At 52.8% G+C, this 115,343-nt stretch carries 102 protein-coding genes, 1 pseudogene and 1 other annotated feature (1 of these 104 running past the window's edge); of the genes and pseudogenes, 89 read left to right on the plus strand and 14 right to left on the minus strand.

Annotation, left to right across the window (positions count from 1 at the left end):
• From E1757_RS13560 to E1757_RS13595, 7 genes are all read left to right on the plus strand, one after another.
• Positions 1-492 carry the 3' portion of an RluA family pseudouridine synthase gene (locus E1757_RS13560; protein WP_133228873.1) on the plus strand. It extends 387 nt beyond the left edge of the window, so the window shows 492 of its 879 coding nt (coding positions 388-879); its start codon lies off the left edge, out of view; the stop codon is at positions 490-492.
• Positions 493-588: 96 nt separating this feature from the next.
• Positions 589-1,668 (plus strand): LysM peptidoglycan-binding domain-containing protein, encoded by a 1,080-nt coding sequence (locus tag E1757_RS13565; protein ID WP_133228875.1) that lies wholly within the window; start codon positions 589-591, stop codon positions 1,666-1,668.
• Positions 1,669-2,486: 818 nt separating this feature from the next.
• Positions 2,487-5,144: a valine--tRNA ligase gene (locus tag E1757_RS13570; RefSeq protein ID WP_133228877.1), complete on the plus strand. Its 2,658-nt coding sequence runs from the start codon at positions 2,487-2,489 to the stop codon at positions 5,142-5,144.
• Positions 5,141-6,535: a bifunctional folylpolyglutamate synthase/dihydrofolate synthase gene (locus E1757_RS13575; RefSeq protein ID WP_425464838.1), complete on the plus strand. Its 1,395-nt coding sequence runs from the start codon at positions 5,141-5,143 to the stop codon at positions 6,533-6,535. The genes E1757_RS13570 and E1757_RS13575 overlap by 4 nt, the downstream gene beginning before the upstream one ends.
• Before the next feature lie 7 nt (positions 6,536-6,542).
• A complete protein-coding gene (murC, locus tag E1757_RS13580; protein ID WP_133228879.1) occupies positions 6,543-7,928 on the plus strand; it encodes a UDP-N-acetylmuramate--L-alanine ligase in 1,386 nt (461 codons plus the stop codon).
• 457 nt (positions 7,929-8,385) lie between these two features.
• Complete coding sequence (locus E1757_RS13590; protein ID WP_133229120.1) at positions 8,386-8,889, plus strand: ferritin; 504 nt, start codon at positions 8,386-8,388, stop codon at positions 8,887-8,889.
• 149 nt (positions 8,890-9,038) lie between these two features.
• Complete coding sequence (locus E1757_RS13595) at positions 9,039-10,418, plus strand: SPOR domain-containing protein (RefSeq protein WP_165972109.1); 1,380 nt, start codon at positions 9,039-9,041, stop codon at positions 10,416-10,418.
• 85 nt (positions 10,419-10,503) lie between these two features.
• Here E1757_RS13595 and E1757_RS13600 read toward each other — a convergent pair whose 3' ends face one another.
• Positions 10,504-11,808: an N-acetylmuramoyl-L-alanine amidase gene (locus E1757_RS13600; RefSeq protein ID WP_133228883.1), complete on the minus strand. Its 1,305-nt coding sequence runs from the start codon at positions 11,806-11,808 to the stop codon at positions 10,504-10,506.
• Positions 11,809-12,239: 431 nt separating this feature from the next.
• On the opposite strand from E1757_RS13600, the gene E1757_RS13605 reads away from it, so the two are divergent.
• The 18 genes from E1757_RS13605 to E1757_RS13690 all read left to right on the plus strand — a co-directional run bounded on the left by E1757_RS13605 (position 12,240) and on the right by E1757_RS13690 (position 27,364).
• Entirely contained in the window at positions 12,240-12,482 is a 243-nt protein-coding gene (locus E1757_RS13605) for a DUF4321 domain-containing protein (protein WP_133228885.1), read from the plus strand.
• A 69-nt stretch (positions 12,483-12,551) separates the two neighbouring features.
• Entirely contained in the window at positions 12,552-13,157 is a 606-nt protein-coding gene (locus E1757_RS13610) for a Maf family protein (protein ID WP_133228887.1), read from the plus strand.
• Between the two features lie 60 nt (positions 13,158-13,217).
• The gene (radC, locus tag E1757_RS13615; protein ID WP_133228889.1) at positions 13,218-13,907 is read left to right on the plus strand and encodes a RadC family protein; all 690 of its coding nucleotides are present in this window, start codon (positions 13,218-13,220) and stop codon (positions 13,905-13,907) included.
• A gap of 132 nt (positions 13,908-14,039) precedes the next feature.
• On the plus strand, positions 14,040-15,074 hold the full coding sequence (locus E1757_RS13620; protein ID WP_133228891.1) for a rod shape-determining protein: 1,035 nt from the start codon (positions 14,040-14,042) through the stop codon (positions 15,072-15,074).
• Between the two features lie 37 nt (positions 15,075-15,111).
• Complete coding sequence (mreC, locus tag E1757_RS13625; protein WP_133228893.1) at positions 15,112-15,972, plus strand: rod shape-determining protein MreC; 861 nt, start codon at positions 15,112-15,114, stop codon at positions 15,970-15,972.
• A gap of 4 nt (positions 15,973-15,976) precedes the next feature.
• Positions 15,977-16,504, plus strand: coding sequence for a rod shape-determining protein MreD (gene mreD / locus E1757_RS13630; RefSeq protein ID WP_133228895.1), 528 nt, complete (start codon positions 15,977-15,979; stop codon positions 16,502-16,504).
• A gap of 69 nt (positions 16,505-16,573) precedes the next feature.
• The gene (locus E1757_RS13635) at positions 16,574-17,224 is read left to right on the plus strand and encodes a septum site-determining protein MinC (RefSeq protein ID WP_133228897.1); all 651 of its coding nucleotides are present in this window, start codon (positions 16,574-16,576) and stop codon (positions 17,222-17,224) included.
• A gap of 19 nt (positions 17,225-17,243) precedes the next feature.
• A complete protein-coding gene (minD, locus tag E1757_RS13640) occupies positions 17,244-18,038 on the plus strand; it encodes a septum site-determining protein MinD (RefSeq protein WP_133228899.1) in 795 nt (264 codons plus the stop codon).
• 7 nt (positions 18,039-18,045) lie between these two features.
• Positions 18,046-19,191: an FtsW/RodA/SpoVE family cell cycle protein gene (locus E1757_RS13645; RefSeq protein WP_133228901.1), complete on the plus strand. Its 1,146-nt coding sequence runs from the start codon at positions 18,046-18,048 to the stop codon at positions 19,189-19,191.
• A 279-nt stretch (positions 19,192-19,470) separates the two neighbouring features.
• Complete coding sequence (locus E1757_RS13650) at positions 19,471-20,388, plus strand: M23 family metallopeptidase (protein WP_133228903.1); 918 nt, start codon at positions 19,471-19,473, stop codon at positions 20,386-20,388.
• Positions 20,381-21,265 (plus strand): M50 family metallopeptidase, encoded by an 885-nt coding sequence (locus E1757_RS13655; protein WP_246079187.1) that lies wholly within the window; start codon positions 20,381-20,383, stop codon positions 21,263-21,265. The genes E1757_RS13650 and E1757_RS13655 overlap by 8 nt, the downstream gene beginning before the upstream one ends.
• A 22-nt stretch (positions 21,266-21,287) precedes the next feature.
• Positions 21,288-22,529: an Rne/Rng family ribonuclease gene (locus E1757_RS13660; protein WP_133228907.1), complete on the plus strand. Its 1,242-nt coding sequence runs from the start codon at positions 21,288-21,290 to the stop codon at positions 22,527-22,529.
• 51 nt (positions 22,530-22,580) lie between these two features.
• Positions 22,581-22,668 (plus strand) — a sequence feature (ribosomal protein L21 leader region).
• 14 nt (positions 22,669-22,682) lie between these two features.
• Complete coding sequence (gene rplU, locus E1757_RS13665; protein WP_133228909.1) at positions 22,683-22,994, plus strand: 50S ribosomal protein L21; 312 nt, start codon at positions 22,683-22,685, stop codon at positions 22,992-22,994.
• A 9-nt stretch (positions 22,995-23,003) separates the two neighbouring features.
• Positions 23,004-23,336: a ribosomal-processing cysteine protease Prp gene (locus E1757_RS13670; RefSeq protein WP_133228911.1), complete on the plus strand. Its 333-nt coding sequence runs from the start codon at positions 23,004-23,006 to the stop codon at positions 23,334-23,336.
• 15 nt (positions 23,337-23,351) lie between these two features.
• The gene (gene rpmA / locus E1757_RS13675; protein ID WP_133228913.1) at positions 23,352-23,663 is read left to right on the plus strand and encodes a 50S ribosomal protein L27; all 312 of its coding nucleotides are present in this window, start codon (positions 23,352-23,354) and stop codon (positions 23,661-23,663) included.
• A gap of 153 nt (positions 23,664-23,816) precedes the next feature.
• A complete protein-coding gene (locus tag E1757_RS13680; protein WP_133228915.1) occupies positions 23,817-24,461 on the plus strand; it encodes a Spo0B domain-containing protein in 645 nt (214 codons plus the stop codon).
• 57 nt (positions 24,462-24,518) lie between these two features.
• Positions 24,519-25,820, plus strand: a complete 1,302-nt coding sequence (gene obgE, locus E1757_RS13685; RefSeq protein WP_133228917.1) for a GTPase ObgE — start codon at positions 24,519-24,521, stop codon at positions 25,818-25,820.
• Positions 25,821-26,314: 494 nt separating this feature from the next.
• Complete coding sequence (locus E1757_RS13690; RefSeq protein WP_133228919.1) at positions 26,315-27,364, plus strand: anthranilate phosphoribosyltransferase; 1,050 nt, start codon at positions 26,315-26,317, stop codon at positions 27,362-27,364.
• Positions 27,365-27,739: 375 nt separating this feature from the next.
• On the opposite strand, the gene E1757_RS13695 is transcribed toward E1757_RS13690, so the two are convergent.
• Positions 27,740-28,243 carry an NUDIX domain-containing protein gene (locus tag E1757_RS13695; RefSeq protein ID WP_133228921.1) on the minus strand — a complete coding sequence of 168 codons (504 nt, stop codon included), beginning with the start codon at positions 28,241-28,243 and terminating at the stop codon, positions 27,740-27,742.
• A 223-nt stretch (positions 28,244-28,466) separates the two neighbouring features.
• Here E1757_RS13695 and E1757_RS13700 point away from each other — a divergent pair, with 223 nt between their 5' ends.
• The 15 genes from E1757_RS13700 (at position 28,467) to yajC (ending at position 44,945) form a co-directional block, all read left to right on the plus strand.
• The gene (locus E1757_RS13700) at positions 28,467-28,946 is read left to right on the plus strand and encodes an ACT domain-containing protein (RefSeq protein WP_246079188.1); all 480 of its coding nucleotides are present in this window, start codon (positions 28,467-28,469) and stop codon (positions 28,944-28,946) included.
• Positions 28,947-29,040: 94 nt separating this feature from the next.
• Positions 29,041-30,327, plus strand: a complete 1,287-nt coding sequence (locus tag E1757_RS13705; protein WP_133228923.1) for a homoserine dehydrogenase — start codon at positions 29,041-29,043, stop codon at positions 30,325-30,327.
• Positions 30,328-30,334: 7 nt separating this feature from the next.
• Complete coding sequence (gene thrC, locus E1757_RS13710) at positions 30,335-31,396, plus strand: threonine synthase (RefSeq protein WP_133228925.1); 1,062 nt, start codon at positions 30,335-30,337, stop codon at positions 31,394-31,396.
• Positions 31,397-31,408: 12 nt separating this feature from the next.
• Positions 31,409-32,383, plus strand: coding sequence for a homoserine kinase (thrB, locus tag E1757_RS13715; protein ID WP_133228927.1), 975 nt, complete (start codon positions 31,409-31,411; stop codon positions 32,381-32,383).
• Complete coding sequence (gene pheA / locus E1757_RS13720) at positions 32,380-33,258, plus strand: prephenate dehydratase (RefSeq protein WP_133228929.1); 879 nt, start codon at positions 32,380-32,382, stop codon at positions 33,256-33,258. The genes thrB and pheA overlap by 4 nt, the downstream gene beginning before the upstream one ends.
• Before the next feature lie 5 nt (positions 33,259-33,263).
• A complete protein-coding gene (gene ilvE / locus E1757_RS13725; protein WP_133228931.1) occupies positions 33,264-34,142 on the plus strand; it encodes a branched-chain-amino-acid transaminase in 879 nt (292 codons plus the stop codon).
• 624 nt (positions 34,143-34,766) lie between these two features.
• On the plus strand, positions 34,767-36,566 hold the full coding sequence (locus E1757_RS13730) for a LysM peptidoglycan-binding domain-containing protein (protein WP_133228933.1): 1,800 nt from the start codon (positions 34,767-34,769) through the stop codon (positions 36,564-36,566).
• A 322-nt stretch (positions 36,567-36,888) separates the two neighbouring features.
• Entirely contained in the window at positions 36,889-37,554 is a 666-nt protein-coding gene (locus E1757_RS13735) for a BofC C-terminal domain-containing protein (RefSeq protein WP_133228935.1), read from the plus strand.
• A 246-nt stretch (positions 37,555-37,800) separates the two neighbouring features.
• Entirely contained in the window at positions 37,801-38,304 is a 504-nt protein-coding gene (gene ruvC, locus E1757_RS13740; RefSeq protein ID WP_133228937.1) for a crossover junction endodeoxyribonuclease RuvC, read from the plus strand.
• The gene (gene ruvA / locus E1757_RS13745) at positions 38,301-38,936 is read left to right on the plus strand and encodes a Holliday junction branch migration protein RuvA (protein ID WP_133228939.1); all 636 of its coding nucleotides are present in this window, start codon (positions 38,301-38,303) and stop codon (positions 38,934-38,936) included. Before ruvC ends, ruvA begins: the two co-directional genes overlap by 4 nt.
• 24 nt (positions 38,937-38,960) lie before the next feature.
• Positions 38,961-39,965, plus strand: a complete 1,005-nt coding sequence (ruvB, locus tag E1757_RS13750) for a Holliday junction branch migration DNA helicase RuvB (RefSeq protein ID WP_133228941.1) — start codon at positions 38,961-38,963, stop codon at positions 39,963-39,965.
• Between the two features lie 221 nt (positions 39,966-40,186).
• The gene (locus tag E1757_RS13755) at positions 40,187-42,352 is read left to right on the plus strand and encodes a SpoIID/LytB domain-containing protein (RefSeq protein WP_133228943.1); all 2,166 of its coding nucleotides are present in this window, start codon (positions 40,187-40,189) and stop codon (positions 42,350-42,352) included.
• Positions 42,353-42,359: 7 nt separating this feature from the next.
• Positions 42,360-43,421, plus strand: coding sequence for a tRNA preQ1(34) S-adenosylmethionine ribosyltransferase-isomerase QueA (gene queA / locus E1757_RS13760; protein ID WP_133228945.1), 1,062 nt, complete (start codon positions 42,360-42,362; stop codon positions 43,419-43,421).
• Positions 43,422-43,448: 27 nt separating this feature from the next.
• Positions 43,449-44,588: a tRNA guanosine(34) transglycosylase Tgt gene (tgt, locus tag E1757_RS13765; protein ID WP_133228947.1), complete on the plus strand. Its 1,140-nt coding sequence runs from the start codon at positions 43,449-43,451 to the stop codon at positions 44,586-44,588.
• A gap of 30 nt (positions 44,589-44,618) precedes the next feature.
• A complete protein-coding gene (gene yajC / locus E1757_RS13770; RefSeq protein ID WP_133228949.1) occupies positions 44,619-44,945 on the plus strand; it encodes a preprotein translocase subunit YajC in 327 nt (108 codons plus the stop codon).
• A gap of 159 nt (positions 44,946-45,104) precedes the next feature.
• On the opposite strand, the gene E1757_RS13775 is transcribed toward yajC, so the two are convergent.
• Complete coding sequence (locus E1757_RS13775; RefSeq protein WP_133228951.1) at positions 45,105-45,464, minus strand: TIGR04086 family membrane protein; 360 nt, start codon at positions 45,462-45,464, stop codon at positions 45,105-45,107.
• A 342-nt stretch (positions 45,465-45,806) separates the two neighbouring features.
• On the opposite strand from E1757_RS13775, the gene E1757_RS13780 reads away from it, so the two are divergent.
• The gene (locus E1757_RS13780; RefSeq protein WP_133228953.1) at positions 45,807-46,511 is read left to right on the plus strand and encodes a DUF421 domain-containing protein; all 705 of its coding nucleotides are present in this window, start codon (positions 45,807-45,809) and stop codon (positions 46,509-46,511) included.
• 1 nt (position 46,512) lies between these two features.
• Here E1757_RS13780 and spoVB read toward each other — a convergent pair whose 3' ends face one another.
• Complete coding sequence (spoVB, locus tag E1757_RS13785; protein WP_133228955.1) at positions 46,513-48,078, minus strand: stage V sporulation protein B; 1,566 nt, start codon at positions 48,076-48,078, stop codon at positions 46,513-46,515.
• A 314-nt stretch (positions 48,079-48,392) separates the two neighbouring features.
• Here spoVB and E1757_RS37065 point away from each other — a divergent pair, with 314 nt between their 5' ends.
• The 6 genes from E1757_RS37065 (at position 48,393) to E1757_RS13815 (ending at position 55,355) form a co-directional block, all read left to right on the plus strand.
• A complete protein-coding gene (locus E1757_RS37065; protein ID WP_133228957.1) occupies positions 48,393-48,938 on the plus strand; it encodes a post-transcriptional regulator in 546 nt (181 codons plus the stop codon).
• 136 nt (positions 48,939-49,074) lie between these two features.
• The gene (secD, locus tag E1757_RS13795; RefSeq protein WP_133228959.1) at positions 49,075-50,307 is read left to right on the plus strand and encodes a protein translocase subunit SecD; all 1,233 of its coding nucleotides are present in this window, start codon (positions 49,075-49,077) and stop codon (positions 50,305-50,307) included.
• Positions 50,297-51,193: a protein translocase subunit SecF gene (gene secF / locus E1757_RS13800; RefSeq protein ID WP_133228961.1), complete on the plus strand. Its 897-nt coding sequence runs from the start codon at positions 50,297-50,299 to the stop codon at positions 51,191-51,193. Before secD ends, secF begins: the two co-directional genes overlap by 11 nt.
• Positions 51,194-51,313: 120 nt before the next feature.
• Positions 51,314-52,252 (plus strand): cation diffusion facilitator family transporter, encoded by a 939-nt coding sequence (locus E1757_RS13805; protein WP_133228963.1) that lies wholly within the window; start codon positions 51,314-51,316, stop codon positions 52,250-52,252.
• A gap of 146 nt (positions 52,253-52,398) precedes the next feature.
• On the plus strand, positions 52,399-54,846 hold the full coding sequence (gene recJ / locus E1757_RS13810; RefSeq protein WP_133228965.1) for a single-stranded-DNA-specific exonuclease RecJ: 2,448 nt from the start codon (positions 52,399-52,401) through the stop codon (positions 54,844-54,846).
• Positions 54,843-55,355: an adenine phosphoribosyltransferase gene (locus E1757_RS13815; RefSeq protein WP_133228968.1), complete on the plus strand. Its 513-nt coding sequence runs from the start codon at positions 54,843-54,845 to the stop codon at positions 55,353-55,355. The genes recJ and E1757_RS13815 overlap by 4 nt, the downstream gene beginning before the upstream one ends.
• A gap of 199 nt (positions 55,356-55,554) precedes the next feature.
• Here E1757_RS13815 and E1757_RS13820 read toward each other — a convergent pair whose 3' ends face one another.
• On the minus strand, positions 55,555-56,643 hold the full coding sequence (locus E1757_RS13820; RefSeq protein ID WP_133228970.1) for a CotH kinase family protein: 1,089 nt from the start codon (positions 56,641-56,643) through the stop codon (positions 55,555-55,557).
• 118 nt (positions 56,644-56,761) lie between these two features.
• On the opposite strand from E1757_RS13820, the gene E1757_RS13825 reads away from it, so the two are divergent.
• From E1757_RS13825 to E1757_RS13880, 14 genes are all read left to right on the plus strand, one after another.
• A complete protein-coding gene (locus tag E1757_RS13825) occupies positions 56,762-57,640 on the plus strand; it encodes a hypothetical protein (RefSeq protein ID WP_181956647.1) in 879 nt (292 codons plus the stop codon).
• A gap of 221 nt (positions 57,641-57,861) precedes the next feature.
• A complete protein-coding gene (locus tag E1757_RS13830; protein ID WP_133228972.1) occupies positions 57,862-58,401 on the plus strand; it encodes a spore coat protein in 540 nt (179 codons plus the stop codon).
• Positions 58,402-58,543: 142 nt separating this feature from the next.
• Complete coding sequence (locus E1757_RS35785; RefSeq protein WP_165972110.1) at positions 58,544-59,749, plus strand: hypothetical protein; 1,206 nt, start codon at positions 58,544-58,546, stop codon at positions 59,747-59,749.
• A gap of 313 nt (positions 59,750-60,062) precedes the next feature.
• Positions 60,063-60,476 carry a hypothetical protein gene (locus tag E1757_RS13835; RefSeq protein WP_133228974.1) on the plus strand — a complete coding sequence of 138 codons (414 nt, stop codon included), beginning with the start codon at positions 60,063-60,065 and terminating at the stop codon, positions 60,474-60,476.
• Positions 60,477-60,582: 106 nt separating this feature from the next.
• On the plus strand, positions 60,583-61,638 hold the full coding sequence (locus tag E1757_RS13840; RefSeq protein WP_133228976.1) for a CotH kinase family protein: 1,056 nt from the start codon (positions 60,583-60,585) through the stop codon (positions 61,636-61,638).
• A 187-nt stretch (positions 61,639-61,825) separates the two neighbouring features.
• A complete protein-coding gene (locus E1757_RS13845) occupies positions 61,826-64,015 on the plus strand; it encodes a RelA/SpoT family protein (protein WP_133228978.1) in 2,190 nt (729 codons plus the stop codon).
• A gap of 56 nt (positions 64,016-64,071) precedes the next feature.
• Positions 64,072-64,512, plus strand: coding sequence for a D-aminoacyl-tRNA deacylase (gene dtd / locus E1757_RS13850; protein ID WP_133228980.1), 441 nt, complete (start codon positions 64,072-64,074; stop codon positions 64,510-64,512).
• Positions 64,513-64,615: 103 nt separating this feature from the next.
• Positions 64,616-64,792 (plus strand): hypothetical protein, encoded by a 177-nt coding sequence (locus E1757_RS35790; protein ID WP_165972111.1) that lies wholly within the window; start codon positions 64,616-64,618, stop codon positions 64,790-64,792.
• Between the two features lie 288 nt (positions 64,793-65,080).
• Positions 65,081-67,027, plus strand: a complete 1,947-nt coding sequence (locus tag E1757_RS13855; protein WP_133228982.1) for an FAD-dependent oxidoreductase — start codon at positions 65,081-65,083, stop codon at positions 67,025-67,027.
• Positions 67,028-67,690: 663 nt separating this feature from the next.
• Positions 67,691-68,962, plus strand: a complete 1,272-nt coding sequence (gene hisS, locus E1757_RS13860; protein WP_133228984.1) for a histidine--tRNA ligase — start codon at positions 67,691-67,693, stop codon at positions 68,960-68,962.
• A gap of 62 nt (positions 68,963-69,024) precedes the next feature.
• Positions 69,025-70,806 (plus strand): aspartate--tRNA ligase, encoded by a 1,782-nt coding sequence (gene aspS / locus E1757_RS13865; protein WP_133228986.1) that lies wholly within the window; start codon positions 69,025-69,027, stop codon positions 70,804-70,806.
• 25 nt (positions 70,807-70,831) lie between these two features.
• Positions 70,832-71,587, plus strand: a complete 756-nt coding sequence (locus tag E1757_RS13870) for a tRNA threonylcarbamoyladenosine dehydratase (protein ID WP_133228988.1) — start codon at positions 70,832-70,834, stop codon at positions 71,585-71,587.
• Between the two features lie 428 nt (positions 71,588-72,015).
• Positions 72,016-73,341 carry a replication-associated recombination protein A gene (locus E1757_RS13875; protein WP_133228990.1) on the plus strand — a complete coding sequence of 442 codons (1,326 nt, stop codon included), beginning with the start codon at positions 72,016-72,018 and terminating at the stop codon, positions 73,339-73,341.
• Positions 73,342-73,599: 258 nt separating this feature from the next.
• Entirely contained in the window at positions 73,600-74,943 is a 1,344-nt protein-coding gene (locus E1757_RS13880) for a hemolysin family protein (protein WP_246079189.1), read from the plus strand.
• A gap of 119 nt (positions 74,944-75,062) precedes the next feature.
• On the opposite strand, the gene mnmA is transcribed toward E1757_RS13880, so the two are convergent.
• Positions 75,063-76,181 carry a tRNA 2-thiouridine(34) synthase MnmA gene (gene mnmA, locus E1757_RS13885; RefSeq protein WP_133228992.1) on the minus strand — a complete coding sequence of 373 codons (1,119 nt, stop codon included), beginning with the start codon at positions 76,179-76,181 and terminating at the stop codon, positions 75,063-75,065.
• A 168-nt stretch (positions 76,182-76,349) separates the two neighbouring features.
• On the opposite strand from mnmA, the gene cymR reads away from it, so the two are divergent.
• From cymR to E1757_RS13915, 6 genes are all read left to right on the plus strand, one after another.
• Positions 76,350-76,769 carry a cysteine metabolism transcriptional regulator CymR gene (gene cymR / locus E1757_RS13890; protein ID WP_133228994.1) on the plus strand — a complete coding sequence of 140 codons (420 nt, stop codon included), beginning with the start codon at positions 76,350-76,352 and terminating at the stop codon, positions 76,767-76,769.
• 27 nt (positions 76,770-76,796) lie between these two features.
• A complete protein-coding gene (locus tag E1757_RS13895) occupies positions 76,797-77,951 on the plus strand; it encodes a cysteine desulfurase family protein (protein ID WP_133228996.1) in 1,155 nt (384 codons plus the stop codon).
• 44 nt (positions 77,952-77,995) lie between these two features.
• Positions 77,996-78,517 carry a PRC-barrel domain-containing protein gene (locus E1757_RS13900; protein WP_133228998.1) on the plus strand — a complete coding sequence of 174 codons (522 nt, stop codon included), beginning with the start codon at positions 77,996-77,998 and terminating at the stop codon, positions 78,515-78,517.
• 10 nt (positions 78,518-78,527) lie between these two features.
• A complete protein-coding gene (locus E1757_RS13905; protein ID WP_133229000.1) occupies positions 78,528-78,725 on the plus strand; it encodes a hypothetical protein in 198 nt (65 codons plus the stop codon).
• 202 nt (positions 78,726-78,927) lie between these two features.
• Positions 78,928-79,998: an AI-2E family transporter gene (locus E1757_RS13910; RefSeq protein ID WP_133229002.1), complete on the plus strand. Its 1,071-nt coding sequence runs from the start codon at positions 78,928-78,930 to the stop codon at positions 79,996-79,998.
• 194 nt (positions 79,999-80,192) lie between these two features.
• Positions 80,193-81,470 carry an ArsB/NhaD family transporter gene (locus tag E1757_RS13915; RefSeq protein ID WP_133229004.1) on the plus strand — a complete coding sequence of 426 codons (1,278 nt, stop codon included), beginning with the start codon at positions 80,193-80,195 and terminating at the stop codon, positions 81,468-81,470.
• Positions 81,471-81,557: 87 nt separating this feature from the next.
• Here E1757_RS13915 and E1757_RS35795 read toward each other — a convergent pair whose 3' ends face one another.
• Positions 81,558-81,710 (minus strand): hypothetical protein, encoded by a 153-nt coding sequence (locus tag E1757_RS35795; RefSeq protein ID WP_165972112.1) that lies wholly within the window; start codon positions 81,708-81,710, stop codon positions 81,558-81,560.
• A gap of 479 nt (positions 81,711-82,189) precedes the next feature.
• Here E1757_RS35795 and alaS point away from each other — a divergent pair, with 479 nt between their 5' ends.
• The 11 genes and pseudogenes from alaS to E1757_RS13975 all read left to right on the plus strand — a co-directional run bounded on the left by alaS (position 82,190) and on the right by E1757_RS13975 (position 95,869).
• Positions 82,190-84,823, plus strand: a complete 2,634-nt coding sequence (gene alaS, locus E1757_RS13920) for an alanine--tRNA ligase (RefSeq protein WP_133229006.1) — start codon at positions 82,190-82,192, stop codon at positions 84,821-84,823.
• A gap of 101 nt (positions 84,824-84,924) precedes the next feature.
• Entirely contained in the window at positions 84,925-85,185 is a 261-nt protein-coding gene (locus tag E1757_RS13925) for an IreB family regulatory phosphoprotein (RefSeq protein ID WP_133229008.1), read from the plus strand.
• Between the two features lie 47 nt (positions 85,186-85,232).
• Complete coding sequence (gene ruvX, locus E1757_RS13930) at positions 85,233-85,652, plus strand: Holliday junction resolvase RuvX (RefSeq protein WP_133229010.1); 420 nt, start codon at positions 85,233-85,235, stop codon at positions 85,650-85,652.
• A gap of 5 nt (positions 85,653-85,657) precedes the next feature.
• Positions 85,658-85,969 (plus strand): DUF1292 domain-containing protein, encoded by a 312-nt coding sequence (locus E1757_RS13935; protein WP_133229012.1) that lies wholly within the window; start codon positions 85,658-85,660, stop codon positions 85,967-85,969.
• Between the two features lie 21 nt (positions 85,970-85,990).
• On the plus strand, positions 85,991-86,296 hold the full coding sequence (locus E1757_RS13940; RefSeq protein WP_246079190.1) for a DUF1292 domain-containing protein: 306 nt from the start codon (positions 85,991-85,993) through the stop codon (positions 86,294-86,296).
• An 83-nt stretch (positions 86,297-86,379) separates the two neighbouring features.
• Complete coding sequence (mltG, locus tag E1757_RS13945) at positions 86,380-87,450, plus strand: endolytic transglycosylase MltG (RefSeq protein ID WP_133229014.1); 1,071 nt, start codon at positions 86,380-86,382, stop codon at positions 87,448-87,450.
• Between the two features lie 71 nt (positions 87,451-87,521).
• The gene (locus E1757_RS13950) at positions 87,522-88,454 is read left to right on the plus strand and encodes a peptidase U32 family protein (RefSeq protein ID WP_133229016.1); all 933 of its coding nucleotides are present in this window, start codon (positions 87,522-87,524) and stop codon (positions 88,452-88,454) included.
• A gap of 39 nt (positions 88,455-88,493) precedes the next feature.
• Positions 88,494-89,780, plus strand: a complete 1,287-nt coding sequence (locus tag E1757_RS13955; RefSeq protein ID WP_133229017.1) for a peptidase U32 family protein — start codon at positions 88,494-88,496, stop codon at positions 89,778-89,780.
• Positions 89,781-90,025: 245 nt separating this feature from the next.
• Positions 90,026-90,549, plus strand: a pseudogene (locus tag E1757_RS37190) (IS91 family transposase); the annotation flags it as partial.
• 1,241 nt (positions 90,550-91,790) lie between these two features.
• Positions 91,791-93,794 (plus strand): methyl-accepting chemotaxis protein, encoded by a 2,004-nt coding sequence (locus E1757_RS13970; RefSeq protein ID WP_425464839.1) that lies wholly within the window; start codon positions 91,791-91,793, stop codon positions 93,792-93,794.
• Between the two features lie 269 nt (positions 93,795-94,063).
• Positions 94,064-95,869 (plus strand): peptidoglycan D,D-transpeptidase FtsI family protein, encoded by a 1,806-nt coding sequence (locus E1757_RS13975; RefSeq protein WP_133229019.1) that lies wholly within the window; start codon positions 94,064-94,066, stop codon positions 95,867-95,869.
• Here the strand turns inward: E1757_RS13975 and E1757_RS13980 are convergent.
• Together E1757_RS13980 and E1757_RS13985 are read right to left on the minus strand one after the other, a co-directional pair.
• Positions 95,863-97,152, minus strand: a complete 1,290-nt coding sequence (locus E1757_RS13980; RefSeq protein ID WP_133229020.1) for an ATP-binding protein — start codon at positions 97,150-97,152, stop codon at positions 95,863-95,865. The two genes, E1757_RS13975 and E1757_RS13980, sit on opposite strands and share 7 nt — an antisense overlap.
• Positions 97,153-97,318: 166 nt before the next feature.
• Positions 97,319-98,368, minus strand: a complete 1,050-nt coding sequence (locus tag E1757_RS13985) for a metallophosphoesterase family protein (protein WP_133229021.1) — start codon at positions 98,366-98,368, stop codon at positions 97,319-97,321.
• 349 nt (positions 98,369-98,717) lie between these two features.
• Between E1757_RS13985 and E1757_RS13990 the strand changes: the two genes are divergently transcribed.
• The 5 genes from E1757_RS13990 to E1757_RS14010 all read left to right on the plus strand — a co-directional run bounded on the left by E1757_RS13990 (position 98,718) and on the right by E1757_RS14010 (position 104,076).
• Positions 98,718-99,701 (plus strand): aldo/keto reductase, encoded by a 984-nt coding sequence (locus tag E1757_RS13990; protein ID WP_165972114.1) that lies wholly within the window; start codon positions 98,718-98,720, stop codon positions 99,699-99,701.
• A gap of 210 nt (positions 99,702-99,911) precedes the next feature.
• Positions 99,912-101,135: a DUF2157 domain-containing protein gene (locus E1757_RS13995; RefSeq protein ID WP_133229023.1), complete on the plus strand. Its 1,224-nt coding sequence runs from the start codon at positions 99,912-99,914 to the stop codon at positions 101,133-101,135.
• Entirely contained in the window at positions 101,132-101,665 is a 534-nt protein-coding gene (locus tag E1757_RS14000) for a GDYXXLXY domain-containing protein (protein WP_133229024.1), read from the plus strand. The genes E1757_RS13995 and E1757_RS14000 overlap by 4 nt, the downstream gene beginning before the upstream one ends.
• A gap of 253 nt (positions 101,666-101,918) precedes the next feature.
• Positions 101,919-103,109 (plus strand): MFS transporter, encoded by a 1,191-nt coding sequence (locus E1757_RS14005; protein WP_133229026.1) that lies wholly within the window; start codon positions 101,919-101,921, stop codon positions 103,107-103,109.
• A gap of 142 nt (positions 103,110-103,251) precedes the next feature.
• Positions 103,252-104,076 carry a lipoate--protein ligase family protein gene (locus tag E1757_RS14010; RefSeq protein ID WP_133229028.1) on the plus strand — a complete coding sequence of 275 codons (825 nt, stop codon included), beginning with the start codon at positions 103,252-103,254 and terminating at the stop codon, positions 104,074-104,076.
• A gap of 39 nt (positions 104,077-104,115) precedes the next feature.
• Here E1757_RS14010 and E1757_RS14015 read toward each other — a convergent pair whose 3' ends face one another.
• A complete protein-coding gene (locus tag E1757_RS14015; RefSeq protein ID WP_133229030.1) occupies positions 104,116-104,337 on the minus strand; it encodes a hypothetical protein in 222 nt (73 codons plus the stop codon).
• A gap of 306 nt (positions 104,338-104,643) precedes the next feature.
• Entirely contained in the window at positions 104,644-105,036 is a 393-nt protein-coding gene (locus E1757_RS14020) for a winged helix-turn-helix transcriptional regulator (RefSeq protein ID WP_133229032.1), read from the minus strand.
• A gap of 115 nt (positions 105,037-105,151) precedes the next feature.
• Between E1757_RS14020 and E1757_RS14025 the strand changes: the two genes are divergently transcribed.
• A complete protein-coding gene (locus tag E1757_RS14025) occupies positions 105,152-106,273 on the plus strand; it encodes a Gfo/Idh/MocA family protein (RefSeq protein ID WP_133229034.1) in 1,122 nt (373 codons plus the stop codon).
• A gap of 184 nt (positions 106,274-106,457) precedes the next feature.
• Here the strand turns inward: E1757_RS14025 and E1757_RS14030 are convergent, their stop codons facing one another.
• Positions 106,458-107,552: a branched-chain amino acid aminotransferase gene (locus tag E1757_RS14030; RefSeq protein ID WP_246079192.1), complete on the minus strand. Its 1,095-nt coding sequence runs from the start codon at positions 107,550-107,552 to the stop codon at positions 106,458-106,460.
• 318 nt (positions 107,553-107,870) lie between these two features.
• Here E1757_RS14030 and E1757_RS14035 point away from each other — a divergent pair, with 318 nt between their 5' ends.
• Positions 107,871-108,749: a LysR family transcriptional regulator gene (locus E1757_RS14035; RefSeq protein WP_133229036.1), complete on the plus strand. Its 879-nt coding sequence runs from the start codon at positions 107,871-107,873 to the stop codon at positions 108,747-108,749.
• Between the two features lie 58 nt (positions 108,750-108,807).
• Here E1757_RS14035 and E1757_RS14040 read toward each other — a convergent pair whose 3' ends face one another.
• A complete protein-coding gene (locus E1757_RS14040) occupies positions 108,808-109,536 on the minus strand; it encodes an alpha/beta hydrolase (protein WP_133229038.1) in 729 nt (242 codons plus the stop codon).
• 209 nt (positions 109,537-109,745) lie between these two features.
• On the opposite strand from E1757_RS14040, the gene pdhA reads away from it, so the two are divergent.
• From pdhA to lpdA, 4 genes are all read left to right on the plus strand, one after another.
• A complete protein-coding gene (gene pdhA / locus E1757_RS14045) occupies positions 109,746-110,819 on the plus strand; it encodes a pyruvate dehydrogenase (acetyl-transferring) E1 component subunit alpha (RefSeq protein WP_133229040.1) in 1,074 nt (357 codons plus the stop codon).
• Between the two features lie 20 nt (positions 110,820-110,839).
• On the plus strand, positions 110,840-111,820 hold the full coding sequence (locus E1757_RS14050; protein ID WP_133229042.1) for an alpha-ketoacid dehydrogenase subunit beta: 981 nt from the start codon (positions 110,840-110,842) through the stop codon (positions 111,818-111,820).
• Between the two features lie 468 nt (positions 111,821-112,288).
• Positions 112,289-113,650: a dihydrolipoamide acetyltransferase family protein gene (locus E1757_RS14055; RefSeq protein WP_133229044.1), complete on the plus strand. Its 1,362-nt coding sequence runs from the start codon at positions 112,289-112,291 to the stop codon at positions 113,648-113,650.
• Between the two features lie 3 nt (positions 113,651-113,653).
• Positions 113,654-115,072 carry a dihydrolipoyl dehydrogenase gene (gene lpdA, locus E1757_RS14060; protein ID WP_133229046.1) on the plus strand — a complete coding sequence of 473 codons (1,419 nt, stop codon included), beginning with the start codon at positions 113,654-113,656 and terminating at the stop codon, positions 115,070-115,072.
• A gap of 129 nt (positions 115,073-115,201) precedes the next feature.
• Here the strand turns inward: lpdA and E1757_RS35800 are convergent, their stop codons facing one another.
• Positions 115,202-115,342, minus strand: coding sequence for a hypothetical protein (locus E1757_RS35800; RefSeq protein ID WP_165972115.1), 141 nt, complete (start codon positions 115,340-115,342; stop codon positions 115,202-115,204).
• Position 115,343 lies beyond the last annotated feature (1 nt).

The raw sequence follows: 115,343 nt of genomic DNA on the forward strand, positions 1-115,343 counted from the left end.
GAAGATACGACGGGGCCCGTGCTGTACGCGAAGCACGAGTGGGCGCAGCTTGCGATGGACAGAGCCATGAGAGAGAAGCGGATCGGCCGCAGTTATGTGGCGCTTGTGCAAGGATGTCCGACCGCTGCGAGCGGCACGATCGATGCGCCGATCGGCAAGGACCGCCACCACGCCGCCCGCAGACGGGTATCTCCGACGGGCGACCGTGCGGTGACGCACTACGAAGTGCTGGAAAAATTGACAGGCGCCGCATTGGTCCGTTTGAAGCTGGACACCGGCAGAACGCATCAAATTCGGGTTCACCTGAGCCATATCGGGCATCCGATTTGCGGGGATATGTTGTACGGCGGAGCAGCCGGAATCATATCGCGGCAGGCGCTGCACGGGGAAACTCTCGCCTTCGAACATCCGCTGACAGGCGAACCGCTCGAAGCTTCCGCTCCATGGCCGGACGATTTTCGGCGGCTATATTCGCATTTGCAAAAAATATAGTCATGCTCCTCCTCCAAAACCCATATAAATTAATAGACAAGTGAAATTAACTATCCAAAATCGTTGCGAGTTAGTTTCCGGAAGGAGGACATAACATTGACCCAGCATCAAGGCGGATTGAGATTCGATATTTATGAGCGGGTGCATTTGACTGAAGGGGTGGCGGGAATCAAGGAGCTGGAAGAAGTGGAGCTCGTTCCTCACATTCAGGTTTTGCCGCAGGGGGAGCAGGCGCTGTTAAAAGGGAATTTGCTTTTGACCGGTACCTATATGGACGAGTACGATGCCGTAAACCGGACGTTGGAGCATTTGATACCCGTTGAAATTACGCTCCCGATGAACCGGGTGCAGAGGGTGGAGGACATTTCGGTCGAAATCGACAACTTTGATGTGGATTTGCTGTCGACGAGGAGCTTGAACATTACCGGCGTGTTGTCGCTAAACGGGCTTGAGTCGGTTTCCGAGTCGCCCGGCGAAAGCTGGGGAGAGGCGGAGGAAGAGGTTGTATTCGTCCACGAATCGCCGTCGCAGTTAGACCAGGACATTGACCGGGACGAAGAACAGCAGCCGTCCGAAGAGAACGCCCATTTCGAGAATAGTTCGACGCTACCGGTTAAATCCGGACTTAACGCACAGGCGCTGCGCGTCGATTTTCCGGCCGAGGAAGCGCACGCGGTCAGTGCAGCCGTGCATACGTCGAATTCCGTGGACGCGGAAGCGGAGCATGTTGCCGCCCAGGCGGCCGAATATGACGAACAGGCCGAGCCTGTGATGGCGGCGTTGGACTCTGCCCCGCCGGATGAAAAGAAGGAATTGAAAGTCGCGTTTTCCGGTAAAAGGCCGGAAGAATCCAAGCCGGTATCGTCGAACGGACTGGCTTCGCTGCTTGGCAGCCCTACCGGCAAGATCGATGGAAAAAGCCAGGAGGAACCAGAGCAGGAAATGCAGACAGTTTCCTCGAACCAAGGCGGCAAGCTGGAATGGAAAAAGCTGCTGCTCAATTCGATGAGCGAGCGGCAGGAGTTCAGGCGCGTACGGCTGTGCATCGTGCAGAAGGAAGAAACGCTCGAAACGATCGCCAAGCGGTATGAGCTGAACCCGCGGGAAATTGCGCTGTTTAACCGTCTGGGCGAAAGCGAGCTTACGGAAGGCCAGATTGTATATATTCCCAAATAAGCTCAGCCGCAAAATTGCAGGATCGGCACCCCATCATCCCTTAACCGGGTTTGATCGGGGTGTTTTTTGGTTATAATGATGGAATCTATAAGTTTCCAGCGGAGCTGAAGGATTCTGTCATTTCAAGAGCTAAGCCGCGGTCGCTCATCTTTGAATAGACTTCATAGCATCATGAATAGGCAGCCACTGTATTGACTCCTTGCTTAATGTTGTTTATCATAGGAATAATTATACTGTATCAACTTGGATAGGGAATAATAGGCAGCCAACCCTTCAGAGAGCGGAATTGTTACGCTGAGAGGTTCCGCAGGATGTAACTGGCCGAAGTCGCCCTGGAGTTGCAGTGCTGACATGCATCGGGTTCTAACGTCTACGGAAAGCTTGAATAAAGTCCGTACCGCTGGTTCTTGAGCGTCAGGCGCTGCCGGTCACAGCCGTTATCTGTTGAAGTGCCGCATGGCAGACCGGTTCCCCGTATGTACGACGAAGCCCGATGAAGGGTCAGTTGCGGAACGCTGCGCATTGCGGAATAAAGGTGGTACCACGGAAGCAGCTCCTTTCGTCCTTTGCGGCGGAAGGTTTTTTTGTTGTTTAGGAAATTATGCGCAGCATATTTCCGTGCATAATCGGGGGCTCCCCCAAAAGTAAGGTCAAGAGTTGGTTGCACTCTTGACGAAACCCGGTGGACACGGGTTAGCGGAATTCGCTTCAGAGCTTCATTTCACTTTTGGGGGACTTTGTTCTGTTCTTAGGAAGAACGGTGAACTCGCATCACCACACTTCTGGACATAAGTAGAATTAATGGAGGTAGTTCAGACATGGAAGAACTAAAAACGACGCAAATGCCGACAACCTACGATCCGAAGGAAGCGGAAGAGAAATGGTATGACTATTGGTTGAAAGGCCAATATTTTAAAGCGGGTCAGCGTCCCGGCGCCGAAACCTATACCATTGTCATTCCGCCGCCGAACGTGACGGGTATGCTCCATATCGGTCATGCGCTGGACTGCACCCTGCAGGACATTATGATCCGTACCAAAAGGATGCAGGGCTTCGACACGCTGTGGCTTCCCGGCTCCGACCATGCGGGCATCGCAACGCAAACGAGAGTCGAGCAAAAGCTGCGTGAATCGGGTGTAAGCCGTTACGATTTGGGCCGCGAGAAATTTCTGGAAAAAGTATGGGAATGGAAGGAGCAGTATCTGGAATCGATCCATGAGCAGTGGGCGAAAATGGGCTTCTCCCTCGATTACTCGCGCGAACGTTTTACTTTGGATGAAGGCTTGTCCAAGGCGGTTCGCGAAGTATTCGTCAAGCTGTATGAAAAAGGTCTTATTTACCGCGGCAGCTACATCATAAACTGGGACCCGGCGGCTCGCACGGCATTATCCGACATTGAAGTGGAATACAAGGAGGTGCAGGGCAGCCTGTACCATCTCAAATATCCGGTGAAAGACAGCAGCGAGTTTATAATTGTCGCCACAACGCGTCCTGAAACGATGCTGGGCGATACGGCGGTAGCGGTTCATCCGGAGGATGAGCGCTATAAGCACCTGATCGGAAAAGTGCTGGTGCTGCCGATTATCGGTCGTGAAATTCCGATCGTAGGCGATGAATATGTCGAGAAAGAATTCGGGAGCGGAGCGGTTAAAATTACGCCGGCGCATGACCCGAACGACTTTGAGGTAGGCAAACGGCATGACCTCCCGCAGGTGCTGGTTATGGACGAAGGCGGGAAAATGAATGAAAATGCCGGCAAATACAACAGAATGGACCGTTTTGAATGCCGCAAGCAGATCGTAGCCGATATGAAGGAGTCGGGCGTGCTCGTCAAAATCGAGGAGCATGTTCACCAGGTCGGCCATAGCGAGCGGAGCGGAGCGGTTGTCGAGCCGTATTTGTCGACGCAATGGTTCGTGAAGATGAAGCCGTTGGCCGAACGTGCGATCGCGGCGCAAAAAACGGGGGACGGTACGAACTTTGTACCTGACCGGTTTGAAAAAATTTATTTGCAATGGATTGAAAATGTACGCGATTGGTGCATTTCCCGGCAGCTGTGGTGGGGACATCGCATTCCGGCCTGGTACTGCAACTCGTGTAACGAGCTTCATGTGGCGCACGAGGCGGTTGAGACATGCTCTCATTGCGGCAGCGCCAGCCTGCGCCAGGACGAGGATGTGCTGGATACTTGGTTCAGCTCCGGCTTATGGCCGTTTTCCACGCTGGGCTGGCCCGAACGGACGGACGATTTGAAACGGTTTTATCCGACGGATCTGCTTGTTACCGGGTATGACATCATTTATTTCTGGGTGGCCCGGATGATCTTTACCGCATTGGAATTCACAGGCGAAATTCCGTTTAAGAACGTGCTGCTGCACGGTTTGGTCCGTGATGCGGAGGGCCGCAAAATGTCCAAATCGTTAGGCAACGGCGTCGATCCGCTTGAGGTCATCGAAAAGTACGGCGTCGATGCGATGCGCTTCATGCTGTCGACCAGCTCGACGCCGGGGCAGGATTTGCGCTTCCGCTGGGAGAAGGTAGAGCAGGCGCGCAATTTTGCCAATAAAATTTGGAACGCCTCGCGGTTTGCGTTAATGAACCTGGGCGATTTCAAGGTTCAGGATATCGATTTGAGCGGAGCCTTAAACACGGCGGACCGCTGGATTTTGCACCGGTTGAACGAGACGGTTCGCGACGTGACACGCTTGATGGATGCGTATGAGTTCGGCGAAACCGGACGGCTCCTGTACAATTTCATTTGGGACGATCTCTGCGATTGGTACATCGAGTTCAGCAAGCTGTCGCTGTACGGAACCGACGAACAGGCGAAGCGGACGACCCAATCGGTTCTTGCGTACGTCCTCGACCGGACGCAGCGGCTGATTCATCCGTTCATGCCGTTTATTTCCGAGGAAATATGGCAGCATCTGCCGCATGAGGGCGAAACGATTACGTTGGCGCAATGGCCGGTATACGCAAGCCGCTTTGAAGCTGCCGATGCGGTTCGGGAGATGGAAATGCTGATGGATATCATCCGTTCGGTTCGCAATATCCGCGCTGAAGTGAATGTGCCGATGAGCAAAAAGGTCGAGCTGTTGGTGAAGCCTTCCGGTGAAGAAACGCTCGCTATTTTGAAACGGAACGAAGAATATATTCGCCGTTTCAGCAACACCTCGACGCTGGAAATCAGCCTTGATTTGATGACGCCGGATAAAGCGATGACGGGTATTGTGACCGGAGCGGAGCTGTACTTGCCGCTTGCGGGGCTGATCGATATTTCGCAGGAGCTGGCCCGGCTGGAGAAGGAGCTGCAGACGCTGCACGGCGAAGTCGAACGGATCGAGAAGAAGCTTGCCAATCAAGGCTTTGTCGCCAAAGCGCCGGCCAAAGTCATCGACGAAGAAAAGGCGAAGCTGGCGGACTATGCGGACAAACGGGATAAAGTGATCGCGCGTCTCGCGGAACTGAGAGGGTGAGTGAAGTGAGCGTAACGAATGTTGCGAACGAGCTGCCGGACGGCAGCTTTCAAAGTGCGGAGCAAGCGGTCGATTGGATCGTTAATCTCGTGAAATTCGGAATGAGACCGGGTTTGAAAAGGATGGAAAAGCTGATGGAGCTGCTCGGCAACCCCGAGCGGCGCCTGAAATTCATACACGTGGCCGGTACGAACGGCAAAGGGTCGGTTTGCGCCTATTTGACCGAGGTGCTCACACAGAGCGGATATGACGTAGGCACGTTCACATCCCCGTATATTGAGAAATATACGGACCGCATACGTTATAACGGACAAAACATTGCCGATGACGATCTGCTGCGCGTCGTGAACAAAATAAAGCCGCTTGTCGATCAGATTGCGTCGTCCGAGCTGGGGCAGCCTACGATGTTCGAGGTGTCGACAGCGGCGGCGATTGAATATTACGCCCGCGTCGCTTATCCGGACTTCGTCGTTTGGGAAACCGGGTTAGGGGGAAGGCTGGATTCTACGAACATCGTTTCCCCGATTTTGACGGTTATCACTAACGTAGGCCACGACCATATGGATGTGCTGGGCGATACGCTGGCGAAGGTTGCCGGTGAAAAAGCGGCCATCATTAAATCGGGCGTACCCGTCGTCAGCGCAGTGGCGCAGCCGGAAGTAATCGAAACCGTCGAGCGCAGGGCGGCAGAGCAGCACAGCACGCTTTATTTGATGAACCGGCAGTTTCGTATTGAGTCTGTAGCTTCAATGGAAAACGATCAAACTTTCCATTTCTCCGGTCCGTACCGGAATATCCGCGATGTTGGCATTACGATGAACGGCAGCCACCAGCTGGAAAATGCGGCTGTGGCGCTCATGGCGATCGAGCTGCTCCGCCAGTATTATGCGCTGATCGTGGAAGACGACGTGCTGATGCAGGCAATGAAGGCTACGAAATGGGCGGGAAGGCTGGAAATGATCAGTGGACAGCCGCGTATTTTGATTGATGGCGCCCACAACCCCGAAGGGGGGGCCGCGCTGGCCCGCACACTACGGGAAACGTACCGATACGATAAGCTACATTTTATGATGGGAATGCTGGCAACAAAGAATCATTCCGGTTATTTGCGGCATATACTACCATTGGTGAATACTCTCATCCTGACAGAACCCGATTGGCATAAAAAGGAAGATGCCTCGCGTCTTGCCGATTTGTCCAAATCCATATTAAATGAACTCGGCCGTTCCGACGTGGATGTGATCGTTGAACCTGGCTGGAAGACAGCGCTTGAGCGGTTGCAAAGCATAACCGGGCAGGACGATTTGGCTGTCGTATCCGGCACTTTATATTTGATAGGGGATGTTCGTTCCTGGATCCTACATCAATCCGATTCTGAAAAAGGCTGGTGAGAGCGGCGTGAATACATCTGAGCACATCCATTTTATCGGCATTGGCGGCTATGGTATGAGTGCTATTGCCAAAGTCATGCTGGAAATGGGCTACCAAGTTTCGGGGTCTGATTTAGCGTGGCAGGAGTTAACGGAAAAGCTGGCTGCCAAAGGAGCGCAAGTGTTCATCGGACACGAGGCTCATCATGTTAACGGCGCGGATATGGTCGTTTATTCGACGGCTCTGCCCAAAGATAACGTGGAAATGGCGGCGGCCGAACAATTAAAAATTCCGATCCTGCACCGGTCGCAGATGCTGGCGCGGCTTATGAACGCCAAGAAAGGCATTGCGGTCGCAGGCGCGCACGGAAAGACGACAACGTCATCCATGATTGCTCTGGTGCTTGAGGAGTGCAGCCAGGACCCGACCTATATTATTGGCGGCGAAATTATGAATGTGGGCAGCAATGCCAAAGCCGGTAAAGGAGATTGGGTTGTGGCGGAAGCGGATGAGAGCGACGGCTCTTTCCTGCAGTATCATCCATTGATTGCGTTGGTTAACAACATTGAAGCCGATCATTTGGAAAACTATAACGGCGACTTTGAAAATTTGAAAAAAGCGTACGCGCAGTTCCTAAGTCAAGTGAAAGAGGACGGCAAGGCGGTCGTCTGCAACGACGATGCGTATTTGCGGGAAATGATTCCGCAGATTAAGAGCGATGTCATTACTTACGGCATCGATAACGATGCCGATTATATAGCCCGTAACATAGAGCTGGGCGACCGCAAGGTGCGCTTCGATGTGGAGCACCGGGGCAGTGTTATGGGAACCATTCAACTGTCGGTGCCGGGCAAACATAATGTGTACAACGCGCTGGCGACGCTTATCTCATGCATGGAGGCAGGATTGTCATTCCGGCAGGTCGCCGGCGCGATTACCGATTTCCGCGGCGCCAAGCGGCGGTTTCAGGTGCTTGGGGAGGTTGACGACATCCTCGTCATCGACGATTATGCCCATCACCCGACGGAGATCGAGGCAACGATCGGCGCGGCCAAGGTAACGGGTAAAAAAATTATTGCGGTATTCCAGCCGCAGCGGTACACGCGGACGTACTTTTTATTCGAGCAGTTTAGCCGTGCGTTTCCCGATGCGGACGAAGTGATTATAACCGATATTTATTCGCCGGCGGGCGAGAAGCAGATTGAAGGAATTACATCCGCAAAGCTGGTCGAATTGATCCGCTCCAACAGCAATTCTAATGTGCGGTATATCCCGAACAAAGAGGATGTACAGGCGTATTTGCTCGATCATGTGAAAAGCGGCGATCTGGTGCTGACGATGGGAGCGGGCGATATTTGGAAGGCGGCGGACGGCTTGTCCCGCTCCTTGCAGCAGCGTGCTGCCTCAAAGTAAGCTTGCCAAGCTTTTAAGCATTGGCGGTTGACGGACTGCCGCTGAAGGAAATGATGAAATCCCGGGAAACTCCATGAAAGGAGTTCACCGGGATTTTTTGTCGATGCGTACGAAGGACAACCCCGGTGATAATTAGCGCAATACCGGAGGCGGAATATATGCGTTCAACGCCTCTTTCCAGATGACGATTCCGATGACGGCCCGTAAGCGCGGTTCCAACGCCGGACCCAATAGCATATGCGGTGCTTAGCGGGATTTGCCGCAGTCGTCGCCCGACCAGCTTATCGTTGGATTGCAGCAAAGAATCGGATGAACCCGGCGCATTCGAAAGGATGTCGGGCATGAGCTTGGGCGCTTTATGGATTCTCTCTCCGATTTTAGGAATGCTAATCGTATCAGGCGTTTTATACGTCTGGGAATTTTTCGAAAATAAACCTGGAGGGTGTGTGTCCGATTGCTGAATGATAATTTAAGCAAAGCGCTGAACGACCAATTGAACTTTGAGTTTTACTCCGCCCACGTTTATTTGGCTATGGCTGCGTACTGCTCGGCGGAAAGTCTGGACGGCTTCGCCAACTTTTATATCGTGCAGGCGGAGGAAGAACGGTTCCACGCGATGAAAATATATAAATTTTTGAACGATAGGGGAAGACGGGCCTACATTCAGGGGATGGGCGATCCGAAAAATGATTACAGCTCCATGCTGGATGTGTTCGAGCACGCCTTTGAGCATGAACGGATCGTGACGCAGCGTATATACGGACTGTCCGACCTCGCGCTGAACGAACGCGAGCATGCGACGATTCAATTTTTGAAATGGTTTATCGACGAGCAGGTTGAAGAAGAAGCGATGTTTGATACGATCATAAATAAGCTCAAACGGATCGACAAGGACAGCAATGCGTTTTTTATGCTCGACGCCGAGTTTTCCCAACGGGTATTTACGCCGCCGGCCCCCTGAGAAGCGGCCGCTGAACTGCCCGCCAGCAGGTCAATATACGATTTTCTCAAAGCATGAACAGAACAATTGGACATGTCCGGTTGTTCTATTTTTTGGCTCTCTCTCATAGTCTAGTAATACGAAAATTGGACAAGAGGAGAGACGTAGAAATGAACAATGCCAAGATGACCTTTCGATTTGACCATGGGAAAAACAAAGGCTCCGAGCGTATTGTCAAAGAAGATAAGGTGATTCCGCTGCATAACGGGGAATACAAGGTAATAAAAAGCGAAGACGCGAAGCCTCGACTGGCGGAAGAAGAGACCCGCTATTTCACGACGGTGCAGAGATTTAAAGATCCGAAGCAGCCCGAGCCGGGCACGTTTATTGACGCTCAGCCGTTGAATCAGTATACGCATGATTTCGGCGGGTGGCAGAGCTCCTTCGATACGGAAACCCAGCGGATTGAAAAGCTGATCCGGGAATCGTCGAAGGAAACCCGGAACCTTGAAACCGGCTACCACGACCGGCCTGACGGAAGCGGCTCCTATCAACCGTACGAGGAGCCGCTGGAGCCGATTCGCGATCACCACTGGTACGTGCCCGAGGATACGACCGCGTATGTGTCCCGTTCTTCGAATTATTCTTGGCTCAAAGTAGCGGCTTCCGTCGCTGGGGCTGTCGTGACCGGGATTGCCTTCGGCTTCTTTGTATTGTCGATGTTTTCCGGCGACTCACAGGACAGCAAAGGAAGTGCCGGCCTTCCGGCAGCCGGCTCGAACGCAGCCGCAACCGTCACCGGAGCGGCCAATGGGGCGGAAGCGGCGAAGGCGCCGCAAATCAATGGCGTGCAGCCTAACGGGCAGGCGGCCGCTCCCGCGTCGGCTTCCGTTTCCGGCGGAGCGTCTGCCGTTGTAACCGCCGTCAACATCCCCGGCAAGACGGTAAGCTTTTTGCAAAGCGGCGTGTTCAGCACGTCCCAAGCGGCGGATGCGGCCCAGACCGAGCTGAAGAAGAAAGGTTTGGCGGCGGTTAGCGATGCCGGCGATAAATATCCGGTTTATGTAGGCATAACCTTGACTCGGGATGAAGCGCTCGGCTTGGCGCAGCAGTTCCAGCAAAAGAAAACCGACGTCATCGTCAAAAATATCGAGCTGCCGGCGCTGAGCAAAATCAAATGGAGCGCAAAGCCTTCGGACAATCTTGCTTCGTACCTCGCGCAGGGCGACAAGCTGCTGCAGGCGATAGCGCCTGTCACACTTGCGCATTTGACCGAATCGCAGCCTACCGCTTTGGACGCTGCGTCGCTGCAATCGGTAAAAACGTCTCATCAATCCTGGACCGCATTAACGGCCGGCGTCAATGAAGGATTGGCCGACGATGCGCGCGCCGCGGTGCAAAAGATGGGTACCGCGATGAATACCGCTGTTTCGACCATGGAAGAGTATAAAAAGAATCCTTCCGTATCCTATATGTGGCAGACGCAAAACGCTTTGATGCAGTACGTGCTGGCACAAAAGGAGCTCCGCAAAGCTGTCGCCGCCCAGTAACGGCGGTGAAATTATTAACAGAAGCCTCCCGAACCGCATAGCCGCTGCGGATCAGGAGGCTTCCGTTATTTGTTGCTGTACGTAGTTAGCGCGATTTTTTCGCGCTCTGCACATACCGGTCGAGCAGCACGGCTGCCTCGGCCCGGGTCATGCGGCGGTCGGGCGCGAAGCGGTCCGCCGCCACGCCTTCGATCCAGCCTGCATGCTGCAGGCTGTAGACCGCCTTGGCCGACCATGCGGCGGTCGGCACATCCTTGAACGCCGGCTGCTGCCCGGCCGGCGCCGCAGCTGCCTGCGGCAGCGCCAGCCGCGCGAACGTCGCGGCTACTTCCGCCCGTGTGACGGGCTGATCGGGACGGAGCGTCCCGTCCTCGTACCCGTCCAGCACACCGGCGCGGACGGCTTCGTTCAAGGTCGCGGCGGCCCAATGGCCTGCCGCCACGTCCTTGAACGAATTAGCCGCGGCGGCGGACTTGGCGCACGCGCCGCCGGTGTAGACGGCTCCGGCGACGGTTTCGCCGCCGCTTCCGGGCGCGCAGCCGCCGGCTGCGCCAGCTGCAGGCTGGACCTTCGACAAGTCGAACACCCGGTTTAGCATTGTCACCCATTCCGCCCGCGTCATAGGGCGGTCCGGCTGAAACTGCCTGCCCACACCTTCAACCACGCCTTGCTTGCTCATGCGCATAATCGCTTCCCGGGCCCAATGTCCCCGCGTATCGGAGAAGCCGTCCGGCTGAGCGGCCGCAGGCATATATGCTTCGATGCCTTCGCCGATCGCTTTCGCCATCTTCGTGCGGACATTGTCGCTGGCCAGCAGCGCCGCATCCTTCGTATTGGACAAAAATGCCGTTTCCACCAAAATGCTCGGAATCGTGCCCATCCGTACAACATAGACGGAGCTCGGCACGATCCCGAGATTGTCCATGTCCAGCGATTCGACAAACCTGTCCAGCACCCGTTGGGCGAAATTTTTGCTGTCCTGCGTTAGCACCGCCATTTCCTTGCTGGCCGGATATTTATCCTGGGCGTAATTATCGTCATAATATAGCACCATCGCACCGCGACTTTCGGGCGTGTAAGAGTTGGCATGAATGGAAATGAACAAGTCGGCGTTCTGCCCGTTTGTCATGTCCATGCGATCCTTCAGGGACACATACGTATCATTGTCGCGCGTCATGAATACGTCGTAGCCTTTTTGGATGAGTAAATCCCGAAGCTTTAGCGCGATATCGAGATTGATAGTTTTTTCATTTAGGCCGTTAACGCCGACGGCGCCCGGATCCGAACCGCCGTGTCCGGGATCGACGACAATTTTCATAGCCCATGAAGAAGATGGAAAAATAATCAAACAAGTCAGTATCAGCATCATGACGGCATAAGGCCGACGCATAAGCAGTTCCCTCCTAAAAAAGCTCCGCAAGCTTCGCTTTTTTTTGGTTGAACGAAAGTATATGTATCTTTACTTTGCTTCCCACAACCTTGACAAACACGCTCGTCCCTATGGAAGGCAGGACCGTTTATCCGATTACGACTTTATCGGGTTAAGACCCCCGCCTCTAAGGCGGGCCTTGAATCAGGTGGGGTAGAGTCCCCATCTGATTCCCCGATGTTCAGCAAAGCTGAACGAGTTCACACCGGTTCCGCAGCCCGCTCCAACCACAGTAAGCATAGGCGCGTTTACTGTTTATTTTACAAGTTCCATATTCCTGTGTAAGCAGGTAACATTCGGCAATTGGTGTGCTATAATATAGCTTGTTTACGACCTTTCATGAATTACAGTCCCCACCTACATATCTCCCGGAAAAGGAATGGGAAAGCGACTTGAAAAAAAATACATTTACTTTCATTTTATTGCTCATCATAGGATTAGTAGCGGGGACGCTTGTAGGCCAGCTGCTGGTTCAGGTGCCGGCACTCGCTTTTTTGACCAGGACGGTAGATCTTTCCTGGGAACCGAAAGCGGACTTGCTTGTGTTCAAATTCGAGCTGCATTTCTGGCTAAAGCCGAATTTGCTCAGCCTGATCGGGCTGGCGGCTGCTTTTTGGATTTACCGGAAGCTTTAGCCACCCGATTGCTGGAGCGGCAACCATTAAACCGTATTTGCAAAACTATTCGGGACAAGGAGTCAGTATATGTCGATAAAGGATCGGAAAAAGTTGATTCTCGCCTCATCGTCTCCGCGCCGGCAGGAGCTGATCCGCACCCTGCGGCTGCCTTATGAAATCCGGGTCAGCGACGTGAATGAGGATACCGGGCCCGGCTTGGCGCCGGCGGAAATTGTCGAACAGCTGTCCGGTCGTAAAGCCGCAGCCGTCTGCGAAATGTATAAAAGTGAGCTTCCTGAGAACGGGATTATTATCGGTTCGGACACGGTTGTCGTGTTGGAGGGCCGCGTATTGGGCAAACCGCGGGACGAACGGGACGCCTTCGGCATGCTGAGCGCGCTGCAGGGCAGAGCGCATCACGTGTACAGCGGCGTTGCCCTGCTGGATGTGGCGACCGGTCAAACGTTGGTCGATCATCAGGTAACGGCCGTCTATATGAAGCCGCTGACGGGTGGTCAAATCGAACGCTATATTCGTACGGGAGAGCCGATGGATAAGGCCGGCTCATACGCTATTCAAGGGCTTGGCGCGACCATTGTGGAGCGGATTGAAGGGGATTATTTCAATGTCGTCGGACTGCCGATATCGTTATTGAGCGAATTGCTGGAGCGGTTGGGTATAACTGTTCTTTAGTCCGGTATCATGCTATAATGTGAGTTCACACCTACACTCAAAAATGAAAGAGGGGAATGAATGGAATCGAGCAATTTGACATTGCGCGATGTCCCAAACGAAGAACGCCCAAGAGAACGCATGATGCAGTATGGGGCTCAAGCATTAAGCAACGCGGAGCTGCTGGCGATATTGCTGCGGACCGGAACGTACCAGGAATCGGCGGTTCATTTGGCCCAGCGAATACTAAGCCAGTCCGGAGGCCTGCGAAGTCTCGTTGACATGAGTCTGGAGCAGCTCACCGAAATTAAAGGCATTGGCGCAGCCAAAGGCTTGCAAGTTCAAGCTGGCATCGAGCTGGGGCGCCGTTTGGCCCGAGTTACGATGACCGATCCGGTGACGGTTCGAACGCCCAAGGATGCGGCCGATCTGTTAATGGAAGAGCTGCGGTATTTGCAGAAGGAACATTTTGTTTGCTTGTTTTTAAATACGAAAAATCACGTCATCGGTCAGGAAACGCTGTCGATGGGCAGCTTAAATGCGTCGATCGTGCACCCGAGGGAAGTGTTTCGGGCGGCGATCAAGCGGAGCAGCGCTTCGCTCATTTGCGTGCATAACCATCCCAGCGGCGACCCGACCCCTAGCCCCGAAGATATTCAATTGACGCAGCGCCTTGTAGAGGCTGGCGATATTGTCGGTATTGACGTGCTCGATCACATCGTGATCGGCGATCGCAAGTTCGTCAGTTTGAAGGAGCAAGGATTGATGTAATATAATAGAAAATAAGGAAGCTGGTTCAATTTTCGACAAATAGGTACGCATGATCTTCCTTATTCCACACACATGACAATTTACCGACAAAAAGATGAATAGGCAGAGCTATAAAGGAAGGGAGTACCAATCATGTTAGGTGGATTTACCAAAGACCTGGGCATTGACCTGGGGACAGCAAACACGCTCGTATACGTTAAAGGAAGAGGTATCGTCGTCAGAGAACCGTCCGTTGTGGCGCTGCGTACCGATACCAAATCGATAGAAGCGGTTGGAGACGCCGCAAAAAAAATGATCGGCCGGACTCCGGGCAACATCCGTGCCATACGTCCTATGAAAGACGGCGTAATTGCGGATTTTGACACAACTTCGACGATGATCAAATATTTTCTCCGTCAGGCGCAAAAGGACCGCTGGCTGTTTCAGCGCCATCCGAGCGTCATGGTTTGCGTGCCCTCCGGCATTACCGCCGTCGAGAAGCGCGCGGTTGAAGACGCCACGCGGCAGGCAGGAGCGCGTGATGCCTTTACGATCGAGGAGCCGTTTGCGGCGGCGATCGGCGCGGATTTGCCGGTATGGGAGCCGACAGGCAGCATGGTCGTCGACATTGGCGGAGGCACGACGGAAGTCGCGGTCATTTCATTGGGCGGCATCGTGACGAGCCGTTCGATCCGCGTCGCCGGAGATGAGATGGATGAAGCGATCACCCAGTATATTAAACGTACATACAACTTGATGATCGGCGAACGCACATCCGAATCGATCAAGATGGAGATCGGGTCCGCCCTGCAGATGGAATCGCCGGTTCGCTACGAAATTCGCGGCCGCGATTTGGTAAGCGGCTTGCCGAAAACGATGTCGATTACGTCCGATGAAATTACGGAAGCTTTGGCCGATACTGTCAACAGCATCGTTGAAGCTGTGAAAGTGACGCTGGAGAAATGCCCTCCGGAGCTTGCGGCCGATATTATGGACCGCGGTATCGTGCTGACCGGAGGCGGAGCCCTGCTGCGCAATCTGGACAAGCTGCTTTCCCGCGAAACGGGCATGCCGGTGCTTGTTGCCGAAAACCCGCTGGATTGCGTAGCGATCGGCACAGGCCGCGCACTGGAAAATATTCATCTATTCAAAATGAAATCGGGTCCTGCATCCAAATCCAAGCGTTAAAACACATAAATGCGGTAAAGGTTAGAAGGTGGTTGCTTTGAAATTATTGGGGAACAAGAGGCTGCTTATTTTGCTGCTCGGCTTCATTTGTTTCATCGCTCTGATGGGCTTGACCCTCGGAAAGCGGGAACGGATGACATGGCCCGAGAAATTTATTACCGATACCGTCTCCTGGACGCAAGGACTATTTTATAAGCCCGCTGGCTACATAGCGGGTTTATTTGAGGACATCAAACATTTGAACACCATTTTCGAGGAAAATAAAGTGCTCAAGCAGACGCTGACCAAATATGCGAGAGATACGACCAAGCTGAACGATCTGGAGCAGCAGAACAAACGGTTGAAGGAAGCGCTCGGCTTCACGGAGCGTCAAAAGCAGGCGGGACTGTACACATTCCGGATTGCCGAGGTCGTCGCCTTGAATCCGGATTTGCTGAATAACACGGTCCGCATCAACCTGGGCGAGAAAGACGGCATTAAGCCGAATATGGCGGTTATGTCCGTCGAAGGACTGGTCGGTCGGGTCGTTCAGGTGTCTTCCTTTTATTCCAATGTACAGCTGCTGAAAGGCATTGACGACGCAGCGAACGAATCCAAAGCGATCTCGGTAACGATTAAGGGCAAGGAGAACGAGTCGTTCGGCATGATCGAAAGCTACGACCGGGAAAAGCAAAAGCTGATTATGACCAAGATCGATCCTAACGATAAATTGGCGGTCGGCGATGTCGTCATTACTTCCGGCCTGGGCCAGGTTTTTCCGAGAGGAATTGAAGTCGGCAAAGTCATCTCCAGGGAGCCCGGCAACTTCGGCATATCCCACGAGGCGGTCATCGAGCCGTTCGCTTCGTTCGACCACCTGCGCGAAGTATTTGTCGTTATCGTTCCGGAGCAGGGGTGAAGCCGTGAAGCGCAATTGGCTGTGGTTGATACTTACCGTTCTGTTTATATTGGAGGGCACGCTGCTTCAGTGGATTATACCGAGCGTCTGGCAATCGAAGGTGTATGTGGCGCCCCATTTTATTTTGGTGATCGTGCTTTATATCGGGCTGTATGTAAACCGTCATACCGCTCTGGTCTACGGACTGATATTCGGGATTCTTCAAGATATTATTTACTATTCTCCCATGCTCGGACCGATCTCGTTTGCGATGGGGCTGTCCGGTTATTTGGCCGGTCTGACGAACCGCCGTCTCTATTCGAACATCGTCGTCAGCATGCTGGTGATTGCGCTCGGCAATTTGCTTTTTGAAAGCATCATTTTCGGGCTGTACCGGCTGTTCCAAATTACGCATTTAGACCTTCAGTGGGTATTTTTCCACCAAATGCTTCCAAGTATGCTGATTAATCTTCTGTTTGCGCTGGTCGTCTATGTGCCGGTCAGGAGGCTGTTCGAAAGCATTCAGAGCGGCAAGCCGTTAACAGAGGAATAAATTTAATCGGTCAAGCAGGAAACGGGCGTGAAAAAGCCGAATTGTATAGGCTGGGGGGTTGGAACGTGTATGACTGCGTTGAAGCACCATGTAACGATAAAAGGGTTCAAGGACGGCCTTATCTTTTTATTGGACGATACTTGCGAATTTGCCGAGGTCGTTCAAGAGCTGAAGCATAAATTGGAAAAAACGCATCAGAAAATATTAACGGGGCCGATCATTCACGTCCATGTGAAGCTGGGCTCCCGTCAAGCTTCGGATGAAGAAAAGGAGCAGATTCGTGAGATTATCGGACAAAAAGGCAATCTGCTGATCCAGTCGATCGAATCGATAGAGGAGTCCCCCGCAGCGCTTTTGGCCGATATGGCGGATGTCCGGCTGGTCCGAGGAATGGTCCGCTCCGGACAGACGTTGGTCAAGGAAGGCAATATTTTATTTCTCGGCGATGTCAACCCGGGCGGCGAGATCAAGAGCTCCGGCAGCATTTACATCATGGGCTCTCTGCGCGGGATGGCGCATGCAGGCATTGACGGCGACGAATCGGCGATCATCGCTGCCTCGCATTTAAGGCCGACGCAGCTGCGGATCGCCGCTATTATTAGCCGGCCGCCGGATGAATGGGGCATCAACGAGGCGTATATGGAGTTTGCCTATATTAAAGACGGTAAAATGGAAATCGATAAGATTCATCATTTGCATAAATTAGACTTGATGCAGTAATGCGAAGGAGTTGAGCATAGTGGGAGAGGCAATTGTCATCACTTCGGGTAAAGGCGGCGTAGGAAAAACGACCACTTCAGCGAATATCGGGACAGCATTGGCGCTTCAGGGAAAAAAGGTTTGTATGGTGGATACGGATATCGGTCTGAGAAATCTGGATGTCGTCATGGGTCTGGAAAACCGGATCATCTACGATCTGATCGATGTAGCCGAAGGGCGCTGCAGGCTGCAGCAGGCGCTGGTCAAGGACAAGCGTTTCGAAGAGCTGTACATGCTGCCGGCCGCGCAAACGAAGGACAAAGACGCGATATCTCCGGACGCGGTCCGCGATATAATTCTCGAATTGAAAAAAGATTTCGAATTTGTCATCATCGATTGTCCTGCCGGGATTGAGCAAGGATTTAAAAACGCGGTAGCCGGGGCGGATAAAGCGATCGTGGTCACGACGCCGGAAAACGCCGCAGTGCGCGACGCCGACCGGATCATCGGGCTACTGGAAGGCGCAAAGGTGCATTCGCCGAAGCTGATTATCAACCGAATCCGCGCCAATATGGTGAAGAAGGGCGATATGCTCGATATCGATGAAATTTGCTCGGTGCTGGCCATCGATTTGCTCGGTATCGTACCGGATGACGAATACGTCATCAAAGCGGCCAATAGCGGCGAGCCGACGGTGATGAATCCGAACTCGCGTGCGGCGATCGCTTACCGCAATATTGCGCGGCGCATGCTGGGCGATAATGTGCCGCTGATGCCGATGGAAGATAAACCGGGCGTATTCCGCAAATTGAAGAAGTTTATCGGGATAGGATGAGCGCGTCTTGCTGCACAAATATAAGAACGTCGACTTTCTCATCGTAGGCATCCTGTTAATTTTTATGGTCATTAGCACGCTGCTCGTGTATAGCGCAACGCTGGATGATCCGTACATTGATTTTGACTTGAAAAAGACGCTGACGATTTACATCATTTCGATTATAGCGCTGGCCGGAGTGACTTTTGTCGACTATCGGGTCATGCTCAAATTATCGCCCTATTTTTATACGGCAGGTGTTGTATTGCTTGTTGCGGTATATAAATTCGGGCTGGAAAAGAACGGCGCCAGGAGCTGGTTCTCACTGCCGGGAGGGCTGGAATTTCAGCCGGCCGAGTTTGTGAAGCTCGTCCTTATCATCGGATTGGCTGCCTATATGGCAAGAAGACAAGGCGAGCCGCTTTCGTTTTTGACGGATGTCATTCCGGTAAGCACAATCGTGCTGGTACCCTTTGTTCTCGTGCTCATTCAACCGGACTTGGGGAACGCGATTATTTTTCTCGTGATATTGGTCGGCATGCTGTGGATCGGCAATATCAAGTATTTGCATTTTTTGATCGGCGTGCTGCTTGCAGTGGCGGCATTGGCTTTGTTCATGTACTTGTTTACGCATTATCACGATCCGATCAAAACGTATTTTACGGAAAAGGGAAAGGCGCACTGGGTAGCCCGTATCGACACGTTTATCAGTCCCGAAAACGCGACCAAGGACCAGAAGTTCCAGGTCGACAATTCCATTAAAGCGATCGGCTCGGGCGGCTTGACCGGCGAAAATTATTTAAAGGGAACGTCGGTGCACCGCAATTTTATTCCTTATGCATATTCCGATTCGATCTTCGTCGTGCTGGCCGAGGAGTTCGGCTTTGTCGGCTCGTCGGTGCTGCTGCTGCTCTATTTCGTGCTCATTTACCGGATGATACTCATTTCAATCCAATGTACCGATAAAACGGGCTCGTACATCATCATAGGGGTCGTTTCGATGTTCGTCTTTCAAATATTCGAAAACGTCGGGATGTTGATCGGCATTATGCCGCTGACCGGGATTACGCTGCCTTTTATAAGCTACGGCGGCACGTCGCTTCTTATCAATATGATGAGCATCGGCCTGGTCATGAGCATCCGCGTGCATCAGGAAAAGGAACCGAGGTTCTGATCCGCCAATCCAAAGAGCAATTTCCACCATTAAGCACCCTTCGGGGTGCTTTTTTTTATGCTAAAGGCTGATCCCGAGTTCAGCCAAGGTCAGGCAAGAACGGCACCGGCTACATAACAATTATTCCCGCCAATGGGAGCCGCCCGCTGTTATATTCGGATGTACAGGCTCATAGGATGAAGTATACAAGCCCCTGCCTGTCTCTTCGGTTTCGCGTGTGCCGCTCGCATCGGCTGTATAACATCGGGGACAGGCTTTAAATTGAAGGAGGGTCTGGTTATGGAAACAAGGGATAAGGTGCGTCAAAGGCGGATGGAGCGGATCCGGCAGCTGCAGGAAGCCGACCGGTCCGCTTACTATAGCCCTTCGGAATATGCGGGCCCGGCAAGGCCGGAGCAATCCTCCCTCGAGCGCGTACCGAGAATCGGCGGAAGGGAAAATCCTTATGCCGCCGGTTACCGGAAAGACCTGGATCGGTGGAACGATCCGGAATATGTATGGAAGCAAAAAATGGAGCGCGACCGCAACATATCAGGAACGTACAGGAACGGCGATTTCCGCGATGACGGCGGCAACCGGTTCGTTCCTTCGCGCCGGGGCCTGCGCGCAAAGCTGGTCATCAGCTGCATGTTATTCGCGGCGGTTTGGGGCATTTTCCATGTGAACCATCCATGGGCCAATAAAGGCAAGGCGTTCATTACCGCGGCCTTGAATGAACCGTATGATTTTCAAAAGGTGGCCTTATGGTACGAGCGGCAGTTTGGCGGTACGCCGACGCTGCTGCCCGCGCTCAATCCGGTGAAGCATGAAGAAGCGCAAAAAGTGTCGGCCGATGCCAGTCATTATTTTGCGCCGGTGAAAGGCAAAGTGATTGCCCCCTTCGAGCCGGGACGTCAGGGGATCACGTTGGAGACGAAGACGGATGCCACGGTAGCGGCTGTGGACAAAGGATTGGTTGTGTTTGCCGGAAACAGGGAAGATACGGGCTATACGATCATCATTCGGCATACGAACGGGATGCAAACGGTCTACGGTTGGATTGAGCAGGGCAAGGTTGAATTGAACGATTGGATCAAAGGAGGGGAAACGATCGGAACCGTATCGAAAAACAGCTCCAGGCCATCGGGCTATCTTTATTTTGCCATTTCAAAAGACAATAAATATATAAACCCCGCGGATGTGGTCAGCTTTGACTAATTGGAACCGGTGGTTCGGCACCATATACCGATTTCACCCTTTATTTTCAATCGTGATCCTGCTGTCCGTGCTGGCGGGTTACTTTATAGAAACGGCCACATTATTTGCGATTGTGTTCGTGCACGAGCTCGGTCATGTGCTGGCTGCCAAAAGCTTCGGCTGGCGGGTCAAGGAAGTGCAGCTGCTGCCTTTTGGCGGCGTAGTCGTCGTGGAGGAACAAGGGAGCGTACCGGCCTGGCAGGAAATCGTCGTCGCGCTCTGGGGACCGCTGCAGAACGTCTGGATGATCGCCGCAGCCGCGGGCTTGCAGTGGTGCGGCCTGATTTCGGGGGATTGGGCGGCGTATTTCATTCAGGCTAACGTATTTATTGCTTTGTTCAATTTGCTGCCGATCCTTCCGTTGGACGGCGGTAAAATGATGCAATCATGCTTGAGCCTATGGCTGCCTTATCATCGGGTTATTGTATTCAGCTGTCTCATCAGTCTCGCGTTCAGCTCGGTGCTTGTCGCGATTTCGCTATTGCATGCGCTTCGCGGAGGCATCCAAATGAATTTGCTGATCATCGGCCTGTTTCTGCTTTATTCGAACTGGTATGCCTACAAAGGTTTGTCTTACCATTTTATGCGTTTTTTGATCAACCGGGAATTTGTCCTTTCGCGACTTATGAATCAGGGTACATTGGCGCAACCTATTGTAGTAAACGGACGTCTAAAAGTTACGGATATTGTCCGCTTATTTATTCGGGAAAAATACCATCTCATTTATGTCATGGACGAGCGCGGAGCCATATGTGCCGTGCTGCCCGAACAACCCCTGCTGCAGTCCTATTTTAATGAATCCAAGCGGGGATGTGCGATTTCCGAGCTTTTCATGTAAAATGAAGTCCGAGGTGGAGAAGATGAAGCGAATCCTGGTTCAATGCGGACAAGAGCAGATCGAAGTGGCTGTACTGGAAGACGGCAAGCTGGTCGAGTATGACAGCGAGCTGCGCGGAACCGAGCAATTAGCCGGAAACATGTACCTGGGTCGTGTCATGACCGTACTGCAAGGGATGCAGGCGGCATTTTTGGATATCGGGCTGGATAAAAACGCTTTTTTATATATCGATGATATTTTGCCGGCGCATCTGGAAAAGCAGCCCAAGCAGAAGCCGGCGATCACAGACCTGCTGCAGGTGGGACAAACGCTGCTGGTGCAGGTCGTAAAAGAGCCTGTAGGTACGAAAGGCGCGCGCGTAACGACCCACCATTCCATTCCGGGAAGATGGGGCGTCTATATGCCGGAGGCCGATTATATAGGCGTCTCCCGCAAAATCGAGAACGAATCCGAACGTTCGCGCCTGAAACAGGCCGCGGAAAGCCGTTTGCAGCCAGGCGAGGGCTTTATCGCCAGGACGGCCGCGGAAGGCGTGGACAATGAGCTGCTGGCGGTGGATTTGGAGGAGCTGAGACAGCGTTGGACCGGCGTTCAGGAAGTCGTCAAGCAGCCGGGAAAGGTGCCGCGCAAAGTGTATACGGATTTCGGACTGCTTACGCGTTACATCCGGGACGGCTTCCGCGAGGATGTTAACGAGCTGTGGGTCGACGACAAGGAAGCGTACGCTTCGATCGCCACGATGGTCGGCTGGTCCGCGCCGCTGCTGCAGGACAGGGTCCGGCAATTCGATACGAGGGGCGGATCGCTTTTTTCCGTGTACCAGGTGGACGAGCAGCTGCAGAGCGGCTTCAAGCGAAAAATATGGCTTGATAACGGCGGCTACCTGATCGTGGATTACACGGAAGCTTTGACGGTGTTCGACGTGAATACGGGCAAGTATACGGGCAGCATTAACCTGGAGCAGACGGCCTGCGACACGAATCTTATTGCGGCCAAAGATATCGCCAGACTGCTGAGGCTGCGTGATATCGGCGGACTGATCGTGATCGATTTTATCGATATGGAATCGGAGGCGAACCGTAAGCAGGTGCTTGAAAAGCTGATCGAGGAAACGAAAAAGGACCGTACCAAAAATGCGATAGCCGGCTGGACGAAGCTCGGACTTGTCGAATTGACGCGGAAGAAAGTCAAGGACGGCAAGCAAAGGCTGTATGCGTCGCGCTGCAAGGCGTGCGATGGCACAGGCTGGGTATGGAGCAAATAGGCGTTGCATTGGTATATCATCTATGGTAAAATATTTGGGTGTGTTGCTTTTGACATGCTGTAACCGCGCGAAGCGGGTTTAAGCGCGCGTCTTGAATAAAAGGCGGGCCACCTGGCTTTAGGCGAGTCTGAGACATGAGGAGGTGCTGTAACTATGTACGCTATTATTGAAACGGGTGGTAAACAATACAAAGTTCAGGAAGGCGATGTGCTTTACATCGAGAAGCTGAACGTTGGTGAAGGCGATGCCGTAACTTTCGACAAAGTATTGGCTGTATCCAAAGAGTCCGGCCTGGTGCTGGGAGCTCCGTTGGTATCCGGCGCTGCGGTATCCGCGAAAGTGGAAAAGCACGGTAAAGGTGAGAAAATCATCGTTTACAAATACAAAGCTAAGAAGAACTACCGTCGCAAGCATGGTCACCGTCAGCCTTACACTAAAGTCGTGATTGAAAAAATCAACGCTTAAGGATAAGGCATGATTAGAATTACGATCAGGCGCAAGCCGAATGGCGGTATCCGGTCATTTCAGGTTAAAGGTCATGCATTGTATGATCAGTCCGGCAAAGACATCGTTTGCGCCGGCGTTTCGGCGGTTACGGTCGGCACGGTGAATGCGGTCGAGGCTCTATTGGGACTAGAGCTTCAAGTCGAAACCAAGCATGGCTTGCTCTATGCGGAAGTGGCCGACAACCTCGATGAAGCATTGGAAACGAAAGTGCAGCTGCTGCTGGAATCGATGGTCGTCATGCTGCAATCGATTGAACAATCGTACGGTGCATATATAGCCATGCAGGAACAAATTAAATGAAGGAGGTAGACTTCCATGCTACAATTAAATCTTCAGCTGTTTGCATCCAAGAAGGGTGTAGGTTCCACGAAGAACGGTCGTGACAGCATCGCGAAGCGTCTTGGCGTGAAGCGTGCGGACGGTCAGCAAGTAACGGCCGGCAGCATTTTGGTGCGTCAACGCGGCACGAAAATTCATCCGGGCAACAACGTAGGCATCGGTTCCGATGATACTTTGTTCGCCAAGATCGAAGGCGTAGTAAAGTTTGAACGTTTGGGTCGCGATCGCAAAAAGGTTAGCGTCTACCCAGTTGACGTAGCTCCGGTAGCTGCGGCAGTAGAAGTGTAATACGATCATCGACGATAACCCCGGCGATTACGCATCGCCGGGGTTTTTGCATATATCGGGAATTAAAGGGAAGAAACGGAAAGTGAATTTTTCCCTGCACAGTGATATACTGTATAGGTTGAGAATTTGGTACAACGGATCGGAGATGTATGCATGAAGTCTGAACGGATCAATTGCGAACAAACGGACGGAAGCGCGAAAGCGCACGAGCATGCTTTGCCCGGCGAGGCCGGGGATCTGAATTCCAATCTCAGGTTGATTCGCATATTCAACCATTATCGTCACGATTGGATGAATGACATACAGCTGCTGTTCGGCTATGTCAAATTAAAAAAGTATGATAAATTAGAAGACCTTATGGAGAAAATAAAAGGCAGGGTTCTGCAGGAAAGCTGCCTTTCCAAATTGGGACATGCCGACTTGATCGTATATCTCCTGTCTTTCCAGGCGGAAGTGAAAGATATGCTGCTGGAAATTGAAATGGAGCGGGAAATACACATTAACGAGCTGCCGCTTGACGGCGACGGAATGTTCGGGCTGCTTAAAGCCGCCATCGAAGCGTTCAAAAGCAACTCCTTGCATCACGGCGACGGCGAGCACCGGCTGACCGTCGAGCTGGCGGATAAGAACGGGCGGCTGGAAATCCACATGCGCTACCAGGGAACGATCAAACGCGAGCTGCTGTCCGAAGAGCTGGAGCGGGCGGTTTCAGCGTCTGCGCTGAAAGTGAGATGGGACAAACGGCTGCTGGACGAGCACCGTGCGGAAGTCCATATCGAAATTCCTTATTCTACATAAACCAACGAACCGGCTTTGCTTGCAAAAAGGTACGGCTGTACGAAAAGAGGTGGAACCATGTTTCTCGATAAAGCGAAAATTTATGTGAAGGGCGGCGACGGAGGCGACGGGCTCGTTGCGTTCCGCAGGGAAAAATATGTGCCCGAAGGCGGCCCCGCCGGCGGCGACGGAGGCAATGGCGGCGATGTTATATTCCGTGTGGACGAAGGCTTGCGGACGCTGATCGATTTCCGCTACCAGAAGCACTTCAAGGCGGCGCGGGGCGAAAAAGGGCGCAATAAGAGCCAGCACGGGGCGGGCGCCGACGACATGATCGTCAAGGTGCCGCCCGGCACGGTTGTGATTGACGATGACACGCAGGAAATATTGGCTGATTTGACGCGCCACGGCCAGCAGGTGATTGTTGCCCGCGGCGGACGCGGCGGACGCGGCAATACGCGATTTGCAACGCCGAACAACCCGGCGCCGGAAATCGCTGAAAACGGCGAGGAAGGCGAGGAGCGCTGGCTCGTAATGGAGCTGAAGGTGATGGCGGACGTCGGCCTAGTCGGATTTCCCAGCGTCGGCAAATCGACGCTCCTGTCCGTCGTTTCGGCGGCGCAGCCGAAAATCGGGGCTTATCATTTTACGACGCTGACGCCGAATCTGGGCGTCGTCGACGTTGGCGACGGGCGCAGCTTCGTCATGGCCGACCTGCCCGGCCTGATTGAAGGGGCGCATCAGGGCGTCGGGCTCGGGCATGAGTTTTTGCGTCATGTGGAGCGTACCCGCGTCATTATTCACGTAATCGATATGGCAGGTACGGAAGGGCGCGACCCGTTTGACGACTGGCTCAAAATCAACGAGGAGCTGAAGCTGTACAGCGCCAAATTGGAGGAGCGGCCGCAAATTGTAGCCGCCAACAAGATGGATATGCCGGAGGCGGAAGCGAATTTGGCCGAATTTTCAAGACGGTTGGCCGAGACCCATCCGGAAACGCGGATTGTGCCGATTTCGGCGGTTACGAAGAGCGGCGTGCAGGAGCTGCTGTATAAAGCGGCTGACCTGCTCGCCACAATTCCGGAAATGCCGCTGGTCGAAGATTTGGTCGACTTGTCCGAGCGCAAGGTTTACAAGCTTGAAGCGAAGGACGAGGAAGATTATGTCATCCGCAGAGAAAACGAAACGTTCGTGATCGACAGTCCGAGCATTGAGAAGCTGATCAAGCGTACGAACTTCAGCACGCAGGAGTCCGTCACCCGTTTTGCGCGCATTTTGCGCAAGAAGGGGATCGATCAAGCGCTGCGCGAGCGTGGCGCCCAGGACGGGCAGACCGTGCGGATCGGCGATTTTGAATTCGAGTTTGTGGAAAGAGAATAGCGCAATCTCCTAAACGGAAAATGAAGAGCGTCGGCCTTGTATCGATATGATACGGCTGGCGCTCTTTTTTAACTGAATAGAAAGTATAAGATTCTATACTTTGCTTCGCACAATCTTGATAGACGCGCCCGTCCTCCGAGGCAGTGAAGCCGTTTATGATGGGATGGAACTGAAGAGGCATTGAACTTTTCCGATTTCGATTGTATAGTATATTTATGTAATAAAACCTAACGTCATTACGATTTAATTCGCTGGAATATGCATGATTTAGAGGAGTGATGAGAAGTGAAATGATTATTTTTTCCTTATTATGGACTATAATTGAAATAGTTTGTCAGGAAATATCCATTTTCGTGTTAGTTATAATATTTCGATGACCAACACCGGCGACCGTTACTTTACGGTTCCGATTCATATTGATAGACGTTTTAACGATGTACGGATGAAAGCTTCGCCGTGGTTAACTTATGATGACTTGAAACGGGGTGGACAGCATGAAGCAATGGATCAAGGCGATAGGGTCGGGCAGGATAGGTTCGAGAGATTTATCCTATGATGAAGCGGTGGCCGCTGCCCATGCCATCGCTCGCGGCGAGTCGACGGATGCCCAGACGGCCGCGTTTTTAATGGCAATGCGGATGAAAGGCGAAGCGGACGACGAGATGATGGGTTTTATCGATGTGTTTCGCAAATATTCGCAGCCGTACCGTTCGTTTTCGGATTCGCTTAGCTGTGCAGGCCCGTATGGCGGAAGGCATTATTTTCCGGTCACGCTGCCAGTCAGTCTGCTCATTGCGTCTGTCGGCTTCCCGCAGGTACTGCATGGCAGCGATGCGCTGCCTCCCAAGCGCGGCTCGTCTTTAAAGGAGCTGCTCGAAGAGCTGGGCGTTCAGGTGGAGCTCGATCCGCGGGATTGGGAACATATTTTTTTAACCATTCATATCGGATTTATTTGGACAGATGCTTTATGTCCGCCATTCGGACGCGTTCGCGCAGTGCGGGAGCAGATGGGGCTTAGAACTTTTCTGAATACGGTCGAGAAAGTCATCAACCCGGTGCACTCGCAAAATATGCTGATCGGCGTCAGCCCGAAAACCGCCATGGACCAGATGATTCATTTGCTCAGGCAATCGGGCTTCGATACGGCTTATATGATTCAAGGGATCGAGGGCTCCGAAGATGTGCCCTTATCCAAAACAAGCGTCATCCGCAAAGTGACGGCGTGGGGCGATGAATCGAACACGATCGATCCGACGACGTTCGGGTTTCGCGGCGGGCCGCTGGAAAAAAGCACGAAGGAAGAACAGCTGCGTCTGTTAACCCGGGTTATCGCGGGGGACGATGCGGACGAGGTGCGTAATGAACGGGAGCATGTCATTTTTAATACGGGCCTGCGTCTGTATTGGTTCGACAAGGTGGGCTCGTATGAGGAAGGCTTCCAGCTGGCCCGTTCACTGCTGCAGCGGAAGGAAGCGCAAAAAATGCTCGACAAATGGCGGGAGCTCAGCCGCAAAAGCGGACAGCGCCAGCGGCAGGCGAATTGATAGCGGCAGGATCATACGATTAGCGTACGAAAGAGAATGTCGATGAGTCGGGATAAGACTGGAGAATGGTTTCAGGGCGAGTTTCGATTTCAATTCCATTTGGCCGGAGGCCGCGGGGGCTCCCCGAACGGAAGGCCGAGAGTTGCTTGCACTCTTGACGAAACCCGGCGGATATGGGTTTACGGAATCGGCTTCGATGCCGGAAAAAAAGCGAATAGACCTCCGGGAGCGCCATGATGGTGGGCACGGAGGTCTTTCTGCGTTTACGTCTGATCAGCCGACGCGAATCTGGAAATATAAGAAAAATGACGGTTGGTGCCAGTTTGACCGTTCGTTCATTGTCTTTCGGAAACGAGTAATGATGACTGCTCTTGCCTATACGGCGCCGGGATCGCATAATGCGGTCCAATGAACGGTCGGCTGTGCCGTATCGGTAAATCCGGCCGTCCCGACCCATATATGGGGAGCGGGTCCGTTTTGTAAATAATGTTCGAGCAAGCGGTGAAAAATAAATGGGATTTCACGCTGCAGCGCCTCTGTCCGCGGAATCCAATGAAGCACGCCTTCATCGGTTTGGATCGTATCTCTGCGGGCGGTGTATCCGGAATAGACGAACTGCTGGCGCAATTCCTGCCGATTGGCGCGTATGAGGATGTATCGAAGCCGCAAATCGATGATTTCGTCTTCGCGCAGCCCGGTTTCCTCATAGATTTCCCGCAAGCAGGCGGCGCGCGGATCGTTCAGCTCCTCCGGCTCCAAATGACCGCCGACAGCGGCCCACATGCCGGGATTCAATGTGCGCTGGGGCGACCGTTTCATCATTAACAGGTCGTTGCCGTTAAACAGCATAGCGGTAGCTATCATACGTGTACGGAACAAACGAATCCTCCCCTTTACATAGAGCGGTTGTACGGTTTTTAGCCTGCCTGTACCGTGAATTCCTACCCACTGTATCATGGATCGGTACCGCTTCCTAGAGTACAGTTGTGGAAATTTGATGACACCTGCCTGAACTTGAAAAATGCCTATTGCCGGATAGCGCTGTTTTCGATATAATGTCCACTATGTAGAAACATTCGTCTTTTTAGAGAGGACTGTTACCGTGCTGGATAAAAAAACGGCAGAGATCAAACCAATCGGCCATGAGCATGAGCGTTACTATTTGGTCAGGGAAGATATTTTGCCTGAAGCGTTGGTTAAAACCGTCCAGGCGAAGGAACTGCTGGCCCGGGGGGAAGTAAAGACGATTCACGAAGCGGTTGAGCAGGTGGAGCTGAGCCGCAGTGCCTTTTACAAGTACAAGGACGGAATTTTTCCACTAAGCAAGCTGGAGCGGGAGCGGATCGTGACCATTTCGATGGATTTGGAGCATCGTTCGGGCATTTTGTCCAGGGTGCTGGCGATGATTGCAGGACTCGAAGGAAATGTGCTGACGATCCATCAGACGATTCCGCTGCAGGGTGTGGCTAATGTGGTCATTTCGGTGGAAACGTCGCAGATGAGTGAGAATGTCGCGTTTTTGCTGGAACGGCTGCGGGATCAGGACGGCGTCAGCCGGGCCGCGTTGATCGGCCAAGGCTAGCAGGGAGCCGATTGCGGCGGGCTTATTGCCCAAGGCTGTCAGACTGATCCATACAGATAGAGACGATGAGTGATAACTTGGAGGAGGAACCTATATGAAGCCAATCAAAGTGGGGTTGCTGGGACTCGGTACTGTCGGTACCGGCGTGGTTCGCATCGTGGAAGGACATCAGCATGACTTGTTGAGCCAAACCGGCGCGGCCATCGAGGTTGCGAAAGTTTTGGTGCAGGATAAGAGCAAGACAAGGGCGGTAGCCGTACCAGCCGACAAGCTGACCGAAAGTCCGTGGGATGTGATCGAAGATCCGGAGATCGATATCATCGTGGAAGTGATGGGCGGCATCGACCTGGCCAAGCAATACATTATCGAATCGCTGGAGAGGGGGAAGCATATCGTCACGGCGAACAAAGATTTGATGGCGCTGCATGGTCCGGAAATTTTGGCCAAAGCCGCCGAAAAGGGCTGCGATGTGTACTATGAGGCCAGCGTGGCGGGCGGTATTCCGATTATCCGTACGCTGATCGAAGGCTTTTCGTCCGACCGCATTACGAAAATTATGGGCATTGTCAACGGGACGACGAATTACATTTTGTCCAAAATGAGCCAGGAGGGCGCAGCTTACGAGGCCGTGCTGAAGGAAGCCCAGCAGCTCGGCTACGCCGAGGCCGATCCGACATCCGATGTGGAAGGCTTTGACGCCGCCCGCAAAATGACCATTCTCGGAACGCTCGGCTTCCATTCCAACGTTGCGCTCAGCGACGTTTCAGTGCGCGGGATCAGTCAGGTTAGCAAGGAAGACATCGCCTACGGCAAACGGCTGGGCTACGAAGTGAAGCTGCTTGGCATCGCCGAGCGCAACGACGATCGCATCAGCATCAGCGTGCAGCCGACCATGGTGAAGATGTCGCATCCGCTGGCCTCCGTGAACGGCGTGTACAATGCCGTGTACGTATACGGCGAAGCGGTGGGCGAGACGATGTTTTACGGTCCGGGCGCTGGCGAAATGCCTACGGCTACTTCGATCGTCGCGGATTTGGTCGCCGTGGTGCGCAATTTGAAGCTGGGCATTAACGGCCAGCGCGGATTTTCGCCCTATAAGGAGAAGAAGCTGAAGACCGACGAGCAGATCGCCTCGAAAAACTTTATTTTGCTGCATGTGGAAGATAAAGCAGGGGTTCTGGCGCAAATTACGCAGGTGTTTGCCGAGCATGAAGTAAGTCTGGAATCGGTGCTGCAGCATCCGAACGCGCTGAATCCGAAAGCGGAAATTATCATTATTACCCATGACGCCAACCAGGCGGCAATGAAAAAAGTGTTGAAGCAGTTCGAAGCGATGGACGTTGTCCACGCCATCAAGAGCGTATACCGAGTGGAGGGTTAATATTCAAATGAGATACATGGGACTACTGCAAACCTACAAGTCGTACTTGCCTGTTACCGACAAAACGCCGATGCTTACTTTGCAGGAAGGCAATACACCGCTCATTCATGCGGAAAACCTGTCCAATGAACTGGATCTCGATATTTACTTCAAATACGAGGGCTTGAATCCGACCGGTTCCTTCAAGGACCGCGGCATGGTGATGGCTGTAGCCAAAGCGATGGAGGAAGGCAGCCGTACGATCATGTGTGCTTCGACCGGCAACACCTCGGCAGCGGCGGCGGCCTATGCGGCACGCGGCGGCTTGAATTGCATCGTGCTGATCCCTAACAACAACATCGCGCTCGGCAAATTGGCGCAGGCGATCATTTACGGCGCAAAGGTCATCGCGATCGAAGGCAACTTCGACCGCGCGCTTGAGATCGTGCGCGAGATTACGGCGAAGCATCCGATCACCCTGGTCAACTCGGTTAATCCGTTCCGGATCGAAGGGCAAAAAACGGCGGCCTTCGAGGTCGTTGAGCAGCTTGGCAAAGCGCCGGATTACTTGGCGATTCCGGTTGGCAATGCCGGCAATATTACCGCCTACTGGAAAGGCTTCAAGGAATTCCATGCCGCAGGCAAATCGGCGTCGCTGCCGAAAATGATCGGCTTTGAAGCCGAAGGCTCCGCCGCGATCGTGCGTGGCGAACCGATTCCGAACCCGGAAACCGTCGCGACGGCGATCCGCATCGGCAATCCGGCTACATGGCAGGGCGCCGTTGCCGCCGCGAAAGATTCCGGCGGTCAGATCAACTATGTGACCGACGAGCAAATCCTGCATGCGTACAAGACGATCGCCGCGCGCGAAGGCATCTTCGCCGAGCCGGCATCGGCGGCATCGATCGCCGGCGTGATGAAGCTGAAGCAGGAAGGCTACTTCGAGAAAGGCCAATCCGTCGTCTGCGTATTGACCGGACACGGCTTGAAGGATCCTAATATCGCGATCAAGAGCGTGAACGGCGATCCGATGGTCGTAAAAGATTCGGAAGAAGCGGTTATGGACGCGATTCAAAAGCTGGAAAATTAAAGGAGTTTTATGATGGAGAACGGCAGCCGGAAAGTACGCGTCAAGGTACCGGGCAGCACGGCGAATTTGGGGCCGGGCTTCGATACGCTCGGGATGGCGCTTAACGTATACGCATGGATCGAAATGAGCATCGCCGATCAAACGATCATCCATTTGATCGGCGAGCAGATGAACGGGATACCGACGGACAAGTCGAATCTGCTTTACGAGGTGGCCCAGATGGTGTTCGCGAAAGCGGGCGTCAGCCATCCGGAGCTGGAAATATCGATGTACAGCGACATTCCGCTGGCGCGGGGCTTGGGCAGCAGCGCCTCGGCGATCGTCGGCGGCCTTGCCGCCGCCAATGCGCTCATCGGCAGCCCGCTGTCCGATGATACGCTGTTTCAGATGGCGACGGAGCTGGAGCAGCACCCCGACAATGTCGGGGCTTCGCTCTTCGGCGGCTTGGTCGTCGCTTTCTGGGACGGGGAGCGGGCGGAGCATATCCGCATCGAGCCCGACGACAGGCTGGAAGTGCTGGTGGCCATCCCGCACTTCCAGCTGCAGACCGAGAAGGCGCGGCATGTGCTGCCGCGCGAGCAAAGCCTGGCGAATGCCGTCTTCAACGTCGGGCATTCGTCCGTGCTCGTCGCCGCCCTCTGCACCGGGCGGCTCGACATGATTCCGCGCGCGATGAAAGACGCGCTGCATCAGCCTTATCGCGCCCCGCTCGTGCCGGGGCTCGGGCATATTCTCGCCGAGGCGACGGAGCACGGCGCGCTCGGCGTGGCCTTGAGCGGCGCGGGGCCGACGATGCTCGCGCTCGTGGAGCGGGACAGCTCCCGCAAGGCGGAGCTGGAGCGGTTTCTGCTCGATACGCTGCGCGGCGAGCAGATCGAGGCGACGCTGCTGTGGCTAAAGCCCGACAAGAGCGGCGTACAGGTGTTGACACACTTTGATGAAAGGTGTACATTATTCGAAAACATCAAAGGAGAGGTCCGCGCATGAAGCGAATCGCGCTTTTAGGACCAGGTACGTACACCGAAGAATCGGCGCATCATTTTTTAGGCAATAAAGCGTTCCAATACGTCAACTGCAAGCTGATAGACGATGTTTTTATGTCAACGGTTAACGGAGCGAGCGACTACAGCGTCATTCCGATCGAAAACACATTCGACGGTTCCGTCCGGCTTCATCTGGATTGGCTGGCGAATGAAGTCGATCTGCCGATGCAGGCGGAATGGGTGTATCCGATTTCAATCAGCCTGCATGGCGTGCGGCCCGTCGGAGAATCGCTGGAGGCCGACTGCCGCAGCCTGACCAAGATCATTTCACACGGCGTCACCTTGACGCAGTGCCGGCAGTTTTTGCAGCGCTATTTGCCCCACGCCGAGCTGGAGCAGGTAGGCAGCAACGGCGAAGCGGCCAGGCAGGTGAAGGAATTGGGCCGTCCGGACGTGGCGGCGCTGGCGCCGTTTTCGGCGGGGCTTCTGTATGGCTTGGACACTTGGGCCCGGGATATGCAGGACCACCATAACAACTATACCCGGTTCGTGCTGGTCGGCAACGAGCCGATTCGGCTGGCGGCGGAGCCGAGCTCGACCAAAACGACCATTCTCGTCACATTGCCCGAGGATTATCCGGGAGCGCTGCATCAGATGCTCTCGGCGTTTGCATGGCGGCGCATCAACTTGTCGAAGATCGAATCAAGGCCGACCAAAAAGAAACTTGGCACTTATTATTTCTTTATCGATATCGAGGCTTCGATGGATTCCGTTTTGCTTCCTGCAGCGCTTCAAGAGATTGAAGCCATCGGCTGTCAGGTTCGCATATTGGGCTGTTATCCCACTTATACTTATGATCCTTTACACGCGGAGGTGTAAGAGAAATGGCGCAAGTTATTTACTTAAACGGCAAGTATGTGAGCAAGGAGGATGCGCAGGTTTCCGTCTATGACCATGGTTTTTTGTATGGCGACGGTATATTCGAAGGCATCCGGATTTACAACGGCAACATCTTCAAATCCAGGGAGCATTTGGACAGACTGTACGATTCGGCCAAGTCGATCATGCTCGACATTCCATTGAAGCAGACGGAAATGCAGGAAGTGTTGAGCGAGACGATCCGCCGCAACGAGCTGCGCGACGGTTACATCCGTCTGGTCGTATCCCGCGGCCCCGGAGACCTCGGGCTTGATCCGCGCCGTTCGCCCAAAGCGAACGTCATCATCATTGTCGAGCAGCTGTCGATTTATCCGGAGGAAGCATACATCAACGGGCTGAAGACCGTATCCGTATCGACCCGCCGCAATGTGCCCGACGCCTTGAATCCGAAGATCAAATCGTTGAACTACCTGAACAATATTTTGGTTAAAATTCAAGCCAACCTGGCCGGCGTGGGCGAAGCGATCATGCTGAATTCACAGGGCTATGTGGCGGAGGGCTCGTCCGATAACATTTTCATCGTGAAACGGGGGGTTATATATACGCCTCCATGCTACTGCGGTGCGCTGGAGGGCATAACCCGTGCGGCGATTATCGAAATCAGCCAGAAGCTCGGCTATACGCTCAAGGAAGAGCCGTTTACGCTGCATGACGTGTATGTCGCAGATGAAGTGTTTTTCACCGGAACGGCCGCGGAAGTTATTGCGGTTCGCGAGGTGGATGCGAGAACGATCGGCGAAGGCAAGGCGGGTCCGATTACGACGCAATTGCTTAAGGAATTCCGCAAGCTGGTTGAAATCGACGGCGTCAAAGTATACGAGTGAACTCGTTCAGCTATGCTGAACATCGGGGAATCAGATGGGGACTTTACCCCACCTGATTCAAGGCCCACCTTAGAGGTGGGGGTCTTAACCCGATAAAGTCGTAATCGAATAAATCATTCTGCGAAATCAATAAACGAAGAACCCGCGCATCGGGCGAAAGCTGGTGCGTTGCGGTTCTTTTTTTGTTTCTTAAGCGATCCGCCCGGGCAGCCATCCCTTCAACGAAAGGCGCCCCCGTTTGGCCGCAAACGGGATGTTGCGCCTCCATGAATCCTCCGCTTTGGCAGAGTCAACTTAAATTCTTCCCGCTGCCGCTTGGCGGGACTGGAACGGTCCGGTGATCCGCATGAACCGGCTTCCGTATTTGCCGGAGGCTTTTTTTGCAACGGCTTATGCGTATTTTTTTCTGGAAATGATGGTCAATTGCCCACCTTTCTGCATAGACTGTAATGTCATTTTGTTTAGGTGCATGAATGTGGTTCAAATGTTTTTTTCATGCGGGGAATACCGCCATTGTGAATTGCAGTGCAAACGAAGTGTACGTTAGTGGAGAGTCCTTTCTGGGGATCCTTGGAAATAAGGGACAGGAAAGCATCTCACGAAAAACCCAAGGAGGTTTGTGCAGTGAAGATTCATATGGTAAAGAAAGGCGACACGCTCTACGACATAGCCAATAAGTACAACGTAGAGCTGGATAAGTTAATCGCGTTTAATCCGCAAATCGCTGATCCTAACGTGATTGAAGTCGGCATGAAGGTGAAAATCCCGACCGGGACGAAGCCTGCCACTCCGCCGGGCGACTATCTTTACAAGCATGTTGTGGTACAGGGCGATACGCTGTGGAAGCTGGGTAAGGCATGGAACGTCCCATTGCAAAACATGATCGAAGCGAACCCGCAGTTGAAAAACCCGAATGTGCTGATGACTGGCGAAATTGTCTTTATCCCCAAAATGAAGCAGCCTACAGCCCAGCATCCGGAGAATTACCCGCATCATAAAAAGAATACCTCGTATATCGCGCCTGCTCAGGAAAATGAGAATGTGCCCGTTCTTCCGATCCATGCGGTAGAGAACAAAATGCCTGAGATGCCCGTTCTTCCGATCCAAACGGTAGAGAACAAAATGCCTGAGATGCCCGTTCTTCCGATCCAAACGGTAGAGAACAAAATGCCCGAGATGCCCGTTCTTCCGATCCATACRGTAGAGAACAAAATGCCCGAGATGCCCGTTCTTCCGATCCATACRGTAGAGAACAAAATGCCTGAGATGCCCGTTCTTCCGATCCATACGGTAGAGAACAAAATGCCCGAGATGCCCGTTCTTCCGATCCATACGGTAGAGAACAAAATGCCCGAGTATCCGGTACTTCCGATCCAAACGGCAGAGAACTATATACCAGCGATGCCCGTTCTTCCAATTCATACGGTTGAGAACAAAATGCCCGAGTATCCGGTACTTCCGATCCAAACGGCTGAGAACTACATGCCAACGATGCCAATCTCGCCTGCGGCCGAGCATGGAGCCAACGAAATGTATGGAGCGCCTTATGAATCCGCCCAACAATTCCCGGCTTATGAGAATAACGTTCATTACGGGGCTGAACAAGCGCATGACATGAATCCGTTTATGCAGTTTCAAATGCCTGCAACCGAGGTAGCCTCGTACGGGAAAGCGCCCCAGTATGCCCCTATGGCGGAAATGCCTTCTATGGGAAACGTTCCCTTCGAGCCGTACCAAGCAGCCATGCCGCTGCCTGCTTACCCGTCGTATCCGCAGCATCCCGTTTATCACGACTGCGGCTGCGGCGGACCTGCCTTCCCTGCGTATGAGCAAGGAATTCCTTATCCGTATGCGCCGAATATGGAATATCCGGCAGCGGAGCAGCCTACCGCTGTCCTGCCGGCCTACCAGTACCCGCATGCGCCGAATATGGAATATCCGGCTGCGGAGCAGCCTTCCGCTGTCCTGCCGGCCTACCAGTACCCGCATCCGTTTCAAGCCGAGCCTTTCGCTTACGGTATGTACTGCATGGATATTCCTTACTCGCCGATGCCTTACGACAATCTGGCCATGACGAGCGCATATCCGAATATGGGCTACCCGATGCCTGCTTTCCCCTTTTATGGAAGCCCGTATGCGGTTGGTCACAAAGGCTGCAACTGTGGCTGTCATGACAGGACTGGCGAACAGGCGCAAGCTGCGCAAGCTACGCAAACTGCGCAAATTGCGCAAACGAGCGGATCGTCTCAGGCGCCGGCAAAAAGTACCCGTAAAACGGAGAAAGTCAAAGTGAAGAATACGAAAAGCTCGCGCAGAAGATCCAATAATTTCGAAGCGACGCTTCGGAAGCTTGCCCAAAAAAAACGCCGCAGAACCGGTTCCTCCAAAGTGAATGAGCGCAGAAGTCCATGGATCAACGTATAAAGTGAACTCGTTCAGCTTTACTGAACATCGGGGAATCAGATGGGGACTCTACCCCACCTGATTTAAGACCCACCTTAGAGGTGGGGGTCTTAACCCGATAAAGTCGTAATCGGATAAAACGATAGCCAGACTATTGCCGGAAGCGGAATGCTTCCGTTTTTTGTTGCCTCGGCGCTATAACGATCCGTTCTTGAATGCCATATGGAACCGCCGCGCTATATCTCGTCCGACCGTTACCTGTGCAGCTGCCATCTGTATAAATATCCGTATTCATGGCAAAAATAGTAAGAACTATTCGGTATATAAAAAGGGGATACGGAAGATGCTTTTCAGCTTGCTTGGCAAATTGAAAAAAAAGCTGCGTTGGAAGCGTCGATGGCTGACTTTGGCGGCCGTATTACTGCTGGCCGGAATCGGCAGCCTGGCCGTCGTGCTGCTGCGGGACAAGACTCAAGCTACGGATTTGAAATGGACGTCGGCGGAGGAAGTGTTTACCCGACAAATCGATCAGGCACAGCCGGAGGAAGAAATTCAGGCGATGATTAAACAAATTGAAGGGCAGCGCGAGGCGTATGCTCAAAAATCATATGTATGCGGCGAAGAAGTACAGCGGCTTGGCCTCATGACCGCGCAGCAAATTTTGCAATATCATAAAGACCATCCTTTGTTGACTGTCAAAATAAATTCAGCAGGCGGCGTCATTTTTAACGAGCAGGTCGAGGATTTGTCGCCGCAATGTAAAACCAACGCCTATTTCGGAATGGATGCTAACGGTAATTTATCTTTGTTCGAAGGCATGCCGGGAGACAAGCAGGTAATCCGCACGTTTTTCCAGCTCAATATCGAATTTCTCGAGAGCAGTTTGCCCCGCGAGACGGTGAAGCAGCTGTACCGGGGAATCCCGGTCAGCAATCTGGATGAATACAACAGCGTGCTATCCACCTTTGCCGATTTTGCGGTGGAGGAATCGAAAAAAATATTACAATAAAGCTCCCGTAAGCAGTCCGCCGGTATAAACGGCGGGCTTTTTTTGATTTAGGAAATTATGCGCGGCAAATTTCTGCGGATAACCGGGGTTCTTCCGAAAGGGATCGGAATAAGCTTCTGAGAAACGGCTTCACCTTGGAGGCAGGTATTTTGTGCCTTTTTGGACGTGTTCAGGAGTGGTAATTTCTGATATAATGGGCAGGTGAACACATATGTTCGCTTTTGGAACGATGGGAGAGTGCCAGCAGTGCGGATTATGGGGATCGACCCCGGAATCGCAATCGTCGGTTTCGGATTGATAGATAAACAAGGCAGCCGGCTGGTGCCGGTTCAATACGGCTGCATCCAGACGGAGGCTCATACGGACAGCGCGCTTCGGCTGAAGATGGTATACGATTCGATGGTGCAGCTGATCGATACATACAAGCCCGATGCGGTGGCGATAGAGAAGCTGTTTTTTAACCGCAATGTGACGACCGCGATGTCGGTGTCGCAAGCCAGGGGCGTTCTCTTGCTGGCGGCGGTACAGAAAGGACTGGAGCTCGGCGAATATACGCCTTTGCAGGTGAAGCAGGCGATCGTCGGCTATGGCAAAGCCGAGAAGAAGCAGGTTCAGGAAATGGTGCGCATGTTTTTGCGCTTGTCCGCAGTACCGAAGCCGGACGATGTTGCCGATGCGCTCGCAGTTGCGATCTGCCATGCCCATTCCAGCGCGATGCAGCAAAAAATAAACGAGGTACATAAACGATGATTGATTTTTTAAGAGGTATCGTGGCACATAGGGAAACCGAATATGTCGTGCTCGATGTGCGCGGGGTGGGCTATCGCGTTTTTTGCGCGAATCCGTTCGCGGTTCCTGGCAAAGACGGGGAAGAGACGACGCTGTACATTCATTATCAGGTACGGGAGGACGCCCACCTGCTGTTCGGTTTCACGACGCGAGAGGAACAGTCGCTGTTCCGGCTGCTGCTGGAGGTGAACGGGATCGGGCCCAAGGTGGCAATCGGCGTGCTGGCGGGCGGCCGGCCGGAAGTGATTGCGGCTGCAATTCAGCAGGAGAATATCAACTTTCTGGTCAAGCTGCCGGGCATCGGCCGCAAGACGGCGCAGCGGATGATTCTCGATTTGAAGGATAAGCTCGGCGCCATTCCGTCGGATAAGGGTTCTTTGTCCGTTGTGACGGGCGGAGCGGACGCTTATACGGCCTTGCAGGGCGGGGACGCCTGGAGCGAGGCGAGGGCGGCGCTGCAGGCGCTCGGTTATACGGAGGCGGAGGCCGACAGTGCCGGCCACGCAATCAAGCCGAAGCTGCAGGGAGACGAAGCCGTCGACGCGGTGATGAAGCTGGCGCTGCAGGCGCTGTATCAGCAATCGGCGCGCTAATGCGCGGGGAGGGGAACGGACATCATGGAAGACCGGATCATATCCGCCCATCTGATGATGGAGGAGCAGGCGATGGAGTTCAGCCTGCGTCCGCGCTATTTGGCTGAATATATCGGTCAATCGCAAGCCAAAGAAAATTTGAAAATATATATCGAAGCGGCCAAGATGCGCAAGGAAGCGCTCGACCATGTGCTGTTGTACGGTCCTCCGGGACTCGGAAAAACGACGCTGTCCAACATTATTGCGAACGAGCTGGGTGTCAACATGCGCACGACCTCGGGCCCGGCGATTGAGCGTCCGGGCGACTTGGCCGCGATTTTGACCAATCTGCAGGAAGGCGATGTGCTGTTCATCGACGAAATCCACCGCCTCCACCGTACGGTGGAGGAAGTGCTGTACCCGGCGATGGAGGATTTCGCGCTCGACATCATTATCGGCAAAGGGCCAAGCGCCCGCTCGGTCCGCCTCGATCTGCCGAAATTTACGCTCGTTGGAGCGACGACGCGCGCGGGACTGTTATCCGCTCCGCTGCGCGACCGGTTCGGCGTCATCAGCAGGCTCGAATATTATAACGTTGACGAGCTGACGTATATCGTAAGCCGGACTGCCGATATATTGGACGTCCAGATCGTCGGGGAAGCTGCGCGCGAAGTGGGGATGCGGTCCCGCGGAACGCCGCGGATCGCCAACCGGCTGCTGAAGCGTGTACGCGATTTTGCACAGGTTAAGGGAGACGGCATCATTACGCTGGGGATTGCCCAAGCGGCATTGATCAGCATTCAGGTAGACAGCCTTGGCCTCGATGAAATCGATCATAAAATGCTGCGAGCCATTATTCAAAGCTTTCAGGGCGGCCCCGTCGGGCTGGATACGATCGCGGCTACGATCGGGGAAGAAAGCCAGACGATAGAGGATGTATACGAGCCTTACCTGCTGCAGATCGGCTTTCTGCAGCGAACGCCGAGAGGGCGGATGGCCACGCATTCGGCATACCGGCATCTCGGGCTGCCGATTCCGGAGAACCGCTAATACATAGGTTAGCAATAAGATGATCGGGATGGTTATCGATAGGAATGACCGGTAAGTCTATCGGTTAAATGGGATCGGTACGGGATGATCGGCAAACCGTGCGGCGCTGCTTTGTTGAGCATTCAACAAGACGGCGCACATCATCATGAGAAAGGGGATTGCTGACATTGCTGAACAGGGGAGATACATATTCTTCAAGCCGCTTGCATAACGGGACAAATATGAAACGTATCGTCAGCAAGTGGCTGACTGCCGCATGCTTGACTGCCTTGGGTGCGGGCGTCGGTATCGCAGCTGCGGCTCTGGGACCTGCGCATGCGGTTTATGCGGCGGCTGTGCCAAAGCTGGACATGGTTCGGGTCGGTCTGTTTATGGATACGGGCAAGTACAGCGCGAATACGCCGGCAGTCACTTTGTTTTCCGGTAAAGGCCTGGATATCGGCTTCTCGAAAGCCGCAGCCGGTACCGGCGCAAACGGAGCGGGGAACGGAGGAGACGGGACCGTTTTGGCTTCCGTCGATAAGTCGAACGTCAGAGCTTCTTTAGACGCGCATCGCGTGCTGCTGTGGGAAACATCCGATGCGGCGCAGGCGAAAGCGCTCGCGCAAAAGCTCGGCGACGCCAACACGGAAGCGGCCGTCCTGCAGCGCATGAAGCAGGGGAAAGCGGCTTACCAGGTCAGCGTTGGACCGTACGCTTCGAAGGAAGCCGCTGCGGCAGCGCTGACGAAGCTGCTCGCGCTGCCCGAAGTCGGCAGCGCAGTCAAAGGCTTCGCATCCGTTACCGGCCCGCTGCATTGGAATGCCGGCGTGTATGCGGCTGAGGCGCAGGCGCAGCAGCAGGCGTCCGCCATTGCGCAGGCCGGCTTTGATGCGGATGTGGCCGTCCTTGACGTCGCGGCGGGTGCACCCGCGTACGCGGTGCTGGTCGCGGCGGCAGCCGACGCCGCCGAGCTGAATACGGCGAAGCAGCAGCTGAGCGCTGCTTTTCCGGGGCTGGCGCTGCAGCCTGTCGATCCGGCGGCGTCGTACGTGCTGAAGCGTGCCGAGCTGGACGCTTCGCCGGACAGTCAGGCGGCCGGAGCGTTGCAGCGTTTGCTGCTGGGCGGCATGGGCATAAAGGTGGCTGTTTCGCCCAAGCCGGCCGAAACGGTCAATGTGCTCGAGCGCGCGGAGCGAGCCTACCGCGGCGGCCTTGAGCTATCGCGCCTGAACGGCAAGCTTGCGGTAGTCAACGAGCTGCCTGTCGACCAATATTTGGCCTCGGTCGTCGGCTCGGAGCTTAACAAGGAGTGGCCGTTGGAAGCGTTGAAAGCCCAGGCGGTCGCAGCCAGGACTTATATGCTCAGGCAAGGCTTGAAATACCAGATCGCACATGTGTCCGACAGTACGATAGATCAGGTTTATAAAGGGGCCGGAGCCGAATTCGCCGAGGCTCAAACCGCCGTTTCGGCGACTCAGGGCGAAGTGCTTGCGAATGCGTCCGGGTTGATCGACCCACTGTTCAGCTCCAATGCGGGTGGGAAGACGGCCGAATCGACGGAAATATGGGGGAATAAGGTCAGTTATTTAAAAAGTGTGGAGACGCCTGATGAAGGGGCGGAAAAAGGGAAGGCCGTCTGGTACCGGATCGTGCTGCCCAATGGGAACGCCGGCTATATTCATTCTTCTTACGCGAAAGATACGGGGCAAAAAAACGCCGCAGACCTTCCCTACTACGAATCGAATGCGACCGGCGTCAGCGTCCGCACAGCGCCATTTGTCGATAATGCAACGAATCCGGCCTTGTTCAAAGTGGACATCGGGGACCGGTTCGTCGTCTTCGACCAGGCCGTCGAGTCGAACGCCTATTCATGGCTGCGGGGCCCGTTCGAAGGGGACAAGCTGAAGGAGAAAGTCAATACGGTGCTGGCGCAGCCGATCACAGGCGCATTGGAACGATTGGAAATATCCGCTCGCGGCACTTCAGGCCGCGTTACGGAAATGAAAGCGAACGGGCAAGCATTGAAGCCCGCCAACCCGGATGCGCTGCGCACCGTTTTCAACGGTCTGCCCAGCACCCGGTTTGAAATTGAGGAAACGGGCAGTTATACTATATTAGGAGCGAATAACAACGTGCGCAAGCAGTCGGCTGCTTCTCCCAACGTTGTGATCGCATCGGGCAGCGGACCGGCTAAGGAAGCGGCGGGACCGCAGCTTTTCATCATGGGCGGCAGCAACCGGGTGAGCATGAAGGATCGTTCGACGCGCTTCATTTTCAAAGGAAACGGTTCGGGTCATGGCCTGGGAATGTCCCAATGGGGAGCCAAAGGCTATGCCGAGCTTGGCTACGATTACAAAAAAATATTGCAGACCTATTATGATGGAGTCTCGATAATCAAGGAATGACGACAATATGCAGTTAGAATGGTTTGATTATGAATTGCCGGAATCGCTGATTGCGCAAACCCCGCTCAAGGACCGGACGTCCTCCAGGCTGATGACATTGAGCAAGGCGGACGGCAGCGTCGGGCATCGGCAGTTTGAAGATTTGATCGATTATTTGGAAGCCGGGGATGTACTCGTGTTAAACGATACACGGGTACTGCCAGCCCGGCTTTTTGGCGTGAAGGCGGATACAGGTGCCAAAGCGGAGGTGCTTCTGCTTAAGCAGCTTGATGGGGACCGATGGGAAGCGCTTGTCCGTCCCGGCAAACGGTTGAAGACGGGCGCGGTTATCGCATTCGGCGGCGGCACGGCCGAGGACGGCACGGAGAAGCCGCTGCTCACCGCGACAGTCGAGGAAGCAGGCGAGATGGGCAACCGCGTACTTCGCTTCGCCTATGAAGGCATATTCAACGAGCTGCTCGATCGGCTCGGTCATATGCCGCTGCCTCCGTATATCAAGGAGCAGCTTCCCGAACGCGAACGGTACCAGACCGTATACGCCAAGCATGAAGGCTCCGCGGCGGCGCCGACGGCCGGGCTTCATTTCAGCGAAGCCTATTTGGATAAACTGGAGCAAAAAGGAATACAATTAGCTTATGTTACGCTGCATGTCGGCTTGGGCACGTTCCGTCCGGTTTCCGTGGATGAGGTGGAGACGCACGAAATGCATGAAGAGTATTATGAAGTCGGCGAAGAGACGGCCGAACGGATTAATACGGCCAAAACGAACGGCCGCAAGGTGATTGCCGTCGGGACGACTTCGGCGCGAACGCTGGAAACTGCAGCCCGCGAAAGCGGCGTTCAAGGACGCATTCAAGCATGCAGCGGATGGACGGGGATTTTTATTTATCCGGGCTATACGTTCCAGATCGTCGACGCATTGTTGACCAATTTCCATCTTCCCAAATCGACTTTGCTGATGCTCATCAGCGCTTTGGCCGGAAGAGAGCAAGTTTTGGCGGCATACCGCGAGGCCGTGGAGCGGCGATACCGCTTTTTCAGCTTCGGCGATGCCATGTTTATTTATTAGCTAACGCAGGAAAGAAGTGATGAAATTTTGGCACCAGCAGTAACTTATGAACCCATCAAAACATGCAAGCAGTCGGGCGCGCGTCTGGGCCGGGTCCATACCCCGCACGGCGTTATCGAGACGCCGGCTTTTATGCCGGTCGGCACTCAGGCGACGGTAAAAACGATGAGTCCGGAAGAATTGAAGCAGATGGATGCGCATATTATTTTGAGCAACACGTATCATCTGTTTTTGCGCCCGGGCCACGACATTGTACGGCAAGCCGGCGGACTGCATAAATTTATGAACTGGGACCGTCCGATTTTGACCGACAGCGGAGGGTTTCAAGTATTTTCTCTCAGCGAGATGCGTAAAATTACCGAGGAGGGGGTTGCCTTTCGCTCCCATCTGAACGGGGACAAGCTGTTTATTTCACCGGAGAAATCGATCGAAATACAAAATGCGCTCGGTGCCGATATTATCATGGCCTTCGATGAATGCCCGCCATTTCCGGCCGAGCACAGCTATGCCAAGCAATCGCTCGAGCGTACGACGCGCTGGGCGGAACGCTGCCTGCAAAGCCACAGCCGCCCGGACGATCAGGCGCTGTTCGCGATCGTACAGGGCGGCATGTACGAAGATTTGCGGAAACAAAGCGCTGCCCAGTTGACTTCCATGGATTTCCCGGGGTATGCTATTGGAGGATTAAGCGTAGGCGAACCGAAGCCGCTTATGTATGAAGTGCTCGATTATACGGTACCTATGCTGCCGGCTCATAAACCGCGCTATTTAATGGGTGTCGGCTCTCCCGATGCGTTGGTGGAAGGGGCGATTCGCGGGATCGATATGTTCGACTGCGTCCTGCCTACACGGATAGCCCGCAACGGTACGGTCATGACCAGCTCCGGCAGGCTCGTCGTCCGCAACGCCAAATATGCCGATGATTTCGGCCCGCTCGATCCGGAATGCTCGTGCTACACGTGCAAAAACTATTCCCGCGCATATATCCGGCATTTGATCAAAGCGGATGAAACATTCGGTATTCGGTTGACGACGTACCACAACCTGCATTTTTTGCTTGAGCTGATGCGTCAGGTCCGTCAAGCGATTCGAAATGACGCTTTGCTCGACTTCCGCGATCATTTTTTTGAAAAATACGGATTGGATGAAAACGGAAAAGGTTTTTAAACGTATAGTATAAGGAAAGGGGGGTTATCGATGCCGTTAGTTGCTCAAGAAGCTGCTGCTGCTCCGGGATTGGAAGGGTATTTAGTTACATACGGTCCGTTGGTGTTAATGTTTGTCGTTTTGTATTTCTTATTAATCCGTCCTCAGCAAAAGCGTCAAAAGACGCGCAGCATGATGCTTAACAACTTGAAAAAAGGGGACAAGGTCGTCACCATCGGTGGTTTGCACGGAACGATTTTGGAAATAACGGACGACACCGTTGTTCTTCGTGTTAACGATGTAACCAAGCTGACGTTCGAGCGTTCTGCGGTTAACGCCATTTCGGCTTCCGCAGCCGCTGCGGAAGAAAAAAAGTAGTCCGATCACAAAACAGCCTCCATTCGCTACATGCGATGGAGGCTGTTTTAGTGCCCGGGTACGATGCTCGCGCGGCCATTTCCTGCGAATAACCTGGGGCCCCCGATACAATCGGCATTAGCTTCAGGAAAATTGTTCACTTTGGGGGATTTATGCAGCTTACTTTTTCAGATTGACGCCGATCATGCCGCCCAGACCGCCCGCCAAACAGGATAGGCCCAACAAGTACAGGGTTTGTCCGGAAAGTCCGGCATCGTATGCCAGAAATCCGATCATCCAAACAATGAGCGTATACACCAGACCGAGCATACTTCCATGATACCAGCCTTTGCTGAAGCTTTTTTTCCCGGAGACAATGCCTCCCACAAACATGGCTACGCCATGAATGCTCATGGTATAGCTGAACAGGGATGTTTCCTGCAAATTGGTCGCAAGCATAAGCAAAGATGTCATCAAGGTGCCCAGCAGCATGAAGATCATCGAATACAATAAGCCGGAAAAAAGAGGGGATTGTTTCATACCTGGTATTCCTCCAATCAACCTAAGGTCCTGCCTCTGGTTCTCTTATCACATTGTATGGGCACGTACCACAAAATAGTACAGGTTGGTCAGGCGCAGGCCGGACTAATTTGGAGCCGTTTCATTGTGCAATCGGCTAAATGAAAAAGAGGTGCCGTCTTATTGCCAACAATTCGTAGACGAGCAAATTGCATGACATGTATAGGTTGAGGCCAAAATACCGATGGAAACAGCTTGCGGGGCAAGCCTGCCGTTCCAGCGAACGAACGTCTTGCCGCGGGCCGAAGCCGGCTCACATGAATGCCGAAGATGGGCAAAGCAAAGGTCTCAGGAGGGATAGCCATGGAGATGTGGACTCTTTTTTTACGTACCGTGTTGATTTACATTGTTGTTTTTTTGACGATGCGCATCATGGGAAAACGGGAAATCGGCAAGCTGTCCGTATTCGATCTGGTTATCTCCATCATGATTGCGGAGATCGCCGTTTTTGTGCTGGAAGATTTGCAAAAACCGCTGCTTGACGGCATCTTGCCTATGGTGACCTTAGTCGGGATTCAAATACTGATTGCTTTTATTTCGCTGAAAAGCGAAAAGCTCCGCCGTATTTTCGAAGGCGAGCCGACCTATATTGTCAAAAACGGGAAGCTGGATCGGGAAGAGATGAAAAACCACCGCTACAATCTTGACGATCTGCTGCTGCAGCTGCGGCAGAGCAAAGTGATGGATGTCGCCGACGTTGAATTCGCGATTTTGGAGCCTTCCGGCAAACTCACGGTGATAGAGAAAGAGACAAAGGACAAAGAATCTATCCCGGATCAACCGAACGCAGCTTCCGATGAGCCGCAGAAGTCATCGATCCGCTATGAAGGGCTTCCTGTAGCGCTCATTATGGACGGAAAGGTTCAGGAAGAAAGCTTGCGCAAGCTGGATAAGACTCGTTTTTGGTTGAAAAACGAGCTCCAGGCCAAAGGCATTAAAGATTTTAAGGACGTATTTTATTGCTCTTACGATCACCGCGGCAAATGGTTTATTGACCTTAAAAGGTAGCTCATTTGACGATTTTTCGTCCTATCCAAATAACCCGAAGAAGGTCGTTGCGGTCAACGAGCCCCATCAGCATCGACATCAATAAGTAAACCACAAGCCCCAAGGCGCAGGAGCTGACAAAGCGGATCAATTGTTCGGGTATCCAGCCCGTGTACATAACGGCGTAGCTTATTAACCCAGCTATGCCCATGGCCAGCGCAACCTTGGCAAAGTCCAGCATGTGCATGCGGAATTGAAGCAGTTTTACGACGCTGCGCCAATGCAGCAGTGTGACGAGCACAATGTTCAGATTTATGGCGATTATGGCTCCCAGGATGCCGAATTGCGGCTTGCTGGCGAGCAAATAGATGAGGGTTAGCTTGACGGCTGAGCCGATGAAGGTATTGATCAATGCGCTGCCCGGCCGCTCCAAAGCCTGCAGCGTCGCTTGCAGCGGAGCTTGAAAATAGATGAACAGCGCGACCGGCGCCATCATCTTCAGCATTGATGCGATCTGGCTTTGCCCGTATAAATAATGGCACAGCGGCTCGGCAAGCACGAGCATGATCATGGCGAACGGGGCGCCCGTCACCAGGGCAAGCTTTAACGATTGGTGGAGCCGCATATGAATCGTCTTCATATCGCCTCGCGCCGCAGCGTCCGATAAAGAAGGCACCAAGGATACAGACAAGGAGTAGGTCAGCGCGCTCGGCAGCAGCAATATCGGCATAATCATGCCCTGCAGAGCCCCGTATTGCGCCGTAGCCAGAGCGGTCGCGACCCCAGCCGCAGCCAAGCTCTGGATAATGAGAATCGATTCGAGAAAGTACGATAAAGAGCCGACCAGCTTGCTGCCGGTAATAGGTGCGGCCAGCTGCAGCAATTGTTTAAATTGTGCGCGGCGGCCCCAATTGGCTTTCGAACCGATATGAGCTTTCGGAGGACGCGGCGATTCCTTGCGGTCGCGGCGATAGTGGGCATACAGAACAAGCAGGGCGCCCAATTCTCCGATCATGACTCCGGTCATGGCTCCTGCAGCGGCATATTCGACTCCGTAGGGCAGCATAAGGTAGGAGAATGTCAGGACGGCTACAATTCGCACCAGCGTTTCCGTCACCTGTGACAGCGCGGTTGGAATCATATTATGCTTGCCTTGGAAGTAGCCTCGGATAACGGAGCCGACACCGGCGAAAAGAATGATCGGGGTCATGCAGACGAAGGTGAAAAAAACTCTTGAGTCCGTGAGCAGATGAGTGCTGATCCAACGGGAAGCGAGCAGGCTGATCATAGTAAACAGCAAGCTGAGCATGAAAGCGAATGACAGAGCCAACCGGAAGATGCGCCGCGCTCTCGCTTCGTTGCCTTCGGCATCCGCCGCGGCCACCAGCTTGGCCACCGCTATGGGAATACCTCCCGTAATCAGTGTCAATATGACGATCATGAACGGATACCCCATTTGATAGAGACCGACTCCTTCGGGTCCGATGATGCGGGGCAGCGCCATACGGGGAATAAAGCCAAGGATGCGGTTGATGACTCCGGCTGCGAGCAAAATGAGCGTTCCTTTGATGAACGACTGTTTCGTCAAGGCTTTTTTCCTCCTTAAAGCTTTCCTGTAAGGAAAGCTTGCATCGAAAGCATAAGCTAAGCTTTCCTGCAAGGAAAGCTTGCATCGAAAGCATATTGCATTGAGAGCATAGGCTTGGCTTATTCTTATGAATATGCGGAACCTGTCCCGATCCATGCACAATTTTTATGCATGACCCGTACGCCGGAGGAAGGATATTGTACAGGCAGCAGCGAAACAATATATGTTTGCCATTTAAATAAGTAAAGCAAGTGCGGGTTCAACGCTTACGAAGCAAGTTTTTGCGCCGCAAAAACGCTCAGGAGGAAGAGCAGATGGACTACGACAATCGCAAGAAGGACGCGACAGAAGACGCTGAACAAAGCCGCGCCCCGGCTTCCGCGGAACATACCGATAATGATGCTGCTAAGCATGAACACGGCCCGGAGTTCGCGGAGCGTGCGGATGTAGACGAAGATGAAGCGGTATCCGGTCATTATATAGAACAATCGGCGGCCGCTTTGGACGCCCCGGCGTACGATGCGCATACCGAGGCGGTGCCGCCCGGAGCGGAGGAGCCGGCATCAAGCCGGGACCGCCCCGAGGATGAGGAAGAAGCCGAAGCGGCGACGGAAAAGCTGACGGAAGCGGAACTTAACGTGGTCATTGAATCGATCTGCAACAGCAAGGCCGAGGAGTTTCATCTGCTGGGCTACGAGCATGTAACCGGCAAAGAAGTGTGGGAATGCGTTAACGACAAGTACAGGAAGACGGGGGTTCCCCTGCTGCATCAGGTGGTTAATGATATTTTATCGCTTAAAGCGACGCGGTTTATGCACTGGATGACAATGAGCATGTACAAGGAGAACCCTTTCCAATAATAACGGAAGGGTTATTTTTTTGCGCTTCGCTTTCTAAATATCGCGGACTGGGGAAAGCTAACAACATAAATCGTCAAATTGACTCGATTTTCGCAGGTGGGTATAATAGGAATATTGAGTATGGAAGGAGATCGTTATGGACGTCAAAAGAATCATCGCTTTTTTAGCCATCGTTGTAATTATTTTTACATCGGTCGCGCTTACAAGTCCGCAGCTTTTAGGTAAAATCAAGCTCGGGCTGGATCTCAAAGGTGGCTTTGAAATACTGTATGTGGCAGAGCCCATCGAGGCGGGAAAGCCCGTAACGAGAGATTCGCTTACGCAAACCGCGGCAAGTCTGGAGAAACGTGCGGACGATCTCGGTATTGCGGAACCGGAAATTACAACCGAGGGCAGCGACCGTATCCGCGTCAAGTTGGCGGGTGTATCCAATGAAGAAGAAGTCCGCAAAATTATGAAAGAACCTGCAGAGCTGACATTCCGGGGGCCGGACGGTACGAAAGAAATGCTTGGCAGCGACTTTGTGGAGGGAGCGGCTAAGGTCGAATTTGACCAGACCAATCGTCCCAACATCGCGATCCAGGTAAAAGACAAAGAAAAGTTTAGAAAGGTGACCGAGAAGCTGATCGGCCAACCTCTTGCCATTTATTTGAATGAAACAAAGCTGTCCGATCCGGTTGTCCAACAAGTGCTGGGGGATGGCAGAGCGACGATTTCCGGTAACTATACATACGATGAAGCCAAGAAATTGGCGGATACGATTAATTTGGGCGCGCTTCCGCTGAAGCTGACTGAAAAGTATACGCAAAGCGTCGGCGCAACGCTGGGACAGCAGTCCTTGCATCAAACGGTTGAAGCCGGAATTATCGGCTCCATCCTGATTCTGATTTTCATGCTGACCATGTACCGCATTCCCGGTGTTGTGGCGGCTATCACGATCATTACTTATGCATGGCTGCTTCTGTTTGTGTTCGATCTGCTTAATGCGACCTTGACCTTGCCGGGAATCGCCGCTTTTATTCTCGGGATCGGGATCGCGGTGGATGCGAACATCATCACGTACGAACGTATTAAAGAAGAAATCCGCAGCGGCAAAAGCATCTTGTCCTCGCTGCGTGCCGGGTCCAAGCATTCGTTCCGAACCATTATGGATGCGAACATCACGAACATTATTGCCAGCGTAGTTCTTTATTACATCGGGAACGGCGCGATACGGGGATTTGCTTTGATCACGATCCTGAGTACGGTTTTAAGTATTATTACGAACGTGTTCTTTTCCCGCTTATTAATCCATTTGCTGATTCGCGGCAATGTGTTCAAGAAGCCCGGTTACTTTGGTGTGAAGGAGTCGGAAATCCGTGGATTATAAAATCGATTTTATAAAGAATCGCAAAAAGTTTTATATTTTCTCTCTAGCCGTCACCGTGCTGGGATTGATAATGCTGGTCGTCAGCGGGTTGAATTACGGCGTAGATTTCCGTGCCGGAACGTCCATGGATATCAACGTGGGACAAGCGATAGATCGCGCCAAGGCGGACCAAGTGTTCAAGGATGCCGGAGTCGAGCCGTCGGTAGTGACGATCGGGGGGAATTCAGACCGGATTTCCGCTCGCTTCGATAATATTTTGCCGGATGCAACGACGAAAAAGGTGAAGGATACGTTTGTCGCCGCGTTCGGAGACAAAGTGTCCCAGGAGATCAACACCGTATCGCCGGATATGGCCGTTGAATTGAGAAACAAAGCGCTGATCGCGATCGCCATCGCGAGTGTGGCCATTTGCATTTATGTGACGATCCGGTTTGAATGGCGGTTTGCGATTGCTTCGATTATCGCGATTTTGCACGATGCTTTTGTGGTTATCTCATTTTTTGCGATATTCCGTCTTGAGGTGAATTTGCCGTTTATGGCAGCCGTGCTGACGACAATCGGTTATTCGATCAACGATAAAATCGTTATTTTTGACCGGGTGCGGGAAAATCTCCGTTTTACCAAGCTGAAAACGTCCGACGATTTATCGCATTTGTTGAATGACAGTATTTGGCAGACAATGTCCCGGAATATTAATACGGTATTGACGGTTCTGGTCGCAGCAGTCTGTTTGCTTATTTTCGGCAGCGAGTCCATCAAACTGTTCGCCCTGGCCAAAATTATCGGTCTTTCGAGCGGGGCTTATTCTTCAATCTGTATTGCGGGACCTTTATACTACTATTTCAAAAATAAAGCTATCGGTTCTAAAAAGAAGGTTCCAGCGTAAAACAACAATATAACGGCCGCGCGAAATGGTGAGTTTCGGCGGCTTTTCTCTAGAAAACCTTCATTGCGAATAATAATACGCACAACGATAAAACCATTTATTGCTTGGAGGAGTGACCTCATGACAGACGAACGTTTCAACAAGGCGGGGCTTGGCGTCTGGGTTGGTGTTGTTTGCAACATTGCTTTGGCGGTCATGGAGGGGCTTGTCGGTTTTTTATCCGGAAGTAAAGTGCTTGTTGCCGACGCATTGCATTCGGCCGCGAATGCAGCCGGCTTGTCAGCCTCTTGGATCAGAGGACGCGCCGCCAAGCATCCATTGCCCGATGGGCATAGCAGAACAAAAGCGATTGCTGCTATTACTGTTTCTATATTATTGCTTCTGCTTGGTTTGGAATGCGGAATGTATAATTTGAAAGCGATCTATGCCGGAATCGACGCGCCGCCTGCAGCTTTCGCATTTGTCGCCGTTATCATTTCAATTATTGTCAAAGAAATGATATTCTGGAGTAAGTACCGATTAGGCGGGTTCTCCAGGCAGGCGCTGTTTTCAAATCCGCAGGAACGCAGATTCGATGCTTGCTGTTCGATTGCCGTGCTGGTGGGTGTCGGCGGCGCATGGGCAGGTCATTACCTGGGAAATATTTATTTATATTACTTGGATCCGTTAGCAGGGCTGTTTATTGCAGCAGTTCTTATTCGAATGGGCTACGTGCTGTTGAGAGACGTGCTCCCGCATGCGGCCGATACCGCGCTTCGGGATGAGGACGCCGCCGAGCTGCTTCGGACGGTGCAAACGGTCAAAGGCGTTATTGCCGTCGACGAATTAAAAGCCCGCGAGCATGGCCATTATGTCATCATCGATGTGAAAATAAGCGTGAACCCGCGGATCAGCGTGCTGGAAGGGCATGACGTTGCCAGATATGTAAAACAAATTTTGATGAAACGGTTTACGCATGTTTCGGACGTGTTCATTCAAGTTCATCCGTACGATCCAGGCTATCCTTATAAAAATAATGTCGATCCCGAACATGACGATCACCCGTCGTTATTGCATTGAACTGCATTCCGCAGCAAACCGGGTTGCCGGGCGGACGCTGATGTAGGGAAAGGGCAGAACTTACGAGGCCATTGTTGGGAAAAAACGGTGCTTCATGCTTATGATGCAAACTTTTCCGTAGAGAAAAGTTGTTAGGAGGTAACAGCATGCTTCATGCAAGAGCAAGATGGAACACCAACGAAGCGGATGACGAGCAGGTCGAGCGGTTGGCGAAAGCGCTTGAGATCGAACCGCTGATTGCCCGGCTGCTGATTGTCCGGGGAATGGCGGACATAGAGCATGCCTCGGTCTTTTTACATGGAGGAACGGATCTTACCCACGATCCGTTCCTTTTAGATGGAATGGACAAAGCGGCCAGCCGTATCCGGCGGGCTTTGGAGCGCGGCGAGAAGATTCGCATATACGGCGATTACGATGCGGACGGAGTAAGCAGCACCACATTGATGGTGCATCTGCTTCGACAATTGAATGCCGTATTCGACTATTACATACCCCATCGGGTGCATGAAGGCTACGGCTTGAATAAAAATGCCATCATGGCGGCCCATGAGCAAGAAATCGGCCTGATCATAACCGTCGATACAGGCATCAGCGCTGTTGAAGAAATCGCGTTTGCGGCCGAGCTCGGAATGGATGTGATCGTAACCGACCATCACGAGCCTCCGGAGTTTTTGCCGGAAGCCGCTTACGTGCTAATCAATCCGAAGAAGCCCGGCTGTCCGTATCCGTTTAAGCAGCTGGCCGGTGTCGGCGTTGCGCTAAAGCTTGCGCAGGCGCTGCTCGGTCGTTGGCCGGAGGAACTGCTGGAGTTTGCGGCAATCGGTACGATTGCCGACTTGATGCCGCTGCAGGACGAGAACCGGATTATCGTCAAACAAGGCGTTAAGCGGATGCAGTCTACGGCGAACCGGGGCATCCGCGCTCTGCTTCAGGTAGCGGGCATTCAGCCGAAAGATGTGAATGCGACCCATATCGGCTTTGCGCTGGCGCCCCGGATCAATGCGAGCGGAAGACTGAACAATGCGGATGACGCCGTCCGGCTGTTGATTGCGGAGCAGGAGATGGAAGCGGAGCAGCTGGCATTCGAGCTGGATCAGTTGAACAAGGAGAGGCAGCGCCTGGTTGATGAAATGGCGAAGCAGGCCGTAGCGATGATGGAGCAAAAATCGGCTGCCGGTTTGTCGAACAACGTGATCGTGCTCGCTCACGAAGATTGGAATGTGGGCGTAATTGGCATTGTCGCCTCCAAAATGGTCGATAAATATTACCGTCCGGCTATTATCTTTGGCATCGACAAACAATCGGGCATGGCCAAAGGCTCCGCCCGTTCCATTGCCGGGTTTGATGTATATCGGGCTTTGACGCACTGCCACGATCTGATGGAGCATTTCGGCGGTCACCAGGCTGCGGCAGGTATGACCTTGAGCAGCGAGCATTTGCCCGAGCTGGAGCGCCGGTTGAATGGAATGGCGGAGGAATGGCTCACACCCGACGATTTCATGCCGCTGCTTCATGCCGACATAGCATGCTCGCTTGACGATATCGGGATTAAGACGATCCAGCAGCTGGAGCAGCTGGGGCCGTTCGGTATGGGAAATCCGGTGCCGAAATTCGTCGTCTCGAACGTATGCTGTCAAGAGCTGCGCACGATCGGAAAGGAACAGCAGCATATTAAACTGACGCTGCAGCAGAGCAGGGCGGAGTCGGCATCCGCATTGGATGCGGTAGGCTTCAACAAAAGCTCCGTCATGCCGTGGATTTCGTCAACGGCGTCTCTTGATATCATCGGCGAGCTATCGATAAACGAATGGAACGGAATTCGCAAGCCGCAAATGATGATTCAGGACTTGCGGGTACCGCATATCCAGCTGTTCGACTGGCGCGGCGCATCGAGACTCGAGATTCGGCTGCGGGAGCTGTCCGAGCGGCTGGCATCCGATCATGCCGGTGCCGATAAAAAGCAAGCGGCGCTGATCACGTTCCAGTCTGCAAATAAAGAGCTTGTGCTGAAATGGGGAGACAGCTTCCCCGTATGGGGCTATGATTCTAACGCCGGCGGCCGCTGCCTGGCGCTTAACGAGCTGGCGCGCAATCAGCCGCTTGAAGCGTCCCCCGATCTGGTGCTGTACGACCTTCCCGCCAATTTGTCGGTACTGTCCGATACCGTGGGAAGGGCCGACTGCGCTCAACGGTTTTATGCTGTATTTGAGAGCGGAGCTTCTGCTCACGGAACGCTGCCTACGAGAGATATGTTCAAAACCGTATATGCCTCCGTTCATCAGCAGAACAACCGGTGTTTGCCTGATGCCGCTTTTATTCAGGTATTGTCCAAGCGCTCAGGCTTTTCCGAATCGCTGATCACATTTATGCTGGATGTGTTTATGGAGCTCGGACTCATTCGGCATACGGAAGCCGGCTATATGCCGGCGGAGACGACGGGGAAAAAGGAACTGAGCCTGTCCATAAAATATCAGCAGCGCCAAAAATGGATGGAAGCCGAGCAAACACTGCTTTATTCCAGCGCGCTGCAGCTGCAGGAGTGGTTTTTGGAACAACGAGGTCTCACTAAACCGTTATTGGAGGATATCATATGAATTTCAAGGAATACATTCGTGTCATCGAAAATTTCCCGCAGCCGGGCATCAGCTTTAAAGATATTACGACGCTGCTGCAGAACGGTCCGGTTTACAAAGAAGTGATCAACGACCTGGCCCGCAGACTGAAGGATGTGGAGATTGACTGTGTCGCAGGTCCCGAAGCCAGAGGCTTCGTAATCGGCGCGCCGCTCGCTGTTGCGCTCGGGGTTGGCTTTGTGCCGATTCGCAAGAGCGGCAAGCTGCCGGGAGAAACGATCGAGGCGGATTACGCGCTCGAATATGGCAAAGATAAGCTTGCCATGCACAAGGACGCGATCGCTCCGGGACAAAGGGTGCTGATCGCCGACGACCTGCTGGCGACGGGGGGAACCATCGCCACGTCCATCAATCTGGTGAAGCAGTTGGGCGGGACGGTTGCCGGCGCGGCTTTTCTGATCGAGCTGGCCGAATTAAACGGAAGAGAGAAGCTGGGCAATATCGATATTATTTCATTGGTTACCTATTAAAAACCGCAAAGCTCTAAACAATACAATAAAGCCCTGCACTATGCGGGAAGGCTGACGATAACGGATGTCGTTTGTCAGCCTCCCGGCATATGTGCTGGGCTTTTTATATTTGAATATACTTTGCTTCGCACAAACTTGATAAACGCGCTCGTTCCCGGAGGACGGCGAAGCCGTTTATCCTGTCCATCAGTTCCTTACTTTATTGCAGTTGAATGAGCTTATCCAGCAGGTAAGACCTCCTCTTGCGGATATAAGTCAATATAAAATTCGCCTCGCGATCGAATGTTTCGATATCCTGTTTTTTGTACGGATCGAGAAGGACATAGGGACGAATAAGCTTTTGCAGGTTCACGATATAAGGCTCCAAATAAGCGACGGTAAACCGGGTCTCAAGAATGCTTTCAAGCAGCGATTTGTAGACGAGTCGATATTCCGGTATATCCAGCAGGCGGGACGTGAGTGTGTTGAAACCTTGAATGGGAACATAGTCGTACTCCATTATTTCGCCGTGAATATCTCTCCCCCACGTAGCGTCATAATCCCATGGAATAACCTCGAACAGCCCGGATTGACCGCTGCGGTACAGGGCGTAGTTTTGGATGAAGCCGTCATAGTTTTGAGTGCATACAACGCCGGCCAGCCAAAGGAAATACATAGGAAGGTCAATCCATTTGGCAATTTCGGCTTTGAAATCGGAAGGATGAAGAGTATTGATTTTGTAAACAAGCTCCCGTATGAGGCCGATATCCTCTTTGTTCCCGATCTTTAGCGTGTAGCCCGATTCGAGGGAAGATTTGGCTTTCTTATCAGGTGCAATTAAGGAGAAATTGGCGTCGTCATTGCTGGCATAAAAGATCGTTCCGTCCGCAAGACCCCTTTTCTTCAGAAACAGATCATCCACGGATTCCAGCTGCCAATAAAGCCCGGCGTTGGAGCCGTTCAGCTTTAAAAAGACAGGGTCGGCGGAAGGCGCCAAATTTCCTATTTCTTTAAAAAAATCAAAGGAGAGCTTGCTGCGAATCATCGACGGATCCCTGTATTCGGCGTTTAGATGAAGCTCCCGCACACCTGAAAACATGGACGGGGACCGGAAGAGCAGTTGAAACGATTTTTTTCTCATCTTACGGATATGATAGCCGCGATATTGGATGCCGATCCTGTACGACTTTTGGTTAACCGTAAATTTGGCGGGAACAGGAATATCATCCCAAACATGATTTTGCAGCGTTTTATAATCCTGGTTGTTCACGAAAATTTGATACGTAGCAACCTGCTGCGGTAGCTCCATGATACCATCTGCCTTTTTTTCCATTATCATATGCGAAGGTTCATTTTTTCGTGATATTGCCTAGAGCAACGCTATTTCACTCGCATAAAATATTCTACTCTCGTTGTGAGGGATTAATATGGGTGAGGTGAGTTTGTTGGTTGCCTTGACTGAGGTGGAGATTAAAGAACTTGTTGAAGACTCAATAGGTACGGAGCTGGAGAAATATTTGGATCAAAATCCAAAAGGGCCGGAAGCGCGCAAAAGCTCCGGCGGTTCCAGAGGCTCCAGAGGTTCGGGAGGCTCGAAAGGCAGGAGCTCCAAGGGCTCGGGAGGCTCGAGAGGCTCGAAAGGCAAAGGCTCCAGAGGCTCGAAAGGCAAAGGCTCCAGAGGCTCGAAAGGCAAAGGCTCCAGAGGCTCGAAAGGCAAAGGCTCCAGAGGCTCGGGAGGCAAAGGCTCGAGAGGCTCGAAAGGCAAAGGCTCCAGAGGCTCGGGAGGCAAAGGCTCGAGAGGCTCGAAAGGCAAAGGCTCGAGAGGCTCGAAAGGCAAAGGCTCCGGAGGTTCGGGAGGCAAAGGCTCCAAAGGCTCGAAAGGCAAAGGCTCCGGAGGTTCGGGAGGCAAAGGCTCGAGAGGCTCGAAAGGCAAAGGCTCGGGAGGCTCAAGAGGTTCCAAGGGATCGGAAGGCTCAAGAGGTTCGAGAGGTTCGAGAGGATCGAAGGGGCCAAAAGGTCCGTTGGGTCCTAAAGGCTCTAAAGGCTCGAAAGGCTCGAAAGGCTCTAAAGGCTCTAAAGGCTCCAAAGGCTCCAAAGGCTCCAAAGGCTCGAAAGGCTCGAAAGGCTCGAAAGGCTCGAAAGGCTCGAAAGGCTCGAAAGGCTCTAAAGGCTCTAAAGGCTCTAAAGGCTCTAAAGGCACTAAAGGCACTAAAGGCTCCAAAGGCTCTAAAAGCTCTAAAGGGTCTAAAGGCTCTAAAGGCTCTAAAGGCTCCAAAGGTTCCAAAGGCTCGAGAGGCAGAGGGTAAACCCCAAATCGCTTCTTTATTAAATAATAGCTAAAAAGGCTTTCCCCGGTACCATATCGTAAAGGGGAGAGCCTATTGTTTTGATATGGAAGTAGCCGGGTTTCTAGTAGACATTAGCGGAAAAATGAGGGAACTAGGTATATGCACCAGTCACAATTATCGTGCCTTTAATATAAATGTTGGTGTAACCCAATTATCGAAGAAAAGAGGGATTGAGTTCTATGGATATTGAAAGTTTAAGCTTATTAGTGGGTCGTACTGTTCGTATCGACAGAGGAGGACCCGAATCAAAAACAGGAAAACTACTGTCCGCCAAAGTAGACCATCTCGTACTTTCCACCGAAAACGAGGGAACGCTTTACTACCAGATGGCCCACATTAAAAGCTTGACATTGGATGCCCGTGATGTTTCGGATCTTACCGATGTTCCTCCGCCGGTAACGGAGGAAGAACCGACACCGATTATTCCAAGGTTCATCGATGTCGAGCAATTTAATGCAGTCATGGAAAACATGGTCTATCGTTGGGTTCAAATCAACCGCGGAGGTCCTGAGAAAATCGAAGGTGTGTTGATCGAAGCATCGTCCGACGAAGTAAAGATGGTTGTGGGCAACGAGGTTATCCACATACTGCCGTTTCACGTCCGCAATGTCAGCTTCGGGCTGGCAAAGAAGAATGATCAGAACAAGAATGACCAGAACAAGAATGACCAGAACAAGAAAGATGGCAACAAGCAGGAAGCCAAAGAAGGGAGCAAATAATCCTAGTATATAAGGGTTTAAATAGCCGACCACTCAGCGGCTATTTTTATTAATCAATGGTACCACCGCTATGCACGAGCATCGTTAGTGTATTACATGAGATACATTTACCATTCTATTAATGGTGGAAAGGAGAAATGACATGCAGCCCGTAGCTATGAGCAGTCTTTTGTGGATGGTCGGTAAAATGGTTCGAATTAACAGCAGCGGCCCCGATTCGAAGCCCGGAAGGCTTATTGCCGTTAAAGAGGATCACTTGATTCTGCTATCCGAAGGACATTTCTATTATTATCAAACCCAGCATATTAAAAGCTTGACCATCGATAGCAGCGATGAGCCGTCCAACCCGGATCCTTTGCTTGAGCAGCGCAAATTTTTGGATGTGGCAAACTTCAGCGACCTTTTTAACAAAATGCTCTTCCGTAAAATTCAGATCAATCAGAGCGGTCCGGAAAGCTACAATGGTATATTGTGCCGTGTGCTTCCGAGCCATCTCGTTATCGTGCAAGGACATGAAGTCATAAGGGCCGTGGCGTCTCATATCCGCAGCGTCAGCTTGAATCTTCGCAACCAGAACGCCGAGTCAGGTGCCAATTCAAACTCAGGATCAAACAATGGTGCAGGATCGAGCAGTGGTACAGGATCGAATAATGGTGCCGGCTCAGGGGCAGCGGATGGCACCGGTACCGTTTCCTCGACGTCGGCGGGAGATGGCAATAACAATGCCGCTAATACTCGGATTGACCGAGGTGCTTCGTACACGCTGGCTCATGACCCTGAAGATCCCGTAGATCCCGCAGATCCCGCAGATCCCGCAGATCCCGCAGATCCCGGAGCTGCACCGCTTAATCCGGGTTCAGCCCCCGTTGCCAATAAAGTTCCAGACTATCGCTCTTCCTCAGCCGTAAAAACAACGAAAAGACGGAAAAAGAGAACAGTCAAAAAAGCGAAAAGAGGGTCCTTTTCTCGCAACCGGGTATGTCGTAAACACGTATCCCGTAAGCGGGCATCCCGAAAAAAGGTAACTCGTAAACGGGTATGCCGCAAACAGTCGTCTCGCAAGCGGGTAGATCGACTACGCGGAACTCTGAAGCGGACGGCGCTTATAGCGTCAGCCAAACGTACGACACCACGATGGAAGCCAAAGGCCAAGGTTGGTACGGTACAGAGAAAGACTGTGAAAATCGCCGGCTTCAACAACGTGAATGCATCCAGTGCTCATCCGGGGAAAGGCAGATCGTTCAAAAAATGGTCGTTTTGGAGCAAAAAGCGTAAAAGCCCGGGCTTGCCTAAAATCAAAAAAATGTGGGTCGCGAATTACTTGCGTAAATCATACGCGGTACGCTAATGTGACTATCGGAGAGGGAATTGATCGCTGACCGGAAACGGGCACAATTCGATAACGTTCCCTCTCCTGACTTTGGTACATTTTTTGATAAAGCGCTTTGTACCAAGTTCATATAGTAATATATGTTTCGTGCCAAAAGATGTACTAGTTGTAAATCTATTTTATGAATAATTCTCACATATTATCTCATTTCAAATCACTCTATTTATATCATTTTTACAAGCAAGTTTGAAAATTGATAGAGTTGTCTATAGCATCTATTCTTCCATTTACATAAATTAGTATATCTCAAGCGAAAGGAGGTATACGATCAATGAAACGAAAACAATACCGTACCGGTTACAGCGTCTCTCTCAATAATCTTAATCGGACAAGCAATAACCGCTCTTCCGGCCACCGTTCGGGAGGTCATCCCAATTTAAGCGCAGGGATGACAGGCTGTCGTTCATGCGAGCGTTTCGACCATATCCGTTCGTTTGGAAACCATTCGTTCGAAAACCGATCGATGGGCAACCGTTCGTTCGGAAGCCGTTCGTTTGGCAATCGTCCAAGCGAGAGTCGCTCGATAGGCCGCTCAATCGGAATGAGAAGCCCGGGAAGACGCATATGCGGCACGATACCGTTCTGGAGCATGCCTGGCCACTGCCGAAGCTTTGGCAACCGGACCATCGGTCATCGAACTGTCGGCAATCGGACAAGCGGCGTCGGAGAAGAGAATGAAGAGTAAAAGCCGTGTCAGCAGCGGAGACAATTGAATAAATTGTAGTACCGTAAAAAGTCTATCATCATCGATAGGCTTTTATTTTTCCGAGAAAGGCGGTGCTGCAAGACTAATGCCCTTGATCACACGGAATATCGTCATCGGTCGGAAACAGCTCGAGCAGTTGGAGAAGAACGTATGGAGCGAAGATTATGTGCGAGCTTACATGCTCGTTCATGGAAAAAAACAACCGGTCCGGCTGCGTTACCGAGGCGGACATACGAGAGAATACCCGCAAAAATCATACGAAATCGTACGCAAGGGAAAAATATATCATTATAACGCGGAAGCGGATGATCCTTCCATGATTCGCAATGCGTTATCGTTCCGCTTTTTCCGTAATATCGGCGTTCCCAGTCCCAAAACGAAGCATTGCCTTTTAACATTGAACGGACAAAGCCTGGGGGTGTACCTGGAAATCGAAGGTGTCGACAAACTGTTTTTTCAAAAGCGCGGCATTGCGGTTCGATCGTTATTTTATGCGGGAAATGATTATGCGAATTTCAGTCTGACGAAGCCCGGTACACAAATAAGAAAAAAATCTTTATTCAGCGGATACGAACGGATTATAGGCGGTAAGAAGGAAGTCGAACAGTGGAAATCGTTTATTTTAAAGCTGAACTCGTTGAGCGGCCGGCAGCTGCTTCAATATTTGAAGCTGAAGCTCGATATCGCCAATTATTTGCACTGGCTTGCCGGCGCTGTGCTTACGGGGAATTATGACGGCTTCGATCAAAACTACGCGGTGTACCGGCATAAAACGAAACTAACGTACCGGATGATTCCTTGGGATTATGAAGGCACATGGGGACGAAACTGCTACGGCAAAAAAGTTGAAAGCGACCTGGTCAAAGTGACCGGCTACAATGTGCTGACGAGAAAGCTTCTGGCTTACCCGGCGATCCGCAAACAGTATAAAAAACTGCTCGTTCAACTATTGAACCGGCATTTCACAGTTCGTCAACTCGATCCTCTCGTCAGGAGAATGACAGGCAATATCGCAACTTACATCCACAAGGATGGCAATCGGAAATGGTCCAGAGCGGAGTTTGACGGTGAGCCCGCGGTCATTCGAGCGTATATAAAAGAACGGAGAAAACGGGTGAAAGCAGCGCTTCAAGATTTATAATCATAGCAATCGTTCGGGAATGATACGGATTTTGTCCGTTGAACGCGCTCGTCCCGAAGGACGGCGAAGCCGTTTATCCTTGAAAGGCAGTGTCAAAATTTGTCGAAATAGCGCAAACAAGTTGACGTCCACCCTATTTCAAAGGCATAATAAATTAAAATCGAATTAAGGGAATGGATAAACGAAAATGGGGATAGAGCAGCTTCTTGAGAAAGCGTCCGGCTATATAAAAGAAAATGATCTGAAGCGTATAAGAGAAGCCTACGAATTTGCTGAACAGGCGCATTCCGGCCAAGTTCGCAAGTCAGGCGAGCCTTATATTTTGCATCCGCTGGCTGTTGCCGAAATTTTGGTGAACATGCAGATGGATACAACCTCAATCATCGCCGCGCTGCTTCATGATGTTGTTGAAGACACGACGGTGTCGCTCGAATCCGTTAACGAGAAATTCGGGAAAACATGCGCCATGCTGGTTGACGGTTTGACCAAGCTGGAGAAAATTAAATTCAAGAGCAAGGAAGAGCAGCAGAACGAAAATTACCGGAAAATGTTCGTTGCGATGGCTCAGGACATCCGTGTCATTTTAATCAAATTGGCGGATCGCCTTCATAATATGCGTACTTTAAAGCATCAATCCGAGGAAGCCCAACGGCGGATTGCGGATGAAACGCTGGAAATTTTTTGTCCGATTGCGCACCGGCTCGGGATTTCGGCGATCAAGTGGGAGATGGAGGATATTGCCCTCCGTTATTTGAATCCGCAGCAGTATTACCGGATCGTCAATCTGATGCAAAAAAAGCGGACCGAGCGCGAGCAATACATCGATAACGTCATTAATACGGTACGAGGGAAGCTGTCCGAAATGGGGACCGATGCGGATATTTCCGGACGCCCCAAACATATTTACAGCATTTACAAGAAAATGACCGCGCGCAACAAGCAGTTCAACGAAATTTACGATTTGCTCGCCCTCCGCATCATTGTCGAAAATATAAAAGATTGCTATGCTACGCTGGGCATCATCCATACGCTGTGGAAGCCGATGCCCGGACGGTTTAAAGATTATATCGCCATGCCGAAGCCGAATATGTACCAGTCGCTGCATACGACGGTTATCGGGCCGAAGGGGGAGCCGCTCGAGGTGCAAATCCGCACCTATGAGATGCACAAAACGTCGGAGTACGGCGTAGCCGCTCACTGGGCGTATAAAGAAGGCGGTACCGCGGCGTCGGGAACGTTCGAGGATAAAGTGGGCTGGTTCCGCGAAATTTTGGAGCTGCAGCAGGATGCCGAGGACGCTTCGGAATTCGTGGAATCGCTGAAAATGGATTTCTTCTCCGATCTGGTGTTTGTCTTTACGCCGAAAGGCGAAGTTATTGAGCTGCCCGCGGGCTCGGTACCGCTTGATTTCGCGTACCGGATTCATACGGAGGTCGGAAACCGGACGATCGGGGCCAAAGTAAACGGCCGCATCGTACCGCTTGACCATAGACTGAAGACAGGGGACATTATCGAAATTTTGACCTCCAAGCATTCGTACGGACCGAGCCAGGACTGGATCAAGCTGGCGCAGTCGTCGCATGCGAGAAGCAAAATCAGGCAATGGTTCAAGAAGGAAAGGCGCGAAGAAAACGTCGAGAAGGGCAAAGACGCCGTCGAGCGCGAGCTGAAACGGCTCGGTATCGAGCCGTACACCTTGATGAAGGATGAAGAGCTGAACGAAGTCGCCAAAAAATTCAATTTCCACGAAATTGAAGACATGTACTCGGCCATCGGATTCGGAGGTATAACGGCGGCTCAGATCGTGACCCGGTTGACCGAAAAAATGCGTAAAGAGGCGGAGGAAGCGCAGCTCAATGCGATGCAGCTTTCCAGTGAGATCAAGGAAGTGAAAGCTCCCGTCGAGCGCAAAGGGCGTCCGACCCACGGGGTGCGCGTGAAAGGCGTCGACAATCTGCTCGTCCGATTTGCGCGCTGCTGCAATCCGGTACCCGGCGATTCCATAATCGGCTATATCACCCGGGGCCGGGGCGTATCCGTCCATCGGTCGGACTGTACGAATATTCCGGCTCCGGAGAATGATGACGAAGCGAACCGCATGATCGAGGTCGAATGGGCCGATTCCGTGGAAGCGAACTACAATGTGGAGATCGAAATTACCGGCCATGACCGCCGTGCCCTATTAAATGAGGTTTTGCAGGCCGTTTCGGAGAGCAAGACCGTGATTTCGGCCGTATCCGGCCGTTCCGACAAAAACAAGATGGCCGTCATCCATATGACCATTCTGATTCGGAATATCGAGCATTTGCATGCGGTTGTCGAAAAAATTAAACGGGTCAAGGACGTCTATTCGGTGCAGCGGATTATGCAGACCTGATCTGTACCGTCGCGATTGGACATAACTGATTACTTAAAGCTGAGGATGAAGGTTGCATGAGAATTGTCATACAGCGCAGCAAGCAGGCGCAAGTTACCGTTGAAGGGGCTGTTGTCGGTGCGATCGACCATGGTCTTGTTCTGCTGGTTGGCGTGACCCACGAGGATACGGAACAGGATGCCCGGTATGCCGCGGAAAAAATAGCGGGACTTCGCATTTTCGAGGACGACAGCGGCAAAATGAATTTATCCGTCAAGGAAACGGGAGGACAAATTCTTTCCGTATCGCAATTTACGCTGTACGGCGATTGCCGTAAAGGGAAACGGCCGAACTTTATGGCCGCGGCTCGTCCGGAGCTGGCGGAGCCGTTGTACATGCGGTTGAACGAGCTGCTGAGCGATCAAGGGTTGCAGGTTGAAACCGGGGTATTCGGCGCAATGATGGACGTCTCTCTGATCAACGACGGACCGGTGACGCTCATTATCGATACTCGGTAACCGTTGACGAGCTGCAGACGGATCTGCCGAACGGATTAAGCTGTGCCGGAATTGGACAAGCTAAGCTTATCGAATCCAACAGGATAAAGGAGCTTATTGAATCATGCATCAATCCGGCAAAGAAAAAATAGTTACGCTCCCCGAGCAGCAATTGCTGCACTGCAGTGTGGCCGATTGTACCGGGATGATCGCCGCCGGGCTTAGCGGAAATGAGCTCGATGCCGATTATTCCTCCGTAAGCGAGCAAATGAAGCAGCTGCCGCGCAAAACGTATCGATAATCGGCTGCAGCACAGTAGACCTCCGGACGGCCTGCCGACACGGCGGGTCTTTTTTTGTTGAAACGAGTCGCAGAGAAGTACCGTATATCATAGAGGACCGGTGAATAGCAACGACGAAAGCCTTGATACCAGAACAACGGACGTGGTATTGCCGGGCTACCGGAGCACTGCGTTTTCATCTGGGTTCGGCCTGTGTTAAACTATACCTAGTTTTTTTTGAGAGGAGCAAGCTGAAGCTTGATAGGAACAGGTTCTGCGGGATTAAAATACTAGCTTACGAGGTGGAAAATGGGAAAAGCAGGTTACTCGACCGGAAATCAAAGGGGATGGCTGCTCGTTATCGTCGCATGCCTGTTAGTGGCTGCTGCGGGGGCCGCGGTCTATTTGCTTGCCGTAAAAAGAGGAGGAGCGGGCGGGCACCCGCAGGCGGTAACAGAAGTAAGATCGGTTAAGGAGATCAGGAACAGCTACGATGTCATCGTGGTTGGAACCGACCCGGAAGGAATTGCGGCGGCGGTATCCGCAGCGCGGAACGGGATGAAGACGCTGCTGGTCGACTCGCGCAAACGCGATGTGCTTGGCGGGTTATTTACCGAAGGCTGGTTGAACAGCATCGACATGAACTACGAGCCGGCCAAAAACCTGATGTCCAAGCACGAGATTATGAATAAGGGCATTTTCAGCGAGTGGTACGGTAAAATCGAAGGCGATTCTTTTGATGTGACAACGGCCGCCAACGCGTTTTACGATATGGTTGCAAAAGAGAAAAATATCGACTTGTATATGCATGCCAAAGCGGTGGAACCGATTACGGAAGACGCCGGGGGCATGAAAAAAATGAAAGGGATCGCCATCACCAAAACGGATGGGGGCGTCATGCCCGTACAGGCGAAGGCGGTCATCGACGCGACGCAGGACGGCGATATTGCCGCGGCGGCCGGAGTTCCCTACACCGTCGGCCGAGAGGACCTGGCCGACCCGAAGAGCCGGATGGCCGTTACAGCCGTGTTCCGGTTGAACAATATTACGCCGGAGCGGTGGAAGCAGTTCGCCAAAGTGGTTGCCGCCGAAGACAAGGGGCAGGGCGCTTATGGCGTGAACGAACGAAGCCTGTGGGGCTTAATCAAGATGCAAAATTATGAAGCGGTAAACAAGGAGCGCGTACGGATGCGCGGACTGAACGGCGGGCTGCTCAACGATAACACGATGCTGGTCAACGCGCTGCAAATTTTCAATGTCGATCCGTTCGATCCGAAATCAAGGGAAGAAGCGCAGACGATCGCCAAGGACGAGCTGCCCCATGTGCTGGCATACTTGAAAAAGATGTATCCCGAGTTCGAAGGCGTCGAGCTGGATGGGATCGCCCCGGAGCTTTATGTGCGCGAATCGCGGCATATCCAGGGTGAATATCGTCTGAGCATCATCGATTTGCTCGAAAATCGGGATCAATGGGACCGAATCGCTTTCGGCGGTTACCCGGTCGACATCCAGCGGACGAGTCCGCTGGATAACGGTGCCGTTGTTATTGATCCGGATAAGTACGCCATCCCGTTCCGCAGTCTGGTGCCGCTCAAGGTGGACGGGCTGTTGGTTGTCGGCAAAGCGGCAAGCTACGATACGCTGCCGCACGGAAGCGCACGGGTCGTTCCCGTCGGGATGGCCGAGGGCGAAGCGGCCGGAGCCGCAGCCCGATTTGCGATCGAGCAAAACATGACGTTCCGGCAGCTGTCGGCGTCCAAGGATGCAATCGCCCAGTTGCAGGCGCAGCTTATCAAGCAAGGGATGGATTTGAAGCCGTTCAACATAAAGCCGGCCCCGTTTATGGAGCATAAATCGTACGAGGGCCTGAAAACGGCGGTCAGTCTGGGACTGTCCACCGGCGGGTACAAAAACGAATTTGATCTGGACAAGCCGTCAAATCAGCAGCGGATGGTCAATATGCTGGAAGGCATGCGCAAGTTCAAGCCGTCTGTGCTTGCCGGCAGCGCCGCGACCGTTATCGCCGGTGTGAAAGAGGCGAACAAGCTGCCGCTGTCTCTGGAAACGGCGGCGCAAATGACAGCGTCGATATTGAAGATAAGCGTGACACAAGGCAAGGCGGCCGACGAGCTGCTGGCCAAAGGCATTCTGAGCAAAGCGGCCCTGGATTCGATTGCGAATAAGCAGGAGCTCAGCAATGGGGATACCTACATGATTATTAACGACGTATATAAGCAGCTGAAGTCGGCAAAATAAGTGGGGAAGCCGACCTGGCCTCGCGAATGATCGCCATTGAAGCGTCGTGAGGTACCTGGCCGGGAACGCGGAGTTTTATCGATGCGTAGGAAATTCCGAGAAGGCAATTTCCTGCGGATAACCGGAGGCTCACCAGAAAGCATTCGAAATAAGCATCTAAGAATGCTTCGCCTTCGGTAGAATGCGCCTATTGTCGTCGAATGACGATGTAAATTGCTTGACTTTGGCATTTTTCAAGATTACAATAAGGCTTATTCAATTGAACATGGATCCTGTTGAAGGGAACAAGTACTTCGAATTTTGCATAACCAGAGAGGGAAGCCTTGCTGCAAATGACACGGTTTAATCATGTGTGTCAGCGGCATCAGCTGAAAGCTTCCTTATGCGAACCGGACGAACCGACATCCCGGAGGACATGCGGGGAACCACATTATTCTATCACGGAATGATGTGCAGTAGCCGTATTGCGTATCGCGGACGTTATTCGCTTGAGCGTGCACTTTATTGCCGTTTCCGACAGCCGTTTGGCTGAAACCGGCATAAGGCGCAAATCGTGGGTGGTACCGCGGGAGACTAATAAATGATCGATCTCTCGTCCCTGACTTAACTGTCGGGGGCGGGAGATTTTTTTCATTTTAGAAATAGAAAGGAGCCTGAACTTAAATGAGTATTCAAAAGCCGAAAGGCACGCAGGATTTGCTGCCCGGAGAAATCGAGAAATGGCAGTATATCGAAGCAAAAGCGCGCGAGCTGTGTCAAAGATTCAATTACCGTGAAATCCGCACCCCGATTTTTGAGCATACGGAGCTGTTTCAACGCGGCGTCGGTGAAACGACCGATATCGTGGAGAAGGAGATGTACACCTTCCTCGATAAAGGCGATCGCAGCATCTCGCTGAGACCGGAAGGGACGGCGGGCGTTGTCCGCGCTTATGTGGAAAACAAGCTGTACGGCGAGCCGGATGTCAGCAAGCTGTACTACATCGGCCCGATGTTCCGCTACGAGCAGCCCCAAGCCGGACGTTACCGCCAGCTGCACCAATTCGGGATCGAGGCGTTCGGCTCCGTCGATCCGAGCCTCGATGCAGAGGTGATTGCGCTGGGGTATACATTTTACAGCGAGGTCGGCATCAAGGATGTAACCGTGGAAATCAACTCCGTCGGCAATCCGTCCTGCCGTACCGTATACCGCGAGAAGCTGCAGCAGTTTTTTGCGCCGGTCAAGGATAAGCTGTGCAAAGATTGCCAATCCCGTTACGACCGCAATCCGATGCGGATTCTCGATTGTAAAATCGACCAGAAGTACGGCGAAGGCGCGCCGACCATACTGGAATATTTGGATGAGGAATGTACGGTGCATTTTGCCAAGGTGCAGGAGCACTTGTCCGCGATGAACATTCCTTACCGCATTAACCCGCGTCTGGTCCGGGGTCTCGATTATTACACGCATACGGCGTTCGAATACAAGGCTGCCGGAATCGGCGCCATCGATACGATCGGCGGCGGCGGACGGTATAACGGCCTGGTGGGGCAGATCGGCGGCAGCGATCAGCCGGGCGTCGGTCTCGGCATCGGGCTGGAGCGTACGCTGCTCGTCCTGCAGGCGCAGGAGGCGCAGCTGCCGGCAGCGAAACCGCTGGACGTATATTTGATCGGTTTGGGCGACGCGGCCGGGGATGAAGTGACGAAGCTGCTGCAGCAGCTTCGGTTGGCGGGACTCAAGGCGGAGAAAGATTATTTGGGTCGTAAAATCAAGGCGCAAATGAAATCCGCAGACCGGTTCCAAGCCTCGTATGTGGCTATACTTGGAGACGACGAGCTGGCCAAGGGCGAGATTACGGTAAAAACGATGGAAACAGGAGAACAGCGGACCGTCCGCCTGGACCGGTTGGCCGAAACGGTGCGGGAAGCCAAGTCTATGGATATTAACCGCTAATATGCGTCCGTTCAAAAAGTTGGCAGACTAATTATTATTACTATTTGGAGGTAGATTCTATTATGTTGTTGAAGACACATCATTGCGGGGCGCTGACGAAAGCCAATGTAGGCGAAACGGTCGTTTTGAACGGCTGGGTGCAGAGAAGACGCGACTTGGGCGGCGTATTGTTTATTGATCTGCGCGACCGGAGCGGAATCGTGCAAATCGTATTTAATCCCGATTTTTCCGGCGATGCGCTGAATGTGGCGGATCGCGCGCGCAACGAATTCGTGCTGGCCGTCAGCGGGAAAGTGGTGGAGCGCGATGCCGCTACGATCAACCCGAACCTGGCTACAGGCGAAATCGAAATTCAAGTAACCGAGATCGAGATTATGAACCCGGCCAAAAACCCGCCGTTCTTTATCGAGGACGGCATTGAAATTGACGAGTCGCTGCGGTTGAAATACCGCTATCTCGACCTGCGCCGCCCGGAAATGCAGCGCACGCTTATGATTCGTTCCAAGGCGGCCAAAATATTCCGCGATTTCCTGGACGAGAACGGCTTCCTCGAAGTTGAAACGCCGATTTTGACCAAAAGCACGCCGGAAGGCGCGCGCGATTACCTGGTGCCAAGCCGTGTGCATCCGGGCGAATTTTTCGCCTTGCCGCAATCGCCGCAAATTTTCAAACAGCTGCTGATGGTCAGCGGACTGGAGCGCTATTATCAAATCGCCCGCTGCTTCCGCGACGAGGATTTGCGCGCCGACCGCCAGCCTGAGTTTACGCAGGTCGATATCGAGACTTCCTTCCTGTCGCAGGATCAGCTGCTGGACATGATGGAGGAGCTTACGGTCAAGCTGTTTAAAGAAACGACGGGAGCCGATATTCCGCGTCCGTTCCAACGGATCAGCTACGCCGATGCGATGGGCAAATACGGCTCCGACAAGCCGGACCTGCGTTTCGGTCTGGAGCTGCAGGACGTTTCGGACATCGTTGCCGGCTCGGGCGTTAAGGTGTTCGCAAGCATCGTGGAAAAAGGCGGCCAGGTCAAGGCGTTGAACGCAAAAGGCTGCGGAAGCTGGAGCCGCAAGGAGATCGACGATCTCGGCGTATTCGCTTCGCGCTACGGCGCCAAAGGATTGGCATGGGTCGTCCTGAAGGAAGGCGAGATGAAAGGGCCGATCGTCAAGTTTTTCACGGAGCAGGAGCTGGAAGCGTTGAAGGAACGCCTTGGCGCGGAAGAAGGAGACCTGCTGCTGTTCTCCGCCGATACGAAAAAAGTGGTGGCGGACGTACTGGGCAACCTGCGGTTGAAAATCGGCCGCGACCTCGGTCTGATCGACGAGAACGAGTTCAAATTCGCATGGGTTGTCGACTTCCCGCTGCTGAGCTATGACGACGAGGCGAAGCGCTATGTGGCCGAGCATCATCCGTTCACCCGTCCGAAGGAAGAAGACCTGCAATACTTTGACACCGACCCGGGTCAAATTCGCGCGCAGGCGTACGACCTCGTGCTGAACGGCTACGAAGTCGGCGGCGGCTCCATGCGGATTTACAAGCGTGAAGTGCAGGAGAAAATGTTCGGCGCGCTCGGCTTCTCCAAAGAAGAAGCGCAGGAGAAATTCGGCTTCCTGCTGGAAGCTTTTGAGTACGGAACGCCTCCGCACGGCGGCATCGCTTTCGGCTTCGACCGGCTCGTGATGCTGATCACGAAGCGCAGCAACCTGCGGGAGACGATAGCTTTCCCGAAAACGGCGAGCGCGACCGATCTGCTGACGGATGCGCCGGGCACGGTGGACGACAAGCAGCTGGAGCAACTGTCGATAAGGCTGGCGCTCAAGCAAGCCGCTTCCAAGGCTTAAATCCGATAAGGAGGAGAATAGCCCTATGCTGCATCAGTTTTCGCGAACCGAGCTCGCCATCGGCCCCGAAGGTCTGGACGTTATGCGCGGCAGCTGCGTAGCGGTTCTCGGGATCGGCGGCGTCGGCTCGATTGCCGCAGAAGCGCTGGCCCGCACGGGCGTCGGCCGGCTTATATTGATCGATAAGGATGTCGTGGACATTACGAACATCAACCGTCAGGTTCATGCGCTGATGTCGACGATCGGCCAGCCGAAGGCGGATTTAATGCGCGACCGGATTTTGCAGATTAACCCGGAGTGCGACGTCACCTCGCTGCGCATGTTTTATACCGAAGAAACATATGAACAGCTGTTCGCCTATCCGCTTGATTACGTCATTGACGCATCGGACACGATCAGCTATAAAATTCACCTGATCAAGCAATGCCTGGAACGGAACATTCCGGTCATATCCAGCATGGGCGCGGCGAATAAAATGGACCCGTCCAAATTTCAGGTGGCCGATATTTCCAAGACGACAATGGACCCGTTGGCAAGGGTGATCCGGCATAAGCTGCGCAAGGAAGGCATCAGGAAAGGCGTGAAGGTCGTATTCTCAACCGAACAGCCGCTGAAGCCGCGTGAGGATGTCACCCAGCGTATCGTGCCGGAGAATGCTCCCGAAATCCGCAAGGCGCAGCAGCCGCCGGCAAGCAATGCGTTCGTCCCGCCGGTGGCGGGGCTGATCGCCGTCAGCGTGGTCGTGAAGGATTTACTGGATAAGGCGGGCATGCAGGCTTAGCGCAGCATGCTCAGCCTGTCGTCAACCATTGGTGCTGTCTCAAAAGTCATTTTTTGATTTTCAGCCCCCCGTTCTGACTATGAATTTACATGTGAATGCCGCTTCCATCCCCGCTTATATAGTGGTGTTGGAGGCGGCTTTGCCTATTTGTTGGGACTGTATCATCAGTTCATCAGTTGATACCCTTATAGGACAGCCCCTTTCGCATGCGAACGGAAGCGCGGTTGTTCGTTTGTTGATGGTAAAAATAATCGGGAACGGGAAGTCCGGATTCATGGATTCGGGGTCAACGAGGGGCAACAGGGGACAGCATGGGGCAACGTGCCTTTCATGATGGCGGTGAGGCCGTTTAACCTTGTTCGGCCGCGTCATTTATAATAGAATGATAGAACTGCTACTATTTTAATAAACAAGGTTGTGAGCACATCATGGATTTGTTTTCGCTGGCGGCGGAGGAAAGTCCGCTCGGCAAGCTGCTGGCGGACCGGATGAGACCGGTTACGCTGGATGAATATATCGGGCAGGAGCATATTGTCGGACCGGGCAAGCTGCTGCGCCGCGCGATCGAGGCGGACCAGGTTTCGTCGATTCTGCTGTACGGACCGCCCGGAACGGGCAAAACAACGCTCGCCAACATTATATCCCACGCAACGCAGGGCTCTTTCGTCAAACTGAATGCCGTCGATGCGACGGTCAAGGAAGTGCGCGACGTCATTGACCAGGCGAAAAACAATAAAGCGCTTTACGGGCGCAAGACGATCCTGTTTCTCGACGAGGTGCACCGCTTTAACACGTCGCGGCAGGATGCGCTGCTCCCTGCGGTGGAGCAGGGCATCATCATCTTCATCGGCGCGACGACCGAAAACCCGTTCCACCATGTGAACGGGGCGCTGCTGTCGCGCTCGACGTTGTTCGAGCTGCACGCGCTGACGCACGAGCATTCGCTTGCGGCGCTGCGCCGCGCGCTGGCCGACCGCCAGCGCGGCCTCGGATCGCTGCCGCTTCAGGCCGCGGACGAGGCGCTGGCGCATATTGCGCGCATGGCCGGCGGAGATATCCGCCGCGCGCTCAATGCGCTCGAGCTTGCTGCGCTGACGACCCCGCCCGGAGCCGACGGGGTCGTCAGCGTCACGGTCGAGGTCGCCGAGGAATCGATCCGGCGACCGACGGTGAAAGCCGACGAGTCGACGCAGTACGACGTCTTGTCGGCCTTTCACAAAAGCGTGCGCGGCTCGAGCGACGCCGCGCTGTTCTGGTTCCTCTATGCCGTCGAGAAGCTCGGCATGGATCCCATGACCTTCCTGCGGCGTCTGATCGTCGCCAGCAGTGAAGATATCGGCCTGGCGAACCCGCAGGCGATGATTCAGGCCGTGACGGCGATGGATGCGTATCATAAAATCGGCTGGCCGGAATCGAAGTATGTCATTGCGCAAGCGATTCTTTTTGCCGTCGAGAGTCCCAAATCGAATGCGATCCCGATGGCGATCGCCAAAGTAATGGATGCATTCGATGCGCTCGGAGCCGCAGAGGTGCCGCTGCATTTGCGCGACGCGCATTACAAGGGGGCGGAGAAGCTGGGCCATGTCGGATATAAATATCCGCATAACTATCCGGGCCACTTCGTGGAGCAAAATTACGTGCCGGAGAAGCTGCAAGGTCAACATTTTTATGAAGCGACCCGGCAGGGGATGGAGGAGAAAATCGCCTTGAACCAGCAGCGAAGAAGGCAGCAGGGAGCGCATAAACAGCCATAATAGGTCAGGCTGATTCATTTTTCGCCTATTTAAGGCGTTTTTCGCCCGTAATTTGAAAGTGGTACGGTATTTTTGGCCCGATTACGGAGTTTTTGAGCATAGCACGCGGTTTGACTGTATAGTTTAATAGTATATATAATTTAATTAGGATGCTCTAATTATACCGACATGATGCAGACCGCATAAAAAGTCGTCCGAAAATTGTGAACTTAAGGGAGGTGTACCTATCCGTTTCAGCTGAGGCGGGTAGGAAATTCATTGGATAGTGACCCGTTACCGATAATCTTGAATTTATGTTTAGTATTGCTTTTGGTGTTTATTAACGGTTTTTTCGTAGCAGCCGAGTTTGCTATGGTCAAAGTCCGCAACAGCAGGATCGATATGCTGGCGCAGGAAGGAAACCGGAACGCCAAATTCGCCAAGAAAGTAATGAGCAATTTAAATGCTTATTTATCGGCCTGCCAGCTGGGGATTACGTTGGCTTCCCTTGCGTTAGGCTGGATTGGCGAACCCGCAATTGCTGATCTGCTCAAGCCGGTGCTGCTGCCGCTACAATTCCCTGAAGCGATTGTTCATACCATCTCGTTCGTGATCGCTTTTACAATTATTACGGCCTTTCACATTACGTTAGGCGAGCAATTTCCGAAAACATACGCCATCCGTATGTCGGAAAAAGTCACATTATTATCGGCAGGTCCTTTATTATTCACCTACAAGCTGATGTACCCGTTTATTTGGTTCCTGAACGGCATATCCAACTGGATGCTGCGCAAAGCGGGCATCGAACCGGCGGACGAACATGATTCGGCGCATACGGAGGAAGAAATTCGCGTTTTAATGAAAGAAAGCAACAAGAGCGGACTCATTGATAATACGGAATTGACGCTTGTGGACAATATATTCGATTTTGCCGAGACCAATGCGCGCGAGATTATGATTCCGAGAACCGACATGGTGTGCTTGTACGCCAACTTGACTTACGAGGAAAACCGCCTGATTGCGGTTACCGAAATGCATACGCGCTACCCGGTATGCGACCCGGATAAGGATAACATCATCGGCTTCGTTCATATTAAAGATTTGCTGAAATCGGACCGCGGCGTGGAAAATATTAAAAGCATCATCCGGCCGATCACCAAGGTTCCGGAATCGATGCAGATCAGCGCACTGCTGAAACTGATGCAAAAAAAGAAGACGCAAATGGCGCTGCTGATCGATGAATACGGCGGCACCTCGGGGCTTGTTACGTTTGAAGATATTATTGAAGAGATTGTTGGCGAGGTTCAAGACGAATTTGACGAAGAACGTCCGCAAATTGAGAAGAAAGACGAACTTACGCACTCCATTGACGGGCGTATGCTGATCGAGGAAGTGAACAGCTTCTTCGGAGTGGAGATTGAATCGGACGATTACGATACGATTGGCGGTTGGGTATATTCCCAAGTGGAAATGCCGCCTAAGAGAAACCAGCAGATTGACTATAATGATTCTTATGAATTTATCATAGACGAAACGGACCAGCTTCGCATTTCCCGTATTTTGGTCAAAAAACGCAGGGAAGACAAACAATCGGATTTGGACCCTGAGCCCATAAGCGTGTAACCGGACAGCTCATCGGACTTAACCTGCGACAAGGATAAAAAATCTTAAACGAAAAACCATCCTTTGACGCTTTGGCGCCGCCGGATGGTTTTTTCTGTTTCTATGATTCAAAGCCGATATTATGCATGTGCAGTCGGCGTCAGCGGTGAAGAAGATAGGACCTTGTCGATCGTAGCGCCCCCAAGACAAACTTCTCCATCGTAGAATACGACCGATTGGCCGGGCGTTACCGCTTTTTGCGGTTGATCGTAGATAACCTCGCAGGTTCCGTCTTCGGGACGGCAGACGAGCGTAACCCCTTGATCGGGCTGCCGGTAACGGAACTTGGCCGTACAGCGCAGCGGACCTTGCGGCGGCTCGCCGCTGATCCAGTTAAGATCGGTTGCCTGCAATCCTTCGGAGTAAAGATGCGGATCTTTTTCCCCTTGAACGACGTAGAGGATATTGTTTTCCAAATCTTTGCCTGCCACGAACCACGGTTCCCCGCTGCCGGAGCCGCCGATTCCGAGACCTTGGCGCTGGCCGAGCGTGTAATACATCAGGCCGTCGTGACGGCCCTTCAGCTCCCCGTCCAATGTGCGCATCTCGCCGGACTTGGCCGGCAGGTAGCCGCTCAAAAATTCCTTGAAGTTGCGTTCGCCGATGAAGCATACGCCGGTGCTGTCCTTTTTCTTGGCCGTCGCGAGCCCGGCCGCCTCAGCCAAAGCGCGCACCTGCGGCTTCGGCAGATGGCCGATCGGAAACATCGCCTTGGACAGCTGGTACTGATTGAGCGCATGCAAAAAGTAAGTCTGATCCTTGTTCGTATCCGCACCGCGGCGCAAACGGAATTTCCCGTCGACCTGATCGACCTGGGCATAATGACCCGTTGCTATATAGTCAGCCCCCAGCTCGAGCGCTTTATTCAAAAATTCCCCGAACTTGATTTCGCGGTTGCACATGACGTCCGGGTTCGGCGTCCGGCCTTTGCGGTATTCGTCGAGAAAGTACTGGAATACCTTGTCCATGTATTGTTTTTCAAAATTTACCGTATAATAGGGAATACCGATTTGATCGCAAACCCTGCGTACATCCTCGGCATCCGCCTCGGCAGTGCAGTTTCCGAACTCGTCGGTATCATCCCAATTTTTCATGAAAACGCCGATAACCTCGTAGCCCTGTTCCTTCAGCAGCAATGCGGAAACGGAGGAGTCCACTCCGCCGGACATGCCGAGCACGACACGCGTATTTTTATTCATAAACGGATAACCTCCTTCTTTCTTTTATTATACATAGGTTTGCGTCAATTAGAAAATCACTATGAAAATATTTCATCAATATGTCACGGTTTTTCTCCCAAATTACGGGGATTTGTGATACCATAGAAAAGATACAAAAATGTATGAAATGTAAACGAGGTGCTCGATTTGAAAATTTCTACCAAAGGCCGATACGGACTCACGATCATGATGGAATTGGCAACCCGATACGGTGAAGGCCCCACCTCCTTAAAGAGCATTGCTGAGAAGCATCAGCTTTCCGAACATTATTTGGAGCAATTGGTGGCTCCCTTGCGAAATGCCGGCTTGGTCAAAAGTATCCGCGGTGCTTACGGTGGGTATATATTATCGAAAACGGTTGACCAAATTTCCGCAGGCGACGTTATCCGTGTATTGGAAGGACCGATTAGTCCGGTCGATTTCACAGAGGAAGACGATCCGGCGAAACGGGATTTATGGGTACGTATCAGAGACAGCATCGCAGCTGTGCTTGATTCCACGACCTTGGACGATCTGATCAATTATAAAGACGAGGGCATGAACGATAATTACATGTTCTATATTTGATGTAAACTATAGGCAAACGGAGTCAGAATGACCATGATTTACTTTGATTATGCGGCCACGACGCCGGTTTTGCCGGAAGTTGCGGATGCCATGCTTCCCTACTTGACTCAAATGTACGGGAACGCCTCCAGTATACATAGTGCAGGAAGAGAGGCTCGTGCCGCCCTTCATCACGCGAGGGATACGATCGCCTCTTTTGTCGGCTGCGCGCCTTCGCAGCTTATATTTACAAGCGGCGGAACCGAGAGCGACAACATGGCATTGTTTGGCGCTGCCGCGGCGCGCGAATCCGACGGGAAGCATATTATTACGTCGCAAACCGAACACCACGCCGTCCTCCATGCTTGCGAGCAGTTGGAGAAGCGCGGTTTTGAAGTGACCTGCCTGCCGGTTGATCCGACCGGCCGTGTCCGGCTAGAGGATGTGCGGCAGGCCGTACGAGCCGACACCATTTTGATCAGCATCATGTATGTTAATAATGAGGTCGGCGCTATTCAACCGATCGAGCAAATCGGCGAGCTTGCGCGAGCGAACGGGATTTTGTTTCATGTGGATGCCGTCCAAGCGCTCGGCCATCTCCCGATCGATTTGAGCCGGCTGCCGGTTGACATGATGAGTTTTTCCGCGCATAAGCTGAACGGCCCCAAAGGCATAGGAGCTTTATATGCGGCCAAGCATACAAAGCTGGAGCCGCTGCTGTACGGCGGCAACCAGGAGCGCAAACGGCGGGCGGGAACCGAAAATATCGCATCCATTGCAGGCTTTTCCAAAGCCGTACAAATCATAGAACGAAATATGTATGAAATGCAACAAAAGATGGAAAAGCTACGTTTAGAGATGGTGACGGGCCTTGAGCAGCTGTTGGGACAAGACCGGTTTGTTGTCAACGGTCCGAAGGCTCCGGCCGAACGGGCTCCGCACATTTTGAATGTGAGTTTTCCCGGAGTATCCACCGAAACGATGCTGATGAATCTGGATCTCGAAGGAATTGCCGCGGCCAGCGGTTCTGCCTGTACTTCAGGCTCGCTTGAAGTGTCGCATGTACTGAAGGCGATGCAGCTGCCTGACGAGATCATGAGGTCCGCGGTGCGCTTTAGCTTTGGATCCGGCACAACTACGGAAGAAGTTAACATCGCCGCACAAAAAATTGCAACCATCATGGGGCGAATCCGTAATTATTAGTAAGCTAATCATTAATGAATAGCTGCTTCTGGAGGAACTGTTCATTGAGAAAAGCGCGAGACGTCATCGGTTTGCCCGTTATTTGCGTGCAGAACGGGAAACAAGTGGGTACTGTGAAAGATTTGTTGCTTGGAGAAGAATGGCACATTATAGCGCTGCTGCTGGATACGAAGCAATGGTTTTCGGCAGCAAGCTGTATCAGATGGGAAGACGTCATCGCCCTTGGCGAGGACGCGATCACCATCGAGACCGAAGAAGCCATTAGCCGGCTGGAGGATTGCCTGACGTACGCCTCCGTCGTCGATGGCGAACGCAAAGTAAAAGGAATGCCTGTATTGACGGTGAACGGCCAGCAGCTGGGCGTCATCGACGATGTTTATTTGGACCCGAATTTGGGTAAAAATGTAATAGGCTATGAATTGACCGAGGGTTTCATTTCTGATTTGAAGGAAGGGCGGAAGTGGCTGCCTTTACCGGATTCCGTAACTGTGGGTGAGGACGCGATCATTGTACCCGTTCATTGTAATGAATCGTTAGAAGAAATCTTCGTATCCAAAGAAGAATAGGGTGATACTTATGTTACGTTGTCCAAATTGCAACTCCAAAGACATTGGAAAGATCGGCTCTCACCAGTTTTACTGCTGGGGATGCTTTATTGAGCTTACGGTAAACGGGGAAAAAATGTCCGTATTTCAAGTGGAAGAAGACGGAACGCTCAGTTCCCTCGATGATTTGTTTTTTGAAGAGGAAATTCCGCAGGTTCACGCCAACTGACAAACGCATCCAAATGCGAAATAGCAGCCTTCTCCGTTCCTTGCCGCGGGCAAGCTTGGAGAGGTTGCTTTTTTTGATTGTCCGGACGGGAAAGATTAAGATGGAGCGCTGGTACACATACTGTAGGAGAGTGAAAGCAAGCTCATGCTATGCCGGAATTGTCAAAGCTGGCAAATGTGTATTAGGCAGGTGAACCAGCAGAATGGACCGTTTTTATAAAAATCAGTTTTTTACGACGCTTGTCTATGTGTTAATCTGTCTGTTGATTTTGTTTATGCTGCTGCAAATACGTCCGATGCTCTACGGTCTTTACCGATTTTTGATGGATATATTGGCGCCGTTCGTTATTGCGATGGTCATCTCGTATGTGCTTAATCCGATCGTATCGCTGCTGAATGCCCGTAAAATGCCGAGAACCGTAGCGGTTCTGCTCATTTACGCCGTCTTTATCGTCGTCGTGACAGTTGTGCTGATGAACCTGATTCCGGTTTTTATCCGACAGCTGACGGAGTTTAACGAGCATATTCCTCAGCTGGCATCGAAGGCGCAGAGCTTCGTCGACAAGCTGAACAGTCTGCAGTTTTTGCCGGACAGCGTTCGTACGGGCGTTAACCGGTCGCTGGCCAAGCTGGAGAGCGGCATTTCGGGAATGGTATCCGATTATATCGACGGCATCGGCGGCATGATTGATATGGTTTTCATTGCTTTTATTATTCCGTTCCTCGCTTTTTACATATTGAAAGATTTTCAGCTGATTGAAAAAACGGTGCTGACGATCGTTCCAAAAGCGAAACGCAAGCAGGTTATCACTTTGTTGGTCGATATCGATACGGCGCTCGGCAACTATATCCGGGGCCAACTGCTCGTATGCATGATCGTCGGCGGACTCGCTTATGTCGGCTATTGGGCGACCGGCATGCCATATGCGTTACTTCTGGCTTGTATTGTAGCCATATTTAATATTATCCCGTACCTGGGCCCGTTTTTCGGAGCCGCGCCTGCGATCGTATTGGCGGCAACGATTTCTTTGAAAATGGTGCTGATGGTCGCGGCCGTCAATACAATATGCCAAATTTTGGAAGGTAACGTTATTTCGCCGCAGGTTGTCGGCCGGTCTCTGAACATGCACCCGCTTATTATTATTTTTGCGCTGCTGGTCGGCGGGGAGTTTGCCGGTGTGGTCGGATTGATTTTGGCGGTGCCGTTTTTTGCAGTGATGAAGGTCATCCTGCAGCATGTGTTTATGTACTACGTTCACCGCAGAGCTACCTGAATTTTTTTCGCATGCCTATATTTCGTATCGAAACTTTTAAGGCAGTGAAGCGTATTATGGATGGTATGTTCAACCGGGAAGCCGAGGAGCGGAAAAAAGTACATAACGCATGCAGTATTGGGAGGAGCCTGTCACCAAGGGCTCTTTTTTGCGTTTTTTGGGGTTGAGCTGCGGACAGACAGAGGGAGGAAGCTATGGAACAGCAGGCATGGATAGCAATCGGCATTTTTTTAATTATTTACGGAATTATCATTTCGGAAAAAATTCACCGTACGATCGTAGCGATGATCGGCGGCATTCTGATGGTGGTCGCGGGAATCGTGAGCCAGGAAGAGGCGCTGCATCATATTGATTTCAATACGCTCGGACTGCTGGTCGGGATGATGATCATCGTCGGCATTACGGCGGAGACGGGAGTGTTCAAATTTGTGGCGCTCTGGTCGGCGAAAAAAGCCGGGGGGCATCCGGTTCGCATTTTAATCGTGTTGAGCGTTGTAACGGCGGTAGGCTCGGCATTTCTCGATAACGTCACAACGGTGCTGCTTATGGTTCCGGTGACGTTCAGCATTACCCGGCAGCTGCGCGTGACGCCGATACCTTTTCTGATTTCTCAAATTATGGCTTCGAATATCGGTGGAACGGCTACGCTGATCGGCGACCCGCCGAATATTATGATCGGCAGCGCGGTGAAAGAGCTGACCTTTATGGCGTTTATCAATAACCTTACCTTGATCTCGTTTTTCATTTTGCTCGTGATCCTGCCCGTATTCGTGCTGCTGTACCGCAAGCAGATCCGGACGACGGAGGAGCTGCGGCAAAATATGATGAAGCTCGATGAGAAGGCGGAAATTACGAATCCGGCTTTAATGAAAAAATGTTTGGCTGTGCTTGGTTTGACGATCGTCGGGTTTTTTATCCATCAGGCGGTTCATCTTGAATCCGCAACGGTCGCATTGGCCGGCGCGTTTTTGATGCTGCTGCTGACCGGGGAGCGCTACTTGGAGGAAGCTTTTCACCGGGTGGAATGGACGACCATCTTTTTCTTCGTAGGCTTGTTCGTGCTTGTTTCCGGACTTGTGGAGACCGGGGTAATCGCTGCGCTGGCTGAGCATACGATGAACCTTACGGGGGGAGACGTAGCGAAATCGTCGGTACTCATTTTATGGTTAAGCGCAATGGCTTCAGCGTTTTTGGACAATATCCCGTTCGTAGCCACGATGATCCCGATGATTCAGGAGATGGGCGCGATGGGCGTCGACAACCTGGAGCCGCTATGGTGGAGTCTCGCTTTGGGGGCGTGCTTAGGCGGAAACGGGACGCTGATCGGCGCAAGCGCGAATCTGATTGTCGCCGGACTGTCGGCCAGAGAAGGACATCCGATATCGTTCGTATCTTATTTAAAGATTGCTTTTCCGCTCATGGTTTTGTCCATCATTATTGCGAATGTCTACATATATTTACGGTATTTGTAAGTAAAACGTGCGTATTTATCGCATTTTGCGCGCCGCCGGTGATTGGAAGAGTTCCCAAACGGCAATACTTTATATAGGACGCGCACGTTAAATTAGGAGCAGGCTGCAAGCTTGCCGAAACGACAGCTCGGCAAACAGCCTCAGCGGACGCAGCAGGCTCATGGAATGGCGGGCCGGACCGAGAATCGCTATCGCAATTCCCGCCTGCTGCGACGAATTAACCGGAGCGGAAAGCCGCAAGATAAGATCCGGACCGCCCCCTTGCCGGGCTTTCGCCTCAGTTGACAGCACTCATGGGTAACGTATATACTTTTGCTTAAGTATAATTTGTAAAACGTTGAAGGAATCCAGTAGGCCATAGTCCATGATCCAGAGATAAGGTTTTAGACCCGTCCCAAGCGGGCTAGCTGTGAGAACCTTGCATGAAGGATGGCTGAAAGCTCATTCCGGAGTGCGGAACAAATCCGCCGGTTGGACTCGTTATCGTCTGAGTGAAGGAGATTGTACAGCCGGTTTAATGCCGCAATTGGCGCAGCTGTGCAGTAACCAGGGTGGTACCGCGAGCAATTCGTCCCTGTTTTGGAGGGGCGTTTTTTTTATCCCCGAAAGCAAGGTCAAGAGTTGCTTACATTCTTGACGAAACCCGGCGGATACGGGTTAGCGGAATAAGCTGCGGAGCTTTGCGTCATTTTAAGGGGACTAATAAGGAGGCCAGGACGATGAAAGCAAGTGAAATACGTTCCAAATGGTTAGCATTTTTTGAGCAAAAAGGGCACAAAATCGAGCCAAGCGCTCCGCTGGTGCCGCATAACGATCCGTCGTTATTGTGGATCAACGCAGGGATGGCGCCGCTCAAGCCTTATTTTGACGGCCGCGTTATACCGGACAACCCGCGGATCGCCAATTCGCAGAAATGCATCCGGACAAACGATATTGAGAACGTCGGCAAAACGCGCCGCCACCATACTTTTTTTGAGATGCTGGGCAACTTCTCGATCGGGGACTACTTTAAAGAGGAAGTCATTACGTGGGCATGGGAGTTTTTGACGAGCCCGCAATGGATCGGTTTTGATCCGGAACGTTTGTCGGTAACCGTCTATCCGGAAGATACGGAGGCGTTTGAGTACTGGAACAAAAAAATCGGTCTGCCCGCCGAGCGCATTTACAAGCTGGAGGAAAACTTTTGGGACATCGGCGAAGGTCCGTGCGGACCGTGTACGGAAATTTTCTACGACCGCGGCGAAGCTTACGGCGACCTGAACGATCCGGAATGTTGGCCGGGCGGCGAGAACGAGCGCTTCCTCGAGGTGTGGAACCTCGTGTTCTCGCAGTTTAATCATAATAAGGACGGCAGCTATACGCCGCTTCCGAACAAAAACATCGATACCGGCGCAGGCTTGGAGCGATTTGCTTCGATTTTGCAAAATGTCGATTCGAACTTCGATACCGATCTGTTCCAGCCGATTATTCTAAAAACATGCGAGCTGGCCGGGGTCAAATATCATGTCAATGAAGATCATGACGTTGCGCTGAAGGTGATCGCCGACCATATCCGTACGGTAGCTTTCTCCGTGGGCGACGGCGTGCTGCCTTCCAACGAAGGCCGCGGCTACGTCATCCGCCGCTTGCTGCGCCGCGCTGTCCGCTACGGCAAAGTGATCGGCATGGATAAGCCGTTTCTGTACACGCTGACCCCGATCGTCGGCGACATCATGGGCGTCTATTATCCGGAAGTCGTCGAAAAGCGTGAATTCATCGAAAGAGTGATCCGCACGGAAGAGGAGCGTTTCCATGAGACGCTGTCCGACGGCTTGGCCATTTTGGCCGAAATGACCGAAAAAGCCCGCAAGGCAGGCCAAACGGCCATCAGCGGTCCGGATGCGTTCAAGCTGTACGATACGTACGGCTTCCCGTTTGACTTGACGGAGGACTTCGCCGCCGAGCAAGGGATGACCGTCGACCGCGAAGGCTTCGACCGCGCCATGCAGGAGCAGCGCGACCGCGCAAGAGCGGCCCGCCAGGACGCCGATAGCATGAAGGTTCAAGGCGGCCCGCTTGCCGATTTGACGGTTAAAAGCGAGTTTGTTGGATATAATGAATTGGTATCAACTGCTAAAGTGATCGCGCTCGTTCATGAGAACCAGTTTGTTGATCTGGTCGGTATTGGCGAAACATGTCAGGTCGTGCTCGACCGTACGCCTTTCTATGCGGAAAGCGGCGGTCAAGTGAGCGACCACGGCTATATGACCGCGGAAAATCTGCGCCTCAAGGTCGAGGATGTCGGCAAAGCGCCGCACGGACAGCATGTGCATACGGTTGTTGTCGAGTCCGGCGTGCTGCGCAAAGGCGACACGGTGCAGGCAGCCGTCAACGAAGCGATGCGCGACGATATCATCAAAAACCATACGGCGACTCATCTGCTGCATAAAGCGTTGAAGGAAGTGCTCGGGGAGCATGTCAATCAGGCGGGCTCGCTCGTTGCTCCGGAGCGGCTCCGGTTCGACTTCTCGCATTTCGGCAGCATCAGCCCGGAGGAGCTTCGCGATATCGAGCAGCGGGTCAACCGGCAAATATGGAAGAGCACGCCGCTGAACATTTCGCTCAAGCCGATTGCCGAAGCGAAAGCGATGGGGGCGATGGCGCTGTTCGGCGAAAAATATGGCGACGTTGTCCGTGTCGTGCAGGTTGGCGATTACAGCCTTGAGCTGTGCGGCGGCTGTCACGTCGGCAATACGAGCCAGATCGGACTGTTCAAGCTGGTCAGCGAGTCGGGCATCGGCTCCGGCGTCCGCCGCATCGAGGCGGTAACGGGCCGCAATGCCTACCTGTATCTGGATCAGCAGCTGCAGCTGCTTCACGACGCGGCCGGCCTGCTGAAATCCAACATTCAGGACGTGCCGAAGCGGATCGAATCGTTGTTCGGCCAGATGAAGGAGCAGGGGCGCGAGAACGAGTCGCTCAAAGCGAAGCTTGGCGCCATCGAAGCGGGCTCCTTGTCCGATCAGCTGAAGCACGTCGAGGGCGTGCCTGTGCTGGCCGCTCAGGTAAGCGCCGGCGACATGGAATCGCTGCGCGGCATCGTCGATCAGATGAAGGCGAAGCTGGGCTCTGCGGTAATCGTGCTTGGCGCGGTCGCCGACGACAAGGTGAATCTGGTTGCGGCGGTCACCCCGGATCTGACGGCCAAAGGGTACCACGCCGGCAAGCTCATTAAGGAAGCGGCGGCGGTCGTCGGCGGCAGCGGCGGCGGACGTCCGGATATGGCCCAGGCCGGAGGCAAGGATGCGGGCAAGCTGCAGGATGCGTTGAAGCGGGCCGAAGCCTGGGTTGCGGAGCAGGTCAAGGTAAAATAATTTTTGGTTTGTCTACAGGAATTTTTCGACAAATCGCGAATATAAAGAGGTATCGGCGATTCATATACGTATTTACCACTTATGTGTTAGGGGGTGTCGGGATGAGTTCGATGGATAAGACGATGAAATTTAATGTAAAAGCGGAAGAGATCGAAACATCACCCAAAGATGTCATACTGGCTGTATACAATGCGCTCCAGGAGAAGGGCTACAATCCGATCAATCAGATTGTCGGCTATCTGCTCTCCGGTGATCCGGCCTATATTCCCCGTCACAACAATGCCAGAAGCATGATTCGCAAACGGGAACGGGATGAGCTGATTGAAGAGCTAGTTCGCTCATACCTGCAGCAGCATAAATAATAAGCAATAGGGGGCGGCGGAACTTCCGTCCCTTGGGAGTATACCGGATGAAACGATTAATGGGACTGGATTATGGCGATAAGACGATCGGCATTGCGTTGAGCGACGAGCTGGGCTGGACGGCTCAAGGACTCGAGGTGATCCGGCGGACGACCGCTGAGCGGGATTTGGGCAGACTCCGGGACATTATCGCGCAGTACAAGGTGGAGGAACTGGTCGTTGGATTGCCTAAAAATATGAACAACACCATCGGTCCGCGGGGCGAAAAATGTATGGAATTTGCCCGGTATTTGCAGGAAACGCTTGAAATGCCCGTTCATATGTGGGATGAGAGGCTGACCACCGTTTCTGCTCAGCGCACATTGATCGAGGCCGACGTCAGTCGCAAAAAACGCAAGCAGGTTATCGATAAGATGGCGGCAGCGCTCATTTTGCAAAATTATATGGATTCCAAAACAGTGAGGTGATTGGCATGTCAAATGAGGATCAACTGCAGGATGAGCCGGAAATTATTTTTATTCCGGATGATGAAGGCAATGAAGAAGAGTTCGAAGTCATTATGAAATTCGAAGTGGACGGATCGGACAAGAAGTATATGATGGTTGTTCCGGTAGATGCGGAAGAGGAATCCGACGAGGTGTACGCGTTCCGTTATGAAGAGGACGGGGATGACCTGCAGCTGTATACGATCGACGATGAAGAAGAGTGGAATATCGTGGAGGAAACCTTCAATACATTGATGGATGAGTTTGCGGACGAAGAGGATGAGGAAGATTCCAAGTAATCACCGTCAGGAGGAGCCTTTTTGTACCAGTTAAAGGATATGAAACGAACGGACAGGTTGCAGAGCGCCTACGGAGATGATATTATTTTGTATGATGACCGCGATCAATCCGTTGTGTATAAGCTTCTTTCCGAATTTCAACTGGGCGACCAAATGTATGCGGTGCTCCGACAGGAGCGGGCCAAGGAGGCGGAGCCCGAAATATACCGGGTAACCTTCGCAGCAGACGGCGAGCCGGAATTGGAAACGATAGAAGACGATGACGAATGGGAAAATGTTTCCGAGCTGTACGACGAAATGACATTTCCCGAAAATGATGTAAAGTAGACTACAACTTGTTTGAAAACGGCCGAGCGGAGACGATCCGCTCTTTTTCGTTGTATATGCTTACGTAGTCGAAAGGAGTTTAAGTGGTTGCCGGAAAACGAATATCGATTGTAACCCGGATCGTTGTGACGGTCTTGATCCTGGGAGCCGCCGGATTAACCGGAATAGGGCTGTACGTTTGGCAGCTGCTGCAGCCGATGCCGGCCTCGGAACAGGCTGTGCGCGTGCAGATTGTCCCGGGCATAGGCTCCGCGCAAATTGCGCAAACGCTCGAGCGTCAAGGCTTGATACGGGATGCGGGCGTGTTTTCATATTATTTGAAGGTTAAGCAGCAGGGCGGTAAATTTCAGGCAGGAGAATACGAGCTGGCTCCCGGCATAACGAACGACGCCATTATCGATACGTTGAATAAAGGCTTGACGGTCAAGGAGCAGGGAATCAAGCTTACGGTGCCCGAAGGGTTTACCGTCAGGCAGATCGCCGATAAAGTCGGCCAGCAGTTCGGGCTCGATCCCGCGTCGTTCATGCAGGCCGCCCAGCAGTTCAGCGGATTCACGGCCAAGGCGTTCGGGCAAATCCCCGCCGATCCGCAGCTTCGCAGCCGGCTTGAAGGGTATTTATTTCCCGAGACGTATGAGTGGAAAAAAGATATCAAGGTCGAGGAAATGATCGACATGATGATGCTGGAGCTTGACAAAAAGCTGGCTTCGCTTCCCGACAATTGGCAGCAGACGCTCGCCGCGCGCGGCCAAAGCTTTCACCAGATGATGACGGTCGCCTCGCTAATTGAACGGGAAGTGGTCGTCGAGGACGAACGGGCGCTGGTGAGCGGAGTCATCCAAAACCGGTTGAACAAAAAAATGCCGCTGCAGATCGACGCGACCGTTCAATACATGTTCGATAAGCCGAAAGAACGTTTGCTGGAAAAAGATTTGCAAGTCGAAAGCCCTTATAATTCTTATCTTCATGCCGGCTTGCCGCCCGGGCCGATTGCGAGTCCGAGCCTGGCCTCGATTAAAGCGGCGATTTATCCCGCGGATACGAAATATATGTTTTACGTTACCAAAAAGGACGGCAGCAAAGCGCATCTGTTCGCCGAAACGTACGAACAGCATCAGCATAATATTGCAGAGAGCAAAAAAAATAGTCCTTAGGCGATTCAAGCAAAATGGAGTAACAAGCAAAATGGAGTAGCAAGCAAAATGGAGAAAAGAGGAACAACCGAATGAACACACCGGAGCTGAATATATCGGCCGGCACGGTTTCCGAAGCGAAGCGGTATATTGAAGCGGGAGCCGATGCGGTATCCGTCGGAGAGCATCGCTTCGGCATGCGGCTGCCGGGGAGCATCTCCCTGGAGGAACTGGGCGGCCTGATTCCTTGGGCGCATGAACGCGGCGCAAAGGTCTATGTAATCGTAAATAAAATTATGGACAACGAGCTGTTGCCTGCACTGCCGGACTATTTGCGGAACGTGCAGCAGCTGGGCGCCGACGCGCTCGTATTCGGCGATCCGGCCGTATTGATAGCCGTCCGCCATGCGGCGCCGGGTATGAAGCTGCATTGGAACGCAGAGATGACGTCGACCAATTACGAGACGGCCGGCTATTGGGGTTCCAAAGGAGCGGTCCGCGTCGTGCTGGCCCGCGAGCTGAATATGGACGAGACGCTGGATATTAAACGGAAGCTGACCTCGATGGAAGTCCAGGTTCAAGTGCATGGCGTTACGAATATATATCACTCCAAGCGCAGCCTGGTGACGAACTACGAAGCCCATCAGGGCCGAGCCGCGCAGAAGCTGGACAAGGGGCTTGACCAGGGCCTATTTCTGATCGAGCAGGAGCGCAAGGATGAGCGTTATCCGGTCTACGAAGACGAGAACGGAACGCATATTATGAGCTCTGACGACATGTGTATGGTTGAAAATTTGCATGAGCTGATCGAGGGACAGGTGGACAGTCTGAAAATCGAAGCTCTGCTCAAATCGGTCGAATATAATGAAACCGTCGTTCGCAGCTACCGCCAGGCGATTGACGCCTATATCCGCGATCCGGAGCATTACGAGTTCCAGGAGCAATGGCTCGATGCAATTCGGGAGCTGCAGGACCCGCGGCGCGAATTGTCTTACGGCTTTTTCTACAAAGAGCAGGTATATTAAGCTTCAGCGTTTATACAAAATCGAAAAGGGGTGGAAACAATGACCTTGGTTAACCAACAGCTGCTGGGCAAGCGCGTCCGGCTCGAGAAGCCGGAGCTGCTCGCGCCCGCAGGCAGCCTGGAGAAGCTGAAATTTGCCGTCCATTACGGGGCGGATGCGGTTTATATCGGAGGGCAGCAGTACGGGCTGCGTTCCAATGCGGACAATTTTACGTTCGAGGAAATGCGCGAGGGGGTCGAATTCGCCGACAAGTACGGGGCCAAAGTATTTGTGGCGACCAACATTTTTGCCCATAATGAAGATATTGAAGGCATCGAACATTATTTGCGCTCCATTCAGGATACCGGCGTCGCCGCGATCATTGTAGCCGATCCGGTCATTATCGAAACCTGCAAACGGGTCGCGCCCAAGCTTGAAATCCATTTGAGCACGCAGCAGTCGACGATGAACTGGCAGGCGGTGCAGTTTTGGAAGGAGGAGGGCGTTGACCGTGTCGTGTTGGCCCGCGAGGCCAGCATGCAGGAAATTGTCGAGATCAAGCGGAATGTCGATCTCGAAATCGAAGTGTTCGTGCACGGAGCGATGTGCAGCTCGTATTCCGGCCGCTGCGTGCTGTCGAACCATTTCACGGACCGCGACTCGAACCGCGGCGGCTGCTCGCAATCATGCCGCTGGAAGTACGACCTCTTTACGACGGAAGAGGACCGGCAGCAGTCGGTCGGCATCAAGGAGCTGCCGCTATTCAACGAGAACGACGACGCTTTTTCGATGAGCTCCAAAGACTTGTGCATGATCGAGCATATTCCGGAGCTTGTGATGTCCGGCGTTGACAGCTTCAAAATCGAGGGACGGATGAAGAGCGTTCATTATGTCGCAACGGTCGTCAATGCGTACCGTCAGGCGATTGACGCGTATTTTGCCGACCCGGAGCATTATGAGCTGAAGCCGGAGTGGCGGTACGAAATTTTTAAGGCGGCGAATCGGCCGCTTAATACCGGTTTCTTCTACGACCACCCGGATCACGAGGATCATATTTTCGAACCGGAGGATAAAGCGGCGCCTTACGATTTCGTCGGAGTCGTAATGGCTTATGACGAAGCGAGCGGGATCGCGACGATTCAGCAGCGCAATCATTTTAAGCCCGGGCAGGAGATTGAGTTTTTCGGCCCGCATGGCACCTTGTTCAAACAGCAGGTGCCGCCGATTCACGACGAATCGGGTCAACCGCTCGATGCGGCCCGTCATCCGCTGCTGCTGATTCAATTGAAGGTGGAGCAGCCGGTCAAGCCTTACGATATGATGCGTAAAAAGATGGGCAAAGCCTGATTCAACAGCCGTTCAGTGAACTCGTTCAGCTTTGCTGAACATCGGGGAATCAGATGGGGACTCTACCCCACCTGATTCAAGCCCCGCCTTAGAGGTGGGGGTCTTAACCCGATAAAGTCGCAATCGGATAAAGTCCTCTTCCTAAGGAGAGGGCTTTTTTAAAATATAAGAATTTATAAATATTGATTCCTAAAAAAAGTGGCTTCAGGCAAGGGATTGTGCTACTTTAAGAGAATGGACAGCATATTCTAAAACAGATCCTATTTGACGAAAATGGAAATTGGAATGCATTTTCGGCAAAGCATAAGAAGAAGATTCGTTTCGTTGTTATAAAAGAGGTAGAAAAGTACAGGAAATGCGGCGACCCAAGGAACGGATTTAAGGTATTTGTCTGCGAGGGTTGCCATGACATAAAATGGGTGCCCTATCGGTGTAAAGGTCGGTTCTGCACGACTTGCTCTTGCGGTGAAACCGAGGAATGGAGCCGATTGATGTGCGAAGACGTAGTCCAAGTGAATCATCGACATGTTGTATTTACGATCGATGAGGGGCTATGGGATGTCTTTTTGCGCACCGAAAATTGCTAAAGGATTACATGGATGAGGCCGTACGGCTGGTTAAAACGTATTTTGAGAAGAAATTAAAAGCAGTGCCTGGAATCATTGCAGGCTTACATACATTCGGATCTCGCTTGAACTTCAATCCCCATGTTCATATGTTGGTTACCATGGGAGGCATGAAGAAGAACGGGGAGTGGAAAACGTACGACAACCGTGCAGTAAAGAAAGAGGTAGAAGTAAAGCAGAAGGTAGAACAGAAAGGAAATGGGTATAGGGTGGAAAAGCGATAGCGGTCGCCTTTGAAATCGTGTCAATACCGCTACATACATTCAATGGGACACGATTTCAACAGCGATTGGAACCCCATACCCATTTCCCTCCCAAAGCACCAACGTATGGTTAGAACCAAGGACCGTCAGGGCGAACTTCCCTGACGGTTTTCTTAAACATAATAGAAAGTATAAAATCCGGGAACCAAGGTGTTCCCCTTTTTAAGTTTTTTGGTAAGTAGAGTTATGGAGACCAATATTTTACGACAAATATTTTTTGATGAACATAACCATTGGGAAAATATTGTGAAGAAGCATGGGAAACAAATACCGCTTAGTATGGTCCGGGACTTCGATAGGATGGATGATGGAGACCCGGAAGTGCCCCCGCAATTCGCATGTGAAGCTTGCGGCGGAGCCATGTACCCGGGATACGACAAAGGTGTGCATGGTTATGAAAATACCGGATCGAAGACCGGCTAGTTAAAAAAGAGGTAGCAGGAGACACAAGAGTAGAACAGTAAGAGGGTATGGATGTGGGGTGGAAAGTTTACGGGCCGTCTTTGAAGTCGTGTTCCCCCTGTCCAGTCTAATCGAAGGAACACGACTTCAACAACGGCTGTAACCCCACATCCATCCCTCCCCACGCTCAAACGTATATCCTACACCAAGGACGCCGCAAGGCGTTTTACTTACGTGGTTGGCGTGCCAAGAACCGAAAATAATCGGAGTAAATTTAATATAAATAAATCCACCTTTGGTAGTATTTATGCTGTAAATTTCATGATGGGACAATGGACCCATGGACAAATTTGCCAAAAAGGAATATCATCCTACAGTGTCGAAAAGGAAATCTTATACATTGTCAAAAGAGCTCAAATTAAGGCGGTGGAACTATTATTTTTGTGGTGAAAGCGATTTATTTGGAGGAAAACGGCTTTATCTGTCGAATAACATGACAGGACAAGTAATATTTTCCAAGCATAGCAATTACTTCAGCTAAGGTGGTGGTTCCTTTGAAAGGAATACTGTCTATACTTAAGGAATGGACAGCCAAGATCAGTAAACGGTTCACGGCAGGACAAGCTGCGGCAAGCGGCGGGGGAAACAACGGAGCGTCAGAACGGGTGCCCGGATCATTGAAAGGGATGCGGCTGGAAAATCCGATAAAATCCGTAGGGATGAAATTATTTTTAATTTTTTTGGTCAGCATATTATTTTTTGTACTTACGGTAGGTTTTACTTCCTACAATATTTCCAAAGGCGTTATTCAGAAAAAGGTTGCGGACGCCTCGGAGCAGACTATTATACAGGCGGGGCAAAAGCTTGATCTGCTATATGGCAATTATGAGGATTTAACGATGCAGCTGCTGCTGGATGAAGAAATGAAGAAATTGCTGGCAGCGATCATCGGCTTGGAGAAAAACTCTTTCGATTACTTGCAAACACGGCAAAAAATAGGAGAAAAGCTGAACGTTTACGCCTATGCCAACAAATCGATCAAGGCGCTTCATTTGTTTGCGATGAACGGGGAGCCGGTCAGCTCCGCGGGCGGCTCGGCGGCCCCGAAGGAAAATGTCGATAAAGAGGCGTGGTTTAAAAAAATCGTCGACGAGGGCGGCAAGGCGGCATGGCTGGAAACGAAACCGAAAGGCTATTTCGAAACCGCAGGCGCCACACCGACATTCGCTATCGGGCGCGTACTTAAAAATACGACGAACAGCAGTCAGCAAAATGTGCTGTTGATCGAGATCAGTACGGACGTGCTGAGCAAAGAGCTGACTGAAATCCAAATGGGAGAAGGCGGCCAGACGCTGATTCTTTCACCGGATATGAATGTGGTTTATTCCCAGGATGCGGCATCGTTGGGACAAAAAACAAAAATCGACGTTGCAGCCGATTCTTTGGAAGGCGAAAACCACAACATTATGAATGTGAAAAAAGATTTGCAGCTCGTATATTTCAAATCCGGTAAAACGGGATGGCATTTAATGGGCGCCATGCCGGTCGAAGAGCTGATCAAGGATGCCAAAATCATATCATACATAACATGGGTGATGGCGTTGATCGCGGCTGTCATAGCCGTCGTCATCGGGATCATTGTCGCCAATATGATAGGACGACCGATTATTACGCTTCGCAATCTGATGAAGGATGGCGAGCAGGGGAACCTGACGGTCCGGATGACAGTGAAATCCCAGGACGAAATCGGCCAGCTGGGCAACAGCTTCAACGAAATGATGCAAAAGATTACGGCGCTGGTGCAGCAGACAAACGTTTCCGCGCAGGAAGTGCTCTATACCGCTACAGAGCTGTCGGACGCCTCCAAGAAGACGGCTACGTCTGCGAAGGAAATTGCCGTTGCGACCGAAGAAATCGCCGGCGGCGCATCCAGCCTGGCTGTCGAGTCGGAGCGCGGCAATGAGCTGACTCACAACATCGGCGTGCAAATGAAAGCCGTTGTCGAGGCCAACGTCGTCATGGGAACCGCCGCATCCGATGTGCAGAAGTCCAGTGAGCAGGGGATACAGTACATGTCCGAGCTGATCAACAAGACGAATGCAACGGAAGCGATGACCCGCAACATGGTGGAGAAAGTAGATAATTTGAAAGAAAGCACGCGCTCGATTCGCAAAATTCTTGAAGTGCTGAGCAACGTTTCGAAGCAGACCAATATTTTGTCGCTCAATGCGACGATTGAAGCGGCCCGCGCAGGCGCGGCCGGCAAAGGATTCATGGTGGTTGCGGACGAAATTCGCAAGCTCGCGGACCAGTCTCGTCAATCGATCGAAATCGTAGGTACCATTACCGAAACGATTCAAAGAGAAATTGACGAAACCGTCAACGTTCTGTCGACAGCGTATCCGATTTTCCAGGAGCAGATTGCATCCGTTAAAGAGGCGGATTCGATCTTCAAGCAGGTGCAGACTCACATGGGCGGCTTTATCGGCCAGCTGTCCGAGGTGACGGAATCGATCAGCAATCTGGATGCGGCGCAGCTTGTTTTGTCCGATGCGATGTCCAACGTGAGCGCCGTGGCGGAGGAGTCTTCGGCTACTTCACAGGAAGTCGCTTCGCTCAGCTCCGAGCAGATGAATATTAGCGACGGGCTCGTCCGCTTGTCGGACAAGCTGGATCAGCTGTCCAATTCGTTGAAAGACTCGCTCTCCAAATTCGAGGTTTAAAAGGGACGCGGCTCGGAGTGATATTCCGGTTACTATACTATTCGAACGAAACAATCTTTTTCATGGCGTACTTGCCGTGAAAAAGATTGTTTTTTATTTGCCGATTCCCTCTTCATGCACAAACGAAGCTTATACATGAAGGACGCCGCAATTGTTTTCCGATGCGCCTCGCCGCAAAAAGCTTATAAAAACCGGGCGGCTTATTGTTTGAGCGGTCCGGCAGCCGATCATAATGATACTGTAACGGAAAAAGCGAAAGGGTGCCCGGTATGAACCATGAGAAGCCGCTTAAAAAGCATCGTTTATTTTATATTTTGCTTATAATCGTTTCGCTGCTGGTCGTTTTAAACATCCGGCTGTTTTGGATTCAAGTGGCGGCAAGCCGCAGTTGGACGAGCAGGGGGATCGACCTGGTGGAAAATTCGGTTATTCAACGGGAACAAGGGATTGTGCTGGACAGCGGCCGCGGCGATTTCTATGACCGCAGCGGGCAGCCTCTGACCGGCCGGGAAATTCCAGTTCTGACCGTGTTTCCGGTACATCAGGATAAAGGAAAGGCCGGTAAGGAGTTAAACAGGCGGATCGCGGATATTTTGCATGTGCCGGAGTCCGTATGGATACAGTTTGTCGGGCCGTTGAAGTCTCCTCGGGTGTGGAGCGTCGATGGAGCGGAGGTCGCTTTAAACGAACGGCAAATCGCACAAATATCGGAACTGGGGCTGCCCCAGCTGGCCGTTACCCGCTTGAAGCAGCGTTATGCGGATTCGCAGCTCGCGAGCCAAGTGATCGGCTTCATCGGACAAGATCCGAACCGGATTACCCGGCAGTATACGGACCAGATCCATCGCGGGGAGCTTCAGCTGACGAGCAAAATTGGCGGGGCCGGGCTGGAGAAAACGTTCGAGCCGTGGCTGCAGGGAATCGGGGCGACTTCGGTGTCGCTGTTTACGGATGCGGCCAAGCACCCGCTTCCAGGTCTCGATGCGCGCATCGTAACGCCGCAGAACGGCTACTATCCGGTGAAGGTGGTCACGACACTGGATACGGCGGTCCAGCGCAAGATCGAGCAGGCGATGGACGCTTTGCAAATTCGCGATGGCGCCGTCGTCGTTCTGGATGCAGCCAACGCGGATATCGTCGCGATGGCCAGCCGTCCCGATTTTAACCCGCAGCACGTCGATCTGCAGCAGGGCGCATGGCGCAACCGGGCGTTGAAATCGGCGGCGCCCGGGTCAATTTTTAAAACCGTGACTGCGGCCGCCGCTTTGGAGGAGCGCGCGGTCAAGCCTGACGACATGTTCGAATGCACCGGCGAGTTGGGCAAATACGGGCTAACCTGCTGGAATAAACAAGGCCACGGCCGGATCAGCTTCCGGGAAGGATATGCGCAATCCTGCAATATTGTGTTTGCGAAAATAGCCGAAAAGCTGAAGGGAGCGACGATGGAAGAGTACGCCCGCAAGCTCGGCTTAACGGTTCCGGTTGGCTGGCAGGGAGATTTCATGCAGGCGTCGGACTTCCGGGAACTGGATGCGGAGGAAGGCGGGCAAGTATTTGCCGGATCGACTCCGAAGGAGGATGGAGGGGTAAAGGCGCAGTCGGCGATCGGCCAGCGCGATGTCATGATCACTCCGCTGGAGGCCGCCAACATGGTTGTGACGCTGCTCCGGCAAGGAAAGGTGCTGTCGCCGCGGATCGTGAAGGAGGTCCGATTCCAAAACGGCAGGCTGATGGAAGCGTTCGCCGAGAAGCGGGTCGGCGGCTTGCCGGGCGGTATTTCGGCGGGAACAGCGAAGACGCTGCTGTCCTGGATGGACGATGTGGTGGATCATGGAACCGGGAAATCGCTGCAATCCGCCAAGTGGTCGCTCGCAGGGAAATCCGGCACGGCGCAGGTGACGGATAAAAGCGGCAGCCCCCGCGTCAATCAATGGTTCATCGGCTACGGCCCGACGGAGCATCCGGCGTATGCGGCGGCTGTTATGGTCGGAGGCATGCCGGAAACGGCAGCGAATAAATCGCTGCCGTTGTTCAAGGAAGTGATGGATATATTGGCGTCGTCCGCCGTTCAATGAAAGGATGCGGGAGACAGCGAAGGGAGCATTAGCGAAAAGCAGGTGCCTTTGCCGACTTCGCTGGTCACGTCGATTTTCCCCTGAAAAGTTTGAATCGCTTTGTATGTAACCATCATGCCAAGCCCGGTGCCTTTATTGCGTGTGGAATAAAAGGGCGTTCCCAGCCTGCGGATTTCCTCCGGCGTCATTCCGACGCCGTGATCGATAATGTCGATGCACACATAGTCAGCCTGTACGGCGGCATTTATTTTCAGTTTGCCGCCTCCGGGCATAGCTTCGATGCCGTTTTTACACAGCTGGACGATGCACTGGACAAATTTTTCTTTATTGACGCTAATAAACAGCCGCTCGTCCATCTCCGCCACTACTTCAACCTTGCTCAAGGAAGCATAGGAGAGAATCGACTGGATCGCCTGCTGAATCAACGGTTTGGCGTCTAACAGCTCGATTGACTCCAGATGAGGCTTGGCAAATGCCAAATAATTGGTAATCATCGCCTGCGCTTTGTCTATTTCTTCTATGACCATTTGCGTGTAAATTTGCCGTTTTTCCTCATTGATGCCGGGCTGCTTCAGCATTTGCATAAAGCCGCGGGCAACGGTCATCGGATTGCGGATTTCATGGGCGAACGATGCGGCCAGCCCGCTTAGCGCGTCCATTTTTTCACTTTGCTGATACTGCCTGCGGAGGCTGAGGTTCGTTTTAAACTGTTCGATGATCCAGATAGCCAAGCTGAGTGTAACACTGTGAATGCAGCTGAACAATCCGAAAAAAGCTATTGTGCTCCAGGTGATCGGGATGTTTTCCCACAGCAAAGTGAGGAAAGCCGGAATGGAAACGATGATGCCGCTGATAAAGCCGGCGGCGGCGGCAAACAGAACGTTGCGGAGCTTGCTCTGACCGGTGATGAACGGCTTGCATAGCGATATGAAGATCATGGTTGCGACGATGCAGACGACAGACATCAGGCAAGCAGCCAAGCTCCCGCCCAAATAGAAACGGAATGCCAGTATCGCAGCAGCCGCAAACCATGCGGATTTCCGACCGGCATACAGGATGAGGATGACCAGTGGAACGCCCCGCAAATCGTACACGTGCCCGGGAGACAGCTCCAGGCCCATCGCAATGCACAGCAGCGACGCGATAGTGCACAGTATCGTTATAATCTGCCGGTTGACGATCTGTTGAAATTTATGGACGCGGTCTATCCAAAACACATGGTACAGCATGACCGGCATAATGATAATCAACATGTTTAAAAGCAAATGCCGCAAAATGTTCAAGACAGTAGGACCACCTTATTGTCAACAATGTAAAAACTTCGGACGTGTCTAATTCTTACATCCGTATTCGACACAATTTTTCAATTTCCTACTTAATCCAACAAAAAACCTTTCTACCTCATGAAAATGTTCCTGGGTAAAAAGGTTCTGATTCGTGTATGATGATCTAAATCTTCGTAAGCGGAATGCGCCACTCGGCGGATTCAATCCAGGAACGATCGCTGAATTCGCGGCCGCGCAGCACGACCTGATGCGGGTAAACCTGTACATACAACCCTTGCGCCGGATTGGACGAGCTGCCCGGAACGGAGCGTGTCCGGCCAACGGAAGCATTGTTGATCCAATGAAACGAATTTTCCGCGTTATAATGCTCCTCGCCGACAAAATTGCGGTGGCTATGACCGGAGAGTACAAACACATTGCGGTAAGGCTCGAGAATCGCTCTGAATTGCTTGGCCCGGATCAAGCGGTGGGATTGACCGTCCGTACCCGGCGCAGGCAGCGGCTGATGAATAAAGATGATTGCGGGCCGGCCGTCTTCATGGACTTTCATTATTTGCTGCAGCCATTCAAGCTGTTCATCCGAATACCAGGCGCCTTCGCCGACCTCCGGTTTTTCCTGCACATAGCATTCCTGCGACATCATAATCAGATGAACGCCATTGATCCATGCATCGATGTAAGCTTTTTTGTTGTAGTAGGCCATGAACGTAATAAATCGGTCGCGGGCCATCTTGTCGGTTTTGCCATTCGGCATCGTTTCGGTAGAAAAGGCTCCTTTCGAAGTTAGCCATATGTCATAATAATCATGGTTGCCCATATTGGCGTAAAGCTGCGGAAGCTTGTAGTCGTTCAAAATCGTCTTCAGCAGCTTGTAATCGCTTGCTCTTCCGAAATCGGTCAGATCGCCGCCGAGCACAACGGTATCAAGCGGCGTTTCCCATTCGGCAATGTCCTTCAGCGCCATGTGGAGCTTATCCGTCATGGACGATTCCCCGACCGAGATGTGAAGGTCGCTCAGCAGAAAGAAGGACAAGAGAGGCTCTTTGGCCGCCTCCTCGACAGGGAGAGCCGGACCGGGTACAGCCTTACCCGCTTCAAACTCGGTCTCTGCGGCCACCATCCAACGCCGGACAAAGGGGATCGAAGCGGACGCTCCGGCCGATAAAAAGGCGAGGGACATTAATAATTTTTTGACAAAACTTCTCCGGTTCATAAATGCGTTATCACCCACTCTGTAAAATGCTGCGTAAAGCTGATTGTAACTGGATTAATTATACCTTGCGGGCCGCGGGTTCACAACATATTTCGGCATGAAACGGGGGGCTTGCGGAACTGTATCCGCAGCGGAAGCAAACGAATAATCGCGCGGGAAATCGCAGCTCGCGGACAGGCGCTGAAACAACGGTGGCTTCGACTCCCGCTTATACCGGATTATCGGTCTGGATATCGGGCGTTGGGGCAAATTAGATTGTTTTTTGATCCGTCTCTTCGTTAATGAAATCGCTCCTAATATGCATTATGATAACAATGAAGGAGATTTTGATACGGAGAGGAGACTTACGGTGAAATATCGAATAATTCCGAATACCGATTTGAACGCATCGATCATCTGCCTGGGCACCTCGAACCTCGGCACCCCGATCGGGGAACGGGAATCGTCCGGGATCGTTGATGCTTATGCGGATTGTGGCGGCAATTTCCTCGATACGGCCGAAGTGTATGCGAACTGGCTGCCTGTCGAACCGAACAGCAGCGAACGGTTTATCGGCAAGTGGATGAAGGAAAGAGGAAGCCGCAGCCGGATGGTGCTGGCGACAAAGGGCGGACATCCGCGGCTCGAAACGCCTGCGGTCTCGAGGCTGTCCGACAGTGAAATTCGCGACGATATCGAAGGAAGCTTGCAGCGTCTGCAAACGGACTATATCGATCTTTATTATTTGCACCGCGACGATCCGAACCGTCCGGTCGAGCTGATCGTCGAACTGCTGGAGGAACAGGTCAGAAAAGGAAATATCCGCCACTATGCCTGCTCCAACTGGTCGCTGGACCGTATGGAGCAAGCTAGGCAGTATGCGGCGAAGCAAGGTTATACCGGTTTTGCGGCCGCAAGCAATCTGTGGAATTTAGGCGACGTTAGTCCCGGCGCCATTCAAGATCCGTCCATGGTGGCGACGGACCGGGAGCTGATCGTTTGGCATGCCGAAACGGGGATGCCGCTCATTCCGTACAGCTCGCAGGCGAACGGTTTTTTCAGCGGCAAATACCGCAGGGATCAGACGGTAACGCCCGAATTGGCAAAGACAAGCGTGTTCCGCAAGTACGCCAACGAAACGAATTTTGCACGGCTGGAACGGGTGGAGCGGATCGCGAGAAAACGTCATGCGACGCCAAACCAGATTGCTCTGGCATGCCTGCTGGCGCAGCCATTTCCCGTATATCCGGTAGTCGGCTGCAAACATAAGGAGCATGTGCTTGACAGCGTGGGTGCGGCCGATATTGAATTGGATCCGCAAACCGTATCATATATCTGGTCGGGCGGGCAGTAATCGCAAGGAATAGCGGCATGTCGGTATATTGGATGGCTTTCATCTTTTCGGGATGGCGGCCATTTTTTTTGTTGCATAGTTGTGTGTTAATTTCTTGTCGCTTCAGCCGGGCTCATGTCCGGGTACTAGAGAAAGATAGTACTTAATAATTTCGCGGCTTTGGCTATACTTAAATTAAAAGGCAAGCTTTTGAAAGAAGGTGCATGTGCGATGAGCAAAAAATGGGTTGAACATGAAGGGCTGAGGTGGGTGGAACGCGGAATCGTAACCCGCGAGCAGTACGAGCAAATCGTCGGCTTATATGAAGATAAAAAGCATGCAATCGGCATCCTCCCGCTGCTGGGCGCAATATTGGTCGGACTCGGCATCTTAAGCTTTGTCGCCGCCAATTGGCAGGATATTCCGCAGCTGGCGCGGCTCATTCTGATCGCGACGGTTATGGCGGCCTTTTATACCGGAGGAGAAATGCTGCTGAGAAAAGGCCACGACAAGCTCGGGATAGCCATGGTTGCGCTCGGTTTGACCGCTTTTGGGAGCGGGATTATTTTAACGGGCCAAATGTTCCATTTGGTTGCTTACGACATCACGTCGTTCATCGTCTGGGGAATCGCCGGAACGGTGCTCACCTATATATACCGCAGCCGTTTCCTGTATTTGCTCAGCCTGCTGATTTTCACGTCGGCTCAAATTTACAGTTCTCTGGAAATGCATCATTTCAGCGGCATCGCTTTCGCAATCATGATCGTCGGACTCGGCTACTACGGCTGGAAACGTCAGAACGCGCTGCTGACCTGGTGCTTCAGCTTGAGCTTTGTCATCCAATCGCTCATTCTGGTTGCAAGCAAGGACTGGAAAGCTTTATGGTTCTTCGTTCCGGTTATGGCTTTGTACACGGCAGGCGATTATTTGAAGGACCGCAGCCCGGGATACGCCGTGCAGTCGGTGCCGCTAATCGCCGCTTTCGTCTTTGACGTGATTGCCGTTCTGTTCTACGACGATACAGGCGTGATTCGGCTGAGGGAGCTGCTGCCGGGAGCGACTAATTTTATACTCATTATGCTGCTGCTGTTCGCTGTCTCGGTGTATGGCAAGCTGATCCATAAGCGTGCTTCCAGCGCGTTCGAATGGATTTTGGTCGTACCGTTCGCCTACTTGCCGTCCGGTGCTGCGGTCCTTTACTTGCTGGCGCTATTTTTCTTCGCGCTCTATGTGCTTTGGAGAGGATATATCGAGGAATGGCGGTTTAAAATAAATTTCGGCACCGTGCTTTTTATTTGCGCAACAATGGTGGCGTACGGCAAATTAACATGGGCATTCATGGATAAATCGCTGTTTTTCATATTGGGCGGGTTGCTGCTGCTGTTGTTAAGCTGGTTTCTGAACCGCAGGAAAAAGCAATTTTTTGACGAGGTTAAAGGAGGGGGATCCTCATGAGCGGACATTCCGGGGTATTAACGGGCAAAAACCGCACCAGGCTGCTGATTGCGGTCGTGCTGCTGCAGATACTGTTTTTGGGCGGAATTGCCGGCTCATACTATGCGGTGGGCTGGTTCGGCCAAGAAATCAAGCTGAAAACGGCGCCGGTCGATCCTCGCGATTTGCTGTATGGCGATTACGTGACGCTGGGCTACGAAATCAGCCAGCCGGAGGCGCGCTTGTGGAAAGGAACGGGAGAGCGGCCGGCGCAGGACAGCCGCGTCTATGTTCTGCTGAAGCCGGCGAACGGATTGTATGAGGCGGCCGGAATCTACGACGCCAAACCTGCAGCCGGGCCGGGGGAAGTTGTGCTCAAAGGCAAGGTGCGTTCCGCTTGGGGCGAGTCGATCCGCGTGCAGTACGGACTGGAGCAGTATTACGTTCCGGAAGGAACGGGACGTCAGCTCGAGGATAAAGCCCGGAATATGATCGTCGCCGTAAAGGTCGCCCCTTGGGGGCAAGCGAAAATTGTCGGTATGGAATATTGAGCCCGGACGGTTGAGGAGATGAAATCCTCGACCGTCTTTTTTGGTTGTTTTATACGCTGCCTTGCCGCCCCTGATAAAACGCGCACGTCTCTTAAGGACGACGAAGCCGTGTATCCTGGCTTGCAACGACGGATGACCGGGGCAGGCGAAGGTTTACAGAATAATTTCCTGGTGATACGATAACGTGTATTAGCGTTGTTCCGGTGGAATTTTTTTTCAACCAGATGCAGCAGCAAGGAGGATTCAGGCTCGGATGGAAACTTGGAAGCGAAATTTATGGCTATTATGGGTAGGGTGCTTCGTCACATCGGCAAGCTTTACAATGGTCGTCCCGTTCCTGCCTTTGTTTCTTATCCATATCGGCGTCAGCGAGCATCTCGAAATGTGGGCGGGCTTGTTATACAGCTCCGCCTTTTTGGCGGGTGCGATTTCGGCGCCCTTCTGGGGAGCGATGGGCGATAAATACGGACGGAAACCGATGATTGTGCGCGCCGGCTTCGTCATTTTTATTATTTATGTACTGACCGCATTTGTGACGAATCCGTACGAGCTTTTGGCGCTGAGGGTGCTGCAGGGGCTGTTGACCGGATTTATTCCGGGATCGATCGCGCTTGTCGGAACGAATACGCCTGAGGATAAGGTCGGCTACGCTTTGTCGATGATGTCCACGGCGACCGCTACCGGCGGCATTATGGGACCGCTGCTCGGCGGCGTTATTTCCAAGCTGTTCGAAAACCGGGTCGCATTTGCAAGCGCAGGCGTTTTCGTCCTGTTGGCGACGCTGTTGATTCTGTTCTGGGTGAAGGAGGAGAAATTCGCCGCCCCTAAGCAAAAAACGCCGATTTTCGGACCGATTGGGGATATTACGCAAAACCGCCCGTTTTTGATGGTGCTTTGTTTGATTTTATTGACTCAGCTTTCCGTTATGACGATCGAGCCGATACTGCCCTTATATATCATACAGCTCGGCGGCTCGGTCAAAGATGCATCGCTGTTGGCGGGCATCGTATTCTCCCTGGTCGGTGTAGCGAGCATCTTGTTTGCGCCGCGGTGGGGGAAGCTGGGCGATAAAATCGGCTTCCGCAAAATATTAATCGTCGGCCTGCTGGTTGGCGGGCTGGGCAATCTGGCGCAAATCCCGATGCACGAAATTTGGGGCTTCTCGATTGTCCGGTTTGTGTACGGCGCTTTTTTTTGTGCGGTGTTTCCGGCTCTGAACGCACTGATTGTCCGGGCGACGGCCGCCGAATTCCGCGGGCGCGCGTTCGGGCTGAGTCAGACGGCCAATCAATTGGGCGGGATGCTGGGCCCGCTGGTCGGCGGCGTGATCAGCGGGGTCTTTTCGATTCACAGCGTATTCTGGGTCACCGGCTTGATGCTGCTTGCTACGACGGGCATTGCTTATATGCTGGATAAACCTTCGTCCCAGAAGGCGGCCGCTTAATCATCTGCTGCAAATAACGAGCGGAAACGGGCAGACTTATTTTAAAGAAGCGTCAGCGTGATGATCGACGATATAGCCGGGTTTCAACCAATGTGAAATATGTCGGGACGATGGAATCAAGCGGAAAGAGGAGGCGAACGAGATGGAAGCGGAATCGTGGTCATTGCCCGGAAATATGCTGATATGGGATCGAACGCAATCGGTCGGGCACGATGAGGTGCTTGTGCCTTTTGCCTTGGACGAGCTGCTCTGCCGGCAGACGGGAGCGGGAGGGATGCCGATCGTCCATCTTTGGCGGCATCCCTGCGCCTTCGTCATGGGCTTGCGGGACAGCCGTCTGCCGCATGCGGCGGAGGCGAAGCGATGGCTGGAAGCGCAGGGCTGCTCGGTGGCTGTGCGCAATTCGGGCGGCTCCGCGGTTCCGCTTGATTCGGGCGTCGTCAATATTTCGCTCGTCCTGCCGAAGGCGCAAGGGCAGATCGATTTCCGGCAAGATTTCGAAACGATGTATCGGCTTATCAAGGAAGCGCTGCGCACGCTGTCGCCGGATGTTGAAAAAGGCGAAATCACAGGCTCTTATTGCCCCGGTGATTATGATTTAAGCATTGGCGGACGCAAGTTTTGCGGAATCGCGCAGCGGCGGCAAGCGCATGCGATTGTCGTGCAGGCGTTCGTGGTCGTACGCGGGGACGGTGACGGCAAAGCCGCGCTGGTGCGCGAGTTTTACCGGATCGCGGCGGCGGGTGCGGCGGCAGGCTCCTTTCCCGAGGTAGAGGAGCGCAGTATGGCAAGCCTGGAAGAGCTGATCGGACTTGCGGACGAGCAGCGGTTCGTCAGCTCCGTGAAGCAGACGGTGCGCGCGCACAAGCTTCCGGCAGCGGTCCAGGACGGTCCCCTGCAGCTGCCGGAAGAGCGGCAAATTGCCGAGACGGTCGCCATACTAAAGGCGCGCTACGGGATCGGCTGATTTCTTGCAGCGGCATTTACCGGCTTGATAAGTCCGATATTAGTCTTTAATGCCGGGCCAACGCTGCTCCAATTGAGCGATCAGCTCTCCGTACGTATCGCGCAGATCGCGGATTGTGATCAGCTCCGGCGTATTGGCCGCTTCCTCGGCGGAATGTTCTTTCAGAATCGCGTCGAGGCCGTTGTAATTAAAGGTCAATTCTTTGTAGGTTTGACCGAGTTTTTCAAGAACGACGCCGATTAATGTGCTGTATTTTTCCATGTAAGCTCCTTTCCCGGCTTCTCACAGACCGTTGGCCCGAAGGCGTGCCGTGCAGCGCGGCGCATTTTTTTCCCGTATAGCTTACCCCAGAAAGAGCGCCATGGCATGGCTTAGCCGTCGGCGCTTTTTTGCTTTTTAGGAAATTATGCGCAGCAAATTTCTGTGGATAACCGGGGGCTCCCCCAAAAGTAATCGGAATTGGCTTCGGAGCTTCACGTCACTTTTGGGGGACTTTGTTCCTGTGCGGCCCGGCTCCGCCGATACGGGCAATTCCTTTCATGACGGGGGTCATGCACGACGCGGAGCTTATTTCGTCTGACCGGGAGCGTGCGCTTCGTCATAGCTTCTCCTTGCCTGCTCCACCTGCGAATAATAGTCTGTCGTCCATTGCTTCATTTGCCGCATATGCGGGATGAGCGTTTCCCCTAGCGGGGTCAGCTCATATTCGACGGCCGGAGGGATCGACGGGTGGACATTGCGCTTGACGAATCCGTCCCGTTCCAACTGCCGGAGCGTCTGGGTCAGCATTTTTTGGGAGATATCGGCAATGCGTCTTCTAATTTCGCCATACCTGTTGGTCCCGCTTTCCAAAGCAAAAATGACGAGCACCGTCCACTTGTTGGAAATGATTTCGAGCACCCGCCGATAAGCGCATTCCGTTACCGAAATATCGGGTTTGACTGCCGATGGTGGGGTCATAATATTCCTCCAATGCACCATAATGTTCGCTGCGCACTATAAAGTGCCTACTTACTTAATTTTAGTATATGTATTAATGTATGTCTACAGCCACTTAAAAAGGAGCGATGTTCTTATGACAGCATTCAAAAACGGAAACCCGATCGGTGTCGGCGTGATCGGTGCCAGTCTGGGCGGAACATGGGGAGGTGTCGCGCATCTTCCGGCGCTGCTGGCATTGCCTCAATTCCGGGCGACTGCGGTCAGCACGACCCGGCAAACAAGCGCCGAGGCAACGGCAGAGCGCTTCAGCATTCCCAACGCTTTTACGGACCCGTATGAGCTGGCGATGCATCCCGACGTTGACCTGGTGACGATTGCGGTTAAAGTTCCCGACCACGACAAGCTGATCCGCGCCGCTCTGCAGGCGGGGAAACATGTGTTCAGTGAATTTCCGCTCGGGCGGACGACGGAGGAAGCGTCAGGTCTATTGCAAGCTGCGGAGGCTAAGGGAGTTCGCCACTTTACAGGATTGCAGGCCCGCGCCAACCCTGCTTTTCATTATGTCAAAGATCTGATCGCCGACGGTTATGTCGGAGACGTGCTGGCTGTGCACTGCAGCTATGCCATGCCGGTGTTTCCGACACGGTCCAAACAGATCAACCAATCCCGCGCGTATTTGCTGGAGGAGGCCAATGGCGCCAACCAGCTGACGATTACCGCCGGACATTTGCTGGACGGCATCACGTATATGTTCGGCTCGTTTTCCGAAATCTCGGCGATCCTGGAAACCCAGATCAAACAAGTCAAAGTCGCGGAAACAGGGGAAGTCGTGCAAGCGACCGCGCCGGACCATGTCGTCGTAAACGGAAAGCTGGCAGGCGGGACGATTGTAAGCACCCAGATCCGGAACACGCATCGGGGAGGACTTTCGATTGAAATCAACGGAACGGAGGGAGATTTGCTGCTGCAGTCCGAAGAAAATTATATGTTTCAAATGGACTCGTTTGTCGTAAAAGGAGCGCACGCCGACGGCAAAACGATTGAATGGCTGCCTGTTCCGCCGCAATACAATCTGCTGCCTGCGGGTATACAGGCAGGTCCGGTATTCAACGTTGCCGGCTTGTATACGCAAATTTACAACGATCTGCTGGACAGTACGTACAACGCGCCTGACTTTCGTACGGCCGTCGACGTGCACAAATTATTGGATCATGTGCGGCTGGCGGCCCAAACCGGCACGAGGCTTACGCTTTGATACTGCAGCTGTTAACGTGATAGAACATGTATGGCGTCGCGATCCCCTACCTGGTTAACGGATGGGAAGCAGATGCGATCATAAACGAGTTGCATAGGAATGCTTGATGCGCTCACGGCCGTTCAAAAAGCGAAGCGGGTCCGGTACCGGCTTCGCTTCTTGTAAAAATGCCCCTGTCGGCAGCCTAACATTCCACGGTCCATCCCCATTCGTCCTGCAATCTCCCGTATTGTATTCCCGTCAACGTATCGTACAGCTTTTGCGAGCAGGACCCGACGTTCCCCTGGTTGACCGGGATGTCGTTCCCGTTCCAAAACAATCCGCCGATCGGCGAAATGACCGCAGCCGTTCCTGTGCCGAACGATTCCTCCAAACCGCCGTTCTCGGCCGCACGGACGATTTCGTCGATCGCAATTTTTCGTTCCGTAACGGGAATACCCCATTGCTTGAGCAAGCGGATGACGCTGTTGCGTGTAATTCCTTCGAGAATGCTGCCGTTCAATTCGGGTGTAAGGACTTCGCCGTTTATTTTGAAAAAAACGTTCATGCTGCCGACTTCTTCGATATATGTTCTCTCGATTCCGTCAAGCCACAACACCTGGGAACAATGCTGCCGTTCTTTGGCCTCGGTTTGCGCCTTCAAGGTCGCCGCGTAATTACCGGGTGTCTTGGCATGTCCGGTTCCTCCCCGCACCGCTCTGACATAGTGATCGTCGACAAAGATGCGCACCGGCTTCAGCCCCTCCCCGAAATAAGCTCCCGCAGGGGAAAGAATGATCGCGAACAGGTAACGGTTCGAGGCGCGCACGCCCAGGGCGGCTTCCGTAGCGATAATAAACGGACGAATATACAGCGAGGCGCCGTTGCCTACGGGAATCCAGTTCGCCTCCAGCCGGACAATAGTCTGCACAGCTTCCACGAACAGCGATTCGTCGATGCGGGGAATGTTCAATCGGTCGCAGGAGCGATTCATTCTCTCCGCATTTTTGTCGGGCCGAAACAAGAAGACCTTGTTATCGTCGGTCCGGTAAGCCTTCAATCCTTCGAACACGGACTGGCCGTAATGAAAAACCATCGATGCAGGATCGAGCTGCAGCGGCTCGTAAGGAACAATGCGCGGGTCATGCCAGCCTTGCTCTGCGGAATAATCCATTAAAAACATGCGATCGGTAAAATGCACGCCGAAGCCAAGCGATTGTTGGCCTGGCTTGGGCTTGGCTGTCGGGCATGGATAAATATTTATGCTTTGTTGTACCTTTTCCATCCGTATCGGATTCATGATCGGGTTCCGCCTCTCCAATTTGGAAATAAATAGTTTTGCTACTTCCCACTATAAAATGTCTCGGTATCATTGATCAATTACAAAATAAACCTTATTATTATTGATACAATCGATGATTGATCCGGCGATGGGAAGCGGAAAGGACGAAATCGTTCCGGAAAAGCGCCAGCGCTAAGCCTGTGTTTCCGGATTCAACTGTCAAGCGGGTCCCAGGCAAGAAACGTCCGGCAACAGCGGTTGAAAGAACGGTCCGCTTGCGCCTCGGCATTGATTCGCCGGACGACCGGACATTTTGAAAGCGGGGGGAACTACGATATGGAGCACAGGCTGCTGCAATATTTTATAGCGGTTTGCGAGGAGCTGCACTTTACGAGAGCGGCTGAAAAGCTTGGCATCAACCAGTCTACGCTCAGTCATCAAATTCAGCTGCTGGAGCACCGGGTCGGCGCGCCGCTCTTTGTACGGATAGGCAAAAAAACGTATGTATCGGAGGCGGGGCAAATTTTGCTCAAGCACAGCCGCAATATGTTTCATGAGCTGGAGCAGGCCGCTGCGGCGATTAATGAGCTGAGCAGTTTGCAGCGCGGGCGACTGCGCATCGGCGCTTCGGGCAATCATCTGCTGACCTCCGCCATTATCGCTTTTCACCGGCTGCACCCAGGCGTTGAGCTCTCCGTTATGGAGCTGGCGACGGATGAAACGAAAGAAGGCTTGTTAACGAACCGGCTTGATCTCGGCGTCGTTTTTTTACCGTTAGAGGACGAGCTGCTGCACAGCGCCCCGTTATTTCACGAGCGGCTGCAGCTGGCCGTATCCGTACACAGCGGCCTGGCCGGCACTCCATCCATCCGATTGGAGGAGCTGCAGCGGCACCCTGTAATCATGCTCCAGCACAAGTTTCTCGTACGGCAAATGATGGATGCTTATTGCACGCAAAGCGGCTTCACGCTAAAACCGATTGTTGAGCTGTCCACCCTGGACGCCCTGCTGCAAATGGCGCGAAGCAACATAGGCGCTGCAGTTTTGCCCGGCTCTTTTTTGAAAACCGCCGACTGTTCGGGCATACATATCATTCCAATTGTCAATCCGGTGCCGCAGCGGACGGCCGGCATCGTGTACCGGAAGGAAACATATATGTGCGCCTCGATCCAAACCTTTATTCGCGAATTGACGAACAGCTTCGAGCCCGACTGAAAAATCGTACGGCATCGACTGCAGGACATTCCGCAATCTGAACAAAATGGGCCGCCGCTCATTTCAGCATAAGCTTCATCGCGGCGGGCAGCTCATGCTGCCAAAAGCCCCACAAATGCTTGCCCGGCTTCTCCAGATAGGTCAGCCGGCAGCTTCTTGCCTCCAGCAGCATCAAAGCCTCCCGGTTCGCCTCCAAAAAATCGAACTTGCCGCGTTCCGTCGTCACCTCTTGTTCCTCCAGCCCGATCAGCATATACAGCTGCAGCCACGACAAGTCCGCTTCCGCGGCAATCCGTTCCCGGGTTTGCTGCAAAAATGCTCCTGATAAGGATATAACTTTGCCAAATAGGCTACGATAATCTAAGGCGAGGTGCAGCGATACCGTGCCGCCGAGCGAATCGCCCGCCAGTATGCGTTCGTCGGCCGCTGTGCGCACGTTATATTTTTGCTCGATAAACGGCAGCAGCTCCTGTGTGAAAAACCGGCAGTAATTCGCGAAACGCGCGCCTTCGGGGGCGTATTCCTGCGTCCGAACCGCAGTCACCGTATCAATACATACAATAATCGCCGGATCAACGCCTTCATCGTAAATCAACCGGTTCATATGAGTCGCTATCCGCCCGAAATTAATGAACTGCTCTCCATCCTGGCAGTATATGACGGGGTAGGAGATTAATTCCTGGTACCCTGGGGGTAATAATACACGTACCGTTCGCGGCTCCCCTAAAAAGCTGGACGGGACAAGCTCCTTGATCATGGTGCGCTTGTAATATATCGGGTCGTCCATTTGACGTGCCTCCTGTTGTATTATAATAGTTTTGTAAAATTTCTTCTTCTGTATTATATGTATATTGAATCTGTTATATAGCGTTATTTCTAAAAAAATCATATAATTCAAGAGAGTAGTTGTGTTAATTTAAAAAACAGGTTTATAATGATACTATAACAGAAAGTACAGTAGGATGGCATCAAAATCTATCGTTGAGGTGAATGTACATGAGTAAGCCGTATGAAGTGGCTGTGTCCGAGGTGCAGCCTTTGTCCGTTTTAGCGCCTGATGGTACCGTGGTGAACGAAAATGAAATGCCGAAATTGACTGACGATCAATTGAAAGAACTGATGAGACGCATGGTGTTTACACGCACCTGGGATCAACGGGCCGTCAACTTGACCCGCCAAGGCCGTCTCGGCTTCTATGCTCCGGTTTCCGGACAGGAAGCAACTATGATCGGCAGCGAGTTCGCTTTGAATAAAGACGATTTCATCTGTCCGGGCTACCGGGATATGCCGCAAATCGTGTGGCACGGTTTGCCGATGTATCAAGCGTTCCTATATTCCCGCGGCCATCAGCACGGCGGACAAATTCCGGCCGATGTTCATGTATTGATGCCGCAAATTATTATCGGAGCGCAAATTTTGCATGCGATGGGCGTCTCCATGGCATTTAAAAAACGCGGCGAAAAGCGCGTGGCGATTACGTATACCGGTGACGGAGGCTCCTCCGAGGGCGATTTCTATGAAGGATTGAACTTTGCCGGCGCGTTTAAGCTGCCAACGATTTTTGTCGTTCAAAATAACGGATATGCAATTACGACTCCTTTCGCCAAACAAACCGCCGCGATGTCGGTTGCCCATAAAGCGGTTGCTGCCGGAATCAAAGGCGTACAGGTCGACGGCATGGACATACTGGCCGTAGTCAAAGCGGTTCAGGACGCGGCGGAGCGCGGCCGCAACGGCGAAGGCGCGACGCTGATCGAAGCAATCACCTACCGCTTCCTGCCTCACTCGATGTCCGGCGACGATCCGTCCAAATACCGGACGAAAGAAGAAACGGCGGAATGGGAAGCGACGAGAGATCCGCTGAACCGTTTCCGCATCTACTTGACGGCCAAAGGACTCTGGTCCGAAGAAGAGGAAAACCAAGTGGTCGAGGATGCGAAAAATACAGTAGCCGAGGAGATCAAAAAAGCGGAGCAAACGGAAAAAATGACCGTTCCCGGCTTGATCGACAGCATGTTTGAAACGACGCCGCATCATTTGGAAGAGCAAAAAGCGGATTATATCGGGTAAAAGGGGAGGAAAAGCAGACCATGGCACAAATGACAATGATTCAAGCGATCAAGGATGCAATGCGCGTCGAGCTGCAGCGCGATCCTAACGTTGTAATATTCGGGGAAGATGTAGGTAAAGTCGGCGGTGTATTCCGTGCTACGGAAGGACTTCAGGCGGAATTCGGGGAAGAGCGCGTATTCGATACGCCGCTGGCTGAATCCGCGATCGGCGGCTTGGCTGTAGGCATGGGGATTCAAGGCTTCCGGCCGATTGCCGAAATTCAGTTTGTCGGATTTATTTACGAAGCTTTGGACCAAATCGCCGTTCAGGCGGCACGGATGCGCTACCGTTCCGGCGGCCGCTATAATGCGCCGATTACGTTCAGAACGCCTTTTGGCGGCGGCGTCAAAGCGGCCGAGCTGCATACCGACCCGTTGGAGGGCTTGCTGACTCAAACGCCGGGCATCAAGGTTGTCGTTCCTTCCAATCCCTATGATGCAAAAGGGCTGCTCATCTCCGCGATTCGCGACAACGATCCGGTGTTTTTCATGGAGCATCTGAACTTATACCGCTCGTTCCGCGCGGAAGTGCCTGAGGGCGATTATACGGTGCCAATCGGTAAAGCGAATGTCGTCCGCGAAGGCTCGGATGTCACCATTATCACCTACGGCGCTATGGTGCACACGTCGCTGAAGGCTGCCGAGGAAATCGAAAAAGCACGCGGTGCGAAAGTCGAGGTTATCGACCTGCGCACATTGATGCCGCTTGATATCGAAACGATCGTTGAATCCGTCAAGAAAACGAATCGCGCGATCGTCGTGCAGGAAGCGCAAAAATCTTCCGGCGTTGCGGCCGAAGTGATCGCACAAATCAACGAAAAAGCGATTCTTCATCTGGAAGCTCCGGTACTGCGCGTTACTCCTCCGGATACCGTGTATCCTTTCGCGCAAGTCGAGGACCAATGGCTTCCTAACCTTGCCCGCATCGTAGCCGGTTTAAATAAAGTATTGGATTTCTAGAGATGTGGTGAAAAACAAGTCGCCTGCGGTCGGTATGGGTCTCTACTCGCTGTTCCGACTCCATACCGACTCTCCGGCGACTTATTCACCACACTTCTAGGAGTGCTTGGCAAGTAGTGAAAAACGCGGTGTACCAAACGCTGTGTACATGTAATTCATACCAATAGGCTTGCCGGTACTCGCAAGCCTGCCCTATATATCCCAAGCGTAGCGGGATTGCCGGTTTTGGAGTTTAAAAAGAATTCGATCACGAAGAGTTGGAGGACCGTGTGACTGACGGAGAGTTTACGTGCCGCCTTTGAAAACAGGTTTCTTCATCGAAAATCCGTCTAATAAGGAAACCTGTTTTCAACAGCGGCCGGAGGCAGTCGGCACGGTTCCGGAAACGGCCAGAGTGAACGCAATAATTTCTTTTTACACTCAAACCTCAACAATTCCCGCGTACGCCACCCTTAGGAGGTTGCTCAAGTGGCGGTATTCGAATATAAATTTCCGGAGCTCGGCGAAGGAATTCACGAAGGCGAAATCGTGAAATGGCTTGTCAAGCCGGGCGATGTAGTCAATGACGAGACGATCATCATGGAAGTGCAGAACGATAAATCGACCGTAGAAGTTCCGTCCCCCGTAGAAGGTAAAATCGTCGACATCAAGGTCGCCGAAGGTACGGTCTGTACGATCGGCGATTTGATCGCGACGATCGAAGTGGAAGGCGCGGTGCCTCAGCAGGCGAGCCACGGGCATGAAGCCGGTGCGCCTGCTGCACCGGCGGCGGCTCCAGCTCCGGCGGCCGAACCGGAAGCCGAGTGCGCTGTAGGCGGCGCGGTCGCGGCCAACGTCGCGAGCTCGAAGCTCGACACGCCGCTGGCCAGCGCAGCGGCGCCCGCTCCCGGCGCGCCTGCCGGCGGCGCGGTGCTGGCAACGCCGAGCGTGCGCAAGCTCGCTCGCGAAAAAGGCTTGAACATCGGGCAAGTCCCGCCGAGCGGGCCGAACGGCCGCGTGACGAAGGAAGATGTTCTCGCCTTCGCCGCAGGCGGCGCGCCTGCGGCAGCCCCTGCCGCCGCAAGCGAAGCTTCCGCGGCGCAAGCGGCTCCGGCCGCTGCAGCATCGGCAGCGGCGGCGCCTGGCGAACGCGTCGAGGAACGCGTTCCGCTCAAAGGCATTCGCAAAGCGATTGCGAATGCGATGGTCAAATCCGCGTACACGGCTCCGCATGTGACGCTGATGGACGAAGTCGACGTCACCCAGCTCGTCGCCCTGCGCGGCAGAGCGAAAGCCGCGGCAGAGAAGAAAGGCGTCAAGCTCACTTATTTGCCGTTTATCGTCAAGGCGTTGATCGCAGCGGCTCGTCAATACCCGGCGCTGAATGCGATGATCGACGAAGAGAAAAACGAGATCGTCTACAAAAAGTACTACAATATCGGCATCGCTACCGATACCGACAACGGCTTGATCGTTCCGGTCATCCACGATGCGGATCGCAAAAATATTTGGGCTATCGCCGACTCGATCAAAGATTTGGCAGCCCGCGGCCGCGAAGGCAAGCTGGCTCCGAACGAAATGAAAGGCAGCACGCTGTCGATCACGAACATCGGCTCGGCAGGCGGGATGTTCTTCACACCGATCATCAACTTCCCGGAAGTGGCGATTCTCGGTACGGGACGCATCGCCGAGAAGCCGGTCGTGAAAAACGGCGAAATCGTCATCGCTCCGGTCATGGCATTGTCGTTAAGCTTCGACCACCGTATTATCGACGGCGCGACAGCTCAAAACTTCTTGAACTATATCAAGCAGCTGTTGGCTGATCCAGAGCTTCTTATTATGGAGGTGTAACAAATGGTAGTAGGAGACGCTTCCGTTGAAATTGACGTTCTAGTCATCGGCGCCGGTCCCGGCGGATATGTGGCGGCCATTCGCGCCGCCCAGCTGGGCAAAAGCGTATTGGTTGTCGATAAGTCCGAGGTGGGCGGCGTTTGCCTGAACCGCGGCTGCATCCCGTCCAAAGCATTGATCAATGCGGCGCATCAGTACGAGGCGGCAGCGCATAACGACGCGATCGGCATTACCGCCGAAAACGTTAAGGTCAATTTCGGCAAAGTGCAGGAATGGAAATCCGGCATCGTGAAGAAAATGACCGGCGGTGTCGGCCAACTGCTAAAAGGCAATAAAGTACAAATATTTAACGGCGAGGCGCTGTTCATCAACGATCACGAGGCCCGTCTGTTCAACGATAACGAAACGGCGCGCTACCGGTTCAATCACTGCATTATCGCAACCGGCTCCCGTCCGATCGAGCTGAAGACGTTCCCGTTCGGCGGCCGCATTTTGTCGTCCACAGAAGCGTTGGATCTGCCCGAAGTGCCGGAAAGCCTGGTTGTCATCGGCGGCGGATATATCGGCATCGAGCTGGGTCAAACTTACGCGAAGCTGGGAGCGAAAGTTACCGTGCTGGAAGGCTCGGATTCCGTACTGCCCGGCTTTGAGAAGGAAATGTCCTCCCTGGTTGCGCGCAATTTGAAAAAAGGCGGCGTCGAAGTATTCACCGAGGCGCTGGCTCAAGGCTGCGAGCAAACCGATAAAGACGTTACCGTTACGTTCACGGTCAAAGGCGAAGAGCAAAAGGTGACGGCTCAGTATGTGCTCGTTACGGTCGGACGCCGTCCGAATACGGACGGAGACTTGTCGCTGGAGCTGGCGGGTGTCGAAATCGGCGAGCGCGGCTTTATCAAGGTCAACGAGCAATGCCAGACGAATGTGCCGCATATTTATGCCATCGGCGATATCGTTCCCGGTCTGGCGCTTGCCCACAAAGCGACTTACGAAGGCAAGATCGCGGCTGAAGCGATTGCCGGTTTGCCGAGCGTAGTCGATTACAAATGTATTCCGGCGGTCGTATTCTCCGATCCGGAAATCGCGAGCGTCGGCTTGAACGAAACGGAAGCCAAGGAGAAAGGGATCAACCTCTCGGTCGGCAAGTTCCCGTATGGCGTCAATGGCCGCGCAATGACGATGAACGCATCCGAAGGCTTCGTGAAGCTGATCGGCGATAAAGACAGCGGATTGCTGCTTGGCGCACAGGTCGTAGGGGCGGAAGCTTCGAACCTGATTGCCGAGATGGCGCTGGCGATTGAATTGGGCGCTACCGTGGAAGATATTGCGCTGACCATTCATGCGCATCCGACATTAGGCGAGATTACGATGGACGCCGCGGAAGTGGCGCTGGGCCATCCGATCCACGTTTTGGGCCGCAAATAAGGATGAAATATGGTTGACCATTATCAATAGCGAAACGAAAGCAAAAAGCTTGGGGCGTAACAGCCTCAAGCTTTTTTGCACGTGCGCTTATTCTGGGTACGGCGGCCAGGCCAGAGTCGTATTTGGACTTCAGCTGAAAATATAACGGAAAATTTTGGCGGTGCTTCTAATTCCCCCGGGAATTCGCATGAACAGCACGGAACGGTGGCGGCGGCTTTTTTGCGGTCTGTCCATGAATTGTCCAAGCGTCATTGATGATTTTTTTGTCATC

This window comes from Paenibacillus piri (genome assembly GCF_004354045.1).
GTDB lineage: Bacteria > Bacillota > Bacilli > Paenibacillales > NBRC-103111 > Paenibacillus_S > Paenibacillus_S piri.

Bases quoted from the DNA above. Each gene is read 5' to 3' on its own strand.
- E1757_RS13570 (WP_133228877.1), top strand. From the start codon at position 2,487: ATGGAAGAACTAAAAACGACGCAAATGCCGACAACCTACGATCCGAAG.
- E1757_RS13595 (WP_165972109.1), top strand. From the start codon at position 9,039: ATGAACAATGCCAAGATGACCTTTCGATTTGACCATGGGAAAAACAAA.
- E1757_RS13600 (WP_133228883.1), bottom strand. From the start codon at position 11,808: ATGCGTCGGCCTTATGCCGTCATGATGCTGATACTGACTTGTTTGATT.
- E1757_RS13610 (WP_133228887.1), top strand. From the start codon at position 12,552: ATGTCGATAAAGGATCGGAAAAAGTTGATTCTCGCCTCATCGTCTCCG.
- radC (WP_133228889.1), top strand. From the start codon at position 13,218: ATGGAATCGAGCAATTTGACATTGCGCGATGTCCCAAACGAAGAACGC.
- E1757_RS13620 (WP_133228891.1), top strand. From the start codon at position 14,040: ATGTTAGGTGGATTTACCAAAGACCTGGGCATTGACCTGGGGACAGCA.
- E1757_RS13635 (WP_133228897.1), top strand. From the start codon at position 16,574: ATGACTGCGTTGAAGCACCATGTAACGATAAAAGGGTTCAAGGACGGC.
- E1757_RS13650 (WP_133228903.1), top strand. From the start codon at position 19,471: ATGGAAACAAGGGATAAGGTGCGTCAAAGGCGGATGGAGCGGATCCGG.
- E1757_RS13660 (WP_133228907.1), top strand. From the start codon at position 21,288: ATGAAGCGAATCCTGGTTCAATGCGGACAAGAGCAGATCGAAGTGGCT.
- rplU (WP_133228909.1), top strand. From the start codon at position 22,683: ATGTACGCTATTATTGAAACGGGTGGTAAACAATACAAAGTTCAGGAA.
- E1757_RS13670 (WP_133228911.1), top strand. From the start codon at position 23,004: ATGATTAGAATTACGATCAGGCGCAAGCCGAATGGCGGTATCCGGTCA.
- rpmA (WP_133228913.1), top strand. From the start codon at position 23,352: ATGCTACAATTAAATCTTCAGCTGTTTGCATCCAAGAAGGGTGTAGGT.
- E1757_RS13680 (WP_133228915.1), top strand. From the start codon at position 23,817: ATGAAGTCTGAACGGATCAATTGCGAACAAACGGACGGAAGCGCGAAA.
- obgE (WP_133228917.1), top strand. From the start codon at position 24,519: ATGTTTCTCGATAAAGCGAAAATTTATGTGAAGGGCGGCGACGGAGGC.
- E1757_RS13690 (WP_133228919.1), top strand. From the start codon at position 26,315: ATGAAGCAATGGATCAAGGCGATAGGGTCGGGCAGGATAGGTTCGAGA.
- E1757_RS13705 (WP_133228923.1), top strand. From the start codon at position 29,041: ATGAAGCCAATCAAAGTGGGGTTGCTGGGACTCGGTACTGTCGGTACC.
- thrC (WP_133228925.1), top strand. From the start codon at position 30,335: ATGAGATACATGGGACTACTGCAAACCTACAAGTCGTACTTGCCTGTT.
- thrB (WP_133228927.1), top strand. From the start codon at position 31,409: ATGGAGAACGGCAGCCGGAAAGTACGCGTCAAGGTACCGGGCAGCACG.
- pheA (WP_133228929.1), top strand. From the start codon at position 32,380: ATGAAGCGAATCGCGCTTTTAGGACCAGGTACGTACACCGAAGAATCG.
- ilvE (WP_133228931.1), top strand. From the start codon at position 33,264: ATGGCGCAAGTTATTTACTTAAACGGCAAGTATGTGAGCAAGGAGGAT.
- E1757_RS13735 (WP_133228935.1), top strand. From the start codon at position 36,889: ATGCTTTTCAGCTTGCTTGGCAAATTGAAAAAAAAGCTGCGTTGGAAG.
- ruvA (WP_133228939.1), top strand. From the start codon at position 38,301: ATGATTGATTTTTTAAGAGGTATCGTGGCACATAGGGAAACCGAATAT.
- ruvB (WP_133228941.1), top strand. From the start codon at position 38,961: ATGGAAGACCGGATCATATCCGCCCATCTGATGATGGAGGAGCAGGCG.
- E1757_RS13755 (WP_133228943.1), top strand. From the start codon at position 40,187: ATGAAACGTATCGTCAGCAAGTGGCTGACTGCCGCATGCTTGACTGCC.
- queA (WP_133228945.1), top strand. From the start codon at position 42,360: ATGCAGTTAGAATGGTTTGATTATGAATTGCCGGAATCGCTGATTGCG.
- yajC (WP_133228949.1), top strand. From the start codon at position 44,619: ATGCCGTTAGTTGCTCAAGAAGCTGCTGCTGCTCCGGGATTGGAAGGG.
- E1757_RS13775 (WP_133228951.1), bottom strand. From the start codon at position 45,464: ATGAAACAATCCCCTCTTTTTTCCGGCTTATTGTATTCGATGATCTTC.
- E1757_RS13780 (WP_133228953.1), top strand. From the start codon at position 45,807: ATGGAGATGTGGACTCTTTTTTTACGTACCGTGTTGATTTACATTGTT.
- E1757_RS37065 (WP_133228957.1), top strand. From the start codon at position 48,393: ATGGACTACGACAATCGCAAGAAGGACGCGACAGAAGACGCTGAACAA.
- secD (WP_133228959.1), top strand. From the start codon at position 49,075: ATGGACGTCAAAAGAATCATCGCTTTTTTAGCCATCGTTGTAATTATT.
- E1757_RS13805 (WP_133228963.1), top strand. From the start codon at position 51,314: ATGACAGACGAACGTTTCAACAAGGCGGGGCTTGGCGTCTGGGTTGGT.
- recJ (WP_133228965.1), top strand. From the start codon at position 52,399: ATGCTTCATGCAAGAGCAAGATGGAACACCAACGAAGCGGATGACGAG.
- E1757_RS13815 (WP_133228968.1), top strand. From the start codon at position 54,843: ATGAATTTCAAGGAATACATTCGTGTCATCGAAAATTTCCCGCAGCCG.
- E1757_RS13820 (WP_133228970.1), bottom strand. From the start codon at position 56,643: ATGGAGCTACCGCAGCAGGTTGCTACGTATCAAATTTTCGTGAACAAC.
- E1757_RS13825 (WP_181956647.1), top strand. From the start codon at position 56,762: ATGGGTGAGGTGAGTTTGTTGGTTGCCTTGACTGAGGTGGAGATTAAA.
- E1757_RS13830 (WP_133228972.1), top strand. From the start codon at position 57,862: ATGGATATTGAAAGTTTAAGCTTATTAGTGGGTCGTACTGTTCGTATC.
- E1757_RS35785 (WP_165972110.1), top strand. From the start codon at position 58,544: ATGCAGCCCGTAGCTATGAGCAGTCTTTTGTGGATGGTCGGTAAAATG.
- E1757_RS13835 (WP_133228974.1), top strand. From the start codon at position 60,063: ATGAAACGAAAACAATACCGTACCGGTTACAGCGTCTCTCTCAATAAT.
- E1757_RS13840 (WP_133228976.1), top strand. From the start codon at position 60,583: ATGCCCTTGATCACACGGAATATCGTCATCGGTCGGAAACAGCTCGAG.
- E1757_RS13845 (WP_133228978.1), top strand. From the start codon at position 61,826: ATGGGGATAGAGCAGCTTCTTGAGAAAGCGTCCGGCTATATAAAAGAA.
- dtd (WP_133228980.1), top strand. From the start codon at position 64,072: ATGAGAATTGTCATACAGCGCAGCAAGCAGGCGCAAGTTACCGTTGAA.
- E1757_RS35790 (WP_165972111.1), top strand. From the start codon at position 64,616: ATGCATCAATCCGGCAAAGAAAAAATAGTTACGCTCCCCGAGCAGCAA.
- E1757_RS13855 (WP_133228982.1), top strand. From the start codon at position 65,081: ATGGGAAAAGCAGGTTACTCGACCGGAAATCAAAGGGGATGGCTGCTC.
- hisS (WP_133228984.1), top strand. From the start codon at position 67,691: ATGAGTATTCAAAAGCCGAAAGGCACGCAGGATTTGCTGCCCGGAGAA.
- aspS (WP_133228986.1), top strand. From the start codon at position 69,025: ATGTTGTTGAAGACACATCATTGCGGGGCGCTGACGAAAGCCAATGTA.
- E1757_RS13870 (WP_133228988.1), top strand. From the start codon at position 70,832: ATGCTGCATCAGTTTTCGCGAACCGAGCTCGCCATCGGCCCCGAAGGT.
- E1757_RS13875 (WP_133228990.1), top strand. From the start codon at position 72,016: ATGGATTTGTTTTCGCTGGCGGCGGAGGAAAGTCCGCTCGGCAAGCTG.
- mnmA (WP_133228992.1), bottom strand. From the start codon at position 76,181: ATGAATAAAAATACGCGTGTCGTGCTCGGCATGTCCGGCGGAGTGGAC.
- E1757_RS13895 (WP_133228996.1), top strand. From the start codon at position 76,797: ATGACCATGATTTACTTTGATTATGCGGCCACGACGCCGGTTTTGCCG.
- E1757_RS13905 (WP_133229000.1), top strand. From the start codon at position 78,528: ATGTTACGTTGTCCAAATTGCAACTCCAAAGACATTGGAAAGATCGGC.
- E1757_RS13910 (WP_133229002.1), top strand. From the start codon at position 78,928: ATGGACCGTTTTTATAAAAATCAGTTTTTTACGACGCTTGTCTATGTG.
- E1757_RS13915 (WP_133229004.1), top strand. From the start codon at position 80,193: ATGGAACAGCAGGCATGGATAGCAATCGGCATTTTTTTAATTATTTAC.
- alaS (WP_133229006.1), top strand. From the start codon at position 82,190: ATGAAAGCAAGTGAAATACGTTCCAAATGGTTAGCATTTTTTGAGCAA.
- E1757_RS13925 (WP_133229008.1), top strand. From the start codon at position 84,925: ATGAGTTCGATGGATAAGACGATGAAATTTAATGTAAAAGCGGAAGAG.
- ruvX (WP_133229010.1), top strand. From the start codon at position 85,233: ATGAAACGATTAATGGGACTGGATTATGGCGATAAGACGATCGGCATT.
- E1757_RS13935 (WP_133229012.1), top strand. From the start codon at position 85,658: ATGTCAAATGAGGATCAACTGCAGGATGAGCCGGAAATTATTTTTATT.
- E1757_RS13950 (WP_133229016.1), top strand. From the start codon at position 87,522: ATGAACACACCGGAGCTGAATATATCGGCCGGCACGGTTTCCGAAGCG.
- E1757_RS13955 (WP_133229017.1), top strand. From the start codon at position 88,494: ATGACCTTGGTTAACCAACAGCTGCTGGGCAAGCGCGTCCGGCTCGAG.
- E1757_RS13970 (WP_425464839.1), top strand. From the start codon at position 91,791: ATGAAATTATTTTTAATTTTTTTGGTCAGCATATTATTTTTTGTACTT.
- E1757_RS13975 (WP_133229019.1), top strand. From the start codon at position 94,064: ATGAACCATGAGAAGCCGCTTAAAAAGCATCGTTTATTTTATATTTTG.
- E1757_RS13985 (WP_133229021.1), bottom strand. From the start codon at position 98,368: ATGAACCGGAGAAGTTTTGTCAAAAAATTATTAATGTCCCTCGCCTTT.
- E1757_RS13995 (WP_133229023.1), top strand. From the start codon at position 99,912: ATGAGCAAAAAATGGGTTGAACATGAAGGGCTGAGGTGGGTGGAACGC.
- E1757_RS14000 (WP_133229024.1), top strand. From the start codon at position 101,132: ATGAGCGGACATTCCGGGGTATTAACGGGCAAAAACCGCACCAGGCTG.
- E1757_RS14005 (WP_133229026.1), top strand. From the start codon at position 101,919: ATGGAAACTTGGAAGCGAAATTTATGGCTATTATGGGTAGGGTGCTTC.
- E1757_RS14010 (WP_133229028.1), top strand. From the start codon at position 103,252: ATGGAAGCGGAATCGTGGTCATTGCCCGGAAATATGCTGATATGGGAT.
- E1757_RS14015 (WP_133229030.1), bottom strand. From the start codon at position 104,337: ATGGAAAAATACAGCACATTAATCGGCGTCGTTCTTGAAAAACTCGGT.
- E1757_RS14020 (WP_133229032.1), bottom strand. From the start codon at position 105,036: ATGACCCCACCATCGGCAGTCAAACCCGATATTTCGGTAACGGAATGC.
- E1757_RS14025 (WP_133229034.1), top strand. From the start codon at position 105,152: ATGACAGCATTCAAAAACGGAAACCCGATCGGTGTCGGCGTGATCGGT.
- E1757_RS14030 (WP_246079192.1), bottom strand. From the start codon at position 107,552: ATGAATCCGATACGGATGGAAAAGGTACAACAAAGCATAAATATTTAT.
- E1757_RS14035 (WP_133229036.1), top strand. From the start codon at position 107,871: ATGGAGCACAGGCTGCTGCAATATTTTATAGCGGTTTGCGAGGAGCTG.
- E1757_RS14040 (WP_133229038.1), bottom strand. From the start codon at position 109,536: ATGGACGACCCGATATATTACAAGCGCACCATGATCAAGGAGCTTGTC.
- pdhA (WP_133229040.1), top strand. From the start codon at position 109,746: ATGAGTAAGCCGTATGAAGTGGCTGTGTCCGAGGTGCAGCCTTTGTCC.
- E1757_RS14050 (WP_133229042.1), top strand. From the start codon at position 110,840: ATGGCACAAATGACAATGATTCAAGCGATCAAGGATGCAATGCGCGTC.
- lpdA (WP_133229046.1), top strand. From the start codon at position 113,654: ATGGTAGTAGGAGACGCTTCCGTTGAAATTGACGTTCTAGTCATCGGC.
- E1757_RS35800 (WP_165972115.1), bottom strand. From the start codon at position 115,342: ATGACAAAAAAATCATCAATGACGCTTGGACAATTCATGGACAGACCG.